Origin of the sequence: Rheinheimera sp., from assembly GCF_036782235.1 — a bacterium.
In the GTDB taxonomy this organism is placed as follows: Bacteria; Pseudomonadota; Gammaproteobacteria; order Enterobacterales; family Alteromonadaceae; genus Pararheinheimera.
This window is the reverse complement of record NZ_DAIPZL010000003.1, coordinates 230686-346028: the sequence shown is the minus strand read 5'-3', so window position 1 is coordinate 346028 and position 115343 is coordinate 230686. Positions and strand designations below refer to the sequence as shown.

Here is a 115343-nt window from a genome sequence, read left to right as displayed (position 1 = left end):
ATAACGCTCCATAAAACGCTCGCCGTCTTTATTCAGCAGGTAACCACCTTCACCACGACAGCCTTCAGTCACCAGTACACCGGCACCGGCAATACCTGTCGGGTGGAATTGCCACATTTCCATATCCTGCAGCGGCACACCGGCACGCAGCGCCATACCTACACCGTCACCGGTGTTAATGTGCGCGTTGGTGGTTGACGCAAAAATACGGCCGGCACCACCAGTCGCTAAAACAACTGCGCGGGATTTAAAATAAACGATTTCGCCACTTTCGATGTCAATGGCAGTACAACCTACCACTGCGCCATCCTGGTTTTTCACCAGATCCAGGGCATACCACTCAGAAAACACCTGAGTTTTGTTTTTTACGTTTTGCTGATACAGCAGGTGTAATAAAGCGTGACCGGTACGGTCAGCAGCTGCTGCAGTACGGGCGGCTTGTTCACCACCAAAATTCTTGGACTGACCACCAAAAGGACGCTGATATACACGGCCATTCTCAAAACGGGAGAAAGGTAAACCCATGTTTTCCAGTTCAGTAATGGCTTCAGGGCCAGTTTTACACATATATTCAATAGCGTCCTGGTCACCGATATAGTCGGAACCTTTGACGGTATCAAACATGTGCCATTCCCAGTTGTCCGGGTGAGAGTTACCTAATGCAACAGTAATACCACCTTGCGCAGATACAGTGTGAGAACGGGTTGGGAATACTTTAGATAACAGAGCACAGGTTAAACCTGATTCAGTAATTTGCAGAGCAGCGCGCATACCTGCACCACCTGCGCCAATTACCACGGCATCAAATTCGCGAACTGGAATATTCAATTAAGCACCCCACATAACAAACAGGCCAACAGCGACATAACCAAAAGCGATGGTGTACAGCACAAATTGCAGCACAGCACGTAATGTCGATGATTTTACGTAGTCAGTCAGTACCTGCCACAGACCAATTTTGGTGTGAACAGCGATACAAACCAGCGCCAGTAAAGTAAAGGCTTTTACCAGAACATTAGAAAACAAGGCTTTCCAGCCTTCATAGGTAATTTCCGGGGTGCAAAGGAAATAACCAAGGATAAACAGGGTGTACAGCGTTAAAATGACTGCTGTAGCGCGCAATGACACATAATCTTGTACGCCATCACGTTTTAACGATGCTTGATTCAGAACCATAACCAGACTCCAGCTAATACGGCCAATACAACCCACAGGGCTAAAGCAACTTTAGCGCTGAGTTTGCCCGACTCTAATTCTTCCCAATGGCCCATATCCATGATCAGGTGGCGCACGCCGCCGACCAGGTGATAAATCAGCACTGTGATGGTACCCCAGGCAATGAACTTGGCGATAAAAGAAGTCATGACTTCTTTAACCAGTGCAAAACCCTCGGCAGAAGACAGAGATACAGCCCAAGCCCAGATCACGAAAATCAGCGCAAAAAACATTGCGACGCCGGTTACACGATGCAGGATGGATGCAGTTGCCGTTACCGGCATGGATATAGTGGTTAGATCAAGATTTACAGGTCTTTGCTTTTTCACAGTTTCTTGCCTATCGACGCCCTATTCTGAGCTTTGTTGTCATTATACGTTGCTGCATAAACAGTCAACACCCAATGGATATACAGGCTACAGCGTGGAGTGGTTCAGCCCAATTTTTTATCTATCGGTCAGTGAACTGATTCAGAACCCGCGACAGTATATATTTCACGAGTCGGGATTACAATTTATGTTTAATTTTGTTGAAGAAAATCCACCGCAGTCACGGTATCTGTTTTGACAGAATTGGCAATACGACTAGAGTCGAATACTTATTGTGCAGTTAAGCATTAAAATTGACTTTTATGCCCCAGTTGCGGGTAGAATAAGAATTCCTACCGGTTAAACCAATAACAACACAGGAGAAATCCAATGGCAGATAAAAAAGCTGTCGTGCATATCGAAGGCCTGGCGCCTATCGAACTGCCAATTTACTCGGGCACGGCAGGCACAGATGTGATCGACGTACGCGCCTTGGGTCAGCATGGTTACTTCACCTTCGATCCGGGCTTTATGTCCACAGGCTCTTGTGAATCAAAAATCACTTATATCGACGGCGACAACGGCGTGTTATTACACCGTGGTTACCCGATTGAGCAGCTGGCGGTGAAGTCGGACTATCTGGAAACCTGTTATTTGTTATTGGAAGGCGAGCTGCCAACCAAGGCTCAATATGACAACTTCACCCACGTGATCACCCGTCACACCATGGTGCACGAAAAACTGGCATCATTCTTCCAGGGTTTCCGCGTTGACGCGCACCCTATGGCGATGTTGTGTGGCGTGGTTGGCGCTATGTCGTCGTTCTATCACTCAGATTTAAATGTGAACGACCCGGAGCAGCGTAAACGTTCTGCTCACCGTTTAATTGCCAAGCTGCCGACTATCGCAGCCATGGCTTACAAATATACCATTGGTCAGCCATTTGTATATCCGCGTAACGACTTAAGCTACGCCGAAAACTTCCTGCATATGATGTTCTCTGTGCCAGCTGAAGAATACAAAGTCAGCCCTATCCTGGCCAAAGCCATGGATCGCATTTTTATGCTGCATGCGGACCATGAACAAAACGCGTCAACCTCAACAGTGCGTTTAGCCGGTTCTTCAGGCGCTAACCCTTATGCCTGTATTGCCGCTGGTATCGCGTCGTTATGGGGCCCTGCGCACGGTGGTGCCAACGAAGCTTGTCTGGTGATGCTGCAGGAAATTGGTTCTGTTGACCGTATTCCTGAGTTTGTGGCCCGCGCCAAAGACAAAAACGATTCTTTCCGTCTGATGGGTTTTGGTCACCGTGTTTATAAAAACTTTGACCCACGCGCCAAAGTGATGCGTGAAACCTGCCACGAGGTGTTAAAAGAGCTGAATATCAAAGATCCACTGCTGGATGTGGCCATGGAGCTGGAGCGTATTGCGCTGTCAGACCCATACTTCATCGAGAAGAAACTGTATCCGAACGTCGATTTCTACTCAGGCATTATTTTAAAAGCCATTGGTATTCCAACCAGCATGTTCACAGTGATTTTTGCGATGAGCCGCACTGTTGGCTGGATCTCGCACTGGGACGAAATGTTATCCGACAAAGGCCACAAAATTGGCCGTCCACGTCAGCTGTATACAGGTTATACCGCCCGTGATTTTGTTGAAGTTGCCAAGCGTTAAAGTAAGCTTGATGAAAAAAGCGCCTGCGGGCGCTTTTTTTGTCTGTGATTTTTTAAAGCTTTGCCGTCACAGCATTGTGTCCGTTTTCATAGCTCATTATCACCAGCGACAAGCTTGCCGCATCAGGCAAAACAAGGCAAAATCCGCCTTTGAATAACGGCTTGTCAGGTGTGTTTTGAGTTTTAATGTTGAGGCCTTTCGCGCCGAATTTGCGTTTTTTCGCCAGCATCCGGATTGGATTTATCTGGACAGCGCCGCCACCATGCATAAACCCGATGCAGTGATAAAAGCAGAAGTTGAATTTTATCAACAGCATAACAGCAACGTCCATCGCGGCGCCCATCAGCTAAGCCAAGAGGCGACTAAGTTATTTGAACAGGCCCGCGACACTGTTGCGCAAGCGCTGAATGTCAGACGCAGAGAAGAAATTATCTGGACCAGCGGCGCCACAGCAGCGCTGAATCTACTGGCTTGCGGCCTGATGGGCACAGTGTTAAAACCGGGCGATCGCATTCTGTTAACCTGCCTTGAACATCATGCCAATATTGTGCCCTGGCAATTTTATTGTCAGCAGCACGGCGTGCTCATTGATGTAGTGCCACTGACGAATGAACTTGAGCTCGATATTGCGGCATTTCAAAAGCTGCTTGAGCTTAAACCCAAAGTGGTGGCGATGGCAGAAGTATCCAATGTGCTTGGCACTATTGCGCCTGTTGCACAGCTGGTACAACTGGCTAAAGCTGCAGGCGCCATCACTGTGATTGACGGTGCCCAGGGTATCGTCTGGCAGCGGCCGGATATGCAGGCACTGGACGCCGACTTTTACGTATTCTCAGGCCACAAACTTTACGGCCCCACCGGCATTGGTGTGCTGTATGGCCGTTACGAACTGTTAGCTCTGCTCAAACCGCTGTGTTATGGCGGCGAAATGATTAAAACCGTGAGTTTTACCGGCACCACATTAAACCAGCTGCCTTACAAACTGGAAGCAGGTACACCTAATATTGCCGGAGCTATTGGCCTTGCAGCTGCGGTCAGCTGGTTAAACAACTTTGATAGCGCAGCACTTACAGCACACAAGCAACAACTTTTTACTGAGTTATATCTGGGATGCCAGGCTATCAAAGGCCTGCAACTATTGTCACCACAGCAAAATAACGCCGGTATTCTGGCTTTAAATATCAAAGGTGAACATCCAACAGATGTAGCCGCGTTGTTAAACGAGCAAAAAATTGCGGTGCGCGCCGGTACTCACTGCGCTATGCCGCTCTTTCAGGCGCTGCAACTGTCAGGCGCTGTACGTTTATCGCTGGCTGCCTATAACAACAGCCATGACATAAAACGCACACTAGAGGCACTTGAACAAACAGTGGAGTTATTGCAATGACTGCCCATGAGCTTATTTTGCAAAGTAAAGCCCCCTACACCGCCATTGCAAAGCACGAACTGCCAGCCATTGCGGCAAGCAGCGACTGGCAAAACAAATACCGTATTTTGATGAATCTGGGCAAACAACTGCCGGTATTTAGCAGCGATCTTCAGCGTGACGAGTTATTGATTGCCGGTTGCGACAGCAAAGCCTGGTTATTGCATCAATACGACGGTATCACACAAAAACACTATTGGGCCTTTGATAGTGAAGCCCGGGTTGTCAAAGGTTTGGTTGCACTGGCCATTTGTCAGTTAAACGGCTTGTCTAACACTGAATTAGCAAAAATAGACTTCACTGCTTTGCTCAGGCCACTTGGCCTTTACCAGAATATCAGCCCATCCAGACAAAATGGTTTACAGGCTGTGCTTGATAAAATGGCTGAGCAAATCAAAGCAGCAAGCTGACGCCAAAAAGCAGAAGCAGCGGCACGGCCGAGACAGTGCCAAACCATTGTTGTTACATTATTTTTGCGCTAGCTGTTTGGGGTAACAGATTCGTTTTTGGCTGCCAAAGCCGCTTCTTTTGCCGCTAAATTAGCTTTATCAGCCAGCTTTCTAAGCACTCTGGATACTGCAACAAACGCAAAACTGGCGGTAACGACTGTCACAGCGCCAAAACCACCACTGCAATCAAGCCGCATTGCGGTTGGTTGTTCATCGCTCACTTCAGGTTTTGCCAGACAAACTGTGCCATCGGCAGCCGGATAGGTCAGCTGCTCGGTCGAATACACAGCGTCTATACCAAAACGTCGTTTGACATTGCGGCTGTAGTTATAGTCACGGCGCAGGTTATTGCGCACTTTGGCAAGGAGCGGGTCATTGATAGTCTGGCTTAAATCCGCCAGCTGAATTTGGGTTGGATCTGTCTGACCACCGGCACCACCTATGGTCACCAGCGGAATTTTATTGCGTTTACAATGAGCTATCAGCGCTGTTTTTGCCTTAATCGCATCAATGGCATCAATGACATAACTAAAGTCTTTGCTCATTAATTCAAACAAATTGTCGGCGGCAACAAAGTCGGTTACCTGATGCACCACACAAGATGGGTTAATTTGCAAAATGCGTTCAGCCATCACCGCTACTTTATCCTGGCCGATAGTGTCTGTGAGTGCGTGCAGCTGACGGTTGACGTTGCTGATACAGATATCGTCCAAATCAATTAAGGTAATTTCGCCAATACCTGAACGTGCCAGCGCTTCTGCCGCCCAGCTGCCCACACCACCAATGCCCACCACACAGACATGGGCCTTAGCAAAAGCGTCCAGCGCCTTGACGCCATATAAACGGCCAATACCGGCAAAACGTAATAAATAATCTGACATCTGTTGTGTTTTACACCTTAAAAATTCCGCTTTTGGTTGCGGTTAAACTTCATCCAGAGTGATGTTTTCAGAACAAAAATCCGGCTGACTGAATGAATGACTCTGTATGCCGGAGAGCTTTTTTACCTCTGGCATTTGATACTGTGGCCAGCTTAACTGCCAGGGTTTATCCCAAATTTCCAACTGTTGTTGCACAGCTTCGGTTAAAAAATAATGCCCGGCATCCGGCCTTTGCACAAATTGCCACTCGGTGCCGCCATCTTTAAAACACAAGGCATAAGCATGCAGATACACCCGGTCGGCCGCTGCTGCCTGGTACAACTCGTCACCCAAAATAGGGGCGGACACTGACTTGAGCGCCACCCTGATCTGATGGGTTTTGCCGCTAAAAGGTTTAATCAGATAAAGCCTGATGCCGGCAGGAACCGTATCAGCAATGCAGCTTTGCCTCTTATCTTCGGCAGCGGACACATTGGCAAAACCCGCCGAGATAAAATAACTGACCGCCGGATTTTGCTGACTGGTCAGCAGTTTATAAGCCCCCCGCCTGGCGGGTGCCATATCGCCTTTGACCCAGCCTTGCTTTTTTTGCACTTTGCCACCACTTAGCGCCAGATAAAATTTTTGCATCTGCTGTGTCTGAAATAACGCTGATAATCTGGCTGCAGCCTGAGGACTGCGGGCAAATAGAATCAGCCCTGAGGTGACTTTATCCAGCCGGTGGACCGGGTATAGTGCAAAACCAAGCGCTTGTTCGGCTTGTACCACCAAACCAGCGCCCTGCTCAGAATGAAAACTGACGCCGGGAGCTTTATTCAGCACCACAAAATCATCGTGGCTAAACACCAGGTTAAAAGCAGGTGCGCTCACGCCAGCAACTCTTTGGCATACAGATTGGCATGGGCTAAATCAGCCGGAGTATCAACCCCTACAGGCGGCACTGCACTGGCATCGGCCACGTGAATAGCTTCGCCCTGCCACAACACCCGCAGCTGCTCCAGGCATTCGATCTGCTCAAGTTCAGACACAGGCCAGCTGACATAATCCTGAATAAAACCCGCACGATAGGCATAAATGCCAATATGACGACGGTAAATTTGTGCCGTTTTGGCGCTATACGCCTTGTCGCGGTCAAATGGCATTACACTGCGGCTGAAATACAGCGCATAACCGTTTTTATCTGTGACCACTTTCACCACATTGGGGTTATCCACTTCGTGTTGTGCGCTAATGGGCACAGACAAAGTGGCCATCCGCGCTTTTGTTTGCTGCGCCAGATTGTTTGCCACCTGATGGATAATTTCTGGCGGAATAAAGGGCTCATCCCCCTGCACATTGACCACCACAGTGTCTGTTGCCAACTGCAGCAGATCCACCACTTCAGCAAGACGTTCAGTCCCTGAATTATGGCTGGCTTTGGTCATCACCACTTTGGCACCAAAATCAGCAGCCACGCTGGCCACCCGCTCATCATCGGTAGCAATCACCACCTCTGCGGCACCACTTTGCTGTGCCTGTTGCCACACCCACTGGATCATCGGTTTACCGCCGATATCAGCCAGTGGTTTGCCCGGTAGTCTGCTGCTGGCAAAACGCGCCGGGATCACCACTACAAAAGCCATGGTTCTACCTCGGCCGCACTGAGTTCACGGCTTTCTGAACTTAACAACACAGGGATATCCTGTTTTATCGGGTAAGCCAGCCGGTCAAAAGTGCAAATCAGCTGCTGATTAGGTTTGTCCAGCTTTAGTCTGCCCTTACATAAAGGACAAGCAATAATGTCTAACAGTGCAATATTAAAGGCCATAACGACTCCACAGCTGTGTTAGTTTGGCGGCAAGTAATTCCTGCGCCGCCTGAGGGATACGGGCACTGACAGGTAAATAAAACCAGTCGGCTTTGGCAAAAGGCCGGCATTTCACCGCATCTTTTTCCGTCATTAATAAAGGGCCTTTGAGGCCATCCAGATCAGCTGCGCTAAAGGCATGATGATCCGGGAAAAAATGTGCTTTATCGGTGTGATACCCCATTTGGGCTGCACTGCGGGTAAAACGGCGTGGATTGCCAATGCCACTGACCAGCGTCACTTTAGCACCAGGCAAAAGTTTCTGTTGTTCATCCAGCAAAGCGCTGGCCTGGGCTGGCTGCAGCTCAAAAGTAAAAGGGGTGTGGTGATTTGGCAGGCTGTTTGATAACACCAAATCCGCCTGTTTGAGCCGCCAGGCCCCCTCCCGCAAAGGCCCGGCAGGCAATAACAAACCATTCCCCAGGCCACGGCTGCCATCCAGCAGCACAATTTCTAAGTCGCGATAAAGCGCATAATGTTGCAGGCCATCATCCGACACAATAATGTTGCAGTCAGTTTGCGAGAGCAAATAACGTGCTGCCGCCACTCTGTCAGGACACACCACCACAGGGCAGCCGCTTCGGCCCGCCAGCAAATAAGGTTCATCACCCACGGTTGACGGCTTGTCTTGTTGCAGCTCAACAAGCTTTGGCGCTTTGATTTTGACGCCATAACCGCGGCTGACAATACCGGGTTTCCAGCCTTGCTGGCGCAGATAGTCACACAACCACAAAGTCACGGGCGTTTTACCAGTGCCGCCCACCGAAATATTGCCCACCACCACCACAGGCACCGGCAATTTGCTGGTTTTGAGTACACCGGTTTTAAACAGCAACCGCCGTATACCGCTTATCAGCGCAAACAGCAGACTCAAGGGCCATAACAACCAGCTCCAGCCATAAGGCTGATACCAGCTGCGTTCCAGCGCTGTCATGCAGTTTCTCCAAACTGCATCTTATACAAACTGGCGTAATAGCCATTTTGTGCCAGAAGTTCACTGTGACTGCCGCGTTCAACAATCTGGCCCTGATCCATCACCAGAATAAGGTCGGCATTTTCAATCGTAGATAAACGGTGTGCAATCACCAGATTAGTGCGGTTTTTCAGCAGTTCATCCAGCGCCGCCTGAATTTTGCGCTCAGATTCGGTATCCAAAGCCGAAGTAGCTTCATCCAGCACCAGCACAGGTGACTGGCGTAATAAAGCACGGGCAATGGCAATACGCTGGCGCTGACCACCGGATAAAGTCACGCCATTTTCGCCAATTTCAGTATCCAGCCCTTTGGGCATCTGACCGGCAAACTCCATCACATGGGCTTTTTCCGCCACATCCAGCAGACGCTCTTTTGTAAGTTCCCCCTGAAAACCATACGCAATGTTATTGGCAATAGTGTCATTAAACAGCACCACATGCTGCGACACCACGGCAATCTGACGGCGTAACGAATCTAAAGTACAGTCTTTGGTATTGATGCCATCGAGCAGAATTTCACCTTGCTCCACTTCATAAAAACGCGGCAACAAACTGGAAATCGTGGTTTTGCCACTGCCGGAGCGGCCCACCAACGCTACTGTCTGGCCTGCGGTCACACTAAAATTAATGTCTTTAAGCACCTGCTTGTCATGGCCTGGGTAATTAAAACTCAGATTGCGAAACTCAATATTGCCCTGCACTCTGTCCAGCTCCCTGGTGCCGGTGTCACGCTCCGGCGTTTCATCCAGTACAGAAAACACAGTTGCAGCAGCTGCCATGCCTTTTTGGAAATCGCTATTGACTGTGGTCAGTTGTTTCAGGGGTTTGAGCAACAACATCATAGAGGTAATAATTTCGGTAAACATGCCGGGTGTTAAGGTATCGAGCATTTCCGGAAAGCTGGCCAGATAAATCACAAAAGCCAGCGCAAAAGAGGCAATCACCTGAATCACCGACACACTGAGCGCGCGGGTGGCTTCCAGCTTTACATCCAGCCGGCGGTTAGAGTTATTCACTTCTTCAAAACGTTTGGCTTCTAAAATTTTGCCACCAAAAGATAAAATCACTTTATGGCCGTTCAGCATCTGCTCGGCACTGGACGTTACCTGCCCCATAGCACCTTGCATATTGTTACTGATCTGACGAAAACGACGGGATACATGCGACACAATCAGCGCTATCACAGGTGCTATCACCAGGAAAATTGCTGATAACTGCCAGCTGTTATAAAACATCAAGGCCAGCAGGCCAATAACAAAAGCCCCTTCGTGAATAAGCACCACCAAGGCTTTACTGGAGGCTTGTTTAATTTGTTCGGCATCATAGGTAATACGGGAAATCAGCTCGCCGGTGGAGTGCTGATCGTGGTAACTGACCGGCAACGCCAGCATCTTTTCGAACAACTGTTGGCGTAAGTCTTTGACAATATGGGTGCCCGACCAATTCAGGCAATAACTGGCGATAAAATGGAACACACCACGCAATAAAAACAGCACTATCACAGCCACAGGCGCCAGCGCCAGATAATCCATATCCCGCTGGGTAATACCACGGTCAATAAACTGGTCAAACTGCGACAGAAAAAACACATCTACTGAGGCATAACCAATCATGCCCAGAATGGCGACCACAAAACCAAACCGATAATGTTTTAAATAACCAAGCAGACGCCGGAAGGTCGAAGCAGAGCTGTGTTGAGTAGACAAAATAACATCCTGACAATGAAAGACATTGGCATTCTACCTTGTTGTTGCAGCGGTTTCAGCAGCAAAGGGCAGATTTTCCAGCCATTTTACCAGCCGAGCCGGCCTTATGGCCCGAAGCTCTAATTGATCATCACTAAAACGAAGCGACATCGCACCACTGTCGGCGCTGTTATAAAGCGGAATTTGTAATAAAGACAACCTAGCTTTCACTTCATCGGACGGATGCTTATAAGGATTAGCAAAGCCTGCGCTATTCAGTGCAAGTTTTGGTTTAACCTGCTGTAAAAACGTCAAGTGATTTGAGCTTTTGCTGCCATGGTGCGACAACAGCAGCACATCAGCATCGAGCCGCGGCTGGTGCTTTATCAGTTGTTGTTCAGTTGCGCCGCTGATATCCCCGGTCAGCAGCACAGCCCACTCCTGAATAGCGAGCCTGAGCACACAGGATTGATCATTTTTTATATCAGCAGCAGCGGGCCCGGGCGGCCAGAGTACCTGGAGCGAAAACTGCTGCCAGGCCGCTGGCAACTGCCGGCAGTTAAGATCCGGATGCAAAGAGCCCACATCTGTCACCAGTTTGGCGTCGGGATAGGCGCGGCGTAACAGTGCCAGATGCCCGCTGTGGTCACTGTCATTATGGCTCAGGATCAAATAATCCAGTTTTCGCACCCCCTGATAACGCAGATAAGGCAGCACCGCAGCTTCAGTGGCGCTGTAACTGCCATAACGTGGGCCAAAATCGTACAGCAAACCATGTTCGCCCTGCTGCAATAAAATGGCGGTGCCCTGCCCGACATCAATCAGATGTAATTGCGCTTCAGATTTAAGTGTTATCGTTAGTAACAGTGGCAAAGACAACACTATCAACAGCGGCAAGTTGCGGCTTTTTCCCGGCAGCAGCACTAACAAAAGAGCGGCCATCAGCAGCAAAGTCAACAAAAATCCGGCTTGAGGCAGACTCCACCACCAGTTGGCCTCTGCACAGTACAATAACCAGCGCAGCAAAGGTTGCAACAACACATCCAACAGCTGCCATAACAGCGTGAGCGGCCAGGGACTGAAACATTGTAGAAAAAACACCAGCAGCAACAACGGGATCACTAGCAAACTGCACCAGGGCACAAACAGTAGATTCGACAATAATGACAAGGGAGCAACCCCTTGAAAAAACAATAAGCCAAGTGGCAGCATCAACAGCGAAAAAATCAGCTGATACCGTAAAAAGGCCAGCAACTTGGCCCTACCCCCTGTTGCCGGCGGATAACGCCAGCCCAGATAAAACACCAGCGCTACCGCCAGTACCGACAGCCAAAAACTCAGGCTTAACAACCAGAATGGTTGCAACAGCAACAACAGCGCCGCCACCAACAGACAAAACTGTCGGCCGGAACTGCGCCGCCAACATAATTTCAGCAGCACCAAGAGTACCAGCGCTACTAAAGCCCGTACTGTCGGCACTGCATAACCTGCCATAGCACTATAAAGCCAGGCGGCAGCCAGTGCTGTACCAAGTGCCAGACTAAAGCGCCACCATAAGCCGTGTGCAAGCATAGCCCAGGCGCGCTGACTGAGCAGCACCCAGCCAAACACCAATGCTATATGCATACCGGAAATCGAAATCAGATGACCAAGGCCGGTCGCCTGCAGCCCAAGCCATAACTCGTCGCTAAAAGGCCGCTCACCCAGCGTCAGCGCCAACATCAGCGCTTTGCCTGAATAATCGTTAAGCTCAACCTCCAGCTGATTAAACAGTCGTTGACGCCACGAAATTTCTGCGTCAAGTAACTTCAGTTCAATCAAATTCTCCGAGGATTGTACCGTTGCCTGCGCCACCAGACCGGATACTAAGGCCTGAGCTTCAGCCACGCCGCCACCTGGATTAGCTAACCCCCTGATAGTTTTGAGTTTTACCGGAAGTTGCCAGCGTTGCCCTTGTTGCAACTTCACCGGCACCTGAAACCAGCGCACCTGCAACAAAGCGCCCGCACCAGGTTGTGCTTTATCCTTTACAGTTTCACTGAGCTGTAATATAAACCTGCTGCCTCCGTCATAGTGCTGTGGAATACTGACGACAGTTCCGGCCACTATTGTGCTATGCTGCGCCAGCACCTGCTGACTGGTCGTGCTGTACTGCTGCAGCTGAATACTCAGACTGGCAAGATAAAGGCACAGGCCTGCGCCAAACGAGCAGCGAAGCAGGACGCAAATGAACAACAGGCTCAAGGGCCAGTACCAGTCAGGGATCGCAGGTAACAACAAAGCAGTAAAGCTTCCTGCCAGGATCCCAACACAGCATGATTCCATCTTCATAGTTGGTAACTAATTTGGTAACAAAGTTGTAATGGCTAAAAACTTTATAAAAAAATACTTACCAGATCCGGATTCGATCAAAAACCATCAATCGATGCAGATTTTTGGCAAGCTGCTGCACGACGGTAACTTATGGCATCTGCACCGCCGCTCGGCGCGGGGGGCTTTTGCCGCCGGTTTATTTGCCGCCCTGATGCCAATGCCGGGCCAGACTGTATTGGCGGCAGCACTGGCCATTTTATTCCGGGTCAATATTCCTATTGCAGTGGCGTTGTGCTGGGTAACCAACCCCTTTACTATGGCACCAATTTTTTACATTTGTTACAACATTGGAACATTTGTACTAGGACAACCACCACACGATATTCATTTTGAAGTAACCACCGAATGGCTGATTGAGAGTATCAATACGGTCGGTAAACCTTTTTTAATTGGCAGTCTGATTTTTGCTGCTTTTGTCTCGGCCTTGTCCTGGTTCACTATTGATGCGTTCTGGCGTCTGGGTGTAGCCAGAGCCTGGCGTAAAAGAGCCGAACAACGCTTAGAAAAAAGAGCAAACAAAACAGATAAATCCTGAAGATCTGGTACAAGCAGGCCAGGTGCCTGCTTGTCTGAACATGCACTGCACCTTTGCAGATAAAGAGCCTGTTGATGGCAAAACCCTGGTATAAATCTTTTATTCCCGACAGCAGCACACTGCAGCAACATCCGTCGTTACAACGCTTTGGCCCGGCGCTGCAATGTCCGTCGTTGTGGCATTTGTCCCGACGCTCTGCCCGAGCAGCCGTTGCTGTGGGTTTATTCTGTGCCATGCTGCCCATTCCGGTGCAAATGTTATTGGCGGCTTTTTTTGCTATTTGGTTGCGTGGCCATTTGCCGCTGACTATCGCGCTGGTGTGGCTGAATAACCCAATGACCATAGCGCCGATTTTTTATGCAGGTTACAAGCTTGGCAGCTGGATGCTTGGAACAACAGCCAAACAGCTGGAGTTTGAACTCAGTAGCCAGTGGTTATGGACACAGCTCTCCGACATTGGCCTGCCGCTGTTGCTGGGCAGTATCAGTCTGGGCTTATTGCTCGGATTAGCAGGCGCACTGCTGCTGGATTTTTGTTGGCGGATACGTCTGAAAAAGCGTTGGGCTGCAAGAGCCCACAGGCATTAAGCGGCATTATTAACGTTGCCCCAGCACCCGGGCGGGATCCACATAAGCTGCACGGGACGCCGGATACAAAGTGGCCATCAGGCTTAACAACAAGGCCACACCGACCGTCAACAGCACATCCTGGACATGCAGTTCAGAGGGTAAATAATCAATAAAATAAATGGTGGGATCTAACAGCTGTAAGCCAAACAACTTTCCAGCCACGGCATAGATATGTTCAATTTGCCAGGCCAGAATAATACCAACCAAAGCGCCCATCACAGTGCCTTTAACACCATTGAGCCAGCCTAACCACATAAAAGCGCGCACTATCACCCCAGGCTCTGTGCCCATGGTCAGCAAAATAGCAATGTCACTCTCTTTTTCCCGCACCGCCATCACTAAAGTGGCCACTATGTTAAAACAAGCCACGGCTATCACCAGCGCCAGCACCAGATACAAAATGCTGCGGACCATCTGAATGTCCTGATACAAGTGACCCTGGGTGCGAAACCAATCCAGCATATAGACATAATCTTCGGCCTGATTGCCAAGTTCGCGCGCTATATTACCGGCTTGAAAAATATCCTGAATTTTAAAAGCAAAACCTTCCACTTGCCCTGGCGACAAGCTTAACCATTCACCCAGTGCATCCAGATCCACCCAAACTTGCTGATAATCCAGCTGACCACCAATACCGGCAATGGCCACCACTTCCAAACTGACGTTTTTCTGACTGGCGAGCTCGCCTTGTTCAGATAGTTGCGGCAACATCAACTGCACCGTATCGCCAACTTTGGCTGACAATTCAGTGGCAATGCCCTGCCCCAGTACTATCTGACTGGCGCCAAGCCGACTGAGCTCACCTTGCTGAATAAAATCACCGAGCCGGCTGATACCATGTTCAAATTGTGGGTGAATACCGCGTACCGACGCTGCTTTTACTTTGCTGCCCAAACGCAACATGCCGTCGGATTGAATAAAAGGTGCCCCCGCCACCACGCCAGGTGTTTTAACCAGTTGCTGTAGCTTGGGTTGCCATTGCTTGATGGGTTGATCCACGGCCAGCAATTCCACATGTGGGATCACCGACAATAATTTGTTTTTTAGTGCCGCTTCAAAACCATTCATCACCGACAAAGCCAAAATCAGAATGGCCACACCTAGGCCTATGCCCCAAGTGGAAGACGCCGAAATAAAGCGGATAAAAGCGCTACTGTTGCGGGTATGGCGATAACGGCGCGCCAGTTGCCAGGATAAACTAGCCACGAAGTTCACCTAAACGGCCATCTTGCATAAACAGCTGCCGATCTAACCTTTTTGCCAGTTGCTGGTCATGCGTCACCACCACAAAGCTGGTGCCAAGCTCCTGATTCAGCTCGCGCATCAGTTGATAAATGCTTTCTGCGGTTTGATGATCCAGATTACCTGTCGGCTCGTCGGCCAGCACCAGCGCTGGTTTACCTACCATAGCCCGGGCTATGGCTACCCTTTGCCTTTCGCCGCCGCTGAGCTCACCCGGCCTGTGACTGATCCTGTGGCCAAGCCCAACCCTTGCCAGCATCTGTTCGGCCTGTACTTTGGCATTTTTGCTATTTTCACCACGAATAAGCAGCGGCATCATCACGTTTTCAACAGCGGTAAAATCCATCAGCAGGTGGTGAAACTGGTAAATAAAACCCAGCTGTTGATTCCTGAGTTTGGCTTTTTGCGCCGAAGATAAAGTGGCGACATTTTGGTTGGCCAGCCACAACTCGCCGCTGTCGGGCAGATCTAAAGTGCCGAGAATATGTAATAAAGTACTTTTACCTGAACCTGAGCTGCCAACAATAGCCAGCATCTGATGGCTTGGCAGCGACAAATTTACCTGATGCAGCACTGGTGTGACATGAGCGCCGTCACGGTAACTTTTACAAATATCAATACAACGCAACATCAGTTATTCATCCCGTAAAATTTCGGCAGGTTCAATTTGCACCGCACGCCAGGCCGGATAAATCACCGCCAGCGCCGTTAACGCTAAAGCCGACAATACAATAAAAAGCAGCTGCAATGGCTGTAAATCAATAGGCAAGGCCATGCCGGGCAACAGTTGCAGGCCAAGCAGCGCCATCAGCGGGTTTAACTGCCAGCACAGCAGCACCCCCACCAAAGCACCGGCAAAAGCGCCTACTACGCCATGACTCATGCCCTGCACCGCAAATATCAGAAACAACTGACTGTTGGTCATGCCCTGGGTTTTTAAAATGGCCACTTCCCGCTGTTTGTCGGTGACCATCATCACCAGCGCCGACACGATATTAAAAGCCGCCACTGCCACTATCAGCAGCAGCATCAGCCACATCATGGCTTTTTCCATGGCCACAGCTGAAAACAACTTGCCATGGCTGACCCGCCAATCCACCACCTGGTTCACACCAGGCAGCATTGTCAGTTTTGGCGCTATCGCCACTGAACTAAAAGCATCACTTAAGCTGATGCGCCACTCAAGCTCTGGTTTGGGGGCCAGTTTTTGCAAATCGCCCAAAAGCACCACAGCCACCACTTTGTCGACTTCGGAGCCACTGTTAAAAATGCCGGCCACAGTAAAGACCCGCTGCCTTGGCATCCAGCCCATAGGGGTATAACTGCCGCCTGATGGCAACAACAACCTTACTTTCTGCCCCACCTGCACCCGCAGTTTGTCGGCCAGTGCTGAACCCAACATCACCTGATAACGGCTCTGGCCAAATTCCTGCCAGTCGCCTATTTGTAATGAGTCACGCAAAAACTGAGGTAAGGCATCGACCGACACCCCTTGTAATAGAGCGCCACTTAATTGTTTGCTGGATTGGATCAGGGCTTCGGACTGGGCAAAAGGACTGACCTGTACCACCCTTTGATCCTGAGCTTTTAACAGTTCAGGCCAGGACTCCGGCGTTAATATGTCGGTTGACACCACCAGATGCGGCAGCACCCCCAAAATACGTTTTTTCAGTTCACCTTCAAAACCGTTCATCACCGAGCTGACCAGCGTCAGTGCCATCACACCTAAAAAGATCCCGGTGACTGAAAACAACGTAATAAAAGACAAAAACGCATGGCCTTTGCGGCTTTGGCTATAACGTAAACCAATAAAAAGTGGAATTGGTAGCTGCATCCTTTTCTCAGGACTTCATTGAATGATAATGATAAAGTAGCGGGATCATAGAGATAAACAGTGGCGCTTACAAGCCACCTGCCGAGGTTAAAGATGGACAAGGCCCAACTTGAGCAGCTGCGTGTGCAATACCACGACTATTTTTCGATAGAGCAGTCGGTACAAGCCAATATCAGACCACTACCACAACCGCTGCCTGATGAAGACGATTTTTTATTGATGATCCCTGAGCCATTTTTAATGGCCAGTGAGCAAGCGGTACTGGATCGTTCGGCGCTCAAGGCGCTATCTAAGCTTGGCGAACTGGCCGAAGAGCTGGCCGCTTATCTGAAAACCCAGGCGAAAAAACTCGATATGATGATGCGTTATGTGCTGATGCAACAAGACGATGTCAATTATCGTCAGCACACCCATAGTTTTGGCGGTTCAGCGCTGAATTTTTTAACCACAGCGCCGCTGCCGGAAGGCCAGACGCTGGAAATCAAATTGTTTTTAAATGGTGCTGACGGCGCCGTGTATTTCCTGGCAACTGTGCTTGACAATGAACCCTATCAGGCTGCAACAACAGATACTGCAGCTCAGCCCCTAGCAGCCGGGGTGCCAACTTATCTAGTGCGCGCTGCGGTCAGCCGCATTCGCGATGAAGACCGTGAAGTGTTAGTGCGTGCCAGCCTGCATGAACAATCCAGGCAACTTAAACGCAAAGCACTGGAACGTGAACAGCAACGCACTCAGGAAGGAAAGCTGTAATTGCGGCCCTATTCATCAGCCAGGCGTTAGGCTGACGCAGGACAAGTTGCTTTTGCTCTTATTACTCCAGGCAGGCCACAGGTGTTATTAACAAATAGCATTGCAGATAAAACTGCAGTTTTGACTTTTCCAAAGTATCAGCAGCAAGGCTTTGATTACCTTGCGGTTATTTATCAATACGGCATTTTTTCTGCAGTAACCATGCAGCTGCCGCGGGGTTTGTTATGCGTTTGAATTTATCCTTACCTTTGCCTGCGGGTCCGCAGGACATCAAACAACTGGGTAATTTGTGTGGGGCGGCCTTACCCCTGGTGCTGGCTGAACTATTGCAGCAGCAAAAAGGCGTGTATTTGTTGCTGGTACCCGATACGCCATCTGCCCTTCGGATAGAGCAGGAACTGGCGGTATTTTTAGCCGACAGCAGTCAGCTTTATACCTTCCCCGACTGGGAGACTCTGCCTTATGATGTGTTTTCTCCGCATCAGGATATTATTTCCCAGCGCCTGCGAACTCTGTATCAGCTGCCTGCTTTAAAACAAGGGCTGGTGATAGTGCCGGTCAGCACCCTGATGCTCAGGCTCTGTGAACAAAGCCATCTGCAGCAAAACAGTCTGGTGCTCAAACAAGGCCAGAACCTTGATTTAACGGCGTTAAAACGTCAGCTGGCGCAGGTGGGTTACCGGGCGGTGGATCAGGTGATGGAGCATGGTGAGTTTTCGGTGCGGGGCTCCTTACTTGACCTCTACCCTATGGGCAGCACTTTACCTTATCGTATTGATTTTCTTGACGATGAAATAGACGGTTTACGCACCTTCGACCCCGACAATCAAAGAACGGTCGACAAAGTCAGCCAGGTAGAGCTGTTACCGGCGCACGAATTCCCGCTGGATAAAACCGCAATTGAACGTTTCAGAAGCCGATACCGCGAGCTGTTTCCGGCGCGCAATGAAAAAGAGTCTTTATATCAGCAGGTGAGTCAGGGCCTGTTACCGGCCGGTATCGAATATTATCTGCCATTGTTTGCGCCTGAAACTGTGTCCTTGTTAAGTTATTTTCAGCCAGACACTGTCGTGTTGCAATTTGGTGACATTGAAGCCGCGGCGCAGCGCTTCTGGCAGGACGTAGAGCGACGTTATCAGGACAGGGCCATCGATTTATTGCGCCCTATTTTAAAACCTACCCAGTTATATTTTCCGGTTGAGGCGCTGTTTGCTGAACTGAAAACCAGGCCCAGGTTGCGCTTATCTGCGGCCACCTTGCCGGCCAAAGCCGGGGTCAGCAACCTCAAGGCAGAATTGCTGCCTGATTTAACAGTCAATCACCAGCTGGCAGAACCATTGGCTTTGCTGCGCAATTTTGTGCTGACGCAAAAACAACAACAAGGCCGCTGCCTGTTTTGGGTCGAATCTGAAGGCCGGCGCGAAAGTTTATTGCAGCTGCTGCAAAAAGCAGGCATTCGACTGCCGCAGGTGGCCGGTTTTTCTGATTTTCTCGAAAGTCACGAAGATGTGGCCATTGCCATTGGCGCGCTGGAGCAAGGGGTTTGGCTGAAAGATGGCGTGAATATAGCCATCATCAGCGAAAACGAGTTATTCGGCCAAAAAATCCGCCAGCGCAGAAGACGTAAACACAGCCAGCAAGTGTCCAGCGACACTATTATCCGTAACCTCGCCGAGCTCAACCCGGGCGGTCCTGTGGTGCATCTGCAGCATGGTGTTGGCCGTTATCAGGGGCTGCAGGTGCTGGAAGCGGCTGGTATCAGCGCCGAATTTGTCACCATTGAATATGCCGGCGGCAGCAAACTTTATGTGCCTGTGTCCAGTTTACATTTACTGAGCCGCTATTCTGGCGCCGATGCTGAACATGCGCCTTTACATAAGCTTGGTAATGATCAGTGGGAAAAAGCACGGCGTAAAGCGGCAGAAAAAATCCGCGATGTGGCGGCAGAACTTTTAGATGTGTATGCCATGCGGGCGTCACAAAAAGGCTATGCCTTTAAAATTAACGAAGAAAGTTACCAGAAATTTGCCGACGGTTTCCCCTTTGAAGAAACCGCCGATCAGCAGGATGCGATAGCCGCAGTACTGAAAGACATGCAAGAGCCGCAGGCGATGGACAGGTTAGTCTGTGGTGATGTGGGTTTTGGTAAAACCGAAGTGGCGATGCGCGCCGCTTTTGTTGCTGTTGACGACGGCCATCAGGTGGCCATTCTGGTCCCCACCACTTTGCTGGCACAACAACATTTTGAAAACTTCCGTGACCGTTTTGCCAACTGGCCAGTCAGGGTGGAAGTCTTGTCGCGTTTTATCAGCGCCAAAGAGCAAAAAGCCATTCTGGCCGATGTGGAAGCCGGCAAAGTGGACATTCTGATTGGTACCCACAAGCTGTTGCAGGACGATATTAAATTCCGTGAACTGGGGCTTTTGATTGTTGATGAAGAACATCGTTTTGGCGTACGCCAAAAAGAAAAAATCAAAGCGCTCAGGGCCAATATTGATATTCTGACCCTGACTGCCACCCCTATTCCACGCACCTTAAATATGTCGTTATCCGGCATGCGCGATTTATCTATTATTGCCACGCCGCCGGCCAAACGGCTGGCAGTGAAAACCTTTGTGCGCGAAAACGAACCAGGTCTTATCCGCGAGGCGGTGCTGCGGGAAATTATGCGTGGCGGCCAGGTGTATTATCTGCACAATGACGTGGCCAGTATTGAAAAAACCGCGGCCGATTTAGCGGAGTTATTGCCGGAAGCTTTGATAGGCATAGCCCACGGTCAGATGCCGGAGCGGGAGCTGGAACGTATTATGGCGGACTTTTACCATCAGCGTTTTAATCTGCTGTTGTGCTCCACCATTATTGAAACCGGCATAGACGTCCCCACAGCCAATACCATTATTATTCAGCGGGCAGATAACTTTGGCCTGGCACAGTTGCACCAGTTAAGGGGCCGGGTTGGTCGTTCACACCATCAGGCTTATGCTTATTTGTTAACACCACCGCCAAAAAGACTCACCCCGGATGCACAAAAACGGCTGGAAGCTATTTCCGCACTGGAAGATTTAGGCGCTGGTTTTGCGCTGGCCAGTCACGATCTGGAGATCCGCGGTGCCGGTGAGTTGTTGGGCGATGATCAAAGTGGCCAGATTGAATCCATTGGTTTTACCCTGTATATGGAAATGCTGGAAGAAGCAGTACAGGCACTGAAAGAAGGCCGTGAGCCGAGTCTGGATAGCATGCTGAGCAGTCAGGCAGAACTTGATCTGAAAATTCCTGCTTTACTGCCGGATAGTTATATTCCGGATGTCAGCTTAAGGTTATCATTCTACAAACGACTGGCCAGCAGCCGCGACCGCGACGAACTGGACGAAATTCAGGTCGAACTGATAGACCGTTTTGGGTTATTGCCGGACGCCGCAAAAAACCTGGTGACCATCACTGGCTTTAAACAGCAGGCACAGGCCCTAGGTATAAAACGGCTGGAAGTGAACCCGAAAGGCGGCAGCATTGAATTTGCCGAACGAACTCTGGTGCAGCCTGGTTATATTATCGGCCTTATCCAAAGTCAGTCGCGGATTTATAAGCTTGAAGGCGGCAATAAACTGAAATTCAGTATTGCCAGCAATAACAGTCAGGAACGACTGGAGCTGGTCAGGGCCATGCTTGCGGATATGCAGCATAAAGGCACTCAGGCAACAGGCCGTTAATGGCCAGAGCTTAAAATGACTACATAGGGTGCCGATACTCTGCAAATGCCGGCGCCAGGCCATCCAACAATCTGAAGTGGACATTAGATCAATGAAAAAACTTGTGCTTTTTAGCTTTGTGTTGCTGAGCGTCGTGCTGACAACACCTGCATCTAAAGCCCAGAGTATTGAAAGCTCATGGTTTGAAATTGAGCTGCTGGCTTTTAGCCGCAGTGATATCCAACCTTTATTGGAAAAGTTTCCGGCTCAAGTGACGCCTATCAGCACAGCTGGGGCGCTGGATTTATTAAGCCCTTTGTATCAGCCCGATTTAACCGCCTTGGCTACAGCTTTGCCTGGCTGCAGCGGCTCTGCATCTGGCTTTAAACGGGGTGTTGCACCTGCTGTAAAGCCAACCTTTACCACAGCGCCTGTTTTAAACAACGACCCTATGCTGCAGCTTGACCTTGCCGTGTTTGCCACACCAGTTTTTGTCGCTGAACAGGCACAACTTGCCGAATTCAGCTTTCGCCAGAGCCTCAGTGCTTTTGACTTTCATCCGGCTTTGTTGCCACAGCTTTGTCCACTGGCACCGCAGTCACATTATGCAACCACACTGAAACACCCGGATTATCAGCTGATGAGCGCGCCACTTTTGGCATCCCCACAAGCAGTGCCTTTAACGCCGGCTGGCAGTGAACAACATCAGAGCAGCGCTTATCTTGCGCCCGAAACAGCATTGGCGCTGACCGACCTTGCTTATCAGCTGAAACACCGCGCCGGTCATCAGCTGCTGCTGCACACTGTGTGGCGCCAGCAACTTGGCAGCAAACGTCAGTCGGTACCAAGCCGCTGGTTTGGCGGACGCAACTTTGCCCCGGCTTTTGATTATGCTGGCCGTGCCGCCACAGAGCAGCCCGATCTCAGCCAAAGCCCGGAGCTGCGTTTGCTTTCTGATATCAGCAGACTGGAGCAGCAACTGATTGCCGAGCCGAAACTGCCGCTCAGTGCCGACAGCAGAGTGCAGCAGGCCTCTGGCGCCGTCTGGCAACTGGATGGTTTAGTGCGGCTTTACAGTGAGCGGATGTTATTTGCTGAAACTGAATTTAACCTGCGCAAAATGTCGGCCGATGGCCAGAGGCTGCAAACTTTCTACAGTAAAGACCAAAGCCGGTTGCTGATTGGTAATATCCATTATCTGGATCATCCACATCTAGGACTGGTACTACAAATCCGTCGTTTTACGCCCCCTTCGGCTGGCGCTGCAAGTACGTCATTGATCAGCCGTTAAATTATCAAGCAAGGAGTTCTGATGAAAAAAATAATCACCGCCGCATTGCTGCTGAGCCTGGCAGCTTGCAGCAAATTATCGATGGACAACTACCAACAGTTAAAAACCGGTATGAGTTATAACGAAGTCACGGCCATTATTGGTGAGCCGGCCAGCTGTGAAGAAGCACTTGGCACCCGCACCTGCCTGTGGGGCGATGACAACAAACAGATTAAAGCAGCCTTTCTGGCCGAAAAAGCCATGTTATTTAGCCATAAAGGTCTGAACTAACAAGCTTAATTAGCACAAGCTGTTACATAACAAGCGTTGTAACAACCAGCCTTGTGCAAAATATGGGGGCCGTACCGGCTCCTTATCTATCAAAACCAGCAAATAATCAGGGTTGTGATGTATCAGCTGCGGGATTATCAGCAACAAACTGTACAGGCGGTGTTGCACTATTTTCGCGCCCATGCCGAGCCCGCAGTGGTGGTGCTGCCCACAGGAGCCGGCAAAAGTCTGGTGATTGCTGAGCTTGCGCGTATTGCCCGTGGCCGCGTGCTGGTACTGGCTCATGTCAAAGAGCTGGTTGAGCAAAATCATCAGAAATATCAGCAATATGGCCTGACCGCTAGTATCTACGCCGCGGGTTTGGGTCGTAAAGAAACCACCAGTCAGGTGGTGTTCGCTTCTATTCAGTCAGTGGCGCGTAATCTCAGCGATTTTTGCGCCAGTTTTAGCCTGCTGGTGATTGACGAATGTCACAGGGTCCCGGATGACGACAACAGCAGTTATCGCCAGGTGATCAACCACCTGCGTGAGCAAAACCCCGGTATTAAAATTCTTGGTTTAACAGCAACGCCCTACCGTCTGGGTCAGGGTTTTATTTATCAGTACCATAGCCGTGGTTTGGTGCGCACTGAAGAGCCGCGCTTTTTTAAGTTTTGCATTTTTGAGCTGCCATTGCGTTATTTGCTGGAGCAGCAGTATTTAACCCCGGCGACTGTGCTGGATGCCCCACTTCTGAGTTACGATTTTTCCGGTTTAAAACCAACAGCTGCAGGTTATTTTCGTGAAGAAGAACTAGCCGCTGTGATCAACAGCGCAAAAAGGGTTACACCACAAATTATTGAACAGGTGAAACATTACGCCAAAGATCGCAAAGGTGTGATGGTTTTTGCCGCCACCAGTCAGCATGCCCGTGAAGTGTTGTCCTATTTGCCTGCGGATCAGGCAGCGCTTATTTTAGCGTCCACACCAGCCAGTGAACGCCAGGCTATTATTCAGGCTTTTAAACAGCAACAGCTGAAATATCTGGTGAACGTAGCCGTATTGACCACAGGTTTTGACGCACCTCATGTTGATCTCATTGCCATTTTGCGCCCGACTGAATCAGTCAGCCTGTACCAGCAAATAGTTGGCCGTGGTTTAAGGTTATCACCGGGTAAAAGTGATTGTCTGGTACTGGATTACGCCGGCAATATGTACGACTTACATTTACCTGAGGTGGGCACTCCGCCACCTGTGTCTGGCGCCGAACTGGTGACTGTGCCCTGCCCGCTGTGCAATTTTGCCAACAGCTTCTGGGGCAAAACCGATGTGAATGGTCTGGTGCTGGAACATTATGGCCGCCGTTGTCAGGGTTTTGATCGCAGCGACTTACAGCATATTCAGCCTTGTGGGTATCGTTTTAAAGCCAAATTTTGCCCTGAATGTGGCTCCGATCAGGATATTGCCGCCAGGTTTTGTACCCAATGCCAGACGGTGCTGGTTGACCCGGATAAAAAACTGCAGGAAGCATTAAAGCTTAAAGATGCGCTGATCCTGTATCCTGTGGAAATGACATGCAGTGCCCAGCAGGACCACAAAGGACAAAGCAGATTAAAAGTCAGTTATGTTGATGCACAGGGGCAACAGCTGCATGAATTCTGGCCGCTGGCCAGCAAAGCACAGCGTCAGCGTTTTGGCCGTATCTTTGTGCCCCCGCATTTAACCGACCGCCACCGCCCTTTTGATACCAGCTCAGTCAAAGCCATTGTGGCGCAGCAGCACAGATTACAGCCGCCCTCAGCTGTGATAGCCCGTAAAGACGGTCGTTTCTGGCGACTCAGGGACAAATTATTTAATTTAAGCGCTACAACAAATGCCGACAGCTAAGCTTAGCCAGCCACCACGGAACAATAATCTGCATCGGACTGACAGCTGGTTGCAAAGTGTTGTTTTTAAAAATTAATCACCAAAGCATTGCTTTACAATGGCCAGCAGTTAAGCAAAAATGAAACTCCCTATCAGCAGTGAAGGAACACCGCATGTTGTCAGGTGATTGGTTTTTTGCCCAACAACCCAAGCCCGGCGTACCGCCGCAACCCGACAACAGGCTGCTATCTCGTTGCCTCATTTTTGCAGTTGGCGTAAAGCCGCGCTGCCAGAACAACAACTGAGCTTTGGATGTACATCTGTTATGCAAATTAAAGATATCAATAAAGATACTTACCGCAGTCACCTGAATGTGATTATTGTGGCGGCTATTGCGGTCTTTGCAGCGCTTGGCGTGGGACTGTCCAGTTTGTTGATCCACTATTTTGGCGGGCCACAAGGCGATAACTTTATCTGGAATTTGCTGGGGGTCAGCATTGGTGGATTTATTGCTGCCGCCTGCTTAAAAAAGTTAAAACATACCCCTTATTTTTATGAAGTGGCATACGTCTGGGATTTAAAACAAGAGCTGAATCTGATTAACCGCAAACTGACCCACCTGAAACAGGCCTGCAACAGCGGCAATGTCGATGCCATGATTATCATGTTGTACAACTACCATGGCTCCAGACAGTTGTGGCAGCTGGATGATAACGTCCTTAATTTGCAGGAACTGGAGCTGGAGCTGATTCAACTGGAAGATAAGATCCGACAGACCGGCCTGAAACTGGATCCTGGCCAATATCAGCGTAGTCTGCTGGATAAATTCTAGGGCGCTAAAAGTCATTTCAGGGACAAAAGTAAATTTCACACACTAAAGCTAACTCTCTGTTCCTAAATATAAAATATTTTTTTCATCAGGATATTTTTTTAATCATCCGGCTGTGAAAGCAAGAAAGAATAGACAATAATCAAACAACACTTTGTCTCTTTCCAATAACAACAAGCTGTTACAGGGTTCTGATATGACTGCGCAAAATGCTTTATTAACCATTCTCGTCGAAAAAATCCGCAACGATAGTTTAGTTTTACCCAGCCTTCCGGAAATTGCGTTAAAAATCCGCAAAATGGCAGATGATCCTAATGTAAATCTGAACCAGATGGCCGACATGATTTCGCATGATCCGGCTTTGTCAGCCCGCATTATGAAAGTGGCCAACAGTGCTTTTGTCGGTCGTGGTGTGCATGTCAATTCGCTGCATCAGGCCACCACCCGTATCGGTCTGCGTTATATCAAAAACGTGGTCACGGCCATGGCGATGGAACAGCTGTTTGTATCAAAAACGGCTTTTATCAAAAAACAAATGGACCTGGTTTGGACTGAAACCTTGGAGTTGACCGCTTTTGCCCTGACGGCCATGGCACAGCACAATGCCAATTTTAAAAACCCTGCGTTAAACTTTGATACCATGACACTGGCCGGTTTAGTCCACAATATCGGTGCTTTACCCATTTTGACTGAAGCGGAAAGACAGCTGGATATTTTTGGAGATGAAAACTTTATCAAAGGTGCTATCACCAATATTTCCGGAAAAATCGGCGCAACTATTTTGCGTACCTGGGGTTTCCCGAATGAACTAATTGAAGTGGCTGAACAGTGGGATATGCCAGCTTATCAGCCGGCTCACCCTTCTTATGTCGACTTTATTCGTATTGCCGCTATTAAACAAAATCGTTTCCATGGCGAAGGTGAAACAGCACAGCTGCTAAAACCTTTTGTCGATCTGGGTTTGATCCCTTCGACCGATTTTTACCGTTCACCTGATTTTGTGGCACGGCTGAACGAAATCAAAACATTATTTGCTTAACAAAAGTTTGCTTAACAAAACATCAGTGATAAAAAAACCGCCATTTGGCGGTTTTTTTGTTGGGATTAAAACAGCGCCTGATGCAACTCTTTCACCACAGTCGCCGCTTCTTTATCTTCAACCAGGAAACACAAATTATGCCGGCTGGCACCATGACAAATCAGCCGCATATTAATTTTTTCCAGCGCCTGAAATAACGAACCTGTGACACCACGGGTGCTATGCAAGTGATTACCTATCACCGCAATTAAACTCAAATCCTGCTCCACAGTGACCTCAGAAAAAGCTTTCAGCTCCGAGAGCGCCGGTTCAATCGAATGGCTAAAGGCACTGCCCGGTGCGTCATCCAGTGTTAAAGCCACACTTATTTCAGAGGTGGTGACCAAATCCACCGAGATCTGATGGCGGCTTAAAATATCAAACACCCGTGCCAGGAAACCGGCAGCATGCAGCATAGCCGGGCTTTTTACTGTAATTAAAGTCTGGGCTTTACGCAGTGCAATTGCACGGTAGGATGGTTTGGTATCGACCTGTTTGGAGATCCAGGTGCCGCCAGCTTCTGGCTCACGGCTTGAGCCAACAAAGACCGGAATATTTTGCCGCATCGCCGGGATCAGGGTCGCCGGATGTAATACCTTGGCACCAAAAGTTGCCATTTCGGCCGCTTCGTCAAAACTAATTTCCGGAATACAACGGGCGGCACTGGTGAGTCTGGGATCTGTGGTAAAAATACCCACCACATCAGTCCAGATCTGCACCACACGGGCACTTACTGCTTCACCTAAAATAGCGGCGCTGTAATCGGAACCACCACGGCCTAAAGTGGTGGTCTGGCCGCTGGCGTCAGCACCGATAAAACCCTGAGTGACAATCAGTTGTTGTTTTAACAGCGGTAACAGATATTGTGCTGTTAAGCTGGCAATGGCTTCAATTTGTGGTTCGGCTTTGCCAAAACGACTGTCGGTACGCATCACGCGGCGCACATCAAAACTACTGACTGCCGCCCCCCGCTCGGCCAGCACCTGCGCAAATAAAACTGAACTTAACCGCTCACCAAAAGATAACAATAAATCTTTTTCAGCGTCACTGAAATCACGCTCAAGCTGCAGCAGGGTTTTTAACTCAAGCAAAAGTTGTTCTATGGCTGCGCCAACCAGATGTTGTTGCTGCAACTGACGCAACACATTGTAAGTAATACGTTCTATGCCGCTGTAATGCTCAAGCCGAAGGGTTATGTCAGATGTTTTGGCGATGTCGACCAATAAATTGGTCACGCCTGAGCTGGCACTGACCACAATCAGCTTGATATTGGGATCGGCCAGAATAATGTCGGCACAACGCGACATGGCAGTAAAATCAGCCACACTGGTGCCACCAAATTTGGCAACGATAAAAGCATCAGGGTTCACAACAGGCGCAGCAGTTGCTGCAGTATTTTGCGGATTTAACAAGGTTTCTCTCCTTATAAAAAACATAAGCAGAGCATGGCATTTGCAGCATGAGCATCAGGCAGCGTACATAGCAAAAAGCTATGCTTTGCAGCCTGATAACAGACGAACAAAGGCCAGAAGCTCTCCACCGGGTTTCAGGTGACAGTCGCAGGGATTCAGCCCTTTTGACCGGACAAACTGTTGCTATGGCAGTTTATCCTCGGCGTTCATCCCCATTATTCAGGTTAAGGTTTATAGCTACCTAGCCTGAACTACCTGGTGAACGCTCCTCTTCTGGTCTATCGGATATGATTGACGCCGCCAAGATACTGTAGTTTTTTGCAAAAGGCAACAGACTTTTAGATGTCTATATTGGCACCATTGCCGCTAGCATGTATTAGCTTCTGTGCGCTCACCCAATAACAAACCGCACTAAGTAGTTGTATTTAAATACAGAGCAAAAAAAACGGAGCACCAGCTCCGTTTTTCCTGTGTTACCGTTAACTTGCGAACTGACCAAAAAAGTACACACCGCTGTAACCTAACGTATATGCAAACAGCAGATAGCCGGCCATTTTGAAGTAGCTGCCAAAGGTCAGTTCTTTAATTTTGCTCATCGCAATAATACCGGCGGCAGAGCCGATAATTAAAATGGAACCACCCACACCTGTGGCATAAGTTAACAACAGCCATTCCGCTGTGCTCATGCTCAGATCGGCTTTTAACAGCGCAGCTGTCAATGGCACGTTATCGATCAGTGACGACGAAATCCCCATCAGATAGTTAGCCTGCAGCGGCGGTAATACTTGGTACAGGTTAGTGAAGTTATTCAGGAATCCCACTTCTTTTAAAATACCAACGAGCAACAACACGCCTAAGAAAAATAACAGAGTTTCAAACTCCACTTCGCGCACATAATTCAAAATGCTTTGGGTGGCTTTTTTGCGCAATAAATACTGAGCACTTAAGAACATTATGCCAAGACCAAACAGGAAGGTCAGCACAGGCGGGATTTGGAACAGGATATTCAGCAGCAGCGTTGAGCCGATGGTGGCAGCAAAAATACCGGCGATAATGGCATCGGCTTTTTCGATAGGTTTGGTTGATTTTTCAATGGTGATTCGGTCTTTCATACCACGCGATAACAGAATTGCCAGCACTGCCACCGACAAAAACGCTGGCACAACCAGCAGTAACAAATGCGCGATAGTTACTTTGCCGGCCAGGAAAAACATCAAAGTTGTCACATCGCCGGTAATTAGCGACACACCGCCGCTGTTCACCGCAAAAATAATCAGGGTTGCGTATTTAATCCGTTTTTTCACGTCCATTTTTAAACTGGCAATCACCGCGATGGACACCAGGGTTGCCGTAACGTTGTCGGCAAAAGAAGAAAATACAAAAGCAAAAGCGGCGATAATAAACATCAGCCGGCGCTCAGATAATTGCGAAGGCAACATGCGTTGCACCATCTGCGAAATAAAACCTTTGCTATTGAGATAAGCGACAAAAGTCATAGTTGACATCAAAAACAACCACAAAGTGGCTATTTCTAACAGGTTATGGTTTAACTGCTCGCTAACTTCGGCACTTGTAGCACCATGCATTGGAAAAATAAATGCTAAAATCCAGCACAGAGTACCGAAAAAAAGTGTCGTTTTTGCCTTGTTTACGTGGATAATATCCTCTATAACGATGAGCACAAAAGCTAGGGCAACCATGCCCAGTATTACGGCTGTTAACATATATTTTCACCAGATTGTAGACAGTGGAAGTGACCAATTTGCGGGGCGGCATTCTAGCATCGTCAGTCAGTTATCACCATCCACAACTGGGCATACATTGGTCTATACCCCTTAATTTTTTAACAAAAAGTTACGAGTTCATGCTATCAGCAAAAAAAATCATTAAGTGCCTCGACGACCACTGGCCTGTTCTGGAAACATTGGCAAGTCGCAGTGCGCTTGGTAGTTTCAGTTTTCAGGATGTGCAGGCGCTGATCCAGCGCCACGCGCCAGCTTTGAGCAGCGAACAGGTGTTTCGTGAAGCCCAGAGGTTATTGCAGCAGGAAGTGCTGATCCCACTGGCCAAATCCAGTCAGCTCGAACTGAACCGAGCCGTGCTCGAATTTATTCAGTTCCTGACGCAGGAGCACCAGCTTGGCACTGTCGGTGATATTCAAAGCCGGATTGAAGATTTAGACCGCCTGCGTGGCAAACTCAAAGCCGCCGCCGACAATAAAGATGTCAGTGAAATGCGCCGTTTTATTCGTTTAATGGACGAAAGAGTGCGTGAAGTGGTAAAGCATTTTCGTAAAAACGAAAGTGCCATTTTGCATTTGGTCGAACAAGCCAAAGCTGACGAAAGCAAATTAAGTTTGGCCAAAAGATACAGCGCTGTGATGGAAGCTTTTGATGAATACATAGAGCCTGTGCTGCAGATGATTGATATCAATGGCCCTTTCCAGCACAGCATTGCTGCTTTGGAATTGCTGCTCAGCGACTTAATTATTCATATTGAACAAACCGGCTTTTTGCAGGGTGAAAAAGAACCTTTAGTACAGCTGCGCACCCGCTTGCTGGAAATGAACCAGCTGGGCCGTGAATCACTTATTCGCAGCACAGACGTGCTGATGCCACTGAGGGAAGAGCTGCGGAAAAACACCTTATTGTCACGTAACGCCAGCGCTTTATTGGCACTGTTGCGTAAAAAAGGCCTGGAGCCAACGCTTGAACAATTGGTGCCTAAATTCAGCTCTGATCATCAAAAATTCAGTCTGGGCTCGGCCAACCAAATCACCAGTTATATGGCCGAACTGGTGGATTATCAGGACGAGCTGTATCAGATGCCACAGCAGGTTGACCAGGCCGCACACCATAATATCCGTGTACCTGAGCTGGCTGATGTACTGAAATTTGCCCGCACGCAAAAAGCCAATACCGATTTATCACTCTGGCTTGCCAAAAGTTACCCACAGCTGCCGGTAGATGAAATGTTATTTTTGTATCAGGAGCTTAGCCGAGCCCCAAGCCTGAAACTGCAACATTTAGAGCAGTTAACCGAGCTTGAAGTCAATGGTTATCGCCTGACACTTCACCCTTTTGCCCCCACAGCACAGTCAGGAAATTAACTGATGCAGATTGAACTGGAACAACTAAGCCAGCTGGCTGACATTTATAAAAAACTCAGCACTGGTTTTCATATCAGCGAGCAGGATTTTGCCCTCTGGCAGGAGCTCGACAATAACGAAGACGCCTACAGCGCATTATTTACCGCCCTGGGTCATCAGCTCAAACGTGACAGCCGCGGTTTTTTCCATTTTGAAGTAGACGATGCCACCGTCAATATGGGCAAGATTTCCCGTTTATTTGCGCTGACCACTTATGCCCTGGTGGAGTTTTTTGCAGACAAAGGCCAGGACCCGCTGCGGGCGTTATTTGACGAAGAAATCAGCCATGAAATTCTCGCCAGCATTTTGCAGCAGCAATATCACCTGTTTGAGCAGCTGGAAGTGTATTCAGCCACTGACCTCAAACGGGAAGTGATGAACCGCATGGTACGTTACGGTTTTGCCAAAGCCCAGGGTGAACAATTTAAGTTGCTGTCCCCTATCTACCGTTACCTTGATGCCTTAATGGCGGTTGATCAGCTGACCGAAGAAACCAACACAGAGGATACCAACACAGAGGGCCAGGCCGATGTCTGAGTTATACGGCTTAACCAAGCTCGCTTTATTAAATACCGCAGGTTACGCCAAGTGTGTGATCCCGCTCGATGACGCAGCGTCAATCTGCGCGCCCAACAACACAGGGAAAAGCTCGGTCATTAACGCTTTGCAGTTTCCGCTCATTAACGATTTACGCTTAACCGAATGGGACGGCCACGATTTAGACGAAACCCGTAAATTTTATTTTGGCACCGACCAGAGTTACATTTTGCTGGAAGCCAACTTACCCAATGGTCCTGTGGTCATTGGTGTGGCGGGCCTTGGTAAAATTGCCGGTTATCAGTACCAGTATTTTTGCTACAACGGCAAGCTGAACCTTGATCATTATCTGGTCAACAACAGCATTGTGAAATACAACAAGCTGGATCATCATTTACGTGAGCTGGGTTTTGACCCTTTAGAGCTGAAACCTGCTGAGCTGAATGCCCTTTTAACCGGCGGCGCCACGCCTTATGACAGCAAAATTAACCTGCGGATGATCCCGCTGACCAATGTCAGCGATGCCCCTGTATACAAAGACATTTTCCGCCGTATTTTAAACCTGCACCGCTTAACAGCGCAGGACGTCAAACGTTTATTATTGCCGGTGTTTGCCCGCCATTTAAGCGACCCCAAAGTCGATTTTTACACTGTCTGGCACAATGCCTTTGAAAAAGTAAACCGCGACAGGCGCGAGCTGAAAGCTTTGGAAAACCAGCAACAGGCGGTGGAAGCGCTGGAAAACCTGCTGGAAAACCGCGCTGTACTCAAAGGCCGTTTAGGCGCTTATGCACCAAAACTGGACAAAGCTTTGGTGGAATTTCAGAGTTATTTAGAAGATCAACAAGGCGAACTGTCGAATAACCTCGAAGAGCTACACCGCGAAAAAAGCCAGCTGGAAGAAAAACAGCGTTTATACGTGGGCCAAATCAAAGAACTGTCCGGTCGTAAAATTGAGCTGCAACAATGGTTTAGTGAACACGACACCCTGGCACTGCGTTTTGGCCTGACCAATCTGGCAACCCTGCAATCCAACCTTGCCAATATCCGCCAGAGTTATGAGTCGTTAAGCCACAGCCTGCAAGGTGCAGCCAATTTAAACCCTACCACCTTGGCGCATCAACAGGCGCAAACCCAGAAGCAGCTGAAAAGCTTAAAGTTGCAGCTGAAAAACCTGGAATACAACCTGTATTCCAGGCTTCGCGAAGATTTATCCTTGCCTGAAGTGCAGCAACTGATTAAAGCGCTGAACCCGGATTTATTGTCGCTGTCGACCGCAACTGGCGGTGATGTACAAATCACGGATGACGATGCATTTGGCGAGCAATTAAGTGCCCTCGCCGATTGTTTCCGTCAGGGCAAATTGCATCTCAAAGGTGCTGTCATTGATTTAGCACATTTATCAGCCCCGGATATGACAGGGGTTGAAGGCAAAATTCAGCTCAAAGAGCAGATTGAAGCACTGCAACTGACCCTGGCCACGCTGGAGCAGCAGGAAGAAGTGGCTCAGGATTTAGCGGGCAAAACCCGCGAAAAAGAGCGTTTATACGCAGATATGCTGCAAGCTGAAGAAGATTTAAAACGTTTTGCCCGTTTTGAACAAATGCGCGAGCTGCGTGATCAGCAACAGGATTTAGTCGATGAGCTCGAGCGTGAAGAAGAAATTCTGCACGAGCAACTATCGGAAGTGCAGCATAAAGCCAGCAGCTTGTCGGACCGGCGTAATCTGGTGACCAATAAACAGGATCAGCTGAAACGTCAGCTTGAACGTATTGAGCACGAGAAAAAAGAACGCATTGATTTTCAGCTGGATTTTTACAGCGGCCGTATCACACCTTATCCAATTGAGATTAACCTCGAATACGACAATCTGGCCGACGAGCTGCGCTCTTACAATAAACATTGTCAGGAGCTGAAGCTTCTGGACATCAACATTAAAAATACCTATTTGTTTATTTTTAATGCCGGCATCAGCAAATTTGAAGCCGAAACTGATGAAGACGCCAAATATCAGAAGCTGATCCAGGCCTTTCACCATCTGGATAAAGAGCGTGAAGCTATTGAACGCCGTGCCAGAGTGGCGCTGACTGAAGTTGCGTCCACGCTTAAAGGTTTAAGATCAGATTTAGACCGCCTGCACCGTGAGCTCAATAGCTTTAACCGCGGCATCTGGCGTCATCAAATCTCTAATTTGCAGGATTTTAAAATTGAGATTGTCGACCGCAAACTGCTGGTCGGCCATATCGATACTATTCTGACCACCTCGGATGCCTATCAGCAAGGCGACACGCTCGACTTGTTAGCCCCAGGGGTCACCACTGATGAGCGCGAAATTAATGCGGCCAAAGATTATCTGATTCAGGCAGCCAGCGAAAAATCGGGCCTGACGTTGTCGGATTTATTTGATATCCGTTTTAAAGTGGTGAACCGCGCCGGTGAAGTGGAGTATTTTGACAAAATAGACTCAGCAGGCTCCAACGGTACCCGTATTACCATTAAGTTATTGTGTGGCATGTTGTTTATTCGTCAGTTATTGGCTGAACGGGAAAGGGGTAAATACCGTATTCCGATTTATATCGACGAAGCAGCCGACATTGACCCGCATAACCAACAGGCGCTCATTGAAACTGCACTGAATTTTGGTTTTGTGCCTATTTTTGCCTCGGTGAAACCACAAACCAGCTGCCGTTATATAGTGCCGATCCGCACTGTGAAAAACGGCGCACAAAACTGGGTGGATGAAAAGGACTGGATCCTCTGTGAACAAATTGGCAGTGCCGAGCCTTTGTTAACTGAAGACAAAGTGGATGACGAGGCTGAGCTGGCGGGCTAAGTCTCTGTTGCCTGTCTCATGCCGGGCGGGCAGCTTGTGGCAACAGCTGCTGTTCTGATGAAAAATCAGGCAGTTAAGTTGTTGCCGCTGAACTTTTGCTGGCAGTTTTACTCAGAGCCAACAAGTCGACGCAGGCGTTTTAACCCAAGCCAGCGGCTGTTGTTTTTTTATCCGGACAAGGAGTTTCGTCATTCGCGGACTGAGTTTTCACACTGTTTTTCTGCTGTTGATGCTGTTGTGGCTTGCTGTTACGCCGGCTCGGGCTGATGCTGCCAATCGGATTGAACTGATTGGTGTTACAGGCGAGCGTAAGGAAAATATTGAGCTTTACCTGTCATCTATCACTGAAGCTGAAATTAACAGCTCGTCCCGCTTTAAAAACCGGGTCAGCCGCGATATTAAAAAGGCGCTCAGAGGTTTAGGTTATTATCAAGTAGTTGTTGATTTTATTGATAAAAAAGACAACGACAATTACATCCTCACAGCCAAAATCACTGCCAATAAATATGTGTATATTCAAACCAATGATTTGCGGATTTATGGTGGTGCAGCCAAAGACACCCAGTTTTTGCAACTTCTGAAAAACGCCGCGCCAAAAAAAGGCGAGCGCATGCACCATGGTAAATACGAAAATTTCAAAAGTGAGCTGATGAGCCTGGCCAATCGCAAAGGTTTTTTTGATGCCAAATTTACCCGCACCGAACTTTATGTCAAACCAGGCGACAGGCGCGGCACAGTGCGGTTGTATTTTGACTCAGGCCAAAGATATAAATTTGGCGACATCAGTTTTCATGGTTCACAAATCAGGCAGGCCAGACTGAAATCCTTATTAAAATTCCGCAAAGGCGACCACTACTCTGCCCGCCTTTTGGGCGAGCTGAGTCAGTCCCTGGCCACCACCAACTGGTTTAGCAGCATCAACCTTGAAGCCGACGTCGACAACCGTAAAAACGGCGAATTGCCGCTTCGCATCGAACTAACACCAGCGCTGAAAAACAATGTGGAGACAGGTATCGGTTATGAAACTGACGTGGCAGGCCGGCTCAAAGCCAAATGGGAAAAACCCTGGCTTAATGACAGAGGCCATAGCCTGGGTGCCAACTTAGCTTTATCCAATCCGGAGCAACTGCTGGAAACCCGCTACAAAATGCCGCTGCGGGATGTCACTAACGACTATTACCAGTTTGTATTGGGCTACAAAAACCTCGATAAACTCGACACTGTCAGTCAGGAATTTAATCTGCTGGCCGAGCGCAACTGGCTTCTCAAAAGCGGCTGGAGTCGAAATCTGTCGATGCGCTGGTTGTATGAAGATTATTTACAAGGCACCCAGGAAGCCACCTCCAACCTGTTTATGCCGGGCATCAGTTTTAGCAAGGGAACCAACAGCGGGGGCAGTATGCCGCAACAGGCAAATTATTATCTGCTGGCAGCCGAAATTGCCGACCAAAGCTGGGGCTCGGACACCGACTTTATCCGCTTGCGCGGCAGAGCCGGCTGGATTGGTAGCTGGAGTGCTGATAAACGTTGGTTGCTGCGTCTGGACGCCGGCACCATATTGCAGGAAAGCATTGAGAGTATTCCATCGTCTTTACGTTTTTTTGCCGGTGGCGACAACAGCCTGCGTGGTTATCAATACCGCACTGTAGCGCCTCAGGATGCACAAGGCCTGTATATTGGCGGTTTGCATATGGCGGTGGCCAGTATGGAATATCAACACAGAGTCAAAGGCGACTGGTGGCTGGCGCTATTTACCGACTATGGCAGCGTCTGGAACCAAAACCCGGATTGGCAACGTGGTGTCGGCGCCGGTATTCGCTGGGCATCGCCAATAGGCCCGGTACGGCTTGATTTTGCTTTTGGCCTGGACGCCAAACCCGGTACCGACTTTCGTATTCACTTTACCCTTGGCCCCGAATTATGAAGCTCAGCTGGTATCTGCTTAAAAGATTTTTACTGAGCCTGCTGGCCATTCTGCTGATCTGCCTTGCGCTGATTGGCACCAACTTAAGTTTGCAACTGGGCGCTTTGATTGCACAGGGGTATTTGCCGACTTTGACGATTGGCAGTATCAATGGCGACTTATGGCGTGGTTTTACTTTATTGGATGTGCAATATCAGGACGAACAACAGCAAATCAGCGTAAAAAGTCTGCAAAGCAGGCTCGACTGGCGCTGCCTGAGCATTAATGCACTTTGTTTACATTATCTGAAGCTGGAAGGTGTAGCTGTCAGCATCAGTGAAACTCAGGAAAATGATAAAGCAAACAACGAAATCACGGTGCTCTCTGCCCCACTACCGATCCGGATTGACGAACTCTCTCTGCACAACGCCACTTTTGCACAGCCGCAATTTCGACTGCAATTGGGCGCGCTGCAAAGCAGCCTGCACTGGCAACAGGATCAGGTAACACTGGGCGATAGCCTGGTGCGTCAGTTCAGAATACAGCAGATGCTTAGCCCCCAAAACACCAGGCCAAAGCCCAAAGCCAAAACAACGGCCGCCATCACCCAGGGTTGGCAATTGCCACCTGTGCCGGCTTTGCCGGACCTTAGCAGCATAAAGCTGCCGCTGCAGCTTAGCATCAAAAGTCTGCTGCTTGATGACATTGAGTTACTGGACGCTGAGCACACCGAGCTGCAGCTAACCAAAGCGCAATTACAGGCCAATTTCAGCCACCAGCACTGGCAACTGGCTATTGCCGACTTCGACGCAAAAACGCCGTTACTCAAGTTTCGCAGTCAACTGGATCTCAAGCCGCAACAACAGCAGTCTATTGACCTACAGCTTGAGATCACAACGCAGCCCTGGCTCGCTGAACAACAGCTGCAACTCAGTCTGCAAGGGCCGCTTGATTCTATTGCGCTCAATGCAAAGCTGCTGGGCGCGCAGCAGGCAACCCTCGCCGGCACTTTGGATCTAACCAAGCCACAGCCTGAATTTGTACTTAACCTGAGCTCCGATGCATTGCAATATAAAATGCCTGCCGAAGACGAACCTAAAGCTGATGCAGATACAACAGAGCCAAAAACATACCGCCTTGGCAATCTGCAACTGCAACTCAAGGGCTCCACTGCCATTTTTGATTTTGTCGGCAACAGTCAGTTGCAGTTGCCGGATTTACCCACAGCTCAACTGAAGTTAGCCGCCCGTTATCAGGCAAAACCTGCAACCTTGCAGATCCAACAACTGGATTTGCAAACCCTGGGCGGCGATCTGCAGGCATCTGCGACTGTAGATTTAACCGCACAACAAATTCAAAGTAACCTAGTGCTAAAACAACTGAAGCCTGGTTTATTCTGGGCTGATTATCCAGGCAGCCTGTCGGGCGAACTCAGCCTTGATGCCGATGTTAAACCCGCGACAATCAAACTCGCCTTGCCGGTGATTAAACTGCAGGGGCAGTTACGTGAACTGCCCCTGCAACTGCAAGGCAGCTTAACACTTGAACAACAAAACGAATTCTGGGCATTGCAAAGCCCGGGGCTGGCACTCAGTCATGGTCCAAACCAGCTGTCGGCCAAAGGCCTGCTGACAGACCTTTGGGATGCAGAAGTTGTGCTCCAGGTGTCGGACCTGTCACAAAGTGTGGCGCAAAGTGAAGGTCGGTTAACTGGTTTAATTAAACTGACAGGCGCCGCCAAAAATCCAAGCCTGGAACTGGATCTGCACGCTGAGCAGCTGAATTATCAGGACGATTATGCACTGGCCAGTTTTGCGCTACGAGGCACCTTGGCAGCTTTAGGTCAGCAGCACTCTTCGTTATCTTTGACCGCCAAAGAAGGTCAGGCACCGGGTATTCAACTGCAACAACTGGACTGGCAACTGACAGGCACAGCGCAACAACATCAGAGTCATCTGCAACTGGATAGTCATCAGCTGCAGGCGGCAATAGCTATGGAAGGCAGCCTCGACACTCAGAATTGGCAGGTTAACTGGCAGGAAGCCAGATTTAAATCTGATATGGGCGACTGGCAGCTGCAGCAGAGCCTGCAAACAAGCTGGCAGCGGCAACAACAGACACTGACCTTCAGCCCGTCCTGTTGGCAGGACAAAGCCGCAACAATTTGCCTGAAGGCGGATAAAACACTGTCGGCCACAACAGGCGCTATTAGCGCGGAACTGACACAACTTGATTTGGCGGCGCTCAGTCCCCTGCTTGAGCAGCATCAAAGCTTAAGTGGCCGGGTGGATGGCGCCTTTTCTTTAGGCTGGCAACCGAAACAGCTGCCAAGCTTCAATCTGAAGCTGCAAGGCGGCGCCGGCCTGCTGAATTATCAGAGTTCCAGCTTGTTGGAAGTGCCATGGCAACAGCTCAGCCTAAACGCAAGCTTACAAAATAACGAACTGCAATCTGAGTTTAAGCTGATTTTTTCAGAGAAAAGTGATGCCAGGCTAGCGCTGAAGCTGCAACAGCTCGATAGTGCCGATAAAACCATCGATGCCAGATTTCAGCTTAAAGCGATGGATTTAGCCTTTTTAAGGCCTTTGCTCAACGACTACAGCCAGTTTCAGGCTGAGCTGAACGGCGATATCAGCGCCACTGGTGCTCTAGATCATCCACAGCTACGCGGCACTCTGGCCCTCGAGAAGCTAATATTAACCGGCCGTCAGGCTCCAATGGATATTCAGCAAGCAACACTTCAACTGACGCTGGATGGCTTTTCGGGTAATCTGGCCGGAGAGCTGGTGACCCCTTCAGGTCAGCTCAATATGACAGGTCAGGCAGACTGGCAACAAACTGCGCTCTGGTACGCCAAACTGGCACTCAAAGGTGAACAAGTTAGTGTGCATTTGCCCAACACTACACTCACCTTGTCGCCGGATTTACAATTTAACGCCGATGCCAAGGGCGGCCGTTTAACAGGTTTAGTGGATATTCCGCAGGGCAAAATTGAAGTTGATGACCTGCCACAAGAGGCCACCCGGGTATCAGATGATGAAATTTTAATTAATACTCAGGAGCTGGATAATTTGGCGACCGAACAATGGCGACTGAGTTCGGATGTCAAAGTGCTGCTGGGCGACAATGTCCGACTGGCCGCTTTTGGCTTAAAAACCCGGCTGGAAGGTGAATTAAGAGTACGGCAAAATGGCAAACAACCGACTGTACATGGCCAGGTCAACCTGCAAAACGGTACTTTCCGTGCTTATGGCCAGGATTTGCAATTACGCAAAGGCCGGCTGAATTTTAACGGCCCTGCCGATGAACCACTAATGGCCATAGAAGCTATCCGCAATCCGGAAAAAACCGAAGATGGTGTCATTGCCGGCTTAAGAGTCAATGGCTTAGCCGACAGTCCTGTGGTGGAAGTATTCTCCACGCCGGCCAAACCCCAGGCCAATGCGTTGGCTTATTTGCTGATGGGACGGGATTTAAACAGCAATAGCTCAGATAAAAGTATGACCACCAGCCTGATTGGGATTGGGATTGCCAGCAGCGGTAAATTGGTAGGGCAGTTAGGCGAGGTGTTTGGTTTAAAAGAGCTCAGCCTTGACACCGCCGGCAGCGGCACCGACTCCAAAGTGACGGTCAGTGGTTATTTGTCCCCTAAATTGCAGGTGAAATATGGGGTGGGTATTTTTACTCCCTTTGGTGAATTTACCCTGCGCTACCGTCTGATGAAAAAACTGTATTTAGAGGCGGTTAAAAGCGTCAACACCTCAGTAGATTTATTATATAAAGTGGAGTTTGATTAAAAAATCACCTCAAAACAGCGCCTTATAAAAGTCCATCCAGCCGCTACTACAAAAAAGACCAGTTTTAGCTGATCTTTTTATCATTATTTTTTGATTAGCGCCTGCAGTTAAAGCGGTTTCTTTAACAACAAATGCTGATAACGCCCTAACGACGCATAAGGTTCGGTGCGGTTGTATCTGAGCTCCACTTCCAGCAATTTATCAAACTCAGTCTCCTGCTCTGAACGGTCCCGTAAATAATCGTGGAAACAACGCACCCCGGTTTTACTTAATAATTCAAAACCCTGTACCTGACACCAGCGATGTACATCCAGAGGATTCAGTGGATGCTGCGGGCTTAAACTGACTTTTTTCTTATAGGCCAAATCGCGTAGCACATAATTAAAGTTGCCATACACAATATTGGAAAACCTTTTGGCGTCCAGGTTGTAAAACATCAGTGATAAGGTGCCGCCTGGCTCCAGCAGCTGCCACAGCTGCGCTATGGCAAGTTCAGGCTCAGCCAGCCACTCCAGTACGGCATGACAGAGCACCACCGGATATTGCTTGCCCAGTGTTGCCAACTCAGCAAGGCCGGTGTTTAAAATACTGATGTGCTCAGACAGCCCCTGGTTTTTGGCGTTTTCTGCGGCCATCGCCAGCATTTCGGCCGACAAATCCGTGAGCAGCAGCTGATGGCCCAATGACGCCAGCCACAATGCCAGCTGGCCTTGACCAGCGCCTACATCCAGCACCCGGCTTGGCTGTTTTAATGCCTCACATTCTGATAAATCCCGCTGCAATACCAACTGCCTTAACCGGCCTTTTGTTGTCTGATAAATATTCTGCTGAAATTTCGCCGCGATACTGTCAAAATTGCGGTCCGATTTTTTCTTTGCCATGGTGTTATGGAATTTCCCGTTAAAATTCTGGCCTCGCCAGCCGTGATTCTGTTGTTGTTGGCACTGCTGCTGGTTATGTTACATCAATTGCGCCCCGGCGCCGCCAAAGCAGGCAGCCTTTTGTTGTTTTTGCTGATTTGGGGCGCCACCACTAAACCCCTGGTAGACCAATTGGCCGCGCCGCTCGAGCTGCAATATCCGGCTTATGACAAAACAGCTCATCCACAGCCACTGCAGCATATATGGGTGCTGGGCTGTAATCATCAGGACAGCCACTTTTTACCCCTGACCAGTCAGCTGGAACCCTGCTCACTGGCCAGAGTCAGTGAAGGGATCAGGCTTTGGCACCAACAGCCAACAGCCCTGCTGCATTTTAGCGGCCGTATTGACGACAGGCTGACTGAGCACAGCGAAGTGGCACGTCGTTATGCCATCGCTATGGGGGTTGCACCTGACCACATTCGTTTGCATCAACAGCCGCAAAACACCCGCGAAGAAATTCAAAGTCTGCTGGCTGCGACCGGCCAGGACCATGTTGCGCTGGTCACCTCGGCCATGCATATGCCAAGAACCATGCGCTGGGTGGCTTTTTATCAGCAAATGCAGGCCAAACGCGGCCAGATCATAGCGGCACCGACCGACTTTAGCGTCCGGCGTTTACATCATGAGCTTAAACCCAGCCATTTTATTCCCACTGTAACCGCCATCAGTGCTTTGGGTTATGTGCATTACGAATATCTGGGGCTGGTGCTGCAACAATGGCAAATGTCAGCCAACACAACAAGTGCACAGAACACCGAGGCATCAAGCGGGGTGCCCGATTTAGCACAGCCGGAATAACAACAGCCTGCAGTGACCGCCCCCCGGGTTAAGCGAACCTTCCCCCAGCCTACAGCAGCAGGCTCAGGCCGGATTCGGCAGATCAATAAACTCAACTTCAATGCCGGTTTGCTCTGCAAGCCACTGCCCCAGTGCCTGGATACCATAACGTTCAGTGGCATGATGGCCAGCGGCAATAAAATGGATGCCAAGCTCGTCGGCACTATGAATGGTCTGCTCTGACACTTCGCCACTAAAAAATAAATCGGCGCCAGCTTGTGCCGCAATGTCGATATAACCCTGACCACCGCCACTACACCAGGCGATAGTTTGAATGGTGGCAGGCCCGGCAGCATGTAACAGTGGCTGACGCTCTAACAAGGCCTCAAGGACAAAAGCCCAGTCTTGGGCATTGCGGCTGAGCGAAGAAGATGGCACATCGCCCAGCATCACCACCCCCAAAGGCTCAACGCAAGTTAATGGCCGCAGGTTTTCCAGTTGCAGCAGCTGACCAAGCCGGGCGTTATTGCCAAGCTCAGGCTGAACATCCAAAGGCAAATGGTAAGCGAGCAGATTGATATCGTGCTGCAGCAAGGTTTGCAGCCGGCGTTTTTTCATGCCGGTCACCGCATAATCTTCACCTTTCCAGAAATAACCATGGTGCACCAAAATAGCGTCGGCACCAGCAGCTACCGCAGCATCCAGTAGTTTTTGTGACGCCGTCACCCCAGTCACCACCTTTTGGATCTGGCTTTTGCCTTCCACCTGTAAACCATTGGGGCAATAGTCTTTGATACGGCTGGCAGTCAGTTTTTCTTCCAGCAGTTGCTGTAATTGTTGCCGGCTGATGCTCTTTGTTGGCTGCGTCATTGTTGTTCTGCTCCGGATAATTGTTCAAGTGCGGCCAGTTTGGTTTTGGCTTCGATCCACTGGCCCATAAACTTGGTACTGCGAAATTGATGTTGTCTGAGCATGGCGCCGATAAAATGTTGTGCCCTGTGCCGGCTCAGATTTGTTCTGGCTTGTTCCAGTTGTTGCCAGACGCCGGGCTGCAGCGCTTCAAAAGCAAACTTTTGCTGCAAAATCGCAAAACCTTGTTGCTGTGATGCCCGCCACAAGGCTTCATCCTGGTAAAGCCGTACTGCCGCCTGGGCAATACTGTGGTTATCCTCAGCCACCAAGCCGGCAAACGCCCCCTCTAAACACATGCCTTCAGCCCCAACGGCCGTGGTGACACTGGGGGTGCCATTTTGCATCGCATCAATCAACTTGCCTTTAAGGCCTGCGCCAAAAGGTAAAGGAGCAAGACAAACTCTGGCCTGACGCAACACCTGGTGCGCATCATCAGCCCAGCCTTTGATCAAAAAACCTTGTTTGTTGTTGTGAAGTGCGGTGGCTTTGGGCGGCGGATAAGCACCATAAATATGCAGCTCAATACCAGGTAGCTGGGCTCTGATCAAAGGCCAGATTTGCTGCAGCCACAACACCGCCTGCCAGTTCGGTTCATGACGAAAATTGCCAATAAACACAAAGTGTTTTCGCTCATCAAACTCCGGCAAAGCCAAAGGCAGCTGCAGTGTTAATAAAAAGGGGCAATATAACAACTGACTGGCGGGCACCTGAAATTGTTGCTGCAATAATGCCATTTCATATTCAGAAATAGTCAGTGTCAGATCTGAGCGCAAAATGGCCGCAATTTCCCGCATCGCAAGCTCCGAGTGCAGATCTACGGGCTCTAGCTGACGTTGTTCTTTAAAGGCCTGCTGCCGGGCGGCCCGTAAAAAATGCAAATCTTCACTGTCAAGCAGCCGTAAGGCGTTGGGACAAGCGGCTTCGACCCGCCAGCCAAACTGCTCTTCCAGCATAAAACGGTCAAACAGCACCGCATCCGGCTGTAGTTCTGCTATCCAGCGGTCGAAGCTGCTGCAGTTGAGGCTGATCGTCACTTCGCTGATACCAAGGGCTGTCAGATCAGCGCGGTGCGGCCCGCGCTCAGCAGCACTGGCAAAAATCACCTGCCAGCCCTGACTGCGATACAGCTCAAGTAAACTTAACATCCGCCAGCCGGCGGCAGATGAAGCAGGCTCCGGCCAGACGTACCCCAATACCACTAATAACGCCATCCTAACCTCCAGAAAAACGGTCGTTATTGTAACCCTGATCCGGTAAGGCACCAAACCTTGTCTGTCAGGCTTGCTGCGCGCCACTTTATTAGTGGTATGATGAGTGCCGTTGTTTTGCTGTTGGACCTGTTATGACCAAAGTGAAGGCCCCTTATCACCCAACCGAAGAGTTGTTGCATTGGCTTAGCCATGGTTTTGCCGCACTGTTAAGCCTACTGGGTTGTTTGTTATTACTGCAAAAAAGCCTGCAACAAAATGACTGGCAAGTCACACTGGCTGCGCTGGCGTTTGGTGTCAGCTTGTTTTTATTGTACCTGTGTTCCAGCCTGTACCATGGCAGTAAAAACCCTCGTCACAAAGCCTTTTGGCGCAAGCTGGACCATGCCGCTATTTATCTGTTAATTGCCGGCAGTTACACCCCTTTTACTCTGATCAGCATGCGGGACAGCTGGGGATTCTGGTTGCTGGCTGTGGTCTGGGCTATTGCTTTTGCCGGTATTATTCTGGAGTTTGCCGCCCATCTGAAATTTAAAAAAACCAGCCTGGTGCTTTATCTGCTGATGGGCTGGCTGGCGCTGATTGCGATTAACCCTATGCTGACCCATGTGCCTGCAGCCGGTTTGTGGTGGCTGCTGGCCGGTGGTTTATGTTATTCCTTTGGTGTGATTTTTTATATCTGGCATGCGCTGAAATTCCATCATGTCATCTGGCATCTGTGGGTGGTCGCAGGCAGCGGCTGCCATTTTATTTCGGTATATTATTTTGTGTTGTAACGCCAACATCAGTGAAAAAACAAAACGCCCCAAACCGGGGCGTTTTTTTATATGTTGACAAAACACAACATAGATTAGCAGCGGTTGATATTCAGATAATCCACCGCAGCCTTGGCCCGCACTATACCCCAGCCATACTGGGTGTCCCGGCCTGCCGTGCCTCTGTCTTCAGCTGTCGCATTCAGCGCTGCACGAATTTTCGCCGCGCTGCAGGTGCGGTGCTGACTCCAGACCAGTGCCGCCACCCCAGCCACATGGGGGGATGCCATTGAAGTGCCGCTTAAGCTGCTGTAAGTGCTGTTTTTATAGGTGGAGTTGACACTGACACCTGGACCTGAGATCTCAACCTGGCTGTTGTATTGTGAAAAGCTGGCGCGCACTTTACTGCTGTTGACCGCAGCCACCGACATCACAGCACTATAAGAGGCTGGGTAAGAAAATGCACTGGTACCGGCATTACCGGCTGCAGCCACTAATAACATGCCGCCATTATAAAAATTGGTCATCGCATTATTTTCGGTGGTGCTGGAGCTGCTACCGCCCAAACTCATATTCACCACTGAAGCACCGGCATTTTTACAGCTCTGAATGGCCTGAATAAGGTTAGAGGCTGTGGTCCAGTTGCCTGAGTCGTTAAAAATTTTGACTATATGCAAACCAAGCTTGGCCGAACGGTTTACCCCTACCACACCAATATTGTTCCCGCCAATAGCGGCGATAGTGCCGGCCACATGGGTACCATGGCCGTTACCATCTGTGCTCCAGCTGCCATGACCGCTAAAGGCATAACCTGTAACACCGCTGCTTGGCAAATCCGGGTGACCATAGTTGTACCCTGTGTCAATGACACAGGCTTTGATATTGGACGTCAGTGCATCACTGACCTGAGGCGCCTGCACCATGGTAATGCCATAAGGCACAGATTCTGCCAGTAAATAACGTTTTGGATCTTCCTCGACATAATCCACTGACGGATTATTTTGCAGCGCTGCCAGCTGCTGTGCATTCAGTTTGGCCACGCTGACACCAAAAGCATCCAGATGATTGGCTTCCTGCACCTGGGCCTGACGTAATAACGCCATAGCGCCTTTACGCGAAAACTTCTGTTTGCGTTCACCCGCTGACAAATAGCTGTCAGCCTGAGGACCAAGCGCCTGAATGGTCGAACCGGATTTAAATTTGATCATGTATTGTTTATCGTCACCGCTTAATGGCATAAATTCGTCAGTCTCACTGGCGACAGCTTGTTGCACTGACAGTGCCATCACAGTGGCGGTAAAGAGCAGCGGCAGAACTTTTTGGATTGGTTGCATCATGATAGTGCCTTTAAATAGTTGATTTATTGTTGTTATGTCCGCCACATTTTTTTATGTGACGGGCGAAAATCAAACTAAAGGCATAGGTCAGCGCCTCCAAGTCTCGGGCGCTGATATCTTTCTGACAATTTAATGACAACAAAATGATACTTTAGAAATCAATACATTAGGCAACTTTACATTAGCGCTTTGTCCTTGCTGGCAACAGGCAGACTAAACCAGAACGTCGCACCTTGTTGTTCAACACTCTGAAAGCCAATCTGTCCTTCGTGACTTTCAATGATACGCTTGCAGATAGTTAAACCAAGACCTGTACCCTCTTTGGCTCTGCTATCCGAGGCATCAGCCTGACTGAACTTTTCAAACACTCTGTGCTGAAATGCCGCCGGGATGCCAATACCCTCATCTGTGACAGCCACCTTCACCTGCTTGCCATCACTGGACAACATCACTTCAACCTGACCACCTGGATGAGAAAATTTGATGGCATTGGATAATAAATTATCAAGCACCTGCCTTATTCTGAGCGGATCGGCCATCACCAAATAACGGCCATGCCCGCTCTGTGGTGTTGAGGTATTGTCACCGTCAGGCGGCAGATCGGTTTTAAGCAGCAATGTCACATGGTATTTATCGCTGTAGGTCTTCAGTGCTGTCATGGCTTGTTGTGCCGCGTCTTCTAAATCAAGTTCGGTTAATTGCAGCACAAACTTGCCGGCATCAAACTTCTGCACGTCCAACAAATCATTAATTAAATTTGATAACCGCTCACAATTATTCAGCGCTGTCTGTACCAACAACTGATAAGGTTCAGAGTCGGGTTGCACCACTTTTTGTGCTATTAAACCCACAGCCCCACGTATCGAGGTCAGCGGTGTTCTGAGCTCATGCGACACAGTGGAAATAAATTCATCCTTTAACTTATCAAGCCTGGTTAATTCTTTGTTTGTTTTGGCAATTTCCAGCAAACTTTTTTCCAGCTGTTTGGTTCGGAGTGACAAGGTTAGTGAACTGTCTTCCAGCGCTTTGGTGCGCTCTGCCACTTTGGTTTCCAGGATCAACTGGGCTTTTGCCCTTTCCTGCACCGAATTTTGCAATAACTTATTAATTTGCCGGATATGACGCAACCGGTACTGGTGAAAACCCAGCATCAGCATCAACAGTAAGAATAACAAAGCACCTTGCACAGGCCGGTGTTGCCACCAGGGGGGCTCAACCACCAGCCGCACAGTGGCGCTCTGGTCACTGAATAAACCATGGTTATTGGAGCCTCGCACTTCAAAAAGGTAGTCGCCAGAAGGTAAGTTGGAATAATAAGCACTGTTTTTGCCCGAATGTAATATCCAGTCTTTGTCAAACCCCTTGAGCCGCACCATAAACTGATTACGGCTGACATCATGATAATCAAGGCTGGCAAATACAAACTCAACGCTGTTGTCGGCCGGCGTTAGTTTCACCAGCGGCCACTGCGCAGTATGGGGTTGGGCTGGCAGGCTTTTGTTGTTAACCAACACGTGCGACACCGCAACTTGCGGTACTCTGTCATTGACCCACAAAAGCTCAGGTTCAATCAGGGCCATCCCGCCTATGGTGCCGACCAGCAGCTGACCGCTCTGCTCTTCAAAAATTGATTTAAAAGCAAGTTCTGTCGCCACCATACCGTCCTGGCGGGTGAAAGTGATAAAGCGTTCTGTGCCGACAGGTCTTAAGGTTAATCCCTTCGCCGACAACAACCAGATATTCTGCTTGCTGTCGGTATATGCGCCAACAATATTATCGCTGGGTAAACCATTGCCACTGTGAAAGTGCTGCTGTGTTTTGCTGTCTGGCTGATAAACAATAAGACCTTTTGAGGTGCAAAGCAGCACTGCGCCTGCTGGTCCTGACTCCACACACTGCACATCATCACTTGGCAGTTTCAGCCCGGCTAAACTTTGTTTGATCACTGCACCTGTGTTGGTATCAATCCGCAATAAACCGGAATAACGACTGCCAACCCATAAAATCTTGTCTTTGAGCAGCATCGCCTGCACGGCGTCCCCAACTTTTTGGCGCATTTCCTCTTTCAGGTAAGTCACCACTTTGTCCGATTCGGGATCCCAGGCCAGAACTCCCTCCCCCCAGAGACCAAACCAGAACCGTCCGTCCTGTTCTATCTGTAAATCGCGGATATTCCCGTCACTGCTGCTGGCGAGTGTAAAGGGTGTGGTGATTTTGCGAATGGCGTCCAGCTCTGTGTTGTACAGGTATAAACCCACATCGGTGGCTGCATACAGCTGGCCCTTATTATCTAACCTGATGCTGTTTACCCTGCCACCGGTGGCATACCTTGTTAGATTTTGCTTTTGGCGGTCAATACGATAAAGATGATCTGCGCTACCAAGCCAGATGATATTGTTGTCGGCAAAAACGCTGGTTGCGGTAAAGTCAAACTGGTCGGTAGCTAAGGCGGGCAGCACGTTTTCTAGCGAGGAAAAAGCGGACTTGTTATGCCTTGCAAAGTAGAGCCCGCTCTCCCGCGAACCAAGCCACAGCACGCCTGTTCTGTCTAAAAAAATGCTTCTGACATTGACGTTAGGCAACAACGACTGTTGTTCCCGAAAAGGCACAAACTGCAGTAACTCAGGATCAACCCTGAACATACCGTTATAAGTGCCAACCAATAATTTATTGTCAGCATCAAAACGCAGCACATTAATAATCGGGCTTTGTTGTTCCGGGAAAAACGGAACTTGTTGCAACTTACCTTGCTGTAACCGGAATAATGCATCACGCCCCCCCAGCCACAATTCATTATTGCGCGTAGTTAAAGCTCTAATTTCATTGTCGCGGCTTTGGGGGACGGCGTCAGGATATAACTTTAACGCCTGACTTAACCCTGAACTTTGCTGATAACTGTGTAATCCCTGCGCTGTGCCTATCCAGACAGTACCATCTTCAGTTTGGGCCAAACTCCAGATGCGCTGATTGATCAAAGGCTGTGCTGATGTAGGGCCGCCAATACGGATAATGCTGCCGTCAGGATTAATTTTGTTCAGGCCAAGGGTGGTGCCGACCCAAACAGCGCCGTCTTTATCCTGCATCAGGGTTTGGATATACATACCGGCAAGCGCGTTTTCGGAGCTTTCATCGGCCACAATACGGCGTAACTTTCCACTAACCCCATCAATCCGACTTAGGCCATAACCCCAGGTACCAGCCCAAAGCGTATTGTTATTGTCAATTAATAAAACACCTACATCTTGATTGCCAACCTGCTGGTGTTCGGCTGGGCTTAACAGTGGAAATTCAGTAAAGGTATAACCATCGTATCGGAGCAAACCAGAGTTGGTGGAGGTTAGCCAGATATAACCCTGTTTATCCTGTGCCACACTGTAAATCGTGGCATTTGGCAAGCCGTCGTCGACGCCAATACGCTTAAAGTCGTGATAGCTAAACACACTGTGACTACAAACGGCAGCCCAGCATAAGATCAGTATCCTTAACCAGCCAGCCAGTCGCCGACTCCTCCACCCGCGCTCCAGAACAACCTCCGGCTCCAAATCACTACCTGCACTTGCGCTAACGCCTTCACCTTAGCACAGCAAAGCTCAGTTTACAGCGCAAGCGAATTAATTTCGCCAAAGCGCTTTGCGATGTAGTTGCAATACCCTAAAATCGCCCCCATCTCGATGAGCAATGTCTTGTTATTGTGCTGAATCCACCGGAGTTTTTATGTCAAATCCTCAACATAGCCGTTTAATGATCTTAGGTTCAGGTCCTGCGGGTTACACTGCTGCAGTTTATGCCGCCCGCGCCAACCTGAACCCGGTTCTGATCACCGGCATGCAACAAGGTGGTCAACTGACCACCACGACTGAAGTTGAAAACTGGCCGGGCGACCCGCACGGTTTGACTGGTCCTGCGCTGATGGAGCGGATGCGCGAACACGCAGAAACTTTTAATACGCAAATTGTGTTTGACCATATTCATACCGTTGATCTGAAAAACCGTCCTTTTACCCTGACCGGTGACAATGGTGTATACAGCTGTGATGCGTTAATTATCGCGACCGGTGCTTCTGCCAAATATCTGGGCCTTGAGTCTGAACAGAAATTCAGTGGCCGTGGTGTATCTGCCTGTGCAACCTGTGATGGTTTTTTCTATCGTAACCAAAAGGTTGCCGTAGTTGGTGGTGGTAATACCGCGGTAGAAGAAGCCTTATATCTGTCTAATATTGCGTCTGAAGTACATTTAATTCATCGCCGCGACAGCTTTAAAGCAGAAAAAATTCTGGTTGACCGTTTAAATGCCAAAGTGGCCAGCGGCAATATCGTGCTACACACCCACAGGGAACTGGCCGAAGTGCTGGGTGACGATATGGGCGTGACCGGCGTACGGTTAAGCTCTACTAATGGCCAGCCGGAAGAACAGCTGGCACTACAAGGTGTGTTTATTGCTATTGGCCACAAACCAAACACCGATATTTTTGCCGGTCAGCTGGAAATGAAAAACGGCTATCTGGTGGTGAAAAGTGGTATTGAAGGCAACGCCACCCAAACCAGCATTGAGGGTGTTTTTGCCGCTGGCGATGTGTCTGATCACATTTATCGTCAGGCGATCACTTCTGCCGGTACCGGCTGTATGGCCGCACTGGATGCAGAACGTTACCTTGATGCACAAAGCAAATAATCTGCTGGCTTAAATGCCAATTTATCTGCCGGAATTGCGGGAGGACCCACACTGGTTTCCCCCGCTCTCTGAATCCCTGAGCTACCCTGATGGTTTACTGGCGATGGGGGGGGATTTGTCGCCACAGCGGCTGCTAGCTGCTTATCAGTCGGCTATTTTCCCCTGGTTTGGTGAAGACGAACCCATTTTATGGTGGTCGCCGGCCACTCGGGCTGTCTTTGCGCCACACCAGCTACAACTGAACCGTAGTCTGAAAAAATATCTGAAAAAACAGCAGTATCATTTTAGCTGTAATATGGCGTTTACCGATGTGGTGCGTTTATGTGCAGCGCCGCGGGCAAATCAGCAAGGTACCTGGATAGTGCCGCAGATGCAGAAGGCTTATCTGGCACTGCATCTGGCCGGTGTAGCACAAAGTATTGAAGTATGGCGTGGCAGCGAACTGGTAGGTGGTTTATACGGTCTCACCATAGGTGGATTATTTTGTGGGGAGTCGATGTTTAACCTCGAAGCCAATACCGCCAAACTGGCATTAGTGATGCTACAAAAACAGCTGCAGCGATATAGCGCCGGTTGGATTGATTGTCAGATGCCCAATCCTTTTTTACTGCAACTTGGTGTACAACCGCTGCCACGCGCCGATTATCTGCTGCTGCTAAACCAGCTCAAATATCAACAGGTGCCGACAGAGTTCTGGTTGGCGCAAGCTCTGGAGTTTGAGTTGTGAGCCCACAACAACTGTTATTTGGCTTAACCGCCGAGCACCCCTGCAGTTATTTGCCACAGCAACAGGAGCGACTGGTATTTACTTTGCCAGAGCAGCCGCTCGACACTGACTTATATCAGCAGTTAATGGCTTACAATTTCCGTCGTACCGGCGATCAGCTATACCGGCCTTATTGTCTGCAGTGCCAAGCTTGTCAGGCCAGCCGGGTGCTGGTAAACGAATTTCAACTCAGCACAAGTCAGCGTAAATTGCTGAAAAGAGCTGAAAGAGCGGACTGGCACTGGAAGTTTTGCCCACCAGATACGGTTGCCGCTTATTATCCACTTTACCAGCAGTATATTAGTGAAATACATGCCGATGGTGTGATGTATCCGCCCTCAGAAGAACAGCTAGCTTCTTTATTGCACTGCAGCTGGCTTAATATTTCAGTCATTGAACAATATCAGGGGGCTGAACTGGTTGGCGTGATTTTGTTGGATCCGATGAAGGATGGTTATTCTGCGGTGTACAGTTTTTATAAACCCGACACCGAACTTGCGCTTGGCACTCTCGCCATTCTCGCCACTTTGTTTCATAGTCAGAAACAGCAACTGCCCTTTTTGTATCTGGGCTATTTTATTGCTGACTGTACAAAAATGGCCTACAAAGCGAATTTCAGGCCGCAGCAGCGTTTAATCGCTGGTAAATGGCAGTCTTTTGATTAAAAAGACCTGAGTCGCTTTACTTATCCTTGTGATTTCGGCACAATCTGCACACTTTTTTTTCCGGTTTAAATAATTTTTTCTAAAGGGGCTCGTACGCTGCATGGCGAAAGAAGACGTGATTGAAATGCAAGGCACAATTTTGGATACCTTGCCAAATACAATGTTCCGGGTCGAACTCGAAAATGGTCACGTGGTTATCGCGCACATTTCGGGAAAAATGCGGAAAAACTACATCCGTATTCTGACCGGCGATAAAGTCACTGTAGAAATGACGCCATACGATTTGACCAAAGGCCGTATCGTATTCCGTCAACGTTAAGTTGCATCAGCGGTACAACATAAAATTGCTGTCTGCTGCCAATTGAAACACCTGATAAAACAAAACCCGGCTAAGCCGGGTTTTGTTTTTGGTTAAAAGTTCCATTCAGGCCGGCACTGCGGCATCGCTGTAGTCAAACACCAGCTCGTCACCAACCAAATCTACACGAACATCACCACCCTGAGTTAAACGACCAAACAAAATTTCATTGGCCAGCGGTTTTTTCAGTTGCTCCTGAATGACGCGCCCCATTGGCCTTGCACCCATGGCCTGATCATAACCTTTGTCCGCCAGCCACTGCCTTGCGGCACCACTGAGCTCCAGCGACACTTGTTTTTTGTCCAACTGAACCTGCAAATCACAAACAAATTTATCCACAATTTGCAGAATAATGTCGCGTGACAAATGTTTAAACCAAATGATGCCATCCAGCCGGTTACGAAATTCCGGGCTGAATGTCCGGTTAATTTCCGCCAGAGCGTCGTGGCTGTGATCCTGCTGTTTAAAGCCGATGGTTTTACGCACAGTTTCCTGCACACCTGCGTTGGTCGTCATCACCAGAATCACATTTCTAAAATCTATTTTACGGCCGTTGTTGTCGGTTAAAGTGCCGTGATCCATCACCTGCAGCAGTATGTTGTAAATATCTGAATGCGCCTTTTCAATCTCATCCAACAACACTACAGAATACGGGTGTTTTGACACCGCATCTGTTAACAACCCCCCCTGATCAAAACCGACATAACCCGGCGGCGCACCAATCAGCCGGCTGATGGAATGACGTTCCATATATTCCGACATATCAAAGCGCAGCAGCTCAACCCCCATAATTTTGGCCAGTTGTTTGGTGACTTCAGTTTTGCCTACACCAGTAGGGCCGGCAAACAAAAAGTTGCCGATAGGTTTTTCCTCGTTACCAAGACCTGAGCGTGACAACCGGATGGCCGAGGTCAGCACTTCAATAGGCTCGTTTTGACCAAATACCACCAGTTTTAAGTTCCTGTCGAGATTTGCCAGTACATCTTTATCCGATGCAGAAACCGACTGCTCCGGAATACGCGCCATTTTGGCAATGACATGTTCAATATCAGGCACGTTAATCACTTTTTTGCGTTTTGAAACCGGCAATAACCGCTGACTGGCGCCCGCTTCATCAATAACGTCAATGGCTTTATCGGGCAAATGGCGTTCATTAATGTATTTTGCTGATAACTCGGCGGCGGCACGCAGTGCTTTGTTGGTGTAACGCACACCGTGGTGCTGCTCGTAACGTTCTTTTAAACCAAGCAAAATCTGTGTGGTGTCGTCGACACTGGGCTCAGTAATATCAATTTTCTGGAAACGCCTGACCAGCGCAGTGTCTTTTTCAAAAATGCTTTTAAATTCCTGATAAGTGGTAGAGCCGATGCAACGCAGACGGCCACTGGACAGCAGAGGTTTAATCAGGTTAGACGCATCCATGACGCCACCTGATGCTGCGCCAGCACCAATGACGGTATGAATTTCGTCAATAAAAAGAACCGCATCTTTTTCTTTTTCAATTTCTTTTAACAGCGACTTTAAGCGTTTTTCAAAGTCGCCCCGATACTTGGTGCCTGCCAATAACGCACCCATGTCGAGCGAATAAATAGTGGCGTTGGCAATCACTTCCGGCACCTGGTTTTGCACTATCCGGTAAGCCAGCCCTTCAGCAATGGCTGTTTTACCAACACCGGCCTCACCCACCAATAAAGGATTATTCTTTTTACGCCGGCACAGTACCTGAATAGTACGTTCAAGTTCAGTGTCACGCCCGACTAAAGGGTCTATCTGGCCGTTTTTCGCCAACACATTTAAATTAGCAGTAAAGTTTTCCAGATATTTATTATCTTCAACCCCAACATCACCCACATCATCCTGCTGCTCGTCATTTGGCTCAATTTTATCGGCCTTAATAACGCCGTGAGAAATGTAATTCACAATATCCAGCCGGCTGATATCAATTTTCTTCAGTAAATAAACAGCCTGAGATTCCTGTTCGCTAAAAATTGCAACCAGCACATTGGCGCCTGTGACTTCAGACTTGCCGGACGATTGCACATGAAAAACCGCTCTTTGCAGCACACGTTGAAAACCAAGGGTCGGCTGGGTGTCACGGTCTAAATCACCGTCTGGGATCAGTGGTGTGGTTGAATCGATAAAACTTGATAAATCAACGCGTAGTCTGTCGATATTTGCCCCGCAGGACTTCAGTGCATCACCTGCCGCCGGGTTGTCCAGCAAAGCCAGCAACAAATGTTCAACAGTCATATATTCATGGCGGCGTTCCCTGGCAAAACGAAATGCCAGATTCAGCGTCAACTCAAGATCTTTATTTAACATGCACTGCTCCTAATCCACCTGAGTTACCTACTGAGACATAGGGCTTAAGCCCTTTCCATTGAGCACAACAGCGGATGTTCGTGCTCTTTGGCATAAGTGGTTACCTGTTGCACTTTGGTTTCGGCAATTTCTGCCGTGAATAAACCACATACGGCTTTACCTTCATAATGGACTTTTAACATCACTTCGCTGGCTTTTTCATATTGCATATTAAAAAACCGGGTCAGCACATCTATAACAAAATCCATCGGCGTGTAATCGTCGTTATGTAAAATCACTTTATACATTGGAGGAGGTTCGACCCGTTGCCGGATCAGTTCTGCCAAGCCTTCGTCATGTCCCTGTGTCTGTTTGCTGCCGCTCATAAACTATAGTCACGCCTGGTTAATCCATCAAAGGATATGGAGGTTAATTCAGTGCTTTTCAATAAGGTTTAGTTCGGTAAAAAACTTGACTAGCTGAACAAATTATCTACAGTAACTAATGGAGCTTGAAAAAGCTTTGAAGCTGTCAGCTTAGAATACAGAATTTAGCTAACTAAGAGAAGGAAGTATGTAGTATGGCTACCGGTAAAGTAAAATGGTTCAATAATGCCAAAGGATTTGGGTTTATTCGTGAAGATGGTCGTGACGAAGACATCTTTGCCCATTACTCAACCATTAACATGGACGGCTACCGTACCCTGAAGGCCGGCCAGGATGTGACCTTTGAATTGTCAGAAGGGCCAAAAGGCCTGCATGCTGTGAATATCGCACTGCCGGAAGACGGCAAAACCGAATAACACTGCATCATCGAAGTGACAGGCAGCAGCCATGCAGGGGGACCTGCCTGACACTCATTTCATATCTGTGGTCCGCTCTTTCATTAATGCTCTCTTTTATTACTTCTGCTCTGCTTTTATTGATTTTTGCTTCATGCATAACAAACATATTCAGACCACGGCTGACTGGTAAAAAGAACCTATTGTACAGATGCACCAGGCGACTCAGTATCTGCATCACCTCGTCTGTCTGATCCTTATCCAAGAAGAATTTGTTGTAGAGGAAAAGGTCTGGTAGCGGCAAAAGTTATTAAACAAAGATCAAGGGAAAGCCTGAGCGGTAGAACACTGCCTCTGCAGTTACAGAGATAGGTGTCAACCTTTTTCAGGACGGGGCAGTCACACAGTCAGGTTTATTCAGAACAGTGTAAAGATTGAAAAAAGGGGCTGAATTCAGCCCCTTCTCTATTTATGAACATCACTTTTGTTAGCTCCGCCCCTGGCAGGTAACAAAAGCTGTAGATGTCAGCAGTTAAACTGCAGCAAGCGCTTGATTAAACAGTGCACTTGGACGCATGGCTTTACTTGCCAGGTTGTCATCAGGACGGTAGTAACCGCCAATATCAACCGCTTTACCCTGAACTGTGTTCAGCTCCTGCACAATTTTGGCTTCGTTTTCACTCAGTGTTTTGGCTAAAGGTGCAAAACGTTGTTGTAATGCCACATCAGCAGTCTGTGTTGCCAGCGCTTCTGCCCAGTACAACGCCAGATAAAAATGGCTACCACGGTTATCCAGCTGACCCAGCTTACGGGTTGGCGATTTGTCGTTGTCGAGGAAACGGGCAGTTGCCTGATCCAATGTATCGGCCAGCACTTTGGCACCTTTATTACCTGCAACCTGACTCAAGTGCTCCAGCGACGCAGCTAACGCTAGGAACTCACCTAATGAATCCCAGCGTAAATGGTTTTCTTCAACAAACTGTTCAACGTGTTTAGGCGCAGAACCACCAGCGCCGGTTTCGAACAAACCACCACCGTTCATCAAAGGCACAATTGACAACATCTTGGCGCTGGTACCTAATTCCAGAATTGGGAATAAGTCGGTCAGGTAGTCACGTAACACGTTGCCAGTTACGGAAATAGTATCCAGACCTTGTTTGATGCGCTCCAGACTTACTTTGGTCGCCTGCTCAGGCGTCATGATTTTGATGTCTAATCCTTTGGTGTCATGTTGTGCCAGATAAGTGTTCACCTTTTTAATCAGCTCAGCATCATGGGCACGGGCGGAATCCAGCCAGAAAATCGCCGGTGTATTGCTCAGACGGGCACGGCTCACCGCCAGTTTTACCCAATCCTGAATAGGCGCGTCTTTAGTCTGACACATACGCCAGATATCACCGGCTTCAACCTGATGTGACATCAACACAGCGCCATCGGCATCCACGACATTCACTACACCGGCCGCCGGGATCACAAATGTTTTGTCGTGTGAACCATACTCTTCTGCTTTTTGTGCCATTAAACCAACGTTTGGCACTGAGCCCATAGTACGTGGGTCAAAAGCGCCGTGTTCTTTACAGAAGTTGATGGTTTCCTGGTAAACACCGGCATAACAACGGTCCGGGATCACAAACTTGGTGTCTTTTAACTTACCGTCCGGGCCCCACATCTGACCTGAAGTACGGATAGCTGCAGGCATCGAAGCGTCGATGATCACGTCGCTTGGTACATGCAGGTTGGTAATGCCTTTATCAGAGTTAACCATGGCAAGGGCTGGCTGCGCTGCGTACACTGCAGCAATATCGGCTTCAATTTCCGCGCGTTTTTCAGCCGGTAACTGCTGAATTTTTGCCAGTAAATCACCAAATCCGTTGTTGACATCCACGCCCAGCTCTTTCAGTACAGCAGCGTGTTTTTCAAACACATCAGCAAAAAACACTGTAACCACATGACCAAAAATCACCGGATCTGACACTTTCATCATGGTGGCTTTTAAATGCACAGAAAACAGCACACCCTGCTCTTTTGCTTTTTTAATTTCAGCGGCTAAAAATTCGCGTAACGCTTTGGCGCTCATCACAGAAGCGTCAATCACTTCCAGTGCTGACAGACTGGTTTTTTCTTTGAGGACCTGTACTGAACCATCGGCTTTTTTCAGTTCAATACGCACTGCAGTTGCAGCAGGTACTGTCACTGATTTTTCACTACCGTAAAAATCACCGCCACTCATATGAGCAACGTGAGATAACGAAGTTTTTGCCCAGGCGCCCATAGAGTGTGGGTTTTTACGGGCGTATTGTTTCACCGATAAAGGCGCACGACGGTCTGAGTTACCTTCACGCAGGACCGGGTTTACCGCACTGCCTTTAATTTTGTCATAACGGCCTTTTACGTCTTTCTCTTGGGCAGTCACAGCTTCTTCCGGATAATCCGGCAGCGCATAACCTTTGGCCTGCAGTTCTTTAATGGCCGCTTTTAACTGTGGCACTGAAGCACTGATATTTGGCAGTTTGATAATGTTGGCATCTGGCTGAGTCGCCAGCTGGCCCAGTTCAGCTAATGCATCTGATTGTTGCTGTTCTGGTTTCAGGTAATCCGGGAAAGCGGCAATAATACGGCCCGATAACGAGATATCACGGGTTTCAACCTGCACACCGGCAGCTTTGGCAAAAGTCTGCACTATTGGCAATAAAGAATAAGTGGCAAGAGCTGGTGCTTCGTCTGTTTGGGTATAAATGATTTTTGAAGTGGTCATGTAATTTCCTGGATCTGCAACAAGGGCGCCACCATCTGCCTGGCCTGTGATAAAAAACCACAGCGACAATCAGATCGCAGCCGGAATTGTTGAACAAGTTTATCAGTTTAGCTCCACTGGCCATAACGCCCGGGCGCAGCCACAAGGTTCAAGCCAACAACTTAAAGTGCTGGTTTTAGCTCTGGAACTAACGACAGATTGCTGAGCCTGCACATAGTACAGACTTCAAATCCAGAGAAAAACCTTTCGTGGCCTGACCAGTGATAAAAAAACGACAAAAATCAAAAGTCCGGAGGTATTTTTGCCACAACAGAAAAAAACTACACCAAAACAGCGGCGGCAACGTACTATCTGCATACCTGACTATGGAGACTTGCTCACAGTGACAGATCGTTCCCATTTACACCTGACAGTTGCAGCTGTGGTTTGTTATCAGGACAAATTCCTGCTGGTGGAAGAAATCGACAAACAAAGTGGCAGGCGGGTGCTTAACCAGCCAGCCGGCCATGTTGAAGCCGATGAAGATTTACATAGTGCGGTGTGCCGCGAGCTTTATGAAGAAACGGGCCTCAAGCTCAGCCCTTCCGGCTGGCTTGGTATTTCCCAGCTGCTGGCCGCCAATGGCCATCGTTATGTCAGAACAAACTTTTATTTTGACCTTCACGAACAGCCAAAGCCGCACCAACCACTGGACAAAGATATTCTGGCGCTGCACTGGCTGAGCCAGACTGAGTTGCAAAAGCACCCTTTACCTGTACGCAGTCAGCTGGTGCTTGATGCCATCAACGATTTTCTGCATGGCCCGAAGTTGGCGCTCTCGCTGATCAAAAGCCCGGTCAGTGCTGTGCCAGTTCAGAAATAAAGTGCTATAATCCGCGCCTCTTTTTTGGCGTGAAGTTAAAAGAATGTCGGATAACAGCAGAAAAAAAGTCATTGTGGGTATGTCAGGCGGCGTTGATTCGTCAGTGTCTGCTTATTTACTTCTTCAGCAAGGTTATCAGGTCGAAGGCCTGTTTATGAAGAACTGGGAAGAAGATGACAACGACGAATATTGTGCTGCAGCCGAAGACTTAAAAGACGCGCAGCAAGTGTGCGACACCCTGGGGATAAAACTGCACAAAGTAAATTTTGCAGCTGAATACTGGGACAATGTGTTTGAATATTTTCTGGCTGAATACAAAGCAGGCCGCACCCCCAATCCGGACATTATGTGCAACAAGGAAATTAAGTTTAAAGCTTTCCTTGAGTTTGCCGCCGAAGCGCTGGGCGCAGATTACATTGCCACAGGTCATTATGTACAACGCCGTGAAGTCGACGGTAAGTGGCAGCTATTGCGTGGTTTAGACAATAACAAAGATCAGAGTTATTTCCTGTATACCATTGGCTCAGAACATGTGGCACAGACCTTATTCCCGGTCGGCCATTTAGAGAAACCTATGGTGCGTGCTATTGCTGAACAGCAGGGCCTGGTCACCGCCGCCAAAAAGGACAGCACCGGCATTTGTTTTATCGGTGAGCGTAAATTTAAAGATTTCCTGCAAAAGTACCTGCCCGCTCAGCCTGGCGACATTGTCACTGTCGACGGTGATGTGATTGGCCGCCATGAAGGCCTGATGTATCACACTTTGGGGCAGCGTAAAGGCCTTGGCATTGGCGGTTTAAAAGATGGCGCTGACGAACCTTGGTATGTGGTGGAAAAGGATTTAGTGAACAACCACTTAATTGTTGCCCAGGGGCATGAACACCCCAGTATGTTTGCCAAAGGTTTGATTGCCGACCAGCTGCACTGGGTTGATCGTCAAGGCCCGCAAACTGTTTTGCGCTGTACGGTCAAAACAAGATATCGTCAGCAGGATATCGCCTGTACTTTGACTCCACATCAGGACGGTACTGTCACTGTGGTGTTTGACGAACCACAAAAAGCGGTCACTCCGGGTCAGTCTGCGGTGTTTTATCTGGATGAAGTTTGCCTTGGCGGCGGCATTATCGACAGGGCGGTACGTTAATTATGCAATTTTCTTATACCACCCAAACCTTGGCGCTGGCCGCTTTGTGTCAATGCATCCGCTTAGTACAGCAGGTTGCCCGCGGCGAAAATACGGAAGCTTCCGAACTCGCTATTGCGCTGCAAAGTGTCGCTGTCCTGAACGCTGACGAACCTATTGATATTTACGGTGGCAAGCTGGGTCATTTAAGCCAGGGTTATCATATAGTGTTGTCGCAGCTTGGCGACAACCCACAAAAAGATCTGGAACTGACCCGTTATGCCATGGCGGTGTTAGCACTGGAACGCAAAATGAGCAAAAATCCGCAGGCTTTGCAGGCCGTTGGTAAACGTATTGAACGTTTAAATCAGCAGCTGCAGCATTTTCAGATCACCGACGACACTATCATTGCCAGCATAGCGGACATCTATGTTGAGCATATAAGCCCACTGGGCAACCGTATCCAGATTGCCGGTAAACCTGCCGAGCTGAAACAAAGCACAGTACAGAATAAAATCCGTGCTTTATTACTGTGCGCTATTCGCGCAGCGGTATTGTGGCGTCAGGCCGGTGGTCGTCGTTATCATTTTATTCTGCAGCGCAAAACCCTGCTGCAGGAAGCCAAAACTGTTTTACAACAATTAGCGCAAGCATAGGAGTTTCCATGGAACTGAACGCATTAACAGCCATCTCCCCTGTTGATGGCCGTTATGGCAGCAGAACTGATGAACTGAGAGATATTTTCAGTGAATTTGGTTTGATCAAATACCGTGTTACCGTCGAAGTACGCTGGTTACAACAGATGGCCGGTATTGCAGGCATTGCCGAGGTTCCAGCGCTCAGTGCAGCGGCCAATCAATTGTTAAACAACATTGTCGACAATTTCAGCCTGGCCGATGCACAAAGGGTAAAAGAAATTGAACGTACCACCAACCACGATGTAAAAGCGGTTGAATATTTATTAAAAGAAAAAGTCGCGGAGCTGCCAGAGCTGGCTGCTGTCAGTGAGTTTATTCACTTTGCCTGTACTTCTGAAGATATCAATAACCTGTCGCACGGTTTGATGTTAAAAACCGCCCGTGATCAGGTACTGCTGCCTCTGTGTGATCAGCTGTTAGCCGCGTTAAAAGACATGGCAGTACGTTACAAAGCAGTGCCGATGATGGCACGCACCCATGGCCAGCCAGCCTCCCCTACCACTTTGGGTAAAGAAATGGCCAACGTTTATATCCGCTTACAGCGCCAGCGTGAACAAATTGCCAATGTACAGATGCTGGGGAAATTTAATGGTGCTGTTGGCAACTACAACGCCCATTTATCCGCTTACCCTGATTTAAACTGGCACCAGATCTCTGAGCAGTTTGTCACCAGCCTGGGTTTAACCTGGAACCCTTTCACCACACAAATTGAGCCGCATGATTACATTGCCGAGCTGTTTGATGCCATCGCCCGTTTTAACACTATTCTGATTGATTTTGACCGTGACGTTTGGGGTTACATTGCGTTAGGCCACTTTAAACAGCGCACTATTGCCGGCGAGATTGGTTCATCCACCATGCCACATAAAGTCAATCCAATTGACTTTGAAAACTCGGAAGGCAACCTTGGCCTTGCCAACGCTATTTTCCAGCATCTGGCCAGCAAATTACCAATTTCACGCTGGCAGCGTGATTTAACCGACTCTACGGTGCTGCGCAACCTTGGCATTGGTTTTGGCTATACCTTAATTGCTTACCACGCCACACTCAAAGGCATCAGCAAGCTGGAAGTCAGTGAAACCAACCTGTTACAGGAACTGGATCAGAACTGGGAATTACTGGCAGAGCCGGTGCAAACTGTGATGCGCCGTTATGGTGTGGAAAAACCATACGAAAAATTAAAAGAGCTGACCCGCGGTAAACGTATTACACCAGCCGATTTACACCGTTTTATCGACGCGCTGGACGTGCCTGAACACGCCAAAGCCCAGATGAAACAGTTTACGCCGGATAACTATATAGGTGCAGCTATCGCCCTGGTCGATACGCTAAACTAAGCTTAACCACTGAGCTTGTGAAGCAACCGGCGGCACCTGATGCTACCGGCATAACACAGCGGCTGACTTCAGCCTGCAGCACCGCCGGTTTTACCGGCGGTGCCTTTTTCTGACGAAGGAATTCAGATATGTACACTTTAAATCTGCACGATGTAACCATTGAGCGTTTTCTGGCCGAATTCTGGCAAAAAAAGCCATTGCTGATTAAACAGGGTTTTACCAACTTTGCCGATCCCATCAGTCCGGATGAACTGGCCGGTCTGGCCGGTGAAGAAGAAATTGAATCCCGTATTGTCAGTAACGCCAGCGGGGATTGGCAGCTGGAAACCGGTCCTTTTGACGATTTCAGCAGTTTTGGTGAACAAAACTGGACCTTGCTGGTGCAGGCCGTAGATCACTGGCATCCTGAATCGGCCGCGCTGATTGAGCCCTTCCGTTTTATCCCCAACTGGCGGATTGACGACTTAATGATTTCATTTTCGACCCCGGGTGGTGGTGTTGGCCCTCATTTGGATCAATACGATGTATTTATTATTCAGGGCATGGGTAAAAGACACTGGCGAGTTGGCATGCCAGACAACAGCCTGCAACAACATTGCCCACATCCGCGCTTGTTACAGGTAACTCCTTTTACCGACTGTATTGATGTGATCACCGAGCCTGGTGATATTTTATATATTCCACCAGGATGCCCGCATGACGGTATTTCGGTAGATGCCAGTCTGAGTTATTCCGTTGGTTTTCGTGCCCCGGCTCAAAAAGATTTAGTCACGGGCCTGGCTGATTTTCTGATTGAAAATGAAATCAACGGTGACCGTTTTACCGATCCGGACCGCACGGCGACCAACGCAGTCGGCGAAATCAGCGCCAGGGATCTTGCGAAGGTGAAAAACCTACTGCAACAAATGATTGATGAACCTGAATTACTGGCGCGTTATTTTGGCAGTTATATCACCCATGCCAAACACGAACTGGATGCCACAGAACCGGATCCACATTACCAGGCCGATGAAATTGCTGAATATTTGCAGGAAGGTTCGGTACTGGCCCGCCTGGGCGGTTTACGTTGTTGTTATATTCAGCCAAGCCCTAACGACGACATTCTGCTTTTTATCAATGGCAATACCATCAACTTGCCGGCGACAGAATTGTCGACAGTTAAGCAACTTTGTGAACAAGTGCAACTGGATCAGGCAACAGCGGCCAGCTTTGCCGAAGACCCGTCAAAACTGCAATTGTTAACCATGCTGATCAATCTGGGTTATTGGTATTTTATTGAATAAACCCATAGCGGAACAGTCTCAAAAAGCCACTTTTTCCAGTGGCTTTTTTTCTTTCAACTAGGGTACTTTTGCTAAAACAGGGCTAACCCCAGAGATTTTCACTCTCAAACAGGTCATACAACGAATGGGCACGGCTAATCAGAAGCTGTATATAATCGGCTGTTGTTTGGTCCTGCACACCGGCATTCATCAGCTGTTGAGCTTTCATTTGCCAGCGCAGCGAGAAAGCCCTGAGAGCCTCTCTGGCATCAATGGCACCGCTGGCTTCAAGGTAGTCTGTTGGTAAGTCACCGGAAATAGCCCAGTAACCTTGGCGATTCAGTGCATTAATTTTCCACACTGCAACATAAGGCGGCAGATAACGGGATTCCTGCACAGCAACATTGTCCATCACTATGCCCTGCTCAGCCAGATGCAAATTTGCTTTTTGAAATTGCTGTCGCACCCATTCATTGATTTGGTCTTCTGTGAAGGCCTGAGGTTGCTGCTGATTGTTTGATGTCATGCTAATTCTCTTCACTACAACTAAAAAATGCACTCTAAGTCAGGGCAGGCTTTTTGACAAGCAGCAAGATAAATTGTCGACAATCCACTGGACTGACCAGACATTATTTTTTGGGATTGATGGCGAAAACCGGTCTGAAGTGGTACATTCCGCCGCGAAAAAACCGGTCCCCTGCCAGGCTGCAGTTTAACCCTGCGCCTGCTGATAACAACGGAGAATAAGACGTGGCAGTATTTAACCACCCAGAATTTGACAACCATGAACAAGTTGTATTTTGCAGCGATAAAGAAACCGGCTTAAAAGCCATTATCGCCGTCCACAGCACCAAACTCGGCCCGGCGGTTGGCGGTTGCCGGCTGTGGGACTACGTTGCTGACGAAGATGCGCTGGTTGACGTGTTAAGGTTATCCCGCGGTATGACTTATAAAAACGCCATGGCAGGTTTACCGCTGGGCGGTGGCAAGTCGGTCATCATCGGCAACGCCAAAACCATTAAGTCAGAAGCTTTATTCCGCAAGTTTGGTAAGTTTGTGCACGGTTTAAGCGGCAGTTATGTGAGTGCCGAAGATGTAAACATTACCACGGCCGACATTTCTATTGTCAATAAAGAAACCCCTTATGTTGCAGGTCTGGAAGGTAAAAGCGGTAACCCTGCACCATTTACTGCTCTTGGCACTTATCAGGGTTTAAAAGCAGCAGCCAAACACAAATTTGGCAATGATTCGTTAAAGGGCTTAACTGTTGCAGTACAAGGTCTTGGCAGTGTTGGTTTTTATTTGTGTGAATACCTGCACAAAGAAGGCGCAAAACTGATTGTGACCGATATCAATCAGGACGCAGTCAGCCGTGCCGTCGCTCAGTTTAATGCCACTGCTGTTGGCCTCGATGAAATCTATAGCCAGCCATGTGACATTTATGCACCTTGTGCCTTAGGTGCCACTATCAATGACCACACAATTGAACAATTCAAATGTAAAGTCATTGCCGGTTGTGCCAACAACCAGCTCAAAGAGGCCCGCCATGGTGAATTGTTACGACAAAAAGGCATTTTATATGCCCCGGATTATGTGATTAACGCCGGTGGCATTATTAACGTATCTTTTGAAATGCGCCCTGAAGGTTACAGTGAGTCTGAGTCAACGGCCAAAGTGATGGAGATTTACCATACACTGCTGAATATCTTCCAGCGAGCTGACACCGAGCAACAACCCACTAACGCTATTGCCGATTTAATGGCGCAGGAAATTATTGCCCGCGGCCGGAAATAATCAGTACCGGACACACCAGATAGTGTGGTGTTGGCTATTCTTTCTGTAAAAAACCGCCTGAAGGCGGTTTTTTAATTCCCGAAAAGCTGTACACTGAATAGGCAATATTTGTTTTATCAACCAAACAGATAACTAACAACAACATTTGCATTAAATTTGCAAAACCTGCTGTTCATGCGGTTTTGCTTGAATAACAACTTCAGGGATGACCTTAATGAAACATTTCCCAGGGCTTAGTGTAATAAGCCTACTGCTTGCAATTTTTGTTCAACCTTCATTACAAGCTTCTGAACTTGCTGGAAAATTTGGCAAGATGCCTTTGGTCCAGGATGTGTCGATATCGCCCGATGGCGAAACACTGGCAGGCACTTTTCATATTGAAGGCAAAGCCGTTGTGATGACTGCCCCCTTTGGTCAGCATGAAACCACAGCACTGGTCAGTTTAAAATCAAGCTCAGACCGGATTGAATCGGTGGACTGGGTGAACAATAAAAGATTATTAATTAACGCCAGCCGAGCTAAATATATTGCCGGCCGCTTTTATCGTATCCATACCATGTATGCAGTAAATAGTGACGGTTCAGATTTGCTCGAAATCAGAAATCAGGCGACTTATAAAAAAGCAGAAGACAGCAGAGTTGCAGGCTTGCAAAGTACTTATCTGCTGAACGATTTAGCCGAAGACGATGATCATGTGTTAGTGCGGGCTTATGACGAACGCGACCGGGGTTATGCGGTATTCAAGGTCAACGTTTATGACAGTAAATTCAGTAAAGTTGAAAGTGCTGCCGGTGACCGCTCCGGTTTTGTATCAGATCGCAAAGGTAATGTTGTTTTTTCTACAGTGCTTGATAAGCAGTTGCTCAGTGTCGAGTTTAAAAAAGCTCCGGATCAACCATGGCAGAAATTAAAAACCATTGATCTAACTGGCGATATCGACTTCTTCCCTGTGGGTTTATCTGCTGACGGTAAATCTGTGCTGGTGAACACCGACTATAAAAATAATTTTAACCATCTGGCTTATTTTGATTTAGCGACAGGTGAAATCAGCGCCCCGGTGTATCAGGTTGAAGGCCATGATATCAATGTAACCTACAGCAAAGCCGGTAAACTGATTGGTTATGGTTTTACCAAAGATTTTTATGAACAGGTGTTTATTGATCGGGAGCAACATCAACATAATCAACAAATTAAAGCGCTGATGCCCGACCGGCATTCTTACATCACCAGCTACAGCGATGATGGCAAACGTGTGGTGATTTACAGTGTCAAAGACAATCAGCCTGGTCGTTTTCTGACACTGGACTTTAATACTAAGAAAGCAGCCTTTTGGTTTAGTCAGTATCCGCATCTGGAAAAAACGGCTTTACCTTCGGTCACCTCTATTGCATTTACCAGCAGGGACGGCTTGCCATTGCAGGGTTACCTGACAGTGCCCCTGCAAAAAGACAAAGCGGCACCTGTCATTCTATTCCCGCACGGTGGCCCCATTTCCCGTGACAGCAAAAACTTTGACCCTTTTGTGCAGTTCTTCAGTGCTATGGGTTACGCCGTGCTGCAGGTTAATTTCCGTGGTTCAGCCGGATTTGGTACTCAGTTTGAAACTGCCGGTTACCGGCAATGGGGCCAAAAAATGCAGGATGATCTGATGGATGCACTTGCTGCCGTGAGTGCCAATCCGGATCTGGACACCAAACGCAGTTGTATTGTCGGTGCCAGTTATGGTGGTTATGCCGCCTTGGTTGCCAGCTTTCGCGACAGCGACAAATTTCAGTGTTTTGTCTCCATCTCCGGCATTTCTGACTTAACAGCCATGCTCAGATCAGACGGAGCCAACAACGACACCAGAAAAGCCATTCAGGCGACCACTATCGGCGATTATGAAAATAACGCAAAAACACTGGATGCAGTGTCGGCTATACATCATCTGGATAAAATCAAAAAGCCACTGTTGTTGATCCATGGTGTAAAAGATACCCGAGTGCCATATAAACAGTCAGCAGAGCTTTATAGTGCCTTAAAAGCGAAAAATGTCCCGGTCAGTTATCTGGAGCAGGAAGACGGTACGCACTTTTTTGATACCGAACAAGAACGTACCGAAGCTTTTGCTCAAATGGAGACTTTCTTAAAACGTTATTTACCGCTGTAAATTTACGGCTTGAAGTGAAAACACAAACCAAGTTTTATCCATAAAAAAACGCAGCTTACAGGCTGCGTTTTTTATGGTTACGATGCGACAATACTCTAGCTGTTGTCCGCTAAAACAGCGACAGATCAAGCTTTAGTTTCTTTATGCTGCTGGCTTTGAGTTTCTTTGTACCAGCTGACCCAACCTTTGGTGATGGCATATACATAATAACTGCTGATCTCGGCGGTCAGTTTGGCGAATAAATCAAAATTCGATAAGTTCACCGTCAGTAAGCAAGCAGTACCACAATTGACAGGTTTAAAAGTTGAACTGGGTGCCGACAATACAATGGCATTTAACTGATATTGCTCGGCCAGACGCTTGACTCTGAACGCATGGTAATCACTGCTGACAAAAATATAAGGGATGTTTTTATCCAACCGGTTATTTAACTGATAAAACTCATGATAAGTAGTGGCGCCACCGTGAAAACAATCCAGCTCTACCTGGGTTTTTAGTTGTTTCTGTAAATAATCCAGATAGGGTTGACAATATAATGTGGTGATATGAACTGTTGTTGTCGCAGGGCTATTTTCTAAAACTTGCGCAAGCTGGTCCAGCCGGCTTTTGGCACAATCCGGCAAATTTGTTTCACTGCCACCACAACCTAACACTACATAGTTTCCTTGAAAGCCAGGCGCTATTTCTGTGGCACTGATGTTGTTGTAATACCATTCGCGCACCTGATTGCCAAGGTAACCATTGCCAAAAGCATAAAACCATAACAGCAACAGCCAAAGCCCCTTTTTACGATATCTGACAGCTGCAAACACCAGCCCCCACAAAAATACATTGTGGGGATATAAAAAGGGCTCAATTAAATCTTTCACAGCATACTCCTTAAACTGCCCGCCGAGGTGCAATGATGACAGCTCATTTGTTCTGACGCCAGCGACAATAAAAATACCAGAGCCAACTATTTTTGTATTGCCCGGGCTTGACGCCCGCTTACTTAGTCGCAAGCTGTGATACTATCTGCCACAAAAATAGCAAGCAATCGGAGTGACGCTATGTTGCAAACAGTATCAGTGATTGGATTGGGTTATATCGGCTTGCCAACAGCGGCCATGCTGGCCTCACGTAAACTCAGAGTGATTGGTGTTGATGTGAATCAACACGCAGTAGACACTATTAATCAGGGCAAAATTCATATAGTGGAACCAGAGCTTGATCTGCTGGTGAATGCCGCTGTTACGGGCGGTTATTTATCTGCCCAGACCAAAGCTGCGCCGGCTGACGCTTTTATGATTGCGGTGCCTACGCCGTTTTTTGACGATTTATCACCGGACTTGTCTTATGTTGAAGCTGCGGTGAAATCTATTGCCCCTGTGCTTGCCAAAGGCAACCTGGTGGTGCTGGAATCCACCAGCCCGGTTGGCACCACAGAACTCATCTGTAAATGGATCAAAGAGAGCCGCCCGGATTTAACCTTGCCAACGGACTCCAGCACCCCGGATTTACATGTCGCTTATTGCCCTGAGCGGGTACTGCCAGGCAAAGTGGTGCATGAGTTGATTTCGAACGACCGTATTATCGGTGGTTTAAGTGCAGCTTGTTCGGCCAAAGCCAAAGCTTTGTACAACACCTTTGTTGCTGGTGAATTACTGGTGACAGATGCCCGTACCGCAGAAATGTCCAAGTTGACTGAAAACGCCTTCCGTGATGTGAACATTGCTTTTGCCAATGAACTGTCGCTGATCTGTGACAAGTTGAACATCAATGTGTGGGAGCTGATCCGGATGGCAAACCGTCACCCGCGCGTCAACATCCTGACTCCTGGTGCCGGTGTAGGCGGCCACTGTATCGCGGTAGATCCATGGTTTATTGTGCACTCAGCCCCTGAGCAAGCCAAGATTATCCGCACTGCCCGTGAAGTGAACGACTTTAAACCTGAGTGGGTGCTGCAAAAAGTCCTGTCGACTATTGCCAACCATAGCTTAAATAAACCCTCAGTGGCTTGTTTTGGTCTGGCCTTTAAGCCCGACATCGACGACCTACGTGAAAGCCCGGCGCTGCATATCACCAATAAACTGGCTGACAGCTACAACGGTAAAGTGATGGCGGTAGAGCCAAATATTCACAGCACCAATAAACTGCACGCCAATGCCGAACTGGTAAGCCTGGAGCAAGGTTTAACAGCGGATATTATTGTCATTCTGGTGAAACACAAAGGCTTTACTGGCGTTGATTTTAGCGGTAAAACCGTTATTAACGTGGTGGGTGAATAAAGGTTTTTACCCGGTCGTTTTGTCAAAACGGCAAATCCACGACAGAAAAAGGAGCTGAATTCAGCTCCTTTTTTTATCTGCACCACAGTCACACCGGCCAATCAGGCTTTAGCCCTATCCTAGCTCTGTATTAGCTATGTTTTAGCCATGTGTGCTTGTTGTGATCGCAGCTTTTTTATCCTGTAGATAACCGCGCCAGCACAAAATCTGTAACAACAACACAGCGGTCAGATTTGACCACATAAACACCCAGGCGGCACTGACAGAATCCAGCTCGTCATTTAACCACAAGTACGCCAGCGAACTTAACAAAGCCACCAGAGTCACATTGGCCGCCCGCCAGTCACTGCGCCCTGTTGCCGTGATCCAGACTTCAAAATAAGTTTTCACCAGGGTTAACCACAGCGTGATCACCACCAGTAAAGTCACCAGATCGGTATCAGGCGTTAACCGCTCATTCAAAAGCCATGGATACAACCAGGGATATAGCAGCATCAACAACAGATAAGGCAAAGACAACAACGGCAGGCTCAGCAGCAAAATACGTTTAAACGACGCGACTTTGTCCTGCAATAGGGCTTTGGCACTGAGTTTGGACAACAACACCTGGGAAAACACCACTGGCAGTAAAGTTACCGGCATAAACAAAATAAAAGCTTTACGGAACTGGCCAAGCGCGGTCAGGGTGCTGAACATCGCTAGAAAAATAAAAGGAATATTGGTCAGGTAAATGGCAAAAACGTCATGCCAGGCATAACTGAACCTGTCACGCCAGGTTCTGCCCTGCCATAAGGCCCGCCATAATTGCACCGGCGCCAAAGCCATCGCGCCAAACTGCGGCCAGATCACCTTAAGCCCAACTGCCAATGGCGCCAGACTTAACACTAAAATCCAGCCAAGCACTGAGGCCGTGTCATCAATAGCTTCAAACCAGACAAAAGCCACCAGCACCAGCATCAGAGCAGAACCAAGCAGCTGACTTTTTACTTCAATGGCAAACTGCTGCGCGCCTTTGAGGTAACTGAAAATAGCCTGATTCAGCGCCCACACTAATCCTATGGAAAGACTTAACAGATAAAGACTATAAGGCAGTGGATCCGACGCCAGCAGACTGTAACCCACAAAACCAGCACAGAGCAGAACAAACACCAGCAAACTGATGGTTAAACTACTGATTAAGGCATTGATATTGCGCTCTTTTGCCGCATTGTGAATAAGATAAAAATTCACACCAAAAGCAATAGTCGGGAAAAACAGATTGGCCAGCATATACACAAAACTGAATAAGCCAAATTCGGTTTCCAGTAAATGTCGCGCCAGTGCCAGATTTAATAACCAGCGAGAGCCAAAATTCAGCCCCTGCGCCACACTGTTGCTCATCATTTTTCGGGCAAAATCGCTGCGGATCACGGCAGTGGCTCCTGCAAGTTCCGGATATATAACCAGACAGCGCCATTTAACATACCCCATGGGATCCAGAGCATGCCCGACGTCAGCACATGGCCGGCCATAGTGGCCACCAGCAATAACACCAGGTTCAGCACAAAAATGCCGGCCACCACAGTGCGCGGCGCCAACAGATACGCATGCCAGCTTTGTTTTAAAATAAGTGCAAACCACAGCAGAAAATAACTGAGCCCGGCAAGGCCAAACCACAACAGCAAATCCACGGGGTCAATTTCGGCAAGAGCTTTGCTGCTGTATATTTCAAGGCCTGTGTTACCGATGCCGGCAAGCCGGTGCCAGTCGGCAAAATACCAGCTGCTGACAAGCCAGTTATCCAGCGCATACTGATCGCGCGATGACAACAACACCCCAAGCACCCCCTGCTGTTGATACACCAGCTGCAGTTTTTGCCCGACACTGCTAGCAAGCAGCACAGGCCATTGCCAGTACAACAACAGCACACCAAGCGCCAGCAGCATAGGTAAAATCAGCAACTGCCGGCGATACTTCAGCCAGCTGTCTTTTTCCTGCAATAATGGGATCAGTAACGCTAAAAGCAGCACGCCGGCCATGCCGGTCTTAGTCAACATGGAACTGGCGGCAAATAAACTGAGGCCAAGTACCAGCACAAACTTTAATTTGGCCACAGGCCAGTAACAGGCCAATAAATAACCACTCAACACCAGTAATAAAGCGGACAGCTCATTGGTGGCTTTAAAATATCCTTTGGTACCAAGATTTAAATCAGGTAAATAATCATTGGGTAAATAAGCACTAAAACCAAAACCAAGCCGCCCCAGCAGCATATTCAGCACCAGAATAGTAAAACTAAATAAAAAGATTTGATGTAAAGCCTGCTGCGCCTGCACCGGCGAGCGTTTGGAAAAATGAAAAAAGTACAAAGCGGCCAGCAAAGGCGATAACAGTTTTAACACCATACCAGCGTCATAAGAAAATCCATTGCTGTTGCCTGTTTGCAGCAAAGTGTAAAAAGGCCCGGCCAATAACAATATTGCCAGTACCATCAGCACTAACAAACCACGCACCTGGTCACGCAACAAAGCACAAAACAACAACACCAATAACGCAGATTTGTATAACGCCGAAAGCGGCACACTTTGGCCGCTCAGACTCAGCACCACACCGTTGGCAGCATCAATCAGCAGATACCATTTGGCCAGCAGGATGATCAGCAAATCCAGTAAAGGTAATTTAAACCCAGTCTGTTCATTCATCTGCGGCTAAACACCAAAACCAGCAAGATAGCGCCAAGGGCTGACAGCAGCGCCCCGACAACGGCAATAAACAGCAGAGGTTTGTTTTTTGGCTCTTTTGCCGTCAAAGGCTGTACTGCATGCAGCACCATCTGACGGCCATGCTGCAGCACATTCAGCTCAGCCTGTACTTTATCCAGCTGCATACTGAGCTCTGAACGCTCGCCGACTGTAGTAGCTTTATCCAGTGCCTGTTGTAAGTCGGCCTGACGCGCACGATACTGGCTGATTGCCTGAGTTTTATATTCAGCTTCGGCGCTTTGCATCATGGCAGAGAGTAGCAGCTCTGCTTCGGAGGGCGTTGGCGCACGCCATTTGACCGTCAGCTGATTGCCACGTCTTTTGTGGTCATAAGCAAATTTTGAGCGCCATGTTGCCGTCAGCTGCTGTTGTTTGCTGGTGTCGCCTCCAGCACATAAGGTATTTTGTGCCTGACACAAGTCAGCATTTTGCCATAGCTGCTGCCAAACCTGCGGATGGTCCAGCAACAAGGTAAAACGTGCCATTTCATCCACTTCAAGCGCCCCCAACATCAGGGAGGTTTGCGCCGGTAATTTATCGTACACAGCAGCCAGCTGCGCCACTTTGTGTTCAGCCAGGGTATAGACTGCCCGCGCTTCGGCATATTTCGGTGCTGTTTTGCTATAGAGCACAGCAGCAAGGGCGCCGGCGGCGGCAGCCACCAGGATCCATAACTTAAAACGCTGTAACACCGCCAGCATCTGATTGCTCAGATCCTGCTCCACAGAAAATAATGGTGAATTCATTTTTGCCCAAACAGCCCTTTAATGCCTTTATTTAAAATTTGCTTCCGCAGCCGGATTGCCCAGGCCAGCCGGTGCTTCAGGTAATAACGCACCTTGCTTTCGACCAGACCATAACGACAGGAAGATAATAATTCCGCAAGTGACATCGGCAGGTTTTGCATAGTGCGCCGGTAAAACGCCTGATTATGCAAATTGCGCTCATTCATCAGCACACGGTGTTTTTCGACAAACTGTGCCTGTGCGTTCAGCCGTTTGGGCGAAGTGGTAATACGGCCCAGTTCATGCCCAACGTGCACCACATAGCTGGCGTCAGACAATCTTAATGCCGGGCCATAAGCGGCCACCATCCGAAGCCACATATCGTAATCCTGAAAAGCCGCCAGTTGCTCGTCGAAGCCACCCTGCGCCAACATGCGGCTTTTGCGCACCAGCGCCTGATTTGATAAACAATGCGCGTCCAGCAGTTCGGGCAAACGAACTATTTTTTGTTCCGGGTACAACTGCTTACGTACCGAACCATAGTCCCAGAAATAACTGGTACAAATGCAGGAGTATTGATCGTCATAATTTGCCATCATGCCCGACAAGCGGTGGGGCAAAAACTCGTCATCATCGTCAATGCCTGTGACAAAATCACCGGCCGCGGCTTTAATCGCCAGGTTTCGGGCAGCGCAGGCGCCCTGACCTTTTTCCTGGCGAAACAAGCGGATCCGGTTATTGTCGCCATAAAGACGGTTTAACACTTCCCAGGTGTCGTCACTGGAGCAGTCGTCGACAATCAACAATTCAAAATTCGGATAATCCTGCGCCAGCACTGAAGCAACAGCACGTTGCATCATCTGACTGCGGTTAAAGGTGGGCATATACACACTGATCAGAGGGTAAGTATCGCGCCCGGCGATTTGATGTTCGGCCAAAGTTTCAGTCTCTTGTCATAATATTTTTACTGAGTACAGTCGATATCGTATCTGCGCAGCTATTACAGCTTACCGCACAGATACAGCCAGAGGTATTCCACCAGATTCCATTGGCGTTTAATACGCGATGGCTGTGACAACAAACGGTATGCCCACTCCAGGTTCAGTTTGCACCAAAGCTCGGGCGCCCGCTTAACGTTGCCGGTAAATACATCATAAGTACCACCAACGCCCATAAAATAAGCATCAGGCAGCTGTTTTTTTGCTTTTTCAATAAATAACTCTTGTTTGGGAGAGCCCATAGCAACAGTGATCACTTTGGCGCCACTTTGCACTAATTGGCTGATCAGCGCATCTTCATCTTTAAAATAACCATCCTGAGCACCTACCACTGGGACACCCAGCGCTTCCAGTTTGGTTTTGGTGGCCTTCAGCACTTCAGGTTTGGCGCCAATTAAAAACACCGGCACTTTTTTTTCGGCGGCTCTGTGCATCAAGGCTTCCCAGGTTTCGCAGCCAGGTACACGCTCTACAGGTTTTTGCAATTTTTTCCGCATCACCTTCACTACGCCCATGCCGTCGGCATAACGTAATTCGGCATTGTTCAGAATTTGCATCAGCGCCGGATCTTGTTGTGCTTTCATCACTTTTTCCGGATTAATAGCAATAGCTGCCCCGGCAAACACAGAGCCATCATCCCGAATAATATAATTCACCAACTGCGCCATACTGGCAAAAGCCATTACCTTGATACCGCCGACTGACACCTGATCTGGTTGAAACGCCATATATGAAGAACCTTGCCTGTTAAATTCGTTAAATCTTTGATTGTGAAGCGCCAAAATCGTCTTACAGCATAGCTCAGCCTGTCGTTGGTTATAAACGCTGATACAGCTGTAACAGCCTATCCGCCACTCTATTGACCAGATAAGGTTCGGCCATTTCTCGTCCGACCAGCTGTAACTGGCGGTACTCTGCGTCTGGTAAACTTAATAACTGCTGAATTGTGTGTACCACTGTATTTAGCAGCTGCTGTTCGTCTTGTTGTGGCAAACAAAAACCATTCTGGCCTGGCTTAATTTGCGCCAGGGAACCGTCGGTTTCAGTGGCAATCACCGGGGTGTAACAAGCCATGGCTTCAGTCATCACCAAACCAAAAGATTCGTTGCGCGACAAGCTGATAAAACACTTGCTGTTTTCAAAATATTGTTTGAGCAAAGCAGGGTTGGCAGGGTCGCACAAGGTTAAATTCGGGTATTGGGTCGCGGCCTGCGCCAGCTTCTCCCGATAAGGCCCATGCCCAATCACTGTCAGCTGATACTGACTGAGTTTGGGCAGGACCGCCAGCAGCCTGTCCATGCCTTTATTCAGATCCAGACTGCCAACATACAGAATATCAATAGGCTTTTCACTGCGATCTTTGTGTTGCGTTTGTGCAAAGACCGGATGAATACCGGCCGGCAGCACTTCTGCAGAAGCGGGCTTTTCAAAAAACTTCTGCTGTAGCTTTTCACTGGTAAAAATAAAGTGCTGCACCTGTTTGGCCGCGTATTTATAAAGCCTTGGCTCGGGCTTATATAAATAAATATCACTGCCATGAAAGGTCACCACAATTTTAACCTTGCGGTTTCGAAGCCAGCGGTACGTCAGCGCTAACCAGATGGTCGGGTAAAAATAGTGCACATGAATAATGTCGTAGCGGGTGCGGCAAAACACAAAGTTCCAGACAAACTGCAGCCAAAGTACCGGGTATTTCAGCAATTTGTTCAGCAAGCTGTTGTTATGCCAGCGCATATAACAATAAGCAGGCGCAATAGCCGACAATGCGTCTACCTGATTCCTGACAAATTGCCCCTGAAAAGGCGCTGAGGCTTTAGGTCCCATATTGGTGACTATCAAGACTTTTTTTGCTTGCTGCTGACTCACGACAGATCCTGTTTTGGCCAAAGTGGCAGGATCATACTTTGGAACTTCACCGGGCAACAACCAGCAGGCAGAAAAATAAGCTGCGATTGAGCAAAGTGACAGCCAGAATGATAGGCTCTGCCAATAGTTTTTGCCTGACTGCGCAACAAAACAGCAGTGGCAAAAGCTTTCTATGGTTGCAGATAGTAACTGACCATAACATCACCTATAATCGCCTTTGTTTTATAACAATAATTAGTTTGATTGATTTAGCGGATCCTTTATGCGCGAACACTTTGTGTTGTTTTCCACCACTTTTATTCTGACCTTAGTTGCGATTTTTATTCTTATCCCTGTGGCTAATAAAATCGGACTGGTAGATAAACCCCATGGCCGCAAACAACATGTGGGGTCAATTCCGCTGATTGGCGGTATTTCGATTTTTACCGGTGTTGCTGCCACTCTGGCCATTTTTGGTTTGCCACAGGACAGCCACTGGTACTATCTGCTGTGTGGCGGCAGCATTGTGCTGCTGGGGGTATTTGACGATTTCCTCGATTTAAGTGTCAAACTGCGGCTCTGCGCCCAACTGTTGATTGGCGCTGTGATGGTATACGGCCTGGGTTTATATCTGGCCGACCTTGGCAATTTATTTGGCCTGGGCTCGGTAACCCTGGGTTATGTGGGTCTTCCGCTGACGCTGATTGCCGTCATTGCCGCTATTAACGCTTTTAATATGATTGACGGCATCGATGGCCTGGCCGGTATGCTCAGTGGTGTCAGTTTTGTGTCATTGACCCTGATGATGGGCATTGGCGGCCAGCTGGAGCATGCGGTGTTGCCGATGGTGCTGGTATTTGCGCTTATTCCGTATTTGCTGTTTAACCTGGATTTAATTGGCAAAGGCAAAGGCAAAATTTTTATGGGGGATGCCGGCAGTATGTTAATTGGCTTGTCGGTGATTTGGCTGTTGATTATCGGCAGCCAAAGCGACAGCGCCAGTTTCCGCCCTGTCACCGCCCTTTGGGTCATCGCAGTGCCTTTGATGGATATGGTAGCTATTATGATCCGTCGTATCCGCAAAGGTCAGTCGCCCTTTATGGCCGACCGTGAACATTTACACCATATCTTCCTGCGTCTTGGTTTAACCTCCCGTCAGGCGCTGGTGATTATTACCAGTTTGTCCTGCATGCTGGCCACTATTGGTATTGTCGGTGAATATCTGATGGTGCCTGATCTGGTGATGCTGGTATTGTTTTTGCTGATATTCAGTCTTTATTCACTGTCTTTACAATATATCTGGCGTATTACCCGTTTTATCAAACGTTATAAAGCAAAACAACGTGCTAAAAACAATCCGTAAATTGCTGGAAGCACGCGCCATCATTATGTTGATGGAGCGTTTTTTCCGTTTGGGCGCAGGCGCCATCGTGACCTTTATGGTGGCGCGGATGCTGGGCGACGAAGCACTGGGTGTATACGGCGTTGTGATGGTCTGGGCGGCATTTTTAACGCCGCTTAGCAGCATGGGCCTGAACAATCTGGTGCAGAAAATGGCCAGTAGTCAGACCGATCCACAGCAAAGCAGAACCATACTACAAAGTGCACTCTGGCTTCGGCTGAGTGCAGGGTTGTTTTTTGCCCTGCTGATGATTTTGGGTTTTGCCGTTTTTTACCCCCATTATTTTGCCATTGGCCCTGTTGCCATCAGCACACTTTTTATTCTGCAAAGTTTCAGCGCCATGATGCTCTGTGAATACGACCAGAACTATCGGGGGCATTTTCGTGCAGTAGCTTTGTCAAAAATTGTCGTGTCAATGCTGACCCTGACGGCCCGGGTGGTGGCGCTGATTTATGGTGCCCAGGTGGATATGCTGCTGTTGGTGGTGGGCATTGAATTTTTCCTGACCGGTGTTTTGCAATATTACTGGCAGCGCCGTTATGCACCAGACGAGCCTGGCCTTAGCTTGCGGTATTTCAGCTGGCAAAGCAGCAAAGACTTATTAAAACGCTCCAGCTGGCTCTGGTTATCCGGTGTTGTGTCGGTGATTTATCTGAAAATTGATACCATTATGATTGAACAGATGATAGGTGTTGCCGCCACGGGTCAATATACGGCTGTGGCGAGGTTATCTGAACTTTGGTACGTCATTCCTGTTACTTTGGCCGCACGTTATTACCCGGATTTACTCAAAGCCTATAACAATCACTGGGACAGCTATCTTTGCATTTTGAAAAAACGCAGTGTGCAGTTTTTTCTGATGGCCTTTGGCATTGCCATCTTTATGACTTTGGGCGCGAAGTGGATCATGTGGCTGGCTTATGGCGAAAAATTTGTGCCTTCTGCCACAGTGCTGCAAATTCATGTCTGGGCTGGCTGTTTTATTTTTGTGCGGGCGCTTATTAGCCAACATTTAATTATTACCGGTAACGAACCTTTAAGTTTATTAAGCCACGGTGTCGGCGCTATTTTAAATGTGCTGCTTAATCTGTGGTTGATTCCCATTTATGGCATTGAAGGTGCGGCCTGGGCCACGTTAATTTCGTATGCTTATGCATCATTTTTCTTTTTATTCTGCTCAGGCAAAACCAGAGCGCATTTTTGGCAATTGTTAAAAGTAAAAGCGGTGGCACCACAACCACCGGCCAAACCGGAGTCTTAGTTGTGATTAAAAAACTGCTGCGAGCCACCTACGCCAGGCTGGATTTATGGTTGTTGCCTTATGCCGCCAAAAGCCGCAAATTTGCCGGCATTTATTATGCGTTTTTTAACCCGCATTTTCGCCGTGAAATGCATGCCACTGCCGCTGGCCGTCAGCATTACCGGCTGCATGAAGAAAGCTCGACCATTGCCAGTGTGATTATCCGCCGTAATATCCACCGGCTGGAAAAAGGCCTGTCAATGGTGCCACGTAAGTCGTTGTTTGCGCTTGATTATATTGACGAAACCTTAAAAGCTTTTGGCAATATGCTGCAGGAGCCTGCCCACCAGCTGGATTTAACTTTACTGAACTACGCCCATGATGTGCTGGAGAGTTATTTTGCGGTTACCACCTGGCCTGAAGGCGCCACTCAGCCGGGCATTTTTGCTGAGCAAGCGGGCAAAATCAGGCCACTGCTGAACAAAACACAGCAGCAGGCCGCTGCAGCGCCAGCGCCTTACCAAAAAAGACCCAGAGCCGATATCAGTTATGACGAATTTTATAAACTCTGTCAGCAGCGCTGCTCGGTGCGCACCTTTTTGCCTAAACCAGTAGAGCCCGAAATACTGGAACGTGCCGTTGCTGCTGCAGCCCAGGCGCCCAGTGCCTGTAACCGCCAGCCATTTCGTTATATTGCCGCCACCCAGGGCGAAACCCTGCGTAAACTTGCCAGCCTGCCGATGGGCACTGTGGGTTATGCCGAAGGTTTACCGGCTGTGCTGGCCGTGGTCGGTGATTTAAGCGCTTATCCTTTTGAGCGTGACCGCCATGTCATTTATATCGATGCCAGCCTGGCCAATATGCAGCTGATGCTGGCGCTGGAAACCATGGGCCTGGCTTCCTGCTCTATTAACTGGCCTGATATTGAAAATTACGAAATTAAAATAGCGAAGCTTTTGAAACTTCAGCCTTTTGAACGCGTGGTGATGCTGATTGCTGTCGGATATCCAGATCCAAATGCACTGATCCCACATTCCGAGAAAAAAACCGCAGCCGGATTACTGAGTTATGTCTAAGCAACACACATTAAAAGTAGAAATTAAAGGGGTGCAGTTTCGCAACAAAGGCGCTTATCTGATGTTGCTGGGCTGTTTAAAAGGTTTAGAGCAGTTAGGCCGGCCTTTTGAGCTGGTGTTATCCCCAGGCCCAAATTTACCCTACCGCGAACGCGCTATGCTGGGCGCATGGCAAAAATTGTCATTGCGCCGTAAAGGGCTGGATTTCACGCCCTGGTTTGGCAAATTACCCAACTTTATGCTCAATACCTTAAAGCGTTACGGCATTGTCACAGAACGCGAAGTGGATGTGATTTTAGAAGCCTCAGGTTTTGCTTATGGCGACCAGTGGCCTTTGCTGTTTTTGCAAAATACCGCCCGTGAAGTCAAACGTTTTGGTGAGGCTGGCAAAGCTTTTATCTTTATGCCACAGGCTTTTGGCCCTTTCAAATCGGCCCAAAGCAAAGCAGCAATGCGCGATATTATTCAGCACGCAAAACTGATTTTTGTGCGCGATCCGGTGTCTTTAGGCCACTTACAGTCCTGTATGGCAGAGCTACCGCCCCACGTGATCTTAACGCCGGATTTTACCGTGGGTTTAAAAGGTGAGAGCCGCACTGCCCTGCCGGAATTTGATGGCCCTTTTGCGGCCCTTATTCCCAACAACAAAGTGATTTCCAAATTTAACCACGCCAATGCCGAAGCAGAGCGTACCCGTTATGTGGAGGCTTTTGCCGCGGCCGGTAATCAGCTGACCGAGCTTGGCCTGAACGTCGTACTGGTCAATCATGAAGGCAAAGAAGACGCAGCGCTTTGTGCTGAAATTGCCAAACTGACGCCTTGTCAGATCATCACCATTGAAGATCCGCTGGCGGTCAAAGCATTGATCGGCAAAGCCGAACTTTGTGTCAGCTCGCGTTTTCACGGTGCCATTAATGCGCTGAGCCAAAATGTGCCTTGTATTGCCACCAGCTGGAGCCACAAATATCACGCTATGATGGATGACTTTGGCATGGCCGATTATTGTATTGAAGAGTTATCGGCATTAACGCTCACACAAAAAATCACCCAGCTCTTGGCCAATAAAAATGACATTCAGCCGGTTCTTGCCGAAAGATCGGCGGCATTAAAAGCCAAAAACCAGCTGATGTGGCAAAAGCTGCACGACACTTTGCGTTAATCACCACAAGGGCTGCTGATAACACGCCCCATAAAAAAACCGAAGCCAGGCTTCGGTTTTTTTTCTCGCTAACACTATCACTCCAGGTGATGGTTTTTAGCGGCGAAACCTTGGTTTTAAAAAGCTGCTGTTGCCCAGTCAATCCAGCCCAGTTGCCAGCTCAATAAAATAAAACCACCAAAGGCAATACGGTACCAGGCAAAAATTTCATAACTGTGATTGCCAACGTATTTGACTAAAGTACGAACCGCCAGCAAAGCAGCGACAAAAGCAGTGACAAAACCCACGGCAAACATCGGGATATCAGCTGCGCCTAATAAATCGCGGTGTTTAAATAAATCATAAAAGGTGGCAGCAAACATCGTTGGCACCGCCAGGAAAAATGAAAACTCGGCCGCAACTTTACGATCCAGACCAATAAACAAACCACCAATAATAGTGGCACCTGAACGGGACGTACCAGGCACCATAGACACCACCTGAGCACAACCGATTTTTAATGCGTCTTTCCAGCTGATATCGTCCACATCCAATACCCGAACCTGATGCTGACGACGCTCAGCCCACAGAATAATCAAACCACCCAGCACCAGCATCACAGCCACGGTAATAGGGTTAAATAAATACAGTTTGATGGTTTTAATAAACAACAAACCAATAATGGCGGCCGGTAAAAAGGCAATAAACAAATTCAGGATAAACTTTTGCGCTTTGCTGTCGGAGAACATCCCTGTTGCAACACCTAAAAAACGCTGCCGGTATTCAAAGACGATCGCCAGAATGGCACCAAACTGAATGGCAATTTCAAACACCCGGCCATCGTTATGAAAACCAATTAAATCGGCGACGACTATTAAGTGCCCGGTACTGGACACAGGTAAAAATTCGGTCAGACCTTCAACAATACCCAGAATAAAAGCCTGAAATAACAACCACCAATCCATGTTCACTCCAACAACAAACCAAGACGGCGGTTATTATCGGGGCTTTTGGACAACAAGCAAGGGAAATGTCGTATCTGTTGCTGTCGGCTACAAGCCTTCGCTGATGGAAAAGATGCGGTAAAGCCAAAAATAATGCCGGTTGAATGAGCAACCGGCATCAAAGGCAAAGCCATTATGTTTATATGAGCTGTGAGCGCAGGTTTTACCGGTGATTTAAAGCATTAAACCCGATTTAAGCCAAAGGGATCATCAATGCTATAAGCAGGCTCGGTAAACCAGCGTGGGCCCTGCTCTGTCATATAGAAGTGATCTTCTAAACGAATACCAAACTCCCCAGGCACACAAATCATCGGCTCATTGCTAAAACACATGCCAGGCAATAATGGTTGTTTGTTGCCACGTACCAGATAAGGCCATTCGTGAATATCCAAACCAATGCCGTGACCGGTGCGGTGTGGCAAACCAGGCAGCTGATAATCAGGGCCAAGACCGGCCGCTGTTAATACGGCTCTTGCCGCATCATCTACAGCACCACAGGCCGTGCCTAACTGCGCTTTGGCAAAAGCAGCAGCTTGTGCCTGTTTTTCCAGCTGCCAGAAATGGCGCTGGCGTTCATTGGGCTCGCCAAATACATAGGTGCGGGTAATGTCGGAGATATAGTCATGCAGCTTACAGCCGGTGTCGATCAGCACCACATCACCTTTTTTCAGCTGTTGTGGCTCTTTTACACCATGCGGAAAACTTGAGGCCACCCCAAACAGCACAATCACAAAATAAGAACCACTGGCACCTACTTTGCGATGCGCCTGGGCGATAAAAGCTTCCACTTCACGGGTATCTATTCCCTCATACAACATACTGGCGGTGGCCTGATGCACGGCCAGCGTCATCTCCATGGCGCGTTGCATTAACGCAATCTCGGCCGCTGATTTTTGCTGCCGACAGGCAGCTGTGATGCAGCTGGCATTAATAAACAGCTGCGTCGGCGCCTGCTGTTTCAGACCATCAGCAATAAAATAGGCGGTGTTTTCATCCAGGCCCACTTTATCGTTTTCTTGAATGCCAAGCTTGCGCAACACGTCGATAAATAATGCATAAGGGCTTTCGTCCTCCTGCCAGCCATGTAACTGACCTTCAATCAGCCAATAGTCTTTTAAGGTGCCAAGTTCAAACACCGGCGCCAGATAATGCAGCTCGCCTGTTGCAGTGAGTAAGGCACCCACCAGGCGCTCACTGGCATACCAGGCGGTCCCGGTAAAATACTTTAAACTGGTGCCGGCATTTAAATAAATAGCGGCTATGCCCTGCTGCTGCATCAGGCTGCAGGCTTTTTCAATACGCGCCTGATGTTCTTTAATACCGATAGGCTGCACGCCCGCCGTCATATCCGACAAAGTGGCCAGCGCTTCTGCTGCTGTTTTTCCGCCTACACCTAATGTCATCTGCTGCTCCTTGTTGTGCTGATCTGGTTTTATGCTGGCCTGGTTTTGTACTGATTGGCTTTGTACTGTTGGCTGACTATTTTTTGCGCTGTAGCGCCAGGCTGATGCACAGAGTATCCCGTGCTATTACCATGAAATAAAATGATATGATTTCAGATAATGATGAATTAAATTCACACCATCAGGCGCGGAGCAGTTTTTATGGCAAATCATCCAGATCAGAAACAACAACTCACTGTATCAGACAGGATGGACACAACAGCTGCGCAGCCGGCCGCTAACACGCTGAGTCATCACACTGTTAGCCACAATGCTGTTAGTCATAATGCTGTTAGTCACAGCGTGGTGCAATTGCCACCACTGAAAGCCTTACAGGCGTTTGAAGCCACGGCAAGGCTGTGCAGTTTCAGCCGCGCTGCCGATGAGCTTTGTGTCAGCCAAAGTGCCATCAGCCATCAAATCCGCGCTCTGGAAGATTTTATCGGTATGCCTTTGTTGCTGCGTCAGCATAAACCCATCACGCTGACGGAAGCTGGCGCCACCTTATATTCGGTGGTTGGTGATTGTTTTTTCCGTTTGCAGTCGGTCACCCACCATTTGCGCAAAACCAACCAGAGGGTGTTAAAAATTGTGGCGCAAACCTCCATTGCTGTGGAGTGGCTGGCCCCCAGACTGCCGCTTTTTACGGAGCAATACCCGCAGATCCAGACGTTGTTGCATATGGAGTCGAGCGCCAGCAGCCTGGATGCGGCCGCTTTTGATGTGGTGATAGGCACCTGGCCCACGCCTGCGGGTTTTGTTAGCCAGCGCATTCGTACCGAATGGTGGTTTCCGGTCTGTGCCCCTGCACAATATCAGCTGCTGGATTTAACCAATCCTGCCTCGGTATTTGCGTATCCGCTGTATAGCTCAGAGCAGGGGGAAGACTGGCAGCTGTGGCGTCAGCAAATGCAGCTGCGCGAGCCGGCCAAACTGGAAATGTCGCAGGTGAGCCTTGCATTACTTGCCACCAAAGCAGTCAGCTGTGGCCGTGGTCTGGCACTCAGTAACAGTTTTATTGCCGGTGATGCCATCCGTCAGGGCCAGCTAAAAGCGCTGACGCCCTGGCGTTATCAGCTGCCCTGGGGCCAGTATCAGCTGCATTATCGCCAGGACTCGGTGAGCCGCCAGGAAATTGCCATTTTTAATCAGTGGCTGCTGGCTCAGGCCGCAGCGTCGCTGCTGCCCGAATTACAAACATCAGGCTAAACCAGATTTTTTAGCTGCTTATAAGCGCAAACCACCACTGCGTTCAGTGCGGCTCTGGATAGCCTGCAGCAGCACTGTTTCAGCAGGGCACACTAAACTAAACCGGCTAACCGCCCGGGTAATGCCGGTATACACCAGCTCGCGGTTTAAAATGGCACTTTGGCTATCGGGTAACACCAATACCGCATGGCTAAATTCCGAGCCCTGTGATTTATGCACTGTCATAGCATACACAGTTTCAAGTGCCGGCAACCGGCTTGGCATCAGCCAGCGCAGTGGCTCACCATGACGCGCCGGCGGAAATACCACCCGAAGTCGTTGTTGTAACTGGCCATCAATATGCTCCAGCCGTGGCAGACAAATACCTACATCACCATTCATTAGCCCTGTGGCATAGTCGTTCTGGGTGATCATCACAGGACGCCCCGGATACCAGCCGTCGGTGCGCGGGATCAGCCTGGCCTGATACAGCAGCGCGCTGATACGCTGATTCAGCTGCTCCACACCATATTCCCCCTGGCGCAGTGCGCATAACAGCGCAAAACTGCCAAAGGCCTCCAGCACAGCAGCGCCCCATTGTTCGTAATTAGCGGCCTTGGGTTCTTGCACTGGATAAGCTGTGGCATCAGCGGCCAAATCCGTAACCGGCCCTTGTTGCACCAGTTTTAAATAGCAGCTAAAACCACCCTCAGCCCCCTGAGAACCTGCTTCTGCATTGAACTGCCCGGTCAGCACCAGCAACTGAAAACTTTGACTGGCCGGGCTTTGTGAGAGCCAGCTAATTTCAGCACCACCTTGTTGTAGCAGCTGTAAAGCTGTGGCAGCGTCACCACTATTGACTGCAGCGGCTAACTGCCCTATGCCACTGTCGGCACCAAACCTGTGGCTGGTTCTGAGCATCAGAATTTGCTGCTCCAGCGCACCTGGTGTATTTGTTTGCACCGCATCAGGCAGCTGTTGGCCGCTCATGGCCGCCAGCCACTTTGCCGTTTGCGCACTGTAACCACCCTTGCTGGCATCACGGCACAGCTCGGCCAGAATGGCACCTGCTTCCACCGACGCCAGCTGGTCTTTATCACCCAGTAAAATCAGCCTTGCCTTTGCCGGTAAAGCACTGAGCATGGCGGTAAAGATCGCTACATCAACCATGGACGCTTCATCCACCACCAGCACATCCAGCGGCAGCGGAAAACCTGCATGGTATTTAAAACCCTGCTGCTGCGGTTGCCCCCCAAGCAAACGGTGCAGGGTTTCGGCATGGGCTGGTACTGCCTTTAATAACTCCGGCGTTAAACCAAGTCGGGGTGTGAGTTTGGTTAATGCGCCGGTAATGGCCACACTGAGCCTGGCAGCAGCTTTACCTGTGGGTGCCGCCAGCCGGATCTGCAGATAAGCTTTGCCTTGTTGTTGCTGCAGCTGTTGCAATAACAACAGCAGTTTCACCACTGTGGTGGTTTTGCCGGTGCCGGGGCCACCGGTGATCACACTAAAGCTGCTGCCGGCGGCCATGGCACAACCCAGCATCTGCCAGTCCGGACTGTTTTGTGCTGCAGCTTGCGCCGGATTTGGCGCCATAGTGTCCGGGAATAACGCGGTTAATAATGGCTTTACCTCTGCGGCCACCAGGCTGTGGCGAAGTTCTGCGGTGCGGGCAAAACTTTGCTGTAAATAGGCTTTGATCTGCTGCTCATACTGCCAGTAACGACGTAAATACAGCCGGTTGCCTTCCAGCACATAAGGACTATTCTGCTGCTGTTGCTCGTTTTGGCCGATACAGGCCACCACAGGCACAGCTTGCTGTAACTGTGTAAGCACTTCATCAAGCTGTTGCGGCAACAGCCACTGCTGCAACAGCGCCAGCGCTTTGCCGTGGCGCTGCGCCGGACTTAACAGCAGTGCGGGTTGTTGCAGCACCTGAGCAAGATCCAGACACAAATGGCCTTGCGCCAGCTGTGCACTGCCAAGCGCCAGCCAGCGCCAGACATCATCGGGCAGCGGCTGGGCTCTTTGTTGTTTAAGCATCTGCGCTTTTAGCATCTGGATTAAAGACAAATCCAGCGGGCGAATAAGACCCAGCTGTAACCACAGTTGCAGCTCTGTCCAAAGCACATGGTCAGAACCTTGTTTCAGATCGGCGGCCTTGTCATTCAGTGCCAGTTGGTCCGGCTCAGCAAAGGTCATGTGCGGCTCCTTGCGCTGCGGTTTTACCGCTAAATATGTTATCCAGGGCCAGGATCAGCGCTGGCGGCAACTGACAACATAACATACCGGCATTGGCTGCCAGCCCGTCGGCCGCGCCACGCACAAACCAGTAATAAGCCTGCCCCAGATGCTGCTCTATGCGGTAATGGGGTAAACGGCTGCCGAGCAGCCGGTGCAGCGCCAGACCATACAAAGCAGCCTGTAAGTCGTATCTGTGGTCCAGCATCATCTGTACCAGCGCCCTGTCATCGTACTGAGCGTCCGGCAAATAGTTACTTTTATAATCCGCCACATGAAAACGGCCATCAGCGCAAAAAGTTAAATCGATAAAACCTTTGAGCATACCGCTGAGCTGCTGCGGCTGTAACGCCGGACGCGGTAGCTCTGGCCACAGATATTGTTGCAGCAATGCATCAATATTTTGGGTTTGCACCAAACGGGCACTGAGCCAGAATTCCAGCTCACTCTGATACTGTGTCAAAGTGGCAAGCGACAACAAGGTTTCACCGCAGCGCCACTTCGCTGTCAGCAGAGCGCTGAGCCAAGCGGCAACTTCAGCCACAGCATCAGTTGCTGAACTAAATTCCGGCCGCTCCAGCGCATCAGTCACCAGTAAACGCCGGTGCCAGCGCAGACTGCGGTTATCCTGCCACAACCAATGCAGCTTCTGGCTTTGTTCTATCAGCTGTTCAGTCAGAAGCTCAGGCGCTGCAGCCACTTTGGCAAAGCCCTGCAGCGCTGCCCATTCCAGCACATCATGCAAAAATGTCCCTGCGGCCGCGCCGCGCAAAAACTGCTGGCTGACAAGTGGCATTGTTGCTGGTGAAGGTTGCTGCGCCTGCGGGTAAACATAGCTGCCGGACTCAGTCAGCCCGGTCGCCTGCTCATTGCTTAACTCGCGGTATAACTCGGCATTTTTGGCAAGTTCAGGCCCGTCTGTGCTGCTATCAAAGCGGGGTAATAACCTGGCGCTCTGCGCCGCTGCACCTGAGTGTGCCTGTTCATAAAGGACAGCATCAGCGCCTGCAGCTGCAACAGAACCAGCACCAGATGCCAGCGCACTGTAACTGGCAGTCCACCAGGGCAAATAATTGCGTTTACTGACAGTGGCATAAGGTTGGGCCGGTATGGCCGGCTTTTCTGCGGCAGCTTGAAAATAAACCGCAGGCTCATCCTGAAAGGTGTTCAGCCGCACTGCCGGATCTTGCCACTGGTCAAGCAGAGTTGTCAGCGTCCCGGGACATAGCAGTGCACTGTCATCCAGCAAATAAGCAATAGCCGAGCTGTCTTTTAATGGTGCCAGCCCCAGCCAGCAATAATGCTGCGCCCTGGTCAGGGCGACATAAAGTTTGCGTAAATCTTCCCCCAGCCGTTCGCGCTCGGCTTTGGCAAAAATGCTGTCATCTTTTTGATAACAAAGCTGTAATTGGCCGGCATCGTCATGGTATCGGTATGGCAAATTGGCCGGATCTAATGGCCGTGCCGCCGCGATAAAAGGCAAAAACACCAGCGGGTATTCCAGCCCTTTGGATTTATGAATAGTCACCACCCGCACCAGCGCTTCATCACTTTCCAGCCGCAGTTTCATCGCATCGGCATCCAGCGCCAGTTCACCGGCCAGATGGTCTTTAAAATAACGCAGCAGCGCCAGTTCCCCATCCAGACTGCGGCTGGCCTGTTGCAATAGCTCCGCCAGATGTAATAAGTCGGTCAGTTGCCTTTCGCCGTCCTTTTGGCCGGCAAAACGGCTGATCAGCTGAAAATCCTGCAACAAACGCCGCACCAGAGGCAGTACCCCCTGCGAGCGCCATAACTTTGAAAAGGCAATAAATTTGTCCTGCCACAGCGCAAAAAACCATTCATCCTGTTGCAACCTGGCAAGTTCAGCATAATTCCAGCAAAGGCTTTGGGCACCAAGCGCCGAGCGCAGTTTCAGCTCATGGTTTGGGTCGCTGCAGGCTTCCAGCCATAACAACAAGTCATGGGCTATGGCCGTTTGAAACACCGAACCTTTGTCCGATAAATACACACTGCGAATACCACTGTCTAATAAAGCGCGGCGGATTTCGTCCGCCTCCTGCTGATTGTTGACCAGCACTGCGATATCGGCCGGTTGCAGTGGCCTGAGCTTTTGACCGTCCGCCGGACTGGGCTCCGGACAGGGCTCCTGACTATTGGCAGCAACAAAACCGGCCTGCGCCTTTGCTCCAGCATTTAATAACTGACAAATCTGATTGGCACAGGCGCGCGCCATCTGGGCTATATAACTGCTTTTACTGAGCGCTTTGTCGCCCTCGTCCAGATAACAGACTTGCAGCGCCGGCATCTGCTGCTGTTCATACTGAAAAATGTCCTTGCGACCTGCCGCCTGCACCGCACTATAGGCCACCAGATTTTGCCTGGGCCTGAATAAAAAGGCGCCATCGCCCTTTTCACGCTGCTCCGGCTGTAAAAACAGCTGATTGACCACCGAGACCATGGCCTTGGAAGAACGAAAATTAGTATCCAGCGAATAATGTCTTGGCGCTGTGGCTTGTTTGGCCTGTAAATAAGTATAAATATCGGCGCCACGAAAGGCGTAAATGGCCTGTTTGGGGTCGCCAATCAATAACAAAGCGCTGTCCTGCCGGTTTTGCTCCGGCTGATAAATCCGGCGGAAGATGCGGTACTGCACCGGATCTGTGTCCTGAAATTCATCAATCAGCGCCAGCGGGAACTGCGCCCGCACCCGCGCTGCCAGATGTTCCCCCTTGCTGCCCTCAAGTGCATCGGCAAAACGGCTTAATAAATCGTCAAAACCAAATTCGCCCTGTTGCAGCTGGGCTTTGGCAAAACGCTGCCGGCACCAGCGCAGGGCATGCTGGCGCAGCCCTTCCTGGCAATCGGCAATCCGGGCAAGTTCAGTCTGAAGTTCGGCAATGGCAGCAAAAGCCGGATGTTGTAACGCTTCGCCTTTGCTGGCCTGGGCTATGCCTGCCGGGCTTAATCTGTGCCAGGCACTGTCGCTGAGCTCAGGTGTGATCAGCTGCGGATCTGTGGCCCAGCGTTCCAGTGCCCCCAGCCAGTTTTGCAGATAATCTTCACGCAGCTGACTGCCGTTAATACGTTTTTCCTGCCTTGCAGTGGCAAACAACACCCTGAGCTCCTGTAACCAGACCGGCCAGGGTGCTTTGAGTCGGGTTAAAGTGGCGCGGCGTGTTGTTTGCTCTTCGTGGATCAGCTGCGCAGGCGTCGGCCTGTGATCGTCCTTTTGTGGTGCCGCGCGCTGCGCTTGCGGCTGTGCAGAATCCTGCCATACCTGCTGCAGCGCTTTTTGCAGCTGCTCCGGTGTGGCATAACATTGCTGATAACGGAAAAACTCCGTCTGGTTCAGCGCATAAACAAAACAGCGCCAATAATCCTGCACCACTTCGGCCAGCAGCGCCGACTGATCACTGCTCAGGCTTTCCTCAAAACTGCTGCCGGAATCAAAAGCATGTTCAGCCAGCATCCGCTGACACCAGCTGTGAATCGTCGACACCGCAGCTTCGTCCATCGACTGACTGGCCAGCTCCAAACGCATGGCACATTGTGGCCAGTCCTGCGGCGCAAAACTTTGTGCCAGCGCCGCTAATACGTCATCTGCCTCTGTCACTTCAGTGCGAAAATAACGGGCCGCATCTGCCAGTCTGGCGCGGATACGGTCAGTGAGCTCAGCAGTCGCCGCTTCGGTAAAAGTCACCACCAGAATGTCATTTGGCAACAACGGCGGCAAAGCGGCAGTAGCGGCATCTTGTCCATCACTGCCCGCTAAACCTTGAGCCGCGTCGGTATATTCATCGCCGCTATGGCCAAGCACGGCACGCAGGTACAAAGCGGCAATGGTAAAAGTTTTGCCGGTACCGGCACTGGCTTCAATCAGCGCACTGCCACGCAGTGGTAAAGTGAATAAATTCAGTGTTTGGCTGGCTGTCAATGTTTGACTGGCGGCTATTGGCCCGGCCGTCTTATTAAAGTCTGTCATCAGCCACGCTCCAAAATGCCGCTGTCTTGCAGATAATGCCGCAGCCCCTGATATAAAGCTTTGGCCACCACCGCCATTTCGCCTTGTTGCCACAAAGCAGTAAAGTCTGGAAAAGCGCGCTGTAAATAGCGGTTTTGCTCTAAACGGCCACTGTTAAAGCCATCGCCCTGATACAACCTGGTCAGTTTGTCGAGCAGTTTGGCATCTGGTGTGCTGTCATCCGCCGGCTCAGCCTGCAAATACAACAGCGCTGTACTGAGCTCCACCGGCAATGGCCGGCATAAAGCCTCGCTCAGCCAATGACATAGCTGGGTAAGCTGGGCGACTGCCGCGGCTTTTTCAAGCGGCGGCAAACAAATCTGCCCATCTACGGCCAACAGCTGAATAGAAAGTGGATAACCATTGGCGGCACACAATAACTGGTGTAACCAGGGCGATAACAACTGGCTGTATCTTAATTGTTTGTTTTTATATAAAGCGCCCACCAGCCACTGATATTGCATTAGACGGCCATCAGGGGCACGGCGCAGGCCACGTAGCCAGTCAGCACATTGCTGAGCGCCAGCGCCAAACTGCAGATACAAAGGCGCCAGCAGTTCGGTAGTCTGGCTCAATAGCAGGCTTTGATATGCCTCAGCCTGTGGGCTAAGTAACTCTTCCAGTTGCTGCCTGAGCATGTCGCCGGCGCCAGCCAGCGGCAACAAGCCTTCCTGCGCTACTCTGGTGAGCTGCGTTTGCAGCGTCTGCTGCCAGGTTTTGCCTTCATCAATGGCCTGCATCAGTTGTTGCTGCAGCCGCTGTTGCAGCTGCCAACGCTGTAAAGCATCCAGGCTAAAATCTTCGCTGGTGCTCAGTCTGCTGTCATCGTATTCCAGCTGTATTTTCAGTCTTTGCCGGAAAAAAAACTTCACCGGATCTTTTAACAAGGCCGTTAATCGGGCCAGATCCCACACTGGCAATTCGTCCGGCAGGGTAAGCGTCGCCGCCATCGTCTGCGGCTTTGGCTCGGGCTGATGCAGTGCCAGCCATTCATGCTGATAACTGGTTAAAGTGTCTGAGCCAAGGTAACGACGGCTAAAGGCCTGCAGTGGATGCTGCACTGTTAAGGCATCCAGCAAGGCATCACCTGTCACTATGTTATTCCCAAGCTGCAGCCGCCAGCCGGAGGCGAGATGGTCCCTCAGCTGCGCTATCAATACAGAAGGGGGTCTTTCGCTGTTGTCATGCACACTGTGGCCAACCCAGCTGATGCGAAGCCGCTTGCGCGCTGATAATAAGGCTTCCAGCAGCAAATAACGGTCATCGTCCCGGCGCGAGCGATCGCCGGGGCGGTAGGAATGCGCCATTAAATCAAAATCCTGCCGGAGCATTTTGCGCGGGAAATCACCGTCATTCATGCCAAGCAAATGAATTTGCGCAAAAGGAATAGCGCGCATCGGCATCAGAGTGGCAAAGTTCACAGCGCCTGCCAGAAAACGCTGCGCCAGCCCCTGGCGCTCAAATCCGTCCAGCCAGCTTTGTGCCACCACAGCAAGGCATAGAGGGTTCTCCAGACCACTGCGCTGACACTGCTGCTGCCAGTCATGCAGCGCTTGTTGTAACTTCAGCAGCAGCTCGTTTTGGTGTTCATCCACCGGCAGAAAAAAATCGGCCAGCAGCTGCTGCAGCCACAATACCCAGTCTTTGGGCGGCAACTGTTGCTGACTTTGCTGCCAGTATTGCTCTAATAACCCCAGCAACACGGCAAGTTTACCGGCCAGCTCAGCCGAAAGCCCCGACACTTCAGCTAAAGGTGCAATCTGCAACCAGGCTTCACTGTCACCAACCGCATACCCTAATAACATACGCTGTAAACCGGCCTGCCAGCTGTTTTGCCAAAGCCCTGCGGGTAAACCCAGACTTTCACGCTGGTTTTCATGCAAACCCCAACGGATATTGGCCGCTTCTATCCAGCGTTGCAGTAGCGGCAAATCGGCATCGGTCAGCGCAAATTTTTGTTGTAATGCCGGCAGTTGTAATAGATCCAGCAAGGTGCTGACGGTAAAACGCTGCTGCTGCAGATTTAATAAAGTTTGCAGCGCCTGCAGCAAAGGCTCTTTGGCCAGCGCACTCTGATCGGCCACGGTAAAGGGAATATAACGGGCATCGTCGCGGCTAAAACGACCAAACACAGCGGCAATAGCGGCGGCATACTGGTTAATATCCGGCACCATTACCATCACATCGGCCGGTTTTAAGCCTGGATCCGCGGAAAATTGTGCCAGTAAATCATCATGCAAAATTTCAATTTCGCGCATGGCACTGTGCGCCGTGGCAAAACAGATACTTTGCGCCTGTGGCAGCGACAACACCGGCCAGTGCTGCCTGGTTTCGGCTAAAGGCCGAAGCTCCAGAATATCGTTTTGCAGCTGACCAAGCAGTGTGTTGTCCGGCGCACTGCTAAAAAGGTCAACCCTTTGACCGGCAAACAAAAAACGATGCGCCTGGGTCTGGTCAAACTGGTCGAGCAGCGCAATATAATCGCGGCCCTGTTTCCCCCAGGCCGCCAGTAGCGGATGGCCATGGGGGTGTTGTGTGAGCTCTGTTTGACTGACGGCATTGGCTGCATTTTGCTCCGGCATTTGTTTTGGCTGCTGCCGGCCAATGCCGCGGCGCAGTAAATCTTTGTCCGCCACTATGTCGGCCCAATAATGCTGACAAGGGTTATGCACCGCCAGCAGTACCTGAGTGTAAGGTGCGATGGCTGCCAGCGCCTCCAGCATTTGTTGTGGCAAACTGGAAATACCAAATACGATGACCCGCCGTGGCAAGCCTTGAGGTCTGGTTTGAGCACTGAGCTTGCTGGCTGCTGCTAAAAACTTGTGATGCAATAAAGCGCGGCTTAACGATTTTTCGGCATCGGGCACGTCATCAAGCACAGCGCGCCACAGCGCCGCTTGCCAGCGCTCAGACTCCGGCAGCACTTTTTGTCCGCCTCTGGCGTCTATCAGAATATCTTTGCCTTCACTCCAGGCCTGCAGCCAGTCAGCGCGGTACACCTGATACTGGTCAAATAAGTCGGCCAGTTTAAGCGCCAGCTGATGCTGTTTGCGCTGCAAAGTGTCACCCGCCAGATAACCGGCCAGTGCCTGAAATTCTGTTTGCTCAGCAAGCTTTGGCAGTAATTTAAATAACCGCCAGCACAGCTCGTCTTTATCAAACACTGAATGTTCAGGAATATGTTCAGCGCCAAGCACACTGCGATAGAGCTGCCAGATAAAACGCCCTGGCATTTGTAAACTGAGGCAGCTGGCGATCCCCAGACCACCATCGCTGCCATCCACAGGGGCTGTGTCGGCAGCAAGCGCCAGCTTCAGCCACTGGGCAATACCGTTACTTTGCACCAGCACAAATTCGGTTTCGAGCACACCCAGCGGGTACGCTTTGGTAAAGTGCACAACCAGTGCTCTGAGCTGCTCAGGCTGATTGGCATGAACCACTAAAAAACCGGGTTCCAGCGGCGGGGCATCATGAAATAACGGGGCATGCGGGTCGGGAAATGCGCTCACCTGAAGGTCCTTTTTTTGCGCGCTGACGCTTACTCATTAGCTAACAAATTGAAAAAAACGGCTTATAACTAAGAGGTGGCCACTGTTACCTGAGTCACTGTCATTGGTCATTAACCGACAATCACCCTGTTACGTCCGCTGGACTTGGCCTGATAAAGGCCGGCATCAGCCCGGCTCATCACTTCACGCACATCCTCCAGCCTTCCTGCCTGCGCCACACCAACACTAATGCTGATTTGAATGCCAGGGTAGCCGCTAAAACTTAACGCATGCACCGATAAACGCAGCTGCTCGGCCACTTCAGTGGCGCCGGCTAAATCGGTATTGGGTAACACCACCAGAAATTCTTCACCACCGGTACGACCCACTCTGTCCTGTGCCCTGAGCTGTTGTTTTAACAAAGCCGCTGTTTGCACCAGCACCTGGTCGCCGGCATCGTGGCCGTAATTGTCATTACATTGTTTAAAATAATCAATATCAATCAATAACAAACACCATTGTTGGTTGTTGTGCTGCGACTGCTGACGCACAGTTTCGGCAAACCATAAAATACTGCGTCTGTTGGCCACCCGGGTTAATTCATCGGTCATCGCCAGCCGGTGGAGCTGCCGGTTACGCTGAATTTGTGAAATGGCGTAAAACAGCGCTATGAGCGCCAGAATAATAAAAAGCGCAATGGCGATATACTGCCAGCGCTGCGCTGACTCCAGCACTTGCAACTGTTGGGCTGTCAGCTGATTCTGCGCTTGCAGCTGATTGTTTTTTTCATCTTTTAATTCGGTATCAAACTGATACCGCAGTAAGGACTCGCGCTGTTTTTTACTCAATGTGTTCAGTTGTTGCTCCAGCAGATTGGCTTGCAACAGCTGCTGATAAGCCCGGTTATAATCGCCGGCCTGCGCCAGCGCTTTAGACCAGGAACGATGTAACCACATGGAATAACGTGGGTTTTCAAGTGCGGAGATCAGTTTTTCTGCTTCGCTGAATTTTTCAAGCGCCGGTGCTAACTGGCCTGTGCCGGCCAACGCTTCGGCCTGGTACAACACAAAAAGCTCAGCATTCACGATTTTTTCACCACCGCCCTGCTGCTGATATTGCAGCAGCTGTTGCTCAACTTTGGCGGCAATCTCCAGACTTTCACCAAAACGCTCCTGCTGATTGGCCACCCACATTAAATCCACATCGGCCGCAGCTGCATATAAAGGTTCGCCAATTTGCAGATATAACTGTTTGGTGCGCTCCAGCATCTGTCTGGCCATTTCCGGTTTACCGGTTTCACCATAGATAAAGGCTTTTTGCTGCCACAAAAAACCAAGGCGGTATTTATCCCCTGGTGCGGCAAATTCTTTTTCCGAAAGCTCCAGATATTCCAGCGCTTTGTCATATTCACCCATACGGCGCAGCGAAGTAGCAATACTTTCCACTGTGTCACCAATGCCAAAACGGTTGCCCAGTTTTTTGTATAACTGATTGGCTTCAAACAGCTGCACCAGCGCTTCACCGTTGTCACCGCGGCTTGACAACAGCTCGGCATAAAACGATAAAGCCTGGGCCTTGGTCAGCGGATCTTCGCTACGGCCAGCCAAAGCAACGGCCTGCTGCAAATCGGCATCCTGTTCTAACAGCTGGTTTTTGTTGCCATAGTGATAAGCACGACACAGATAAAAATGCGACAGGTTCACCAAGTCCTGATTCATTTCAACCTTGTGTAAAAACTGATTGGCAAAAGCAATACCCTGATCGGGTTTGTCATAGAAGTCGGCGTAACATTTCTCACGCTGCAGCCGGCGCTGACGTTTGACGTCATCCGGTGGCACTGCAGCTTTGAGCTGTTGCATAAAATCGTCAATAGCTGCACGGTCGGCAAACACCAGATCGCCATTATCCAGACGCTGGATCAGCGAATCAAAGGCTTGTGCATCTGAGGCCTGCAGCAGAAAACTTTGTGTACACAACACCAAAGCACCAAGACCAGTCCAAAAACTTTTGATCTGCTTGGCCCATAACCAGGCTCTTTGGTGTTGTTTTCGCAAATAAACCTCCGAAGCGGATTGTTAACTGCAATAACCATCCGGGTTTTGTTGTTGCCAGCGCCAGGCGTCACGCACCATATCTTCCAGGCCACGCTCAGCTTTCCAGCCAAATAATTCCAGCGCCAGCGAAGGGTCGGCATAACACTCAGCAATATCACCAGGCCGTCTTGCCACAATCTGATAAGGCACTGCCACCTGATTAATGTCACTAAAAGCTTTGATCATTTCAAGCACACTGTAACCACGGCCAGTGCCCAGGTTTACCGCCACTAAGCCTGGTTGTTGCTGCAAATACTGCAGCGCTTTTAAATGACCGGATGCCAGATCCATCACATGGATATAATCACGCACACCGGTACCGTCTGCTGTGGCATAGTCATCGCCAAATACCGCTAACTGTGCTCTTTTGCCAACAGCCACCTGACTGATAAAAGGCATTAAGTTATTTGGCACGCCATTTGGGTTTTCACCAATCAAACCACTGGGATGGGCACCCACCGGATTAAAATAACGTAATACGGCTATCCGCCAGGCTGGATCTGAAGCCTGCAGATCCGCAAGGATATATTCCAGCATCAGCTTACTCTGGCCATAAGGGTTGGTGGCCGAGCGTGGCGCATCTTCGCGGATTGGCATCTGCCGCGCATCCCCATACACAGTGGCCGAAGAGCTGAACACCAGCTGTTTTACACCATGGCGCGCCATTACCCGGCACAGTGTGACAGTACCTGCGACATTATTGTCATAATACGCCAGCGGCTGCTCGGTTGACTCGCCCACCGCCTTTAAACCGGCAAAATGCACGACAGCACTGATCTGATGTTCAGAAAATACCCGCTCCAGCGCCGCTTCATCGCGGATATCGGCTTTTACCAGCGGCACCTGGCGACCACAAATTTGCCCAACCCGCTCCAGCGCCTGCGGCTGTGAATTGCTGAAATTATCCAGCGCCAGCACCTCAAAACCGGCCTCGAGCAAGCAGATAGCGGTATGAGTGGCAATATAACCGGCGCCCCCGGTCAGTAAAATCACGGGCATTTGTTTGTCCTTAAGGCAATACTTTACGAAATGGTTTGACGGTGCTTTGTTTATATACACCTGCAGCCAGATAAGGATCAGCCGCAGCCCACTGCTGGGCATCCTGCAATGACGCAAATTCAGCCACCACCAATGAACCGGTAAAACCGGCTTCACCCGGGTCTTCTGCATCCACTGCTGGTAATGGACCAGCCACTAACAAGCGGTTTTCAGCAGCCAGTTGTTGTAAACGCGCCAGATGCGCCGGACGGGTAACTTTACGCTGCGCCAGACTATCGGCGACGTCTTCAGAATAAATCATGTAATACATCATGCACTTCCCTTCAGTTATTGGCCGAAGATAACAGATAGCCGCCCTGTTTTCCATGATGCACTGCGCATCAGGCTGCAGATAACAGCTCGCATAAACTTTGGCTTACTGCCTGGGGCTATACCAAGCTTTTTTACCTTCTGTACTTTGTTGCCACATCGCCAATATATTGAGTCACGCCAAGGCAAAGCTGCATTTTAAGGCGAAAAAAAACCAGCTTGTGCAGCTGGCTTTTATGAGGTCTGAACCCACAACTGGGATCAGGCAGTGGCGTCGTTACCCAGGCGTAATTTACGCTCGTTGTAAATATCGACCAGTCCCTGCATTTGTGCCGCATCATAAGGCACCAGATTACTCAGGATCATCCGTTTTTCGCCGGCACCAATCACTTCAGCACCATCCAGCAATTCAAATTTCAGTAACACATTGCCTCTTTTGCCGTCAATCTCCAGGCTTGAATCGGATAACTTTAACTGCGGGCAGTTGTCACTAAAACGGAAAAACTGCAGTGCCATACTCTGGTAAATCACCAACGGGCGCTGTGGATGGATCATGACCTGATGTTGCTGCATCAGCGGCTGCAGAATATGCGGGAAATTCTGACCGGAGAAACGCACATAATCACGTACCAGGGCTTCGATAAACTGACAATTTTGTTGTTTGTTGCCGCTTTGCTCCAGCACCAGATAAGATTTGTGGTTCTGATCAAGCACTTCAACGCTGTTGCCCTCTTCACGGCAATGCAGCACCACATCAGAGCCAACCATGCCATTAAAAGTGCAGCTCAGACGTTCCGACAAACCGTATTTGTGCAGCAAAAAGGCAAACAATAAATCGCCCGGCACACAAAACCTTTTGCTGTCTTCATCGTGGATCGGATTAAAGTCTGACGCAATATTTTTGGCAAACTGACTGGCCTGTGCCCGGCTAAAACTAAACTCTTCACCCTGCACATTTACATATGGCTGTAACAACATCAAAAATTCTCATCCTGTTCGCAAGACGCGGAGTGTAACAAAACAGTGGCAATACAATGGTTTTACCAGTATCTGCAGCAATAACAAGGCTTAGCCGTTGTTTCTCTTTACAAAAATGCCTTGCACCAAAAAGCACTGTATATTTTCACAGTTTTCGCTTGCTTTTTAAACGAAGCCTGATTACTGTATACACATCCACTGTATATGCAAACAGTTATCCGAATTCAGTCAGGGGCTTTATCATGATCCAGCACAGCTATCCATTACCTTTGTCCGGTATCCAGTTTGGCAAAACTTTCACTTTGCCAGCAAAAGCAGCCACAACGCTGAATGTACAAGCTGTGTTAACAACCCTGGCTGCGCTCACCCAACAACAAGGGTTGCAGCATGGCTGGTTGTTAGTCATTGCCCCACCATGGCAGCTGACCAAACAAATGCTGGAACAAGCCGGTATTCAAAGTCAGCGTATTTTATTGATCCCACAAAAACAGATTGGCCGTTTTGATAACCTGATGCGCGATGCGTTAACCTGCTCCACCTGCAGTGCTGTGGTGAGTTTTTTACCTGAAGATCAGCATGAGCTGGAAGATTACCGTTATTTATCTGCTAAATACGGCACGCCGCTGGTGAATCTACCAACAGATGCTTTTGTACAACATCAAATGGCGCATTAACCATACATTAACCACAAAGATATGCGGCTCTCTTCATGACGCCGGATTTGCAATGCAGATGTTCACTGCGGCTTGAATGGCAAAAATTGAATGGCTAAAAAGCGCACAACACACAACAGGGCAGGCTATAGAACAGATAACTTCGGTGATTGAGGCACCCTACCGGAGGTTAACAAAACAGATTACACTTTGCGCCCCGTCATCAGACTCTGCTGTAGTGGTCAAACTGCAGACAGCACCGCGACAACAGGAGCAAAACATGTGGTGTTATTGTGGCTCAGGACAGGCGTTTGCCAGCTGCTGCCAGCCTTTTTTAACTGGCACAGCACAACCCCAAACAGCACTACAGCTGATGCGTTCCAGATACAGTGCTTATTGCAGCGGCCATATTCAATACATTAAAAACACTTACCATCCAAGCCAGCAATCAGACCAAGCCACGGCAGAAATCGCAGCTTTTGCAAGCGCGGCCCATTTTGTCAGTTTGTTGGTGTTGCCAATCAGCGATAACAACATGCTGCAACAACAAATGCCGCACAATGACTATCTGATTGCACAGTATGGCACTTTAACCCCGGCAACTGTTACTCCTGCCACAGCAGCACCAATGGCGGAAGGCTGTATCGATTATGTGCACTTTATCGCACGCTTTATCATGCAGGATAAACTGCAGCAGCTGGAAGAACGGTCCAGATTTATCTTTGAACAGCAGCGATGGTGGTATCTGGATGGTTATTTATTGCCGCATGCCAATCAGAAAATTAACCGCAACGACCTCTGCCCTTGTGGCAGCGGCAAAAAATACAAAGTCTGTCGCCCGCACCTGATGTCCGCACAACAAAGTTAATCAGCTACCTTGGCTCACTCAGGCGTGCATTTCCTGCAAAATATCAAATAAAGCCGTTGGATCCGGTGTGATCACATCGGCTTTTTGTTTTGCCAGATGGCGCCTGGTATGTACATCCAGACTATCCAGCAATTCGGCCGATAGTTTCTTGCCGTCATGACGCACCACAACAGGTGGGGGTGCCAACAACTGTTGTAAGCGGCACTGCGCCAAACCACCGTGCATCAGCGCCTGATGTTGAGCCGTTAAACAGCTGATATCCTGAGCCTGCATGGCAACATCACGCTGTTGTTGCACGCCAAGTTGTTGGTACAAACTGGGGGTGCCAGGCTCAGCTTCGCCTGTTGGCAGACAAAAGGCCGCCATTTCATCAACTGCCGGCGATAACATCGCCAGCCACAAAGCAAAATCAGCGCGCTGATGCTGTAACAGCGCCTGATTTAATTGTCCCTGTAATTGCCATTCGTTGACCAGCTGCAGCATAAAAATAATATTTTTAATGAAAACTGCTGACTTTATCGGCAGTTAAACAGCTTTCTTAAGTTTATTTCTTTACATCGACGTTTGATTTGATAAGATGCCGGCCACGTGGAGGGGTTCCCGAGTGGCCAAAGGGATCAGACTGTAAATCTGCCGGCACTGCCTTCGAAGGTTCGAATCCTTCCCCCTCCACCATCTTCCTGCTACTTCAGCACCTCTGAAATTCATCTATCCAGTACAAATAAACCCAACAAATTTCAGCTGTTTACCAACTTGCGTATTCACCTTTTGTTTCGCACAATCTAATCAGGTTTTGTCGGCCGGCTTGCTGCATGCACAAATTAGATCTGTCTGGACTGCACATACTGGTGGTTGATGATCAGCGCCCTTTTCAGGTGATGCTTAAAGGTATTCTGAAAAGTCTGGGCATGGTCAATATCCAGTTTGCCAACAGTGGCGAACAGGCGCTGAACAGATGTAGCCAAACCGAATTTGATTTGTTGTTTGTCGACTATAACCTGGGGGCAGGTAAAAATGGCCGCCAGTTACTGGAAGACTTAAGAGAAAAACAACTGCTTAAACCCAGCGCCATTTTTATTATTGTGACAGGTGAAAACACCGTCAGCATGGTGATGAGTGCCGTTGAAACCGAACCAGACGACTACTTAATCAAACCTTTTTCACAGAGTCTGCTAAAAACCCGCCTTGTTAAGCTACAGCAAAAAAAACAACATTTGGCTGCGTTGTATGAAGCTTTATATCAGCGTCAAAGCGAAGATGTGATTGCCGAATGTGAAAAGGAAATCAACAACAATGGCCGTTATGAACAATATTGCCGGCGGGTGCTGGCAGAAACTTTATTAAATCAGCAAAACTTTCCGGCACTTGAGCAACTGCTCAGCGACAGTATGCAACAAAGACGCCCGACCTGGGCGTTGCTACTTTCTGCCCGTGCCAGGTTACAACAACAGGATTACCAGGCTTGTTCACAGTTATGTGATGAGATTATTGAGGTCAACCGGCTTTGTGCCCAGGCGCTGGACATTAAATGCCATTGCCAGTTAGCCCAGAGCGACACAGCCGGAGCCATGCAAAGTATCAATCAGGCCATCAACATAGCGCCTTTTCAGCTTGGCCGGCAGTATTTATTGCTGCGGGTAGCGCGCCAGGCCACCAGCCCTTTGGATATGGTGCAGGCCAGCAAGCAAATTTACGAATTAACCCGGCGCACCGCCAAACAAGATGTGATGCATCTGCTCAATTACATCAGAACCATGCTCGACGCCATCGGCAGTCTGGATGAACCGGCCAAACGCAATAAATTACAACAGGAAACCCTGTTGTTATTACACCGCAGCCAAAAAGACGAACTGGCGCTGAAAGACGTTGATTTTGAGCGTTTTGAACAACTTTGTATGGCCAGACTGAACGCTATTGAAGGCCGCTTTCACCAGGCGAAAAAAACCGCCGACAAGGTATGTGACAAGATGACAGGGACTGAAGCGGAAACGCCGGATCTGGTGATGCTGCTGATGGACATTGGTGAATTTGAAGGCGCAGATCATTTTTTTGCCAAATATAACAGTCACACCACACCGGATCCGGTGCTGGCCGATATGCTGGCGCAACATCAGCAACAATCGGAAGACAAACGCCAGCAGCTGAGCACACTCAATAAAGCCGGTATGGACAGATATCAGGATGGTAAATATCAGGAAGCGATGCAGTTATTCGAACAGGCATTACAAGTAGCGCCTGCCAATACGGTGGCAGCGCTGAACTTAATTCAGGCGATGTTACAGGTGCTGGAGTCACAGCAAAAACATAAATCTCTGGTGCTCTACCAACGTTGTCGTCAGGTGTTTAAAACCATAGAACAAGCGCTACTGATGGAACACCACCAGCAGCGTTACACAGAGTTACAGCAGCAATATCAGAGTTATCGCCAGGAATTAAAACAAAGCAGCTGAACCTGAACTGCTCACACAATCGCAGCTCAGGCTTGTGGCTGCGCCAATAACGCAGATAACTCGGAAAACAACACACTGGCACCAATACGCATCAGCTCAGGCTGCGCCAGACGACCGGTAATATCTTCATACATCGCCATCAACTCCAGCGCCTGCGCTACTGTACGTACCCCACCGGAGGCCTTAAAGCCGACAGGACGTTTTGCCGCCGCTATTACGGTCAGCATAATACGGGCCGCTTCCATGGTAATACCAACAGGGACTTTGCCGGTGGACGATTTGACAAAATCAGCTCCACATTCGATGGCGAGTTCAGTGGCTTTAATAATTTGTTGTGGAGTAACCAATTCACCCGATTCGATAATAATTTTCAGGCAGGCTTTGCCACAGGCTTCACGCACATCATACAAAAAGCTTTTTACCCGGCCAGTGTCACCGGCCAATAACGCCTGATAAGGCAGCACACAGTCAATTTCATCAGCGCCAAGTGCCAGTGCCTGCTGAATTTCCTGCACCACCATATCGGCGGCAGCATTGCCGGATGGAAAGTTCACCACTGTGGCAAGTGTGCTTTGTACACCAAGCTCAGCCAAACGATCACGGCACTGGGTTAAAAACGCCGGGTACACACAAAAAGCTGCCGGCAATTTTGTGCTCAGCATATGCTCTGCCAGCCATGCCGCCATCTCTGTGCTGTTGTCATTGTCGGTTAAACGGGTTAAATCAAGCAGCTTGAGTAACTGCTGTAGTTTTAGTTGATTTGTCATCGCAGAGGTCCTGGATCCGGGCCGGCTTTTGGCTGTTATAGGAGTGCCGGCTTGTTAAGTCACTTTGTCGGGTGTGCGATTAAAACAGAAATAGTTGACACAAATAAAGCCCTGCCACGCAGAAATACCAACAAATAACCCGAAAGCTGCTTGTTGTCGTCATGGCCGCGCAGCTGTCTGAAACCATCAGCCTTGTTGCGCCAATACAGCAGCAAAGTTTCATCAGTGCAACGGCTTTGTCTGTACGCCGCGGTTTATGTTGTCAGAGCAATTGCAGTAAATGTTGATGCTGCTTAAACCATTGTTTTGCCTGTTTAAACTCAGGGTAAAACTGCGCCACCCTTTGCCAGAAGGCGCTGGAATGATCCATATGGCTTAAATGCGCCAGTTCGTGCACCACCACATAATCGGCCACCCAGGACGGCGCCAGCATCAGGCGCCAGTTAAAACTGAGTTGCCCTTTACTGGTACAACTACCCCACTTACTTTGCCAGTTTTTGATCTGCACTGCGCTGGCCTGCACCCGCATTTGTTGTTGCCAATACAACACTCTGGCCGCAAACCACTGCTGTGCCTGCTGCTGATACCAGGCGCTTAGCAACTCCAGCTGTTTTCGCCGGCGTCTTGCTGTACTGACACGATTGGACAACTGCAGCCACAAGACCTGACCATCACGGCTCACCGCACTGCAGCTGTCACTCACCACCTTTAACTGCAGTTTTTCATCAAGCAGTGGTAACAAACCCGCGACTAAATAATCAGGCGGCACTGCGGCCTGTTGCTGAAGCTGCAAATGCCGTTCTACCCATTGCTGTTTTTGCAAAATAAAACCATCAATTTGCTGTTTAGCAACACCTGTTGGTGCCAGCACTGTCAGTTGCCCATCACGGATCTGCAGCGCAACACTGCGCCGCCGCCCTGATGGCTTTAACTGGTATGGGATGGCAGTAAACTGGCAAATCTCAGACAAGGATGGAACTCTTTGGCTTGTTTTTGGCCCGGCAGCATAACGGATGCAGGCTTATCCGGGCAATACTGCCACTTAGCAGCCCCTCAATCTTGATGTTATGATAAGCGGCAATTGCATTTTAGACTTCACACAGGCTCAGGCATTATGAAAATTATTTCTTTTAATATTAACGGACTACGTGCGCGCCCTCATCAACTGGCGGCACTGGTGCAAACACATCAGCCGGATTTTATTGGCCTGCAGGAAATTAAAGTGCATGACGATGAATTTCCAATGGATGAAGTCAAAGCACTGGGTTATTCGGTATATCACTTTGGCCAAAAAGGTCATTATGGCGTGGCTATTCTGAGCAAAACCCCGGCTGATAGGATGTTGTATGGTTTTCCAGGCGATGAAGCAGACGCACAGCGCCGTATGTTGATTGGCCGCTGGACTCTGGCCGATGGCCGCAGCTTTACGTTACTCAATGGTTATTTCCCACAGGGCGAAAACCGCGACCACCCCACCAAATTCCCGGCCAAACAAAAGTTTTATGCCGATTTAATGCAGTACCTAGAGCAGAACCATAAACCAGACGAATTGCTGGCAGTGATTGGTGACATTAATATTTCGCCGCTCGATCTGGATATCGGCATTGGTGAACCGAACCGCAAACGCTGGTTAAAAGAAGGCAAATGTTCATTTTTGCCGGAAGAACGCGACATGCTGCAACGTTTAAAAGACTGGGGCCTGGTTGATACCTTCCGGGTGTTGCACCCTGAACGTACTGAGCGTTACAGCTGGTTTGATTACCGCTCCAAAGGTTTTGACGACAACAGAGGTCTGCGCATCGACGTAGTGATGGCTACAGCTCCACTGGCCGCTTTATGTGTGGAGTCAGACGTTGATTACGAGCTGCGGGCGATGGAACGACCTTCAGATCATGCACCTGTCTGGTCCAGCTTTAACCTCTGAGTACATCATAAAAAACGTTCGCTTGATAACCGCTGTTGACACGGCTTGTGCTGCCTGGGCTGTTACAGCAGCCCTGGCATAAATAACAACAGGAGCTGATAAATGCTTTGGCTGTTGTGCTGGCTGCTGCCGCTTTATTATTTAACGCTGGACAACAAGCTACTGACGCTGTGGCAACAGCCGCTTTTGCGTCAGTTGTTCGCCGGCATTGGTCTTTGTTTGTTGGTGCTGTGGCAGGTTAAAGCGCAGCTGCCACAGGGGCCTGCATTACATTTTCTTGGGATCACAACTGCAACCCTGTTGCTTGGGCTCAGGCTCAGTCTCTGTTTGATCCCTGCGGTAATGCTCACCACTGTTGCCGCCACCTGGCTGGTGGTACCGGCTAAACTGGGCTCAGCTACTTTATGGCTGGCAGACTGGGCTGTGCTGACAGTGCTGGCTTTGCAAAGTTATCTGCAGTTGTATCTGGTACACAAACAATTTGGCCAGCAGCTTTTTGTTTATATTTTTCTTGTGGCTTTTATTGGCTCGGCTTTATGCACAGTTAATTTTGTGCTGCTGCAAAGTACTGTATTGTATTTGCTGCAACCAGACGCCGCAGTGGATATTGCCAGTTATCTGGCGTTATCGCCGTTATTGGCCTTGCCCGAAGCTATTTTAAACGGCATGGCCATGACGTTATTGCTGGTGTACCGGCCAGAATGGGTCGCCACTTACAGGCCACATGTTGATCAATAAAGACCACAGCAGACAAAGCGGATTATCTGGCAGGCTGCTCTTTATAAACGGCGCTCTGTTCTTCTGACAACCGCTCTGCGCTTTTTATAAAGAGCTCTGCTTGTCTGCAAATCGTTCAGCTTGTAACACAGACTATAAATACTGGCGGATAAAGGTTTTATCCAGTTGTCTGACCGCCAGACTTAACAAAGTGGCCAGATCGGCATAACAGGGTTTGGCGGCAGGTCTAGGTACGGCCACACCGTTTTGCTGCATTTTATCGGCAATATCCAGATACCATTGCAACATGGCAGGCGGCAACACTGAATCGGCTCTTTTACCCAGCCAATACCAACCTTGCAACGGCAATGACAACATAAACAATGTACTGGCCAAAGCTGGCGCCAAATAACTTTGCCCCATCCATTGCAATTGCACCAATAGCGAAATCACGCTAAAGGCCGGCAACAGTTGTTGTGCCCTTTTGGTTAGGCGAATAATTTGATTTTCCGGAAAGACACTGTTGAGCTCGTCCACCAAAGGCCAGGTCTGACTATAAACAACCCCCTGCTGCAGGGTGGCAATTAAACTGCGCTGCATCTGAACCCCACGACCTGATGTACTGCCTTTTACCTTAGCATAAGTGCTGGCGCTGCGACCAGTTCGTTTCAGCTTTTATCAGCCGGTACCGCCAACAATAAAAGCAAAACAGGAACACAGTGTAAATTATCCCGACAATAACAGCGGTTACATTACCGGAAAGACCCGCACAAATGCACAGCTGCCTATAGGCTCCTGACTAAATTGCTATTTTTTAACCTCTTCACACACTTTTACATCTTAGCTGATATAACAAAAAATATGCCAGTCAATTTAATAATGAAATTTCATTAACTTATAAAACATAAACAGAGAAATGCACAAAGTTACCCACAGATTCTGTGGACAACTTTTATCTGATAAAACCGGCATTACACCAGATCACACTGAAAGTTGACTGGTAAAAATAACGGTTACAGCCTGAATTTTACATAAAAGCTTCAAAAGCAAAATTCTTTCTAAACAACAAAACAGTACCGATCCAGACGGTTACTGCGCTGCGGGGCCGATTTACCTTAGGATCTTGCAGAAAAAGAACCACAGATCGCTAGCCTTTGCACCTGAAGTTTGGGTACTATCAGAGGCATCATTTTTCGGAGAAACAACAACATGCCGGTGGCTTTTTCCAGACTGCAGCGAACCACAGCGTTACCTGTCAGCAAGGGGCTAGTGATCCAAAGCCCGGCCAGCGGTCTGGCGTTGCCGTTGTCCGAAGCTCCGGAACCTGCAGCTGCTGCCGGTTACCTTGGGGATGGTGTTTTAATGCAATTGCAGGCAAATCAGCTGGTTGCACCTTTTTCCGGCCTCTGCCACCGTCAGGATCAAGCCGGTCAACAACTGAGGTTTCACCACGCAAATGGCCTGCAGTTGGACATACATTTTCCGCCACAATGTTTAAACCAACATGGCAGAGGATTTGACTGGCTTGTTGCTGAAAAAGCCACTGTGCAGGCGGGGCAGCCAGTGCTTTGTGTGGATTCAGCCTTACTTAGTCAATGGGTGCAGCCTTTGTATTGTCTGATCACGTTAAAACAACATGCCAGATTCAGCACTATCTGGTATCGCAGTTGCTACCACCAGGCCGGACAAGACCCATTATTTTTGATTGAACTGGCAGCACAAGGCCAGGGCCAAAGCGCCTGACCAAGGCTTTATGCTGTCTTAGCTGCTGGCAAGCTGCTGCAGCGTTTTTTGTTGATACATAACCCGGAATATAAAATACCGATGATAAAAATTTATGGCATTAAAAACTGCGACACCATAAAAAAAGCCCGCGCCTTTTTAACTCAGGCTGGTGTTGAGCATCAGTTTATTGATTACCGCACCGACGGTCTGAGCCAAAGTCTGCTGGCGCAATTTGAGGCTGAGCTTGGCTGGCAGGCGTTATTAAATACCAAAGGCACCACCTACCGTGCTCTGCCGGACGAGCAAAAAGCCGATCTGACCACTGAAAAAGCTATGGCGCTGATGCTGGCGCAACCTGCGTTGATTAAACGTCCTTTGCTGGATGTGAATGGCCATTTTTATCTTGGTTTTAATGCCGAACAATATCAGCAACTTGTGGCAGGTGCACAATAATGTCTTTTACCCCAGCGGAAACAACAATGAGCCCCGTAGTGGCGCTGACAGCAGACCTGATCCGCCGCGCCTCAGTTACCCCTGCCGACGAAGGCTGTCAGCAACTGATGGCGGAGCGGTTAAGCAAACTCGGTTTTCAGATTGAATCGATGTTTTTTGAAGACACCTTAAATTTATGGGCGCGCCGTGGTCAGGGCAAACCGCTGTTTTGTTTTGCCGGCCACACTGATGTGGTGCCAACAGGTCCGCTGGAGCAATGGCATACCCCGCCTTTTGAACCCACCATTATCGATGGCATGATGTATGGCCGTGGCACTGCTGACATGAAAGGCAGCCTGGCTGCCATGATAGTGGCCACAGAGCGTTTTCTGGCGAAAAAACCAGAGCTCACCGGCGACATTGCTTTTTTAATTACCAGTGATGAAGAAGGTCCTTTTATCAACGGCACCAAAAGGGTGATTGAAGTGCTGGAAGCACGTCAGGAAAAAATCCGCTGGTGTTTAGTCGGTGAACCCTCCAGCACAAAAGCTGTAGGTGATGTGATTAAAAACGGCCGCCGCGGCTCTTTAACTGGTTATCTGACCATTCGTGGTGTGCAGGGCCATGTGGCTTATCCACATCTGGTGAAAAACCCTATTCATCTGGCCGCGCCGGCACTGGCTGAACTCAGTCAGCAGGTCTGGGACCATGGCAACGCTTTTTTTCCAGCCACCAGTTTTCAGATTTCTAATATTCACGCCGGCACAGGTGCCACTAATGTTGTGCCTGGTGAAATGACCCTCACTTTTAATTTCCGCTACAGTACTGAAGTGACGGCTGAGCAGCTGCAACAGCAGGTATTGGCCATTCTGGATAAACATCAGCTGAACTATCAACTGGACTGGGTATTAAACGGACTGCCGTTTTTAACTGACAGTGGTGCCCTGGTGGCTGCAGCCGTCAATGCGGTTGAAAAAATTCAGGGTTTTACCCCGTCACTGGAAACCTCAGGCGGCACTTCAGATGGCCGTTTTATTGCCCCCACTGGTGCACAGGTGTTGGAGCTTGGCCCTTGTAACGGCACCATTCATAAAATTAATGAATGTGTAAGCATCGCCGATCTGGAACTTCTGACCGATATGTATGAAGCCATTCTTAACGAGATGTTGTGCTGATGGACCTACCGCTGCTGCTGACAGGTCGTATCGAGCCAGGGCTGGTTGCCATTGACGGCCTACAGCTGGAGCAGCAAAGTGCTGCTGCTTTTCGCAGGATGCAGCAGGCAGCCCGCCTGGATGGCATAGAACTGAAGCCGGTGTCGGCCTATCGCAATTTTGACCGCCAGGCTGCTATCTGGAATGGCAAAATGCAGGGTGTAAGAGCCGTCTATAACCAGGCACAACAACAGATCGACATAAAACAGCTCAGCGGTTTTGCCAAACTGGAAGCTGTGCTTTTATATTCGGCTTTACCGGGTGCCAGCCGGCATCATTGGGGCACAGATCTGGATGTATTTGACAGCGCAGCTGTGCCTGCTGATTATCAGCTGCAATTGCTGCAAGCTGAGTATCAAAGCACTGGCCCTTTTGCCCATTTGAGCCAATGGTTAAGCCGTTATGCCGCTGATTTTGGTTTTTTCCGGCCTTATCAGCTGTACCAGGGCGGTGTAGCGGCCGAGCCCTGGCATTTAAGTTACCGCCCTTTGGCAGAGCCTTATCTACAGCAATTTGAATTACAGATGTTACAGCAGGCCATTGCCGGCAGTGCCCTCTGTGAAAAGGCGCTGATCCTGCAATATCTGCCGGAAATTTTTCAGCGTTATGTATTAAATATCAACAAGGAGGCTCTGTGAGCTGGACTTTTATCGGCATGTTATTGCTAGTGGTAGGATTAATCGCCGCCAATCTGGCCCTGCTTAAACACGGCAGCAAAAAAAATCAACGGCCCTTAGCCCGTGCCAAACAGTCGCAAAACAATAATCAACAACAGAAGGTGCAGGCGAGCGCAAGCACAGCACCTGCAGTTACCCATAACAATGACAAAATGAATGACAATGCAAAACCCAAAGATGTACTAAGCACAGCAAACAACTCAGACGGTTCGGACGACGCCGACAGCTAAATGTTTTAAAACTGCTGTGCTAAAAGTCACAGCAGCTTAAGCGCTTAAACACTGTGTTATTCAGATGAGCCTTGATTGCGGTCAAAACTGGAATAACCGCGGATAAACTTCTGCAGCTGGTCGCGCAGGTTGGGTGGTGTGCCTTTAATCATCAGCACATCGCGCTCAGCGTCATATTGCACTCTGTCGCCGAGCAGTTTCTGCTCAAAACTCAGGCTTAAACCCGCACCGGCACCAGAGAATTTCACCAGGGTTTTTAATTCTTTCACATCAACCGGGAACTGCTCAGCCACCGGCAGCTCACGTTCAGCACAATAACGGGCAAAAGCATTGTCGTCTGAGCTGTCGACAGTGGCAGACAGCTCCTGCAAAGTCACGTCCTGACCTTGTTTGGCGCGCTCTTCACAATACTGGTACACCTGTTTGCGCACATCATGTTTTTCTGCGCTGTCATAGTCACCTTCGGCCAGGTACTCTTCCACCGACGCCAGCACCACTTTACTGCTTTGTTTGGGATCAACCCCTTCTTCACAGCCTAAAAAGTCGAGGAAAAAGTCTGCCACTTTGCGCCCTGCTCTGCCGCGGATAAAACTGATGTATTTGCCTTGTTCAGGCGACATTTGATATTCAGTTAAATCAAGGCGGGCCGCCAGTTGCATCCTTGCAATATCCAGATGTTTGGCGCTGGAGAGCTGTAAATCGGCCGACACCGAAAAATGCTCTTTGCTGCCCAGAAGGGCAATAAACAAATATTCATTGGCCAGATAACGGTAATGACACAACATAAAATAACCGGTTTCCGGAATTTGATGTTTAGTCAGTTCCACCACCAGCTGACCTGTAGCCAGCTCAGCCAGACTGACAAAATTGCGTTCTTGTTGTTGCCACTGATGAATGGCCTCACAAAACTCAGGATTTTTGTTACTGCTAAAGGCAGCATAACCCTTGGCCGGTTTGCCATTGTAAGCCAGATGTAGTTGTTCAATTAATAAAGCTACATGCTGACTGACCGGCACCAGTTCCTGACGGAAATGTGCGGTTAACTGAGCAGATTCGTTGGCTTCGATATAATTAATGGCCAGCAAGTGCACATCGACAGACATAAGTTTTCCTGTTTAAATGGATTTCTGTTAATATTCTACCTGTTTCATTCAGTTAATTTCAGAGTAATTCATGCCGATCCAATCCAAGTATTCCAACCAGCAAATCGAAACCCTCGTCAACATTCTGTTGGAAACCTTGCGGCAGCAAAACGCCACCACCGAATTAAGCCTGATGTGTCTGGGCAATACCATCAGCCATATTATCAAAACCAATGTACCTGCCGCGCAGCAGGGCGAAGTGGCCAGACACTTCAGCCAGGCGTTACAGGACGCCGTTAGCAGTAAGGCGCACTAAGCCGTTATGGTGCTCGAGCAAAACCTGTCACTCGTTAATAAAATTGACCGCTTATTGCGCTGGGGGCACTGGTTTACCTTTTTTAATATACTGCTGGCGTTATGTGTCACCGGCAGTTATTTCCTGGCCGATCCACTACCACAGTCGGTATTAGGCTGGGTTTATCTGCTGGTCACCTGGCTGGGTCACACCGCCTTTTTATGTTTTTTGTTTTTTATTATCACCATCTTTCCGGTCAGTCTGATTTTTCCCTATCAGCGTCATGTGCGCGGTCTGGCGGCAGTGCTGGCGACCTGTGGTTTTGTTGCACTGATTTTTGACGCTTATGTCTACCATAGCCTGGGTTATCACGCAGGCAGCGCCTCGTATGAGCAGACCCTGAATTTATTACGCCAGCAGGTGGTCACCAATTTACGCAACTTTGTGCTGATCACAGCCGCAGTAGCTGCGGTGTTGTTGTCGGTGCAGTTGGTGCTCAGTAATTTTTGCTGGAAAAAAATCGCCCGGTTAAGCCACTCAGGTACCGGCAAACCGGCACTGGTGCTCTTCCTTGGCTGTTTTGTACTCAGCCACCTGCTGCATATCTGGGCTGATGCCAGTCAAAACGACGCTATTACCCGGCAAGACAATATTCTGCCGCTCAGTTATCCTGCAACGGCCCGCACTATGCTGGCGCGTTATAACCTGCTGGAGAGCTCTGACACCGCAATTTCAGCCAGCGGCTTACAACAAAACTGGCTGGCGCCCGACGCGCTGCGCCAGCCACAGGTGCAGTTAAGCTGTGCTGCCGCGGCCAATACAGCACCATTGCATGTCCTGCTGCTGCCAAAAATTGCCGCCACACAACAACAGCAACTGAAACAGCTTGGCCTGCGCCGGATGGAAACCCACTTTGCTCCTGTTGCTGCAGATCAGGCTCTGAATAATCTGTTATACGCCGACATGGCACCCAATAAGCTGGCAGAACAACCAGACTGGTTAACTCAGCTGCCACAAGCTTATCTGGCTTTTGACGCCACGGCCAGCTGGCAACAACAGCTGCCCTGGTTGGCCACTTCTGCAAACAACTATCCAAACAACAAAGCGCTGCTGCACTGGCATTTTCTGGACAACAATACAGATTTGGCAGCCCCGCTGCAGCAAGCCGCAGAAGGCCATGTGCTGGTGCTGGAGCTGTCCGGTCAAAGTGACAAGTTTGCGTTGGGCACTGCATCTTTTTGGTATCGCTGGCCACAGTTGCAACAACAAAGGATCAGCGACGTCACCCAGCACCTAGATATAGTGCCTACCCTTCTGGCTGAACTGGGCTGTTTTAATCAGCAAAACTGGAGTGGCGACAATTTGTTGCAGCCACAAAGCCAAACCAAGCTGAATATTGTGAATAATCAGCTGTATAGCTTCCGTAAAGACAAAATGTTGCTGGTGGAAGAAGACGGTAGTTTTAGCGTCTGGTCGGCAGGCACTGCAGTGCGGCTGGAGCAGCGGCTCGATTTACCGATGCTGACTGACGCACTAAAACGTTTGCCCTCACAACAGCAATAACAGGCAACTGAGCCTGCAATTGCAGCTTTTTATTGCATGTTTTTACTGACTTTGGGCCTGAGCACCCTTTTGCCACTTAATTCAAGTTCAGCCAGATGGAATAAATTGGTAAAGACAATTGCCGGCACGGCCTGAGCAAAACGTTCACGATAGGCAACTGCAGCCTCAGCCATCAATTGAGCCGCTAACCGGTCATACTGACTGTCTCCGTCATAAGACAAAGGTTCAGTTAAAGCGGCAAGGCCTAGCTCACGCTGGCGGCGCATAAAATAATTCAGTAAAAACTCATACTGCTTTACGTCCAGAAAATCGCGGCAATCCATACTCATCATTATCACCTGTCTGCCCACTACAGCCTTAGTTTAACTGCCATCAACCTTACTGCCCATGCACAGGGGTTCGCAAGAGCTTTCACTTTTGTCTGCTTAATTTGCCGCCAGCTGTGCTTTGCCAGAAAGCACAGCCAGACAAAGTGGCAACAGCAGGTACAGACATCAAGCTAACAGCGGGCAGTGACAGCGCCCGGAAACAACCTTGATGAATTTTTCCGATACCCACAAGCCATTAATCACATTGGCAGTTTTAATTGCGAATAACTAGCATTTTAATATCAACTTTGAGCGGAGCTGTTGCCATGCTAAAAACCCTGACTTTTGCCCTGATGCACTTTAGCATTGCTTTTACTGTGGCCTATTTGTTAACAGGCGACATGCTGATCGGCGGTTTAATTGCTTTGGTGGAACCCGCCGTGAATACCATAGGTTATGTTTTTCACGAAAAAATCTGGCAGCGGCTGCAACAGCAAAAACTGGCACCATCAGCGCAGCTTTGATTTACAACATGCCATACCTTCAGCGCTGAAAAAGGTTTACACTAGCGCCTTTTTCCGACCCCCACCCCGTAATGTCACGGGAAGCAGGATTTCTGGCGCATGGCCCTTAAAGCAACCATCTATAAAGCTGAACTCGCGATTGCCGATATGACACGGCATTATTATCAAACCCACAGCCTGACCTTAGCACAACATCCGTCTGAAACTATCGAACGCATGATGTTACGGCTGGTTGCATTTACCCTCTGCGCTGATGAACGTCTGGTATTTGGCAAAGGTATTTCCGAAGACAGCGAGCCGGATCTGTGGCAACACAATTTAAGTGGTGAAATTGAACTTTGGGTTGAACTGGGTTTACCGGATGAAAAACTGCTGCGCCGTGCCAGCCACAGAGCCAAGCAAGGTCTGGTGCTGGCTTATGGCGGCACTGTGGTGGATAAATGGTGGAAAGATGCGCAAAAAAGTGCGCAGGAACTGAGCAATCTGACGGTGGTGGCAATTAAAGCCGATGAATCTGCCGCCCTTGCTAAACTTTGTCAGCGCAGTATGCAGCTGCAATGTACCATTCAGGAAGGTCAGCTGTGGTTTGCTGACAATCAACAATCTGTGGTGATCAACCCCGTTGTGCTGAAAAGCGCAGCATCGCCTCTTTTTACGCTGGAGTAATTATGTTTTTAGGCAAACTCAACACCTTAGTGATGAAAAAGCAGGTTGATTTTGGCGTCTATCTGGACGGCAAAAGCTGGGGTGACATACTGCTGCCGCGCCGTTATGTACCCAAGGATCTGGACATAGGCAGTTCAGTGGAAGTGTTTTTATACCTGGACTCT

98 protein-coding genes, 1 tRNA gene and 1 riboswitch (2 of these 100 only partly in view) are annotated in these 115343 nt (G+C 49.2%); of the genes, 53 read left to right on the top strand and 46 right to left on the bottom strand.

Annotated elements, in window-relative coordinates; translation table 11 throughout:
* The 3 genes in view from sdhA to sdhC are tightly spaced (each overlapping or abutting the next) and all read right to left on the bottom strand, a layout consistent with a single transcriptional unit that may run on beyond the window.
* A protein-coding gene (sdhA, locus tag V7P87_RS05600) for a succinate dehydrogenase flavoprotein subunit (RefSeq protein WP_260656824.1) crosses the window boundary here: on the bottom strand, positions 1-828 show its 5' end (the start). 945 nt of this gene lie to the left of the window's left edge; 828 of the gene's 1773 nt are visible here — the first part of the coding sequence; the start codon lies at positions 826-828; its stop codon lies off the left edge, out of view.
* A complete protein-coding gene (gene sdhD, locus V7P87_RS05595) occupies positions 829-1176 on the bottom strand; it encodes a succinate dehydrogenase, hydrophobic membrane anchor protein (RefSeq protein ID WP_333796546.1) in 348 nt (115 codons plus the stop codon).
* A complete protein-coding gene (gene sdhC / locus V7P87_RS05590) occupies positions 1167-1544 on the bottom strand; it encodes a succinate dehydrogenase, cytochrome b556 subunit (RefSeq protein WP_296299544.1) in 378 nt (125 codons plus the stop codon). Before sdhC ends, sdhD begins: the two co-directional genes overlap by 10 nt.
* A 369-nt stretch (positions 1545-1913) precedes the next feature.
* Here sdhC and gltA point away from each other — a divergent pair, with 369 nt between their 5' ends.
* From gltA to V7P87_RS05575, 3 genes are all read left to right on the top strand, one after another.
* Positions 1914-3200, top strand: a complete 1287-nt coding sequence (gene gltA, locus V7P87_RS05585; protein WP_333796545.1) for a citrate synthase — start codon at positions 1914-1916, stop codon at positions 3198-3200.
* Positions 3201-3375: 175 nt separating this feature from the next.
* Complete coding sequence (locus tag V7P87_RS05580; RefSeq protein ID WP_333796544.1) at positions 3376-4587, top strand: aminotransferase class V-fold PLP-dependent enzyme; 1212 nt, start codon at positions 3376-3378, stop codon at positions 4585-4587.
* Complete coding sequence (locus V7P87_RS05575; RefSeq protein WP_296299541.1) at positions 4584-5036, top strand: SufE family protein; 453 nt, start codon at positions 4584-4586, stop codon at positions 5034-5036. Before V7P87_RS05580 ends, V7P87_RS05575 begins: the two co-directional genes overlap by 4 nt.
* 68 nt (positions 5037-5104) lie before the next feature.
* Here V7P87_RS05575 and tcdA read toward each other — a convergent pair whose 3' ends face one another.
* The 7 genes from tcdA to V7P87_RS05540 are packed head-to-tail and all read right to left on the bottom strand — an operon-like array spanning position 5105 to position 12785.
* Positions 5105-5956, bottom strand: a complete 852-nt coding sequence (tcdA, locus tag V7P87_RS05570; protein WP_333796543.1) for a tRNA cyclic N6-threonylcarbamoyladenosine(37) synthase TcdA — start codon at positions 5954-5956, stop codon at positions 5105-5107.
* A 42-nt stretch (positions 5957-5998) separates the two neighbouring features.
* Complete coding sequence (locus V7P87_RS05565) at positions 5999-6826, bottom strand: pseudouridine synthase (protein ID WP_333796542.1); 828 nt, start codon at positions 6824-6826, stop codon at positions 5999-6001.
* On the bottom strand, positions 6823-7578 hold the full coding sequence (gene kdsB / locus V7P87_RS05560) for a 3-deoxy-manno-octulosonate cytidylyltransferase (RefSeq protein ID WP_333796541.1): 756 nt from the start codon (positions 7576-7578) through the stop codon (positions 6823-6825). The genes V7P87_RS05565 and kdsB overlap by 4 nt, the downstream gene beginning before the upstream one ends.
* Positions 7566-7763, bottom strand: a complete 198-nt coding sequence (locus V7P87_RS05555) for a Trm112 family protein (protein WP_333796540.1) — start codon at positions 7761-7763, stop codon at positions 7566-7568. Before V7P87_RS05555 ends, kdsB begins: the two co-directional genes overlap by 13 nt.
* Entirely contained in the window at positions 7753-8736 is a 984-nt protein-coding gene (lpxK, locus tag V7P87_RS05550) for a tetraacyldisaccharide 4'-kinase (RefSeq protein ID WP_333796539.1), read from the bottom strand. Before lpxK ends, V7P87_RS05555 begins: the two co-directional genes overlap by 11 nt.
* Positions 8733-10481 (bottom strand): lipid A export permease/ATP-binding protein MsbA, encoded by a 1749-nt coding sequence (msbA, locus tag V7P87_RS05545; protein WP_333796538.1) that lies wholly within the window; start codon positions 10479-10481, stop codon positions 8733-8735. The genes lpxK and msbA overlap by 4 nt, the downstream gene beginning before the upstream one ends.
* Before the next feature lie 33 nt (positions 10482-10514).
* Positions 10515-12785: a DNA internalization-related competence protein ComEC/Rec2 gene (locus tag V7P87_RS05540; RefSeq protein WP_333796581.1), complete on the bottom strand. Its 2271-nt coding sequence runs from the start codon at positions 12783-12785 to the stop codon at positions 10515-10517.
* A 37-nt stretch (positions 12786-12822) separates the two neighbouring features.
* Between V7P87_RS05540 and V7P87_RS05535 the strand changes: the two genes are divergently transcribed.
* Together V7P87_RS05535 and V7P87_RS05530 are read left to right on the top strand one after the other, a co-directional pair.
* The gene (locus V7P87_RS05535; protein WP_333796537.1) at positions 12823-13368 is read left to right on the top strand and encodes a DUF2062 domain-containing protein; all 546 of its coding nucleotides are present in this window, start codon (positions 12823-12825) and stop codon (positions 13366-13368) included.
* A gap of 74 nt (positions 13369-13442) precedes the next feature.
* A complete protein-coding gene (locus tag V7P87_RS05530) occupies positions 13443-13955 on the top strand; it encodes a DUF2062 domain-containing protein (RefSeq protein ID WP_333796536.1) in 513 nt (170 codons plus the stop codon).
* Between the two features lie 9 nt (positions 13956-13964).
* On the opposite strand, the gene V7P87_RS05525 is transcribed toward V7P87_RS05530, so the two are convergent.
* From V7P87_RS05525 to V7P87_RS05515, 3 genes are read right to left on the bottom strand one after another with little or no spacing between them, the layout of a single operon-like run.
* Positions 13965-15203, bottom strand: coding sequence for a lipoprotein-releasing ABC transporter permease subunit (locus V7P87_RS05525; RefSeq protein ID WP_333796535.1), 1239 nt, complete (start codon positions 15201-15203; stop codon positions 13965-13967).
* Positions 15196-15870, bottom strand: coding sequence for a lipoprotein-releasing ABC transporter ATP-binding protein LolD (lolD, locus tag V7P87_RS05520; protein WP_333796534.1), 675 nt, complete (start codon positions 15868-15870; stop codon positions 15196-15198). The genes V7P87_RS05525 and lolD overlap by 8 nt, the downstream gene beginning before the upstream one ends.
* Before the next feature lie 3 nt (positions 15871-15873).
* The gene (locus V7P87_RS05515; RefSeq protein ID WP_333796533.1) at positions 15874-17073 is read right to left on the bottom strand and encodes a lipoprotein-releasing ABC transporter permease subunit; all 1200 of its coding nucleotides are present in this window, start codon (positions 17071-17073) and stop codon (positions 15874-15876) included.
* Positions 17074-17166: 93 nt separating this feature from the next.
* On the opposite strand from V7P87_RS05515, the gene V7P87_RS05510 reads away from it, so the two are divergent.
* The 7 genes from V7P87_RS05510 (at position 17167) to V7P87_RS05480 (ending at position 26783) form a co-directional block, all read left to right on the top strand.
* Positions 17167-17823: a PilZ domain-containing protein gene (locus tag V7P87_RS05510; RefSeq protein WP_333796532.1), complete on the top strand. Its 657-nt coding sequence runs from the start codon at positions 17167-17169 to the stop codon at positions 17821-17823.
* Between the two features lie 224 nt (positions 17824-18047).
* Positions 18048-21530, top strand: a complete 3483-nt coding sequence (gene mfd, locus V7P87_RS05505; protein ID WP_333796531.1) for a transcription-repair coupling factor — start codon at positions 18048-18050, stop codon at positions 21528-21530.
* Between the two features lie 91 nt (positions 21531-21621).
* Positions 21622-22800, top strand: a complete 1179-nt coding sequence (locus tag V7P87_RS05500) for a CsiV family protein (RefSeq protein WP_333796530.1) — start codon at positions 21622-21624, stop codon at positions 22798-22800.
* A 21-nt stretch (positions 22801-22821) separates the two neighbouring features.
* Positions 22822-23070 (top strand): DUF3862 domain-containing protein, encoded by a 249-nt coding sequence (locus V7P87_RS05495; protein WP_333796529.1) that lies wholly within the window; start codon positions 22822-22824, stop codon positions 23068-23070.
* A gap of 117 nt (positions 23071-23187) precedes the next feature.
* Positions 23188-24936, top strand: coding sequence for a DEAD/DEAH box helicase (locus V7P87_RS05490; RefSeq protein ID WP_333796528.1), 1749 nt, complete (start codon positions 23188-23190; stop codon positions 24934-24936).
* Between the two features lie 304 nt (positions 24937-25240).
* Positions 25241-25747 (top strand): DUF3087 family protein, encoded by a 507-nt coding sequence (locus V7P87_RS05485; protein WP_333796527.1) that lies wholly within the window; start codon positions 25241-25243, stop codon positions 25745-25747.
* Positions 25748-25940: 193 nt separating this feature from the next.
* Positions 25941-26783 carry an HDOD domain-containing protein gene (locus V7P87_RS05480; protein ID WP_333796526.1) on the top strand — a complete coding sequence of 281 codons (843 nt, stop codon included), beginning with the start codon at positions 25941-25943 and terminating at the stop codon, positions 26781-26783.
* 65 nt (positions 26784-26848) lie between these two features.
* Here V7P87_RS05480 and lysC read toward each other — a convergent pair whose 3' ends face one another.
* Positions 26849-28234, bottom strand: a complete 1386-nt coding sequence (gene lysC / locus V7P87_RS05475; protein WP_333796525.1) for a lysine-sensitive aspartokinase 3 — start codon at positions 28232-28234, stop codon at positions 26849-26851.
* A 109-nt stretch (positions 28235-28343) separates the two neighbouring features.
* Positions 28344-28515, bottom strand: a riboswitch (Lysine riboswitch).
* A 198-nt stretch (positions 28516-28713) separates the two neighbouring features.
* Positions 28714-29934, bottom strand: a complete 1221-nt coding sequence (gene nhaD, locus V7P87_RS05470) for a sodium:proton antiporter NhaD (RefSeq protein ID WP_333796580.1) — start codon at positions 29932-29934, stop codon at positions 28714-28716.
* A 224-nt stretch (positions 29935-30158) separates the two neighbouring features.
* Here nhaD and V7P87_RS05465 point away from each other — a divergent pair, with 224 nt between their 5' ends.
* From V7P87_RS05465 to tamB, 5 genes are all read left to right on the top strand, one after another.
* On the top strand, positions 30159-31343 hold the full coding sequence (locus V7P87_RS05465) for a hypothetical protein (protein ID WP_333796524.1): 1185 nt from the start codon (positions 30159-30161) through the stop codon (positions 31341-31343).
* Positions 31344-31346: 3 nt separating this feature from the next.
* On the top strand, positions 31347-31919 hold the full coding sequence (locus V7P87_RS05460; RefSeq protein ID WP_333796523.1) for a condensin complex protein MksE: 573 nt from the start codon (positions 31347-31349) through the stop codon (positions 31917-31919).
* A complete protein-coding gene (locus V7P87_RS05455; RefSeq protein WP_333796522.1) occupies positions 31912-34752 on the top strand; it encodes an ATPase in 2841 nt (946 codons plus the stop codon). The genes V7P87_RS05460 and V7P87_RS05455 overlap by 8 nt, the downstream gene beginning before the upstream one ends.
* Before the next feature lie 229 nt (positions 34753-34981).
* Entirely contained in the window at positions 34982-36676 is a 1695-nt protein-coding gene (gene tamA / locus V7P87_RS05450; RefSeq protein WP_333796521.1) for an autotransporter assembly complex protein TamA, read from the top strand.
* Positions 36673-40452, top strand: a complete 3780-nt coding sequence (gene tamB, locus V7P87_RS05445; RefSeq protein ID WP_333796520.1) for an autotransporter assembly complex protein TamB — start codon at positions 36673-36675, stop codon at positions 40450-40452. The genes tamA and tamB overlap by 4 nt, the downstream gene beginning before the upstream one ends.
* 107 nt (positions 40453-40559) lie before the next feature.
* Here tamB and V7P87_RS05440 read toward each other — a convergent pair whose 3' ends face one another.
* Positions 40560-41333: a methyltransferase domain-containing protein gene (locus tag V7P87_RS05440; RefSeq protein WP_333796519.1), complete on the bottom strand. Its 774-nt coding sequence runs from the start codon at positions 41331-41333 to the stop codon at positions 40560-40562.
* Between the two features lie 6 nt (positions 41334-41339).
* Between V7P87_RS05440 and V7P87_RS05435 the strand changes: the two genes are divergently transcribed.
* On the top strand, positions 41340-42173 hold the full coding sequence (locus V7P87_RS05435; RefSeq protein ID WP_333796518.1) for a YdcF family protein: 834 nt from the start codon (positions 41340-41342) through the stop codon (positions 42171-42173).
* Positions 42174-42236: 63 nt separating this feature from the next.
* Here V7P87_RS05435 and V7P87_RS05430 read toward each other — a convergent pair whose 3' ends face one another.
* Both V7P87_RS05430 and V7P87_RS05425 read right to left on the bottom strand, forming a co-directional pair.
* Complete coding sequence (locus V7P87_RS05430) at positions 42237-43022, bottom strand: Nif3-like dinuclear metal center hexameric protein (RefSeq protein WP_442967934.1); 786 nt, start codon at positions 43020-43022, stop codon at positions 42237-42239.
* On the bottom strand, positions 43019-44275 hold the full coding sequence (locus tag V7P87_RS05425; protein WP_333796517.1) for a glycosyltransferase: 1257 nt from the start codon (positions 44273-44275) through the stop codon (positions 43019-43021). The genes V7P87_RS05430 and V7P87_RS05425 overlap by 4 nt, the downstream gene beginning before the upstream one ends.
* Positions 44276-44406: 131 nt before the next feature.
* Here V7P87_RS05425 and trhA point away from each other — a divergent pair, with 131 nt between their 5' ends.
* Positions 44407-45048, top strand: coding sequence for a PAQR family membrane homeostasis protein TrhA (gene trhA / locus V7P87_RS05420; protein WP_333796516.1), 642 nt, complete (start codon positions 44407-44409; stop codon positions 45046-45048).
* 74 nt (positions 45049-45122) lie between these two features.
* Here trhA and V7P87_RS05415 read toward each other — a convergent pair whose 3' ends face one another.
* Both V7P87_RS05415 and V7P87_RS05410 read right to left on the bottom strand, forming a co-directional pair.
* On the bottom strand, positions 45123-46364 hold the full coding sequence (locus V7P87_RS05415; RefSeq protein ID WP_333796515.1) for a S8 family peptidase: 1242 nt from the start codon (positions 46362-46364) through the stop codon (positions 45123-45125).
* A 176-nt stretch (positions 46365-46540) separates the two neighbouring features.
* Positions 46541-49804 carry a two-component regulator propeller domain-containing protein gene (locus V7P87_RS05410; RefSeq protein ID WP_333796514.1) on the bottom strand — a complete coding sequence of 1088 codons (3264 nt, stop codon included), beginning with the start codon at positions 49802-49804 and terminating at the stop codon, positions 46541-46543.
* Positions 49805-50078: 274 nt separating this feature from the next.
* On the opposite strand from V7P87_RS05410, the gene trxB reads away from it, so the two are divergent.
* The 4 genes from trxB to infA all read left to right on the top strand — a co-directional run bounded on the left by trxB (position 50079) and on the right by infA (position 52785).
* Positions 50079-51035, top strand: coding sequence for a thioredoxin-disulfide reductase (gene trxB, locus V7P87_RS05405; RefSeq protein ID WP_333796513.1), 957 nt, complete (start codon positions 50079-50081; stop codon positions 51033-51035).
* Positions 51036-51048: 13 nt separating this feature from the next.
* Positions 51049-51762 carry a leucyl/phenylalanyl-tRNA--protein transferase gene (gene aat / locus V7P87_RS05400; RefSeq protein ID WP_333796512.1) on the top strand — a complete coding sequence of 238 codons (714 nt, stop codon included), beginning with the start codon at positions 51049-51051 and terminating at the stop codon, positions 51760-51762.
* A complete protein-coding gene (locus tag V7P87_RS05395) occupies positions 51759-52466 on the top strand; it encodes an arginyltransferase (RefSeq protein ID WP_333796511.1) in 708 nt (235 codons plus the stop codon). Before aat ends, V7P87_RS05395 begins: the two co-directional genes overlap by 4 nt.
* A gap of 100 nt (positions 52467-52566) precedes the next feature.
* The gene (gene infA, locus V7P87_RS05390; RefSeq protein ID WP_260656782.1) at positions 52567-52785 is read left to right on the top strand and encodes a translation initiation factor IF-1; all 219 of its coding nucleotides are present in this window, start codon (positions 52567-52569) and stop codon (positions 52783-52785) included.
* Positions 52786-52890: 105 nt separating this feature from the next.
* Here the strand turns inward: infA and clpA are convergent, their stop codons facing one another.
* Positions 52891-55146, bottom strand: coding sequence for an ATP-dependent Clp protease ATP-binding subunit ClpA (gene clpA, locus V7P87_RS05385; protein WP_333796510.1), 2256 nt, complete (start codon positions 55144-55146; stop codon positions 52891-52893).
* A gap of 44 nt (positions 55147-55190) precedes the next feature.
* Positions 55191-55511: an ATP-dependent Clp protease adapter ClpS gene (gene clpS / locus V7P87_RS05380; protein ID WP_296299505.1), complete on the bottom strand. Its 321-nt coding sequence runs from the start codon at positions 55509-55511 to the stop codon at positions 55191-55193.
* Positions 55512-55705: 194 nt separating this feature from the next.
* On the opposite strand from clpS, the gene cspD reads away from it, so the two are divergent.
* The gene (gene cspD / locus V7P87_RS05375) at positions 55706-55927 is read left to right on the top strand and encodes a cold shock domain-containing protein CspD (RefSeq protein ID WP_260656779.1); all 222 of its coding nucleotides are present in this window, start codon (positions 55706-55708) and stop codon (positions 55925-55927) included.
* 511 nt (positions 55928-56438) lie between these two features.
* Here the strand turns inward: cspD and V7P87_RS05370 are convergent.
* A complete protein-coding gene (locus V7P87_RS05370) occupies positions 56439-58661 on the bottom strand; it encodes an NADP-dependent isocitrate dehydrogenase (RefSeq protein ID WP_333796509.1) in 2223 nt (740 codons plus the stop codon).
* A 382-nt stretch (positions 58662-59043) separates the two neighbouring features.
* Here V7P87_RS05370 and V7P87_RS05365 point away from each other — a divergent pair, with 382 nt between their 5' ends.
* From V7P87_RS05365 to V7P87_RS05345, 5 genes are all read left to right on the top strand, one after another.
* On the top strand, positions 59044-59523 hold the full coding sequence (locus tag V7P87_RS05365; protein WP_333796508.1) for an NUDIX domain-containing protein: 480 nt from the start codon (positions 59044-59046) through the stop codon (positions 59521-59523).
* Positions 59524-59566: 43 nt separating this feature from the next.
* A complete protein-coding gene (mnmA, locus tag V7P87_RS05360) occupies positions 59567-60667 on the top strand; it encodes a tRNA 2-thiouridine(34) synthase MnmA (protein ID WP_333796507.1) in 1101 nt (366 codons plus the stop codon).
* Between the two features lie 2 nt (positions 60668-60669).
* Positions 60670-61302 (top strand): high frequency lysogenization protein HflD, encoded by a 633-nt coding sequence (gene hflD, locus V7P87_RS05355; protein WP_333796506.1) that lies wholly within the window; start codon positions 60670-60672, stop codon positions 61300-61302.
* An 8-nt stretch (positions 61303-61310) separates the two neighbouring features.
* Positions 61311-62681, top strand: a complete 1371-nt coding sequence (purB, locus tag V7P87_RS05350) for an adenylosuccinate lyase (protein WP_333796505.1) — start codon at positions 61311-61313, stop codon at positions 62679-62681.
* Positions 62682-62809: 128 nt separating this feature from the next.
* Positions 62810-63964: a ribosomal protein uL16 3-hydroxylase gene (locus V7P87_RS05345; RefSeq protein ID WP_333796504.1), complete on the top strand. Its 1155-nt coding sequence runs from the start codon at positions 62810-62812 to the stop codon at positions 63962-63964.
* Positions 63965-64046: 82 nt separating this feature from the next.
* On the opposite strand, the gene V7P87_RS05340 is transcribed toward V7P87_RS05345, so the two are convergent.
* A complete protein-coding gene (locus V7P87_RS05340; protein ID WP_333796503.1) occupies positions 64047-64469 on the bottom strand; it encodes a DUF4826 family protein in 423 nt (140 codons plus the stop codon).
* 224 nt (positions 64470-64693) lie between these two features.
* On the opposite strand from V7P87_RS05340, the gene V7P87_RS05335 reads away from it, so the two are divergent.
* The gene (locus tag V7P87_RS05335) at positions 64694-65737 is read left to right on the top strand and encodes a Leu/Phe/Val dehydrogenase (RefSeq protein ID WP_333796502.1); all 1044 of its coding nucleotides are present in this window, start codon (positions 64694-64696) and stop codon (positions 65735-65737) included.
* A gap of 313 nt (positions 65738-66050) precedes the next feature.
* Positions 66051-67886 (top strand): alpha/beta hydrolase family protein, encoded by a 1836-nt coding sequence (locus tag V7P87_RS05330; protein WP_333796501.1) that lies wholly within the window; start codon positions 66051-66053, stop codon positions 67884-67886.
* Positions 67887-68011: 125 nt separating this feature from the next.
* Here V7P87_RS05330 and V7P87_RS05325 read toward each other — a convergent pair whose 3' ends face one another.
* The gene (locus V7P87_RS05325; RefSeq protein ID WP_333796500.1) at positions 68012-68755 is read right to left on the bottom strand and encodes a hypothetical protein; all 744 of its coding nucleotides are present in this window, start codon (positions 68753-68755) and stop codon (positions 68012-68014) included.
* Positions 68756-68935: 180 nt separating this feature from the next.
* Here V7P87_RS05325 and wecC point away from each other — a divergent pair, with 180 nt between their 5' ends.
* A complete protein-coding gene (gene wecC / locus V7P87_RS05320) occupies positions 68936-70153 on the top strand; it encodes a UDP-N-acetyl-D-mannosamine dehydrogenase (protein ID WP_333796499.1) in 1218 nt (405 codons plus the stop codon).
* Positions 70154-70294: 141 nt separating this feature from the next.
* On the opposite strand, the gene V7P87_RS05315 is transcribed toward wecC, so the two are convergent.
* The 6 genes from V7P87_RS05315 to V7P87_RS05290 form a co-directional block, all read right to left on the bottom strand.
* On the bottom strand, positions 70295-71563 hold the full coding sequence (locus tag V7P87_RS05315) for a lipopolysaccharide biosynthesis protein (RefSeq protein ID WP_333796498.1): 1269 nt from the start codon (positions 71561-71563) through the stop codon (positions 70295-70297).
* The gene (locus V7P87_RS05310) at positions 71560-72834 is read right to left on the bottom strand and encodes an O-antigen ligase family protein (RefSeq protein WP_333796497.1); all 1275 of its coding nucleotides are present in this window, start codon (positions 72832-72834) and stop codon (positions 71560-71562) included. The genes V7P87_RS05315 and V7P87_RS05310 overlap by 4 nt, the downstream gene beginning before the upstream one ends.
* Positions 72831-73640: a hypothetical protein gene (locus V7P87_RS05305; RefSeq protein WP_333796496.1), complete on the bottom strand. Its 810-nt coding sequence runs from the start codon at positions 73638-73640 to the stop codon at positions 72831-72833. The genes V7P87_RS05310 and V7P87_RS05305 overlap by 4 nt, the downstream gene beginning before the upstream one ends.
* Complete coding sequence (locus V7P87_RS05300) at positions 73637-74557, bottom strand: glycosyltransferase (RefSeq protein ID WP_333796495.1); 921 nt, start codon at positions 74555-74557, stop codon at positions 73637-73639. The genes V7P87_RS05305 and V7P87_RS05300 overlap by 4 nt, the downstream gene beginning before the upstream one ends.
* Before the next feature lie 62 nt (positions 74558-74619).
* Positions 74620-75345 carry a WecB/TagA/CpsF family glycosyltransferase gene (locus V7P87_RS05295; RefSeq protein WP_333796494.1) on the bottom strand — a complete coding sequence of 242 codons (726 nt, stop codon included), beginning with the start codon at positions 75343-75345 and terminating at the stop codon, positions 74620-74622.
* Positions 75346-75433: 88 nt separating this feature from the next.
* Complete coding sequence (locus tag V7P87_RS05290) at positions 75434-76483, bottom strand: glycosyltransferase family 4 protein (protein WP_333796493.1); 1050 nt, start codon at positions 76481-76483, stop codon at positions 75434-75436.
* 262 nt (positions 76484-76745) lie between these two features.
* Here V7P87_RS05290 and wecA point away from each other — a divergent pair, with 262 nt between their 5' ends.
* From wecA to V7P87_RS05270, 4 genes are read left to right on the top strand one after another with little or no spacing between them, the layout of a single operon-like run.
* Positions 76746-77825 carry a UDP-N-acetylglucosamine--undecaprenyl-phosphate N-acetylglucosaminephosphotransferase gene (gene wecA, locus V7P87_RS05285; protein WP_333796492.1) on the top strand — a complete coding sequence of 360 codons (1080 nt, stop codon included), beginning with the start codon at positions 76746-76748 and terminating at the stop codon, positions 77823-77825.
* Positions 77806-79125 carry a flippase gene (locus V7P87_RS05280; protein ID WP_333796491.1) on the top strand — a complete coding sequence of 440 codons (1320 nt, stop codon included), beginning with the start codon at positions 77806-77808 and terminating at the stop codon, positions 79123-79125. Before wecA ends, V7P87_RS05280 begins: the two co-directional genes overlap by 20 nt.
* A gap of 2 nt (positions 79126-79127) precedes the next feature.
* Complete coding sequence (locus V7P87_RS05275) at positions 79128-80180, top strand: nitroreductase family protein (RefSeq protein ID WP_333796490.1); 1053 nt, start codon at positions 79128-79130, stop codon at positions 80178-80180.
* Positions 80173-81339 carry a polysaccharide pyruvyl transferase family protein gene (locus V7P87_RS05270; protein WP_296299484.1) on the top strand — a complete coding sequence of 389 codons (1167 nt, stop codon included), beginning with the start codon at positions 80173-80175 and terminating at the stop codon, positions 81337-81339. The genes V7P87_RS05275 and V7P87_RS05270 overlap by 8 nt, the downstream gene beginning before the upstream one ends.
* A gap of 116 nt (positions 81340-81455) precedes the next feature.
* Here V7P87_RS05270 and V7P87_RS05265 read toward each other — a convergent pair whose 3' ends face one another.
* Complete coding sequence (locus tag V7P87_RS05265) at positions 81456-82283, bottom strand: undecaprenyl-diphosphate phosphatase (protein WP_296299483.1); 828 nt, start codon at positions 82281-82283, stop codon at positions 81456-81458.
* Positions 82284-82504: 221 nt separating this feature from the next.
* Positions 82505-83725, bottom strand: coding sequence for a M24 family metallopeptidase (locus V7P87_RS05260; protein WP_333796489.1), 1221 nt, complete (start codon positions 83723-83725; stop codon positions 82505-82507).
* A gap of 201 nt (positions 83726-83926) precedes the next feature.
* On the opposite strand from V7P87_RS05260, the gene V7P87_RS05255 reads away from it, so the two are divergent.
* Positions 83927-84973, top strand: a complete 1047-nt coding sequence (locus V7P87_RS05255) for a LysR family transcriptional regulator (RefSeq protein ID WP_333796488.1) — start codon at positions 83927-83929, stop codon at positions 84971-84973.
* A gap of 18 nt (positions 84974-84991) precedes the next feature.
* Here V7P87_RS05255 and recD read toward each other — a convergent pair whose 3' ends face one another.
* From recD to V7P87_RS05220, 7 genes are all read right to left on the bottom strand, one after another.
* Positions 84992-87154: an exodeoxyribonuclease V subunit alpha gene (gene recD / locus V7P87_RS05250; protein ID WP_333796487.1), complete on the bottom strand. Its 2163-nt coding sequence runs from the start codon at positions 87152-87154 to the stop codon at positions 84992-84994.
* The gene (gene recB / locus V7P87_RS05245) at positions 87141-91178 is read right to left on the bottom strand and encodes an exodeoxyribonuclease V subunit beta (RefSeq protein WP_333796486.1); all 4038 of its coding nucleotides are present in this window, start codon (positions 91176-91178) and stop codon (positions 87141-87143) included. The genes recD and recB overlap by 14 nt, the downstream gene beginning before the upstream one ends.
* On the bottom strand, positions 91178-94726 hold the full coding sequence (gene recC / locus V7P87_RS05240) for an exodeoxyribonuclease V subunit gamma (RefSeq protein WP_333796485.1): 3549 nt from the start codon (positions 94724-94726) through the stop codon (positions 91178-91180). Before recC ends, recB begins: the two co-directional genes overlap by 1 nt.
* A gap of 110 nt (positions 94727-94836) precedes the next feature.
* Positions 94837-96759, bottom strand: coding sequence for a GGDEF domain-containing protein (locus V7P87_RS05235; protein WP_333796484.1), 1923 nt, complete (start codon positions 96757-96759; stop codon positions 94837-94839).
* Between the two features lie 21 nt (positions 96760-96780).
* The gene (galE, locus tag V7P87_RS05230; RefSeq protein ID WP_333796483.1) at positions 96781-97797 is read right to left on the bottom strand and encodes a UDP-glucose 4-epimerase GalE; all 1017 of its coding nucleotides are present in this window, start codon (positions 97795-97797) and stop codon (positions 96781-96783) included.
* A gap of 10 nt (positions 97798-97807) precedes the next feature.
* Complete coding sequence (locus V7P87_RS05225; RefSeq protein WP_333796578.1) at positions 97808-98107, bottom strand: YciI family protein; 300 nt, start codon at positions 98105-98107, stop codon at positions 97808-97810.
* 260 nt (positions 98108-98367) lie between these two features.
* Entirely contained in the window at positions 98368-99084 is a 717-nt protein-coding gene (locus V7P87_RS05220; RefSeq protein ID WP_333796482.1) for a DUF3581 family protein, read from the bottom strand.
* 242 nt (positions 99085-99326) lie between these two features.
* Here V7P87_RS05220 and V7P87_RS05215 point away from each other — a divergent pair, with 242 nt between their 5' ends.
* A complete protein-coding gene (locus V7P87_RS05215) occupies positions 99327-99758 on the top strand; it encodes a SulA-like leucine-rich domain-containing protein (RefSeq protein ID WP_333796481.1) in 432 nt (143 codons plus the stop codon).
* Positions 99759-100017: 259 nt separating this feature from the next.
* Complete coding sequence (locus V7P87_RS05210; RefSeq protein ID WP_333796480.1) at positions 100018-100605, top strand: YchJ family protein; 588 nt, start codon at positions 100018-100020, stop codon at positions 100603-100605.
* An 18-nt stretch (positions 100606-100623) separates the two neighbouring features.
* Here the strand turns inward: V7P87_RS05210 and V7P87_RS05205 are convergent, their stop codons facing one another.
* Positions 100624-101088 carry a VC2046/SO_2500 family protein gene (locus V7P87_RS05205; protein ID WP_333796479.1) on the bottom strand — a complete coding sequence of 155 codons (465 nt, stop codon included), beginning with the start codon at positions 101086-101088 and terminating at the stop codon, positions 100624-100626.
* A gap of 107 nt (positions 101089-101195) precedes the next feature.
* Here V7P87_RS05205 and V7P87_RS05200 point away from each other — a divergent pair.
* Together V7P87_RS05200 and V7P87_RS05195 are read left to right on the top strand one after the other, a co-directional pair.
* A tRNA-Tyr gene (locus V7P87_RS05200) sits at positions 101196-101280 on the top strand.
* A 137-nt stretch (positions 101281-101417) separates the two neighbouring features.
* Positions 101418-103055 (top strand): tetratricopeptide repeat-containing response regulator, encoded by a 1638-nt coding sequence (locus tag V7P87_RS05195; protein ID WP_333796478.1) that lies wholly within the window; start codon positions 101418-101420, stop codon positions 103053-103055.
* 26 nt (positions 103056-103081) lie between these two features.
* Here V7P87_RS05195 and deoC read toward each other — a convergent pair whose 3' ends face one another.
* Together deoC and V7P87_RS05185 are read right to left on the bottom strand one after the other, a co-directional pair.
* Positions 103082-103822: a deoxyribose-phosphate aldolase gene (deoC, locus tag V7P87_RS05190; RefSeq protein ID WP_333796477.1), complete on the bottom strand. Its 741-nt coding sequence runs from the start codon at positions 103820-103822 to the stop codon at positions 103082-103084.
* A gap of 262 nt (positions 103823-104084) precedes the next feature.
* A complete protein-coding gene (locus V7P87_RS05185) occupies positions 104085-104792 on the bottom strand; it encodes a M48 family metallopeptidase (protein WP_333796476.1) in 708 nt (235 codons plus the stop codon).
* Between the two features lie 144 nt (positions 104793-104936).
* Here V7P87_RS05185 and xthA point away from each other — a divergent pair, with 144 nt between their 5' ends.
* Both xthA and V7P87_RS05175 read left to right on the top strand, forming a co-directional pair.
* Positions 104937-105746, top strand: a complete 810-nt coding sequence (xthA, locus tag V7P87_RS05180; protein ID WP_333796475.1) for an exodeoxyribonuclease III — start codon at positions 104937-104939, stop codon at positions 105744-105746.
* Positions 105747-105848: 102 nt separating this feature from the next.
* Complete coding sequence (locus tag V7P87_RS05175; protein WP_333796474.1) at positions 105849-106484, top strand: energy-coupling factor ABC transporter permease; 636 nt, start codon at positions 105849-105851, stop codon at positions 106482-106484.
* Between the two features lie 132 nt (positions 106485-106616).
* Here the strand turns inward: V7P87_RS05175 and yfbV are convergent, their stop codons facing one another.
* Entirely contained in the window at positions 106617-107063 is a 447-nt protein-coding gene (gene yfbV / locus V7P87_RS05170) for a terminus macrodomain insulation protein YfbV (RefSeq protein WP_333796473.1), read from the bottom strand.
* Positions 107064-107672: 609 nt separating this feature from the next.
* Between yfbV and V7P87_RS05165 the strand changes: the two genes are divergently transcribed.
* The 5 genes from V7P87_RS05165 (at position 107673) to V7P87_RS05145 (ending at position 110741) form a co-directional block, all read left to right on the top strand.
* Entirely contained in the window at positions 107673-108206 is a 534-nt protein-coding gene (locus V7P87_RS05165; protein ID WP_333796472.1) for a PTS glucose transporter subunit IIA, read from the top strand.
* Between the two features lie 81 nt (positions 108207-108287).
* Positions 108288-108641 carry an ArsC family reductase gene (locus V7P87_RS05160; RefSeq protein WP_333796471.1) on the top strand — a complete coding sequence of 118 codons (354 nt, stop codon included), beginning with the start codon at positions 108288-108290 and terminating at the stop codon, positions 108639-108641.
* A 26-nt stretch (positions 108642-108667) separates the two neighbouring features.
* Positions 108668-109795 carry a succinyl-diaminopimelate desuccinylase gene (gene dapE, locus V7P87_RS05155; RefSeq protein ID WP_333796470.1) on the top strand — a complete coding sequence of 376 codons (1128 nt, stop codon included), beginning with the start codon at positions 108668-108670 and terminating at the stop codon, positions 109793-109795.
* A complete protein-coding gene (locus tag V7P87_RS05150; RefSeq protein WP_333796469.1) occupies positions 109795-110472 on the top strand; it encodes a M15 family metallopeptidase in 678 nt (225 codons plus the stop codon). The genes dapE and V7P87_RS05150 overlap by 1 nt, the downstream gene beginning before the upstream one ends.
* Entirely contained in the window at positions 110469-110741 is a 273-nt protein-coding gene (locus V7P87_RS05145; RefSeq protein ID WP_333796468.1) for a hypothetical protein, read from the top strand. Before V7P87_RS05150 ends, V7P87_RS05145 begins: the two co-directional genes overlap by 4 nt.
* A 56-nt stretch (positions 110742-110797) precedes the next feature.
* Here the strand turns inward: V7P87_RS05145 and yejK are convergent, their stop codons facing one another.
* Positions 110798-111844 (bottom strand): nucleoid-associated protein YejK, encoded by a 1047-nt coding sequence (gene yejK / locus V7P87_RS05140; RefSeq protein ID WP_333796467.1) that lies wholly within the window; start codon positions 111842-111844, stop codon positions 110798-110800.
* Between the two features lie 70 nt (positions 111845-111914).
* Here yejK and V7P87_RS05135 point away from each other — a divergent pair, with 70 nt between their 5' ends.
* Both V7P87_RS05135 and V7P87_RS05130 read left to right on the top strand, forming a co-directional pair.
* Positions 111915-112139 carry a DUF1414 domain-containing protein gene (locus tag V7P87_RS05135; RefSeq protein ID WP_260656734.1) on the top strand — a complete coding sequence of 75 codons (225 nt, stop codon included), beginning with the start codon at positions 111915-111917 and terminating at the stop codon, positions 112137-112139.
* 6 nt (positions 112140-112145) lie between these two features.
* Positions 112146-113681: a DUF3413 domain-containing protein gene (locus V7P87_RS05130; protein WP_333796466.1), complete on the top strand. Its 1536-nt coding sequence runs from the start codon at positions 112146-112148 to the stop codon at positions 113679-113681.
* 29 nt (positions 113682-113710) lie between these two features.
* Here the strand turns inward: V7P87_RS05130 and V7P87_RS05125 are convergent, their stop codons facing one another.
* Entirely contained in the window at positions 113711-114010 is a 300-nt protein-coding gene (locus V7P87_RS05125; protein ID WP_333796465.1) for a hypothetical protein, read from the bottom strand.
* Between the two features lie 305 nt (positions 114011-114315).
* On the opposite strand from V7P87_RS05125, the gene V7P87_RS05120 reads away from it, so the two are divergent.
* From V7P87_RS05120 to V7P87_RS05110, 3 genes are all read left to right on the top strand, one after another.
* Positions 114316-114513 (top strand): DUF2061 domain-containing protein, encoded by a 198-nt coding sequence (locus V7P87_RS05120; protein WP_333796464.1) that lies wholly within the window; start codon positions 114316-114318, stop codon positions 114511-114513.
* 99 nt (positions 114514-114612) lie between these two features.
* On the top strand, positions 114613-115179 hold the full coding sequence (locus V7P87_RS05115) for a YaeQ family protein (RefSeq protein ID WP_296299458.1): 567 nt from the start codon (positions 114613-114615) through the stop codon (positions 115177-115179).
* A 2-nt stretch (positions 115180-115181) separates the two neighbouring features.
* On the top strand, positions 115182-115343 hold the start of the coding sequence (locus tag V7P87_RS05110; RefSeq protein ID WP_333796463.1) for a CvfB family protein. Its footprint extends 666 nt past the window's final position; 162 of the gene's 828 nt are visible here — the first part of the coding sequence; its start codon is at positions 115182-115184; the stop codon falls past the right edge of the window.

Excerpts from the sequence above, each read along its gene's own strand:
- xthA (WP_333796475.1), top strand. The coding sequence starts at position 104,937 with ATGAAAATTATTTCTTTTAATATTAACGGACTACGTGCGCGCCCTCAT.
- V7P87_RS05340 (WP_333796503.1), bottom strand. The coding sequence starts at position 64,469 with ATGACATCAAACAATCAGCAGCAACCTCAGGCCTTCACAGAAGACCAA.
- V7P87_RS05485 (WP_333796527.1), top strand. The coding sequence starts at position 25,241 with ATGCAAATTAAAGATATCAATAAAGATACTTACCGCAGTCACCTGAAT.
- V7P87_RS05535 (WP_333796537.1), top strand. The coding sequence starts at position 12,823 with ATGGCTAAAAACTTTATAAAAAAATACTTACCAGATCCGGATTCGATC.
- V7P87_RS05460 (WP_333796523.1), top strand. The coding sequence starts at position 31,347 with ATGCAGATTGAACTGGAACAACTAAGCCAGCTGGCTGACATTTATAAA.
- wecC (WP_333796499.1), top strand. The coding sequence starts at position 68,936 with ATGTTGCAAACAGTATCAGTGATTGGATTGGGTTATATCGGCTTGCCA.
- V7P87_RS05345 (WP_333796504.1), top strand. The coding sequence starts at position 62,810 with ATGTACACTTTAAATCTGCACGATGTAACCATTGAGCGTTTTCTGGCC.
- tamB (WP_333796520.1), top strand. The coding sequence starts at position 36,673 with ATGAAGCTCAGCTGGTATCTGCTTAAAAGATTTTTACTGAGCCTGCTG.
- V7P87_RS05435 (WP_333796518.1), top strand. The coding sequence starts at position 41,340 with ATGGAATTTCCCGTTAAAATTCTGGCCTCGCCAGCCGTGATTCTGTTG.
- trhA (WP_333796516.1), top strand. The coding sequence starts at position 44,407 with ATGACCAAAGTGAAGGCCCCTTATCACCCAACCGAAGAGTTGTTGCAT.
- yfbV (WP_333796473.1), bottom strand. The coding sequence starts at position 107,063 with ATGCAGCGCAGTTTAATTGCCACCCTGCAGCAGGGGGTTGTTTATAGT.
- V7P87_RS05150 (WP_333796469.1), top strand. The coding sequence starts at position 109,795 with ATGGACCTACCGCTGCTGCTGACAGGTCGTATCGAGCCAGGGCTGGTT.
- recD (WP_333796487.1), bottom strand. The coding sequence starts at position 87,154 with ATGACCTTTGCTGAGCCGGACCAACTGGCACTGAATGACAAGGCCGCC.
- V7P87_RS05480 (WP_333796526.1), top strand. The coding sequence starts at position 25,941 with ATGACTGCGCAAAATGCTTTATTAACCATTCTCGTCGAAAAAATCCGC.
- V7P87_RS05195 (WP_333796478.1), top strand. The coding sequence starts at position 101,418 with ATGCACAAATTAGATCTGTCTGGACTGCACATACTGGTGGTTGATGAT.
- kdsB (WP_333796541.1), bottom strand. The coding sequence starts at position 7,578 with ATGGCTTTTGTAGTGGTGATCCCGGCGCGTTTTGCCAGCAGCAGACTA.
- sdhD (WP_333796546.1), bottom strand. The coding sequence starts at position 1,176 with ATGGTTCTGAATCAAGCATCGTTAAAACGTGATGGCGTACAAGATTAT.
- V7P87_RS05555 (WP_333796540.1), bottom strand. The coding sequence starts at position 7,763 with ATGGCCTTTAATATTGCACTGTTAGACATTATTGCTTGTCCTTTATGT.
- dapE (WP_333796470.1), top strand. The coding sequence starts at position 108,668 with ATGAGCCCCGTAGTGGCGCTGACAGCAGACCTGATCCGCCGCGCCTCA.
- yejK (WP_333796467.1), bottom strand. The coding sequence starts at position 111,844 with ATGTCTGTCGATGTGCACTTGCTGGCCATTAATTATATCGAAGCCAAC.
- infA (WP_260656782.1), top strand. The coding sequence starts at position 52,567 with ATGGCGAAAGAAGACGTGATTGAAATGCAAGGCACAATTTTGGATACC.
- V7P87_RS05510 (WP_333796532.1), top strand. The coding sequence starts at position 17,167 with ATGGACAAGGCCCAACTTGAGCAGCTGCGTGTGCAATACCACGACTAT.
- V7P87_RS05295 (WP_333796494.1), bottom strand. The coding sequence starts at position 75,345 with ATGGCGTTTCAACCAGATCAGGTGTCAGTCGGCGGTATCAAGGTAATG.
- V7P87_RS05455 (WP_333796522.1), top strand. The coding sequence starts at position 31,912 with ATGTCTGAGTTATACGGCTTAACCAAGCTCGCTTTATTAAATACCGCA.
- clpA (WP_333796510.1), bottom strand. The coding sequence starts at position 55,146 with ATGTTAAATAAAGATCTTGAGTTGACGCTGAATCTGGCATTTCGTTTT.
- gltA (WP_333796545.1), top strand. The coding sequence starts at position 1,914 with ATGGCAGATAAAAAAGCTGTCGTGCATATCGAAGGCCTGGCGCCTATC.
- tcdA (WP_333796543.1), bottom strand. The coding sequence starts at position 5,956 with ATGTCAGATTATTTATTACGTTTTGCCGGTATTGGCCGTTTATATGGC.
- V7P87_RS05255 (WP_333796488.1), top strand. The coding sequence starts at position 83,927 with ATGGCAAATCATCCAGATCAGAAACAACAACTCACTGTATCAGACAGG.
- V7P87_RS05270 (WP_296299484.1), top strand. The coding sequence starts at position 80,173 with ATGTCTAAGCAACACACATTAAAAGTAGAAATTAAAGGGGTGCAGTTT.
- nhaD (WP_333796580.1), bottom strand. The coding sequence starts at position 29,934 with ATGGTTGCCCTAGCTTTTGTGCTCATCGTTATAGAGGATATTATCCAC.
- clpS (WP_296299505.1), bottom strand. The coding sequence starts at position 55,511 with ATGAGCGGCAGCAAACAGACACAGGGACATGACGAAGGCTTGGCAGAA.
- V7P87_RS05310 (WP_333796497.1), bottom strand. The coding sequence starts at position 72,834 with ATGAATGAACAGACTGGGTTTAAATTACCTTTACTGGATTTGCTGATC.
- V7P87_RS05515 (WP_333796533.1), bottom strand. The coding sequence starts at position 17,073 with ATGCAGCTACCAATTCCACTTTTTATTGGTTTACGTTATAGCCAAAGC.
- V7P87_RS05540 (WP_333796581.1), bottom strand. The coding sequence starts at position 12,785 with ATGGAATCATGCTGTGTTGGGATCCTGGCAGGAAGCTTTACTGCTTTG.
- V7P87_RS05260 (WP_333796489.1), bottom strand. The coding sequence starts at position 83,725 with ATGACATTAGGTGTAGGCGGAAAAACAGCAGCAGAAGCGCTGGCCACT.
- tamA (WP_333796521.1), top strand. The coding sequence starts at position 34,982 with ATGCTGTTGTGGCTTGCTGTTACGCCGGCTCGGGCTGATGCTGCCAAT.
- trxB (WP_333796513.1), top strand. The coding sequence starts at position 50,079 with ATGTCAAATCCTCAACATAGCCGTTTAATGATCTTAGGTTCAGGTCCT.
- V7P87_RS05500 (WP_333796530.1), top strand. The coding sequence starts at position 21,622 with ATGAAAAAACTTGTGCTTTTTAGCTTTGTGTTGCTGAGCGTCGTGCTG.
- V7P87_RS05160 (WP_333796471.1), top strand. The coding sequence starts at position 108,288 with ATGATAAAAATTTATGGCATTAAAAACTGCGACACCATAAAAAAAGCC.
- V7P87_RS05205 (WP_333796479.1), bottom strand. The coding sequence starts at position 101,088 with ATGCTGCAGCTGGTCAACGAATGGCAATTACAGGGACAATTAAATCAG.
- V7P87_RS05415 (WP_333796515.1), bottom strand. The coding sequence starts at position 46,364 with ATGATGCAACCAATCCAAAAAGTTCTGCCGCTGCTCTTTACCGCCACT.
- V7P87_RS05130 (WP_333796466.1), top strand. The coding sequence starts at position 112,146 with ATGGTGCTCGAGCAAAACCTGTCACTCGTTAATAAAATTGACCGCTTA.
- V7P87_RS05330 (WP_333796501.1), top strand. The coding sequence starts at position 66,051 with ATGCCTTTGGTCCAGGATGTGTCGATATCGCCCGATGGCGAAACACTG.
- deoC (WP_333796477.1), bottom strand. The coding sequence starts at position 103,822 with ATGACAAATCAACTAAAACTACAGCAGTTACTCAAGCTGCTTGATTTA.
- wecA (WP_333796492.1), top strand. The coding sequence starts at position 76,746 with ATGCGCGAACACTTTGTGTTGTTTTCCACCACTTTTATTCTGACCTTA.
- V7P87_RS05490 (WP_333796528.1), top strand. The coding sequence starts at position 23,188 with ATGTATCAGCTGCGGGATTATCAGCAACAAACTGTACAGGCGGTGTTG.
- purB (WP_333796505.1), top strand. The coding sequence starts at position 61,311 with ATGGAACTGAACGCATTAACAGCCATCTCCCCTGTTGATGGCCGTTAT.
- V7P87_RS05495 (WP_333796529.1), top strand. The coding sequence starts at position 22,822 with ATGAAAAAAATAATCACCGCCGCATTGCTGCTGAGCCTGGCAGCTTGC.
- V7P87_RS05370 (WP_333796509.1), bottom strand. The coding sequence starts at position 58,661 with ATGACCACTTCAAAAATCATTTATACCCAAACAGACGAAGCACCAGCT.
- galE (WP_333796483.1), bottom strand. The coding sequence starts at position 97,797 with ATGCCCGTGATTTTACTGACCGGGGGCGCCGGTTATATTGCCACTCAT.
- V7P87_RS05305 (WP_333796496.1), bottom strand. The coding sequence starts at position 73,640 with ATGAATTCACCATTATTTTCTGTGGAGCAGGATCTGAGCAATCAGATG.
- V7P87_RS05215 (WP_333796481.1), top strand. The coding sequence starts at position 99,327 with ATGATCCAGCACAGCTATCCATTACCTTTGTCCGGTATCCAGTTTGGC.
- V7P87_RS05175 (WP_333796474.1), top strand. The coding sequence starts at position 105,849 with ATGCTTTGGCTGTTGTGCTGGCTGCTGCCGCTTTATTATTTAACGCTG.
- V7P87_RS05135 (WP_260656734.1), top strand. The coding sequence starts at position 111,915 with ATGCCGATCCAATCCAAGTATTCCAACCAGCAAATCGAAACCCTCGTC.
- recB (WP_333796486.1), bottom strand. The coding sequence starts at position 91,178 with ATGACAGACTTTAATAAGACGGCCGGGCCAATAGCCGCCAGTCAAACA.
- lolD (WP_333796534.1), bottom strand. The coding sequence starts at position 15,870 with ATGTTGCGTTGTATTGATATTTGTAAAAGTTACCGTGACGGCGCTCAT.
- V7P87_RS05575 (WP_296299541.1), top strand. The coding sequence starts at position 4,584 with ATGACTGCCCATGAGCTTATTTTGCAAAGTAAAGCCCCCTACACCGCC.
- V7P87_RS05225 (WP_333796578.1), bottom strand. The coding sequence starts at position 98,107 with ATGTATTACATGATTTATTCTGAAGACGTCGCCGATAGTCTGGCGCAG.
- V7P87_RS05120 (WP_333796464.1), top strand. The coding sequence starts at position 114,316 with ATGCTAAAAACCCTGACTTTTGCCCTGATGCACTTTAGCATTGCTTTT.
- V7P87_RS05430 (WP_442967934.1), bottom strand. The coding sequence starts at position 43,022 with ATGACGCAGCCAACAAAGAGCATCAGCCGGCAACAATTACAGCAACTG.
- V7P87_RS05425 (WP_333796517.1), bottom strand. The coding sequence starts at position 44,275 with ATGGCGTTATTAGTGGTATTGGGGTACGTCTGGCCGGAGCCTGCTTCA.
- hflD (WP_333796506.1), top strand. The coding sequence starts at position 60,670 with ATGCAATTTTCTTATACCACCCAAACCTTGGCGCTGGCCGCTTTGTGT.
- mfd (WP_333796531.1), top strand. The coding sequence starts at position 18,048 with ATGCGTTTGAATTTATCCTTACCTTTGCCTGCGGGTCCGCAGGACATC.
- lpxK (WP_333796539.1), bottom strand. The coding sequence starts at position 8,736 with ATGACAGCGCTGGAACGCAGCTGGTATCAGCCTTATGGCTGGAGCTGG.
- V7P87_RS05265 (WP_296299483.1), bottom strand. The coding sequence starts at position 82,283 with ATGGATTGGTGGTTGTTATTTCAGGCTTTTATTCTGGGTATTGTTGAA.
- V7P87_RS05115 (WP_296299458.1), top strand. The coding sequence starts at position 114,613 with ATGGCCCTTAAAGCAACCATCTATAAAGCTGAACTCGCGATTGCCGAT.
- V7P87_RS05125 (WP_333796465.1), bottom strand. The coding sequence starts at position 114,010 with ATGAGTATGGATTGCCGCGATTTTCTGGACGTAAAGCAGTATGAGTTT.
- cspD (WP_260656779.1), top strand. The coding sequence starts at position 55,706 with ATGGCTACCGGTAAAGTAAAATGGTTCAATAATGCCAAAGGATTTGGG.
- V7P87_RS05220 (WP_333796482.1), bottom strand. The coding sequence starts at position 99,084 with ATGTTGTTACAGCCATATGTAAATGTGCAGGGTGAAGAGTTTAGTTTT.
- V7P87_RS05165 (WP_333796472.1), top strand. The coding sequence starts at position 107,673 with ATGCCGGTGGCTTTTTCCAGACTGCAGCGAACCACAGCGTTACCTGTC.
- aat (WP_333796512.1), top strand. The coding sequence starts at position 51,049 with ATGCCAATTTATCTGCCGGAATTGCGGGAGGACCCACACTGGTTTCCC.
- mnmA (WP_333796507.1), top strand. The coding sequence starts at position 59,567 with ATGTCGGATAACAGCAGAAAAAAAGTCATTGTGGGTATGTCAGGCGGC.
- V7P87_RS05440 (WP_333796519.1), bottom strand. The coding sequence starts at position 41,333 with ATGGCAAAGAAAAAATCGGACCGCAATTTTGACAGTATCGCGGCGAAA.
- V7P87_RS05530 (WP_333796536.1), top strand. The coding sequence starts at position 13,443 with ATGGCAAAACCCTGGTATAAATCTTTTATTCCCGACAGCAGCACACTG.
- V7P87_RS05210 (WP_333796480.1), top strand. The coding sequence starts at position 100,018 with ATGTGGTGTTATTGTGGCTCAGGACAGGCGTTTGCCAGCTGCTGCCAG.